General features: G+C 56.3%; 96 protein-coding genes, 1 pseudogene and 1 other annotated feature (2 of these 98 running past the window's edge). Of the genes and pseudogenes, 56 read left to right on the top strand and 41 right to left on the bottom strand.

From position 1 onward, the window contains the following. Both bcsA and bcsN read right to left on the bottom strand, forming a co-directional pair. A protein-coding gene (gene bcsA / locus DSM25558_RS07670) for a UDP-forming cellulose synthase catalytic subunit (RefSeq protein ID WP_077103406.1) crosses the window boundary here: on the bottom strand, positions 1-904 show its beginning. The gene continues 1,292 nt to the left of window position 1, outside the view; the window shows 904 of its 2,196 coding nt (coding positions 1-904); its start codon is at positions 902-904; its stop codon lies beyond the left edge, outside the window. A gap of 114 nt (positions 905-1,018) precedes the next feature. Next, the gene (gene bcsN, locus DSM25558_RS07665) at positions 1,019-1,906 is read right to left on the bottom strand and encodes a cellulose biosynthesis protein BcsN (RefSeq protein WP_077103496.1); all 888 of its coding nucleotides are present in this window, start codon (positions 1,904-1,906) and stop codon (positions 1,019-1,021) included. A gap of 374 nt (positions 1,907-2,280) precedes the next feature. On the opposite strand from bcsN, the gene DSM25558_RS07660 reads away from it, so the two are divergent. Next, a complete protein-coding gene (locus DSM25558_RS07660) occupies positions 2,281-3,453 on the top strand; it encodes an AGE family epimerase/isomerase (RefSeq protein WP_200800732.1) in 1,173 nt (390 codons plus the stop codon). Positions 3,454-3,509: 56 nt separating this feature from the next. Here the strand turns inward: DSM25558_RS07660 and DSM25558_RS07655 are convergent, their stop codons facing one another. From DSM25558_RS07655 to DSM25558_RS07635, 5 genes are all read right to left on the bottom strand, one after another. Then, positions 3,510-5,513 (bottom strand): aldo/keto reductase, encoded by a 2,004-nt coding sequence (locus DSM25558_RS07655; protein WP_077103402.1) that lies wholly within the window; start codon positions 5,511-5,513, stop codon positions 3,510-3,512. 35 nt (positions 5,514-5,548) lie between these two features. Beyond that, positions 5,549-6,634, bottom strand: coding sequence for an ABC transporter ATP-binding protein (locus DSM25558_RS07650; protein ID WP_077103400.1), 1,086 nt, complete (start codon positions 6,632-6,634; stop codon positions 5,549-5,551). Between the two features lie 15 nt (positions 6,635-6,649). Then, positions 6,650-7,486: a carbohydrate ABC transporter permease gene (locus DSM25558_RS07645; protein ID WP_077103398.1), complete on the bottom strand. Its 837-nt coding sequence runs from the start codon at positions 7,484-7,486 to the stop codon at positions 6,650-6,652. After that, positions 7,483-8,343 carry a carbohydrate ABC transporter permease gene (locus tag DSM25558_RS07640; protein ID WP_077103396.1) on the bottom strand — a complete coding sequence of 287 codons (861 nt, stop codon included), beginning with the start codon at positions 8,341-8,343 and terminating at the stop codon, positions 7,483-7,485. Before DSM25558_RS07640 ends, DSM25558_RS07645 begins: the two co-directional genes overlap by 4 nt. 78 nt (positions 8,344-8,421) lie before the next feature. After that, the gene (locus DSM25558_RS07635; RefSeq protein ID WP_077103394.1) at positions 8,422-9,696 is read right to left on the bottom strand and encodes an ABC transporter substrate-binding protein; all 1,275 of its coding nucleotides are present in this window, start codon (positions 9,694-9,696) and stop codon (positions 8,422-8,424) included. 84 nt (positions 9,697-9,780) lie between these two features. Here DSM25558_RS07635 and DSM25558_RS07630 point away from each other — a divergent pair, with 84 nt between their 5' ends. The 4 genes from DSM25558_RS07630 (at position 9,781) to recX (ending at position 13,147) form a co-directional block, all read left to right on the top strand. After that, entirely contained in the window at positions 9,781-10,674 is an 894-nt protein-coding gene (locus DSM25558_RS07630) for a helix-turn-helix domain-containing protein (protein ID WP_077103392.1), read from the top strand. A gap of 222 nt (positions 10,675-10,896) precedes the next feature. Next, entirely contained in the window at positions 10,897-11,127 is a 231-nt protein-coding gene (locus tag DSM25558_RS07625) for a helix-turn-helix domain-containing protein (RefSeq protein ID WP_077103390.1), read from the top strand. A gap of 160 nt (positions 11,128-11,287) precedes the next feature. Then, complete coding sequence (locus DSM25558_RS07620; RefSeq protein ID WP_077103388.1) at positions 11,288-12,511, top strand: adenylate/guanylate cyclase domain-containing protein; 1,224 nt, start codon at positions 11,288-11,290, stop codon at positions 12,509-12,511. 96 nt (positions 12,512-12,607) lie between these two features. Continuing rightward, positions 12,608-13,147 carry a recombination regulator RecX gene (recX, locus tag DSM25558_RS07615; RefSeq protein ID WP_371479629.1) on the top strand — a complete coding sequence of 180 codons (540 nt, stop codon included), beginning with the start codon at positions 12,608-12,610 and terminating at the stop codon, positions 13,145-13,147. Position 13,148: 1 nt separating this feature from the next. Here recX and DSM25558_RS07610 read toward each other — a convergent pair whose 3' ends face one another. The 3 genes from DSM25558_RS07610 to DSM25558_RS07600 form a co-directional block, all read right to left on the bottom strand. Further along, positions 13,149-13,532 (bottom strand): c-type cytochrome, encoded by a 384-nt coding sequence (locus DSM25558_RS07610; protein ID WP_200800733.1) that lies wholly within the window; start codon positions 13,530-13,532, stop codon positions 13,149-13,151. A 103-nt stretch (positions 13,533-13,635) separates the two neighbouring features. After that, positions 13,636-14,166, bottom strand: coding sequence for a DUF992 domain-containing protein (locus tag DSM25558_RS07605; protein ID WP_077103384.1), 531 nt, complete (start codon positions 14,164-14,166; stop codon positions 13,636-13,638). Positions 14,167-14,482: 316 nt separating this feature from the next. Continuing rightward, positions 14,483-15,913 carry a mannose-1-phosphate guanylyltransferase/mannose-6-phosphate isomerase gene (locus DSM25558_RS07600; protein WP_103586494.1) on the bottom strand — a complete coding sequence of 477 codons (1,431 nt, stop codon included), beginning with the start codon at positions 15,911-15,913 and terminating at the stop codon, positions 14,483-14,485. 310 nt (positions 15,914-16,223) lie between these two features. Here DSM25558_RS07600 and DSM25558_RS07595 point away from each other — a divergent pair, with 310 nt between their 5' ends. The 3 genes from DSM25558_RS07595 (at position 16,224) to DSM25558_RS07585 (ending at position 21,591) form a co-directional block, all read left to right on the top strand. Further along, positions 16,224-18,512 (top strand): NADP-dependent malic enzyme, encoded by a 2,289-nt coding sequence (locus DSM25558_RS07595; protein ID WP_077103380.1) that lies wholly within the window; start codon positions 16,224-16,226, stop codon positions 18,510-18,512. 172 nt (positions 18,513-18,684) lie between these two features. Beyond that, positions 18,685-20,250 (top strand): glycosyltransferase family 39 protein, encoded by a 1,566-nt coding sequence (locus DSM25558_RS07590; protein WP_083716357.1) that lies wholly within the window; start codon positions 18,685-18,687, stop codon positions 20,248-20,250. Positions 20,251-20,337: 87 nt separating this feature from the next. After that, positions 20,338-21,591: an NAD(P)/FAD-dependent oxidoreductase gene (locus DSM25558_RS07585; RefSeq protein WP_077103376.1), complete on the top strand. Its 1,254-nt coding sequence runs from the start codon at positions 20,338-20,340 to the stop codon at positions 21,589-21,591. Between the two features lie 56 nt (positions 21,592-21,647). Here DSM25558_RS07585 and DSM25558_RS07580 read toward each other — a convergent pair whose 3' ends face one another. The 3 genes from DSM25558_RS07580 to DSM25558_RS07570 form a co-directional block, all read right to left on the bottom strand. Then, complete coding sequence (locus DSM25558_RS07580; protein WP_077103373.1) at positions 21,648-22,595, bottom strand: substrate-binding domain-containing protein; 948 nt, start codon at positions 22,593-22,595, stop codon at positions 21,648-21,650. A gap of 67 nt (positions 22,596-22,662) precedes the next feature. Then, entirely contained in the window at positions 22,663-23,670 is a 1,008-nt protein-coding gene (locus DSM25558_RS07575; protein WP_077103372.1) for an ABC transporter permease, read from the bottom strand. Between the two features lie 47 nt (positions 23,671-23,717). Beyond that, a complete protein-coding gene (locus tag DSM25558_RS07570) occupies positions 23,718-25,244 on the bottom strand; it encodes a sugar ABC transporter ATP-binding protein (protein WP_077103370.1) in 1,527 nt (508 codons plus the stop codon). Between the two features lie 160 nt (positions 25,245-25,404). Between DSM25558_RS07570 and DSM25558_RS07565 the strand changes: the two genes are divergently transcribed. Further along, positions 25,405-26,436, top strand: coding sequence for a LacI family DNA-binding transcriptional regulator (locus DSM25558_RS07565; protein WP_077103368.1), 1,032 nt, complete (start codon positions 25,405-25,407; stop codon positions 26,434-26,436). A gap of 48 nt (positions 26,437-26,484) precedes the next feature. On the opposite strand, the gene DSM25558_RS07560 is transcribed toward DSM25558_RS07565, so the two are convergent. Next, positions 26,485-26,754 carry a DUF6074 family protein gene (locus DSM25558_RS07560; protein ID WP_077103492.1) on the bottom strand — a complete coding sequence of 90 codons (270 nt, stop codon included), beginning with the start codon at positions 26,752-26,754 and terminating at the stop codon, positions 26,485-26,487. Positions 26,755-27,147: 393 nt separating this feature from the next. Here DSM25558_RS07560 and DSM25558_RS07555 point away from each other — a divergent pair, with 393 nt between their 5' ends. Both DSM25558_RS07555 and DSM25558_RS07550 read left to right on the top strand, forming a co-directional pair. Continuing rightward, entirely contained in the window at positions 27,148-27,438 is a 291-nt protein-coding gene (locus DSM25558_RS07555; protein ID WP_083716356.1) for an exopolysaccharide production repressor protein, read from the top strand. A gap of 119 nt (positions 27,439-27,557) precedes the next feature. Then, on the top strand, positions 27,558-28,553 hold the full coding sequence (locus tag DSM25558_RS07550) for a glycosyltransferase family 2 protein (RefSeq protein WP_077103366.1): 996 nt from the start codon (positions 27,558-27,560) through the stop codon (positions 28,551-28,553). 22 nt (positions 28,554-28,575) lie between these two features. Here DSM25558_RS07550 and DSM25558_RS07545 read toward each other — a convergent pair whose 3' ends face one another. Together DSM25558_RS07545 and DSM25558_RS07540 are read right to left on the bottom strand one after the other, a co-directional pair. Continuing rightward, a complete protein-coding gene (locus DSM25558_RS07545; RefSeq protein WP_077103364.1) occupies positions 28,576-29,526 on the bottom strand; it encodes a polysaccharide pyruvyl transferase family protein in 951 nt (316 codons plus the stop codon). A gap of 37 nt (positions 29,527-29,563) precedes the next feature. Continuing rightward, positions 29,564-30,529, bottom strand: coding sequence for a glycosyltransferase family A protein (locus DSM25558_RS07540; protein ID WP_077103363.1), 966 nt, complete (start codon positions 30,527-30,529; stop codon positions 29,564-29,566). A 114-nt stretch (positions 30,530-30,643) separates the two neighbouring features. On the opposite strand from DSM25558_RS07540, the gene DSM25558_RS07535 reads away from it, so the two are divergent. From DSM25558_RS07535 to DSM25558_RS07495, 10 genes are all read left to right on the top strand, one after another. Then, positions 30,644-32,116, top strand: coding sequence for a lipopolysaccharide biosynthesis protein (locus tag DSM25558_RS07535; RefSeq protein WP_077103361.1), 1,473 nt, complete (start codon positions 30,644-30,646; stop codon positions 32,114-32,116). Between the two features lie 359 nt (positions 32,117-32,475). After that, entirely contained in the window at positions 32,476-33,624 is a 1,149-nt protein-coding gene (locus tag DSM25558_RS07530) for an acyltransferase family protein (RefSeq protein WP_103586410.1), read from the top strand. A 5-nt stretch (positions 33,625-33,629) separates the two neighbouring features. Continuing rightward, a complete protein-coding gene (locus tag DSM25558_RS07525; protein WP_077103359.1) occupies positions 33,630-34,421 on the top strand; it encodes an endo-1,3-1,4-beta-glycanase ExoK in 792 nt (263 codons plus the stop codon). A gap of 52 nt (positions 34,422-34,473) precedes the next feature. Next, complete coding sequence (locus DSM25558_RS29225; protein ID WP_103586412.1) at positions 34,474-35,661, top strand: glycosyltransferase; 1,188 nt, start codon at positions 34,474-34,476, stop codon at positions 35,659-35,661. 3 nt (positions 35,662-35,664) lie between these two features. Continuing rightward, a complete protein-coding gene (locus DSM25558_RS29220) occupies positions 35,665-36,681 on the top strand; it encodes a glycosyltransferase family 2 protein (RefSeq protein ID WP_103586414.1) in 1,017 nt (338 codons plus the stop codon). Further along, positions 36,678-37,616: a glycosyltransferase family 2 protein gene (locus DSM25558_RS07515; protein ID WP_077103357.1), complete on the top strand. Its 939-nt coding sequence runs from the start codon at positions 36,678-36,680 to the stop codon at positions 37,614-37,616. Before DSM25558_RS29220 ends, DSM25558_RS07515 begins: the two co-directional genes overlap by 4 nt. Beyond that, positions 37,613-38,608 (top strand): glycosyltransferase family 2 protein, encoded by a 996-nt coding sequence (locus DSM25558_RS07510; protein WP_077103355.1) that lies wholly within the window; start codon positions 37,613-37,615, stop codon positions 38,606-38,608. The genes DSM25558_RS07515 and DSM25558_RS07510 overlap by 4 nt, the downstream gene beginning before the upstream one ends. A 43-nt stretch (positions 38,609-38,651) precedes the next feature. Beyond that, positions 38,652-39,557 (top strand): UTP--glucose-1-phosphate uridylyltransferase, encoded by a 906-nt coding sequence (locus DSM25558_RS07505; RefSeq protein WP_077103354.1) that lies wholly within the window; start codon positions 38,652-38,654, stop codon positions 39,555-39,557. A gap of 75 nt (positions 39,558-39,632) precedes the next feature. After that, positions 39,633-41,981: a polysaccharide biosynthesis tyrosine autokinase gene (locus DSM25558_RS07500; protein ID WP_077103353.1), complete on the top strand. Its 2,349-nt coding sequence runs from the start codon at positions 39,633-39,635 to the stop codon at positions 41,979-41,981. A gap of 128 nt (positions 41,982-42,109) precedes the next feature. Next, positions 42,110-43,054 carry a 2-hydroxyacid dehydrogenase gene (locus DSM25558_RS07495; RefSeq protein ID WP_077103352.1) on the top strand — a complete coding sequence of 315 codons (945 nt, stop codon included), beginning with the start codon at positions 42,110-42,112 and terminating at the stop codon, positions 43,052-43,054. Positions 43,055-43,066: 12 nt separating this feature from the next. Here DSM25558_RS07495 and DSM25558_RS07490 read toward each other — a convergent pair whose 3' ends face one another. Together DSM25558_RS07490 and DSM25558_RS07485 are read right to left on the bottom strand one after the other, a co-directional pair. Then, complete coding sequence (locus DSM25558_RS07490) at positions 43,067-46,003, bottom strand: hybrid sensor histidine kinase/response regulator (RefSeq protein ID WP_077103351.1); 2,937 nt, start codon at positions 46,001-46,003, stop codon at positions 43,067-43,069. Between the two features lie 143 nt (positions 46,004-46,146). Further along, complete coding sequence (locus DSM25558_RS07485; RefSeq protein WP_077103350.1) at positions 46,147-47,361, bottom strand: TIGR03862 family flavoprotein; 1,215 nt, start codon at positions 47,359-47,361, stop codon at positions 46,147-46,149. Between the two features lie 81 nt (positions 47,362-47,442). On the opposite strand from DSM25558_RS07485, the gene DSM25558_RS07480 reads away from it, so the two are divergent. From DSM25558_RS07480 to DSM25558_RS07470, 3 genes are read left to right on the top strand one after another with little or no spacing between them, the layout of a single operon-like run. Further along, entirely contained in the window at positions 47,443-48,030 is a 588-nt protein-coding gene (locus tag DSM25558_RS07480) for an IMPACT family protein (RefSeq protein ID WP_077103349.1), read from the top strand. A gap of 45 nt (positions 48,031-48,075) precedes the next feature. Further along, positions 48,076-48,744, top strand: a complete 669-nt coding sequence (locus DSM25558_RS07475) for an RluA family pseudouridine synthase (RefSeq protein WP_077103348.1) — start codon at positions 48,076-48,078, stop codon at positions 48,742-48,744. Between the two features lie 7 nt (positions 48,745-48,751). Continuing rightward, positions 48,752-49,375, top strand: a complete 624-nt coding sequence (locus DSM25558_RS07470; protein WP_077103347.1) for a class I SAM-dependent methyltransferase — start codon at positions 48,752-48,754, stop codon at positions 49,373-49,375. Positions 49,376-49,381: 6 nt separating this feature from the next. On the opposite strand, the gene DSM25558_RS07465 is transcribed toward DSM25558_RS07470, so the two are convergent. Beyond that, a complete protein-coding gene (locus tag DSM25558_RS07465) occupies positions 49,382-49,567 on the bottom strand; it encodes a hypothetical protein (RefSeq protein ID WP_077103346.1) in 186 nt (61 codons plus the stop codon). Positions 49,568-49,801: 234 nt separating this feature from the next. On the opposite strand from DSM25558_RS07465, the gene DSM25558_RS07460 reads away from it, so the two are divergent. Both DSM25558_RS07460 and DSM25558_RS07455 read left to right on the top strand, forming a co-directional pair. Then, positions 49,802-50,989: a PQQ-dependent sugar dehydrogenase gene (locus tag DSM25558_RS07460; protein ID WP_371479627.1), complete on the top strand. Its 1,188-nt coding sequence runs from the start codon at positions 49,802-49,804 to the stop codon at positions 50,987-50,989. Positions 50,990-51,105: 116 nt separating this feature from the next. Continuing rightward, positions 51,106-52,122 carry a DNA topoisomerase IB gene (locus tag DSM25558_RS07455; RefSeq protein ID WP_077103343.1) on the top strand — a complete coding sequence of 339 codons (1,017 nt, stop codon included), beginning with the start codon at positions 51,106-51,108 and terminating at the stop codon, positions 52,120-52,122. Position 52,123: 1 nt separating this feature from the next. Here the strand turns inward: DSM25558_RS07455 and DSM25558_RS07450 are convergent, their stop codons facing one another. After that, a complete protein-coding gene (locus tag DSM25558_RS07450) occupies positions 52,124-52,693 on the bottom strand; it encodes a hypothetical protein (protein ID WP_200800731.1) in 570 nt (189 codons plus the stop codon). Positions 52,694-53,060: 367 nt separating this feature from the next. Between DSM25558_RS07450 and DSM25558_RS07445 the strand changes: the two genes are divergently transcribed. The 4 genes from DSM25558_RS07445 to DSM25558_RS07430 all read left to right on the top strand — a co-directional run bounded on the left by DSM25558_RS07445 (position 53,061) and on the right by DSM25558_RS07430 (position 57,906). Then, positions 53,061-54,683, top strand: coding sequence for a phosphoethanolamine transferase (locus tag DSM25558_RS07445; RefSeq protein ID WP_244554137.1), 1,623 nt, complete (start codon positions 53,061-53,063; stop codon positions 54,681-54,683). A gap of 65 nt (positions 54,684-54,748) precedes the next feature. Further along, a complete protein-coding gene (locus DSM25558_RS07440; protein WP_077103486.1) occupies positions 54,749-55,402 on the top strand; it encodes a response regulator in 654 nt (217 codons plus the stop codon). Positions 55,403-55,406: 4 nt separating this feature from the next. Further along, positions 55,407-56,753: a sensor histidine kinase gene (locus DSM25558_RS07435; RefSeq protein ID WP_077103337.1), complete on the top strand. Its 1,347-nt coding sequence runs from the start codon at positions 55,407-55,409 to the stop codon at positions 56,751-56,753. Positions 56,754-56,802: 49 nt separating this feature from the next. Further along, a complete protein-coding gene (locus DSM25558_RS07430) occupies positions 56,803-57,906 on the top strand; it encodes an RHE_PE00001 family protein (RefSeq protein ID WP_077103335.1) in 1,104 nt (367 codons plus the stop codon). A 99-nt stretch (positions 57,907-58,005) separates the two neighbouring features. Here the strand turns inward: DSM25558_RS07430 and DSM25558_RS07425 are convergent, their stop codons facing one another. The 3 genes from DSM25558_RS07425 to DSM25558_RS07415 all read right to left on the bottom strand — a co-directional run bounded on the left by DSM25558_RS07425 (position 58,006) and on the right by DSM25558_RS07415 (position 63,365). Continuing rightward, positions 58,006-59,928 carry a methyl-accepting chemotaxis protein gene (locus DSM25558_RS07425; RefSeq protein ID WP_077103333.1) on the bottom strand — a complete coding sequence of 641 codons (1,923 nt, stop codon included), beginning with the start codon at positions 59,926-59,928 and terminating at the stop codon, positions 58,006-58,008. Positions 59,929-60,256: 328 nt separating this feature from the next. After that, on the bottom strand, positions 60,257-61,567 hold the full coding sequence (locus DSM25558_RS07420; RefSeq protein WP_077103332.1) for an HlyD family type I secretion periplasmic adaptor subunit: 1,311 nt from the start codon (positions 61,565-61,567) through the stop codon (positions 60,257-60,259). Then, positions 61,554-63,365 carry a type I secretion system permease/ATPase gene (locus DSM25558_RS07415; RefSeq protein WP_077103330.1) on the bottom strand — a complete coding sequence of 604 codons (1,812 nt, stop codon included), beginning with the start codon at positions 63,363-63,365 and terminating at the stop codon, positions 61,554-61,556. The genes DSM25558_RS07420 and DSM25558_RS07415 overlap by 14 nt, the downstream gene beginning before the upstream one ends. A gap of 334 nt (positions 63,366-63,699) precedes the next feature. Here DSM25558_RS07415 and DSM25558_RS07410 point away from each other — a divergent pair, with 334 nt between their 5' ends. The 5 genes from DSM25558_RS07410 to DSM25558_RS07390 all read left to right on the top strand — a co-directional run bounded on the left by DSM25558_RS07410 (position 63,700) and on the right by DSM25558_RS07390 (position 68,197). Next, positions 63,700-64,434 carry a FadR/GntR family transcriptional regulator gene (locus DSM25558_RS07410; RefSeq protein WP_077103328.1) on the top strand — a complete coding sequence of 245 codons (735 nt, stop codon included), beginning with the start codon at positions 63,700-63,702 and terminating at the stop codon, positions 64,432-64,434. Positions 64,435-64,686: 252 nt separating this feature from the next. Next, positions 64,687-65,709: an ABC transporter permease gene (locus DSM25558_RS07405; protein WP_077103326.1), complete on the top strand. Its 1,023-nt coding sequence runs from the start codon at positions 64,687-64,689 to the stop codon at positions 65,707-65,709. Next, positions 65,709-66,593 carry an ABC transporter permease gene (locus DSM25558_RS07400; RefSeq protein WP_077103324.1) on the top strand — a complete coding sequence of 295 codons (885 nt, stop codon included), beginning with the start codon at positions 65,709-65,711 and terminating at the stop codon, positions 66,591-66,593. The genes DSM25558_RS07405 and DSM25558_RS07400 overlap by 1 nt, the downstream gene beginning before the upstream one ends. A gap of 3 nt (positions 66,594-66,596) precedes the next feature. Then, entirely contained in the window at positions 66,597-67,433 is an 837-nt protein-coding gene (locus DSM25558_RS07395) for an ABC transporter ATP-binding protein (RefSeq protein ID WP_077103322.1), read from the top strand. Next, the gene (locus tag DSM25558_RS07390; protein ID WP_077103320.1) at positions 67,433-68,197 is read left to right on the top strand and encodes an ABC transporter ATP-binding protein; all 765 of its coding nucleotides are present in this window, start codon (positions 67,433-67,435) and stop codon (positions 68,195-68,197) included. Before DSM25558_RS07395 ends, DSM25558_RS07390 begins: the two co-directional genes overlap by 1 nt. 3 nt (positions 68,198-68,200) lie before the next feature. Here the strand turns inward: DSM25558_RS07390 and DSM25558_RS07385 are convergent, their stop codons facing one another. The 4 genes from DSM25558_RS07385 to katG all read right to left on the bottom strand — a co-directional run bounded on the left by DSM25558_RS07385 (position 68,201) and on the right by katG (position 73,956). Beyond that, on the bottom strand, positions 68,201-68,896 hold the full coding sequence (locus DSM25558_RS07385; RefSeq protein WP_077103318.1) for an FkbM family methyltransferase: 696 nt from the start codon (positions 68,894-68,896) through the stop codon (positions 68,201-68,203). A 78-nt stretch (positions 68,897-68,974) separates the two neighbouring features. Next, the gene (locus DSM25558_RS07380) at positions 68,975-70,906 is read right to left on the bottom strand and encodes a putative bifunctional diguanylate cyclase/phosphodiesterase (protein ID WP_077103316.1); all 1,932 of its coding nucleotides are present in this window, start codon (positions 70,904-70,906) and stop codon (positions 68,975-68,977) included. Positions 70,907-70,915: 9 nt separating this feature from the next. Then, the gene (locus DSM25558_RS07375) at positions 70,916-71,422 is read right to left on the bottom strand and encodes a putative pterin-binding protein (protein ID WP_077103314.1); all 507 of its coding nucleotides are present in this window, start codon (positions 71,420-71,422) and stop codon (positions 70,916-70,918) included. A 344-nt stretch (positions 71,423-71,766) separates the two neighbouring features. Further along, positions 71,767-73,956 carry a catalase/peroxidase HPI gene (katG, locus tag DSM25558_RS07370; protein ID WP_077103312.1) on the bottom strand — a complete coding sequence of 730 codons (2,190 nt, stop codon included), beginning with the start codon at positions 73,954-73,956 and terminating at the stop codon, positions 71,767-71,769. A 185-nt stretch (positions 73,957-74,141) separates the two neighbouring features. On the opposite strand from katG, the gene DSM25558_RS07365 reads away from it, so the two are divergent. The 4 genes from DSM25558_RS07365 to DSM25558_RS07350 all read left to right on the top strand — a co-directional run bounded on the left by DSM25558_RS07365 (position 74,142) and on the right by DSM25558_RS07350 (position 80,091). Then, a complete protein-coding gene (locus DSM25558_RS07365) occupies positions 74,142-75,083 on the top strand; it encodes a hydrogen peroxide-inducible genes activator (RefSeq protein ID WP_077103310.1) in 942 nt (313 codons plus the stop codon). Positions 75,084-75,173: 90 nt separating this feature from the next. After that, positions 75,174-75,731 carry a TetR/AcrR family transcriptional regulator gene (locus DSM25558_RS07360; RefSeq protein ID WP_077103308.1) on the top strand — a complete coding sequence of 186 codons (558 nt, stop codon included), beginning with the start codon at positions 75,174-75,176 and terminating at the stop codon, positions 75,729-75,731. Positions 75,732-75,804: 73 nt separating this feature from the next. Further along, the gene (locus DSM25558_RS07355) at positions 75,805-76,944 is read left to right on the top strand and encodes an efflux RND transporter periplasmic adaptor subunit (protein ID WP_244554140.1); all 1,140 of its coding nucleotides are present in this window, start codon (positions 75,805-75,807) and stop codon (positions 76,942-76,944) included. A gap of 9 nt (positions 76,945-76,953) precedes the next feature. Next, a complete protein-coding gene (locus DSM25558_RS07350; protein ID WP_077103306.1) occupies positions 76,954-80,091 on the top strand; it encodes an efflux RND transporter permease subunit in 3,138 nt (1,045 codons plus the stop codon). A 198-nt stretch (positions 80,092-80,289) separates the two neighbouring features. Here the strand turns inward: DSM25558_RS07350 and DSM25558_RS07345 are convergent, their stop codons facing one another. From DSM25558_RS07345 to DSM25558_RS07325, 5 genes are all read right to left on the bottom strand, one after another. Next, positions 80,290-80,610, bottom strand: coding sequence for a hypothetical protein (locus DSM25558_RS07345; RefSeq protein WP_077103304.1), 321 nt, complete (start codon positions 80,608-80,610; stop codon positions 80,290-80,292). Positions 80,611-80,742: 132 nt separating this feature from the next. Beyond that, complete coding sequence (mutT, locus tag DSM25558_RS07340) at positions 80,743-81,156, bottom strand: 8-oxo-dGTP diphosphatase MutT (protein WP_077103302.1); 414 nt, start codon at positions 81,154-81,156, stop codon at positions 80,743-80,745. After that, positions 81,156-81,941: a GNAT family N-acetyltransferase gene (locus tag DSM25558_RS07335; RefSeq protein ID WP_371479596.1), complete on the bottom strand. Its 786-nt coding sequence runs from the start codon at positions 81,939-81,941 to the stop codon at positions 81,156-81,158. Before DSM25558_RS07335 ends, mutT begins: the two co-directional genes overlap by 1 nt. Before the next feature lie 3 nt (positions 81,942-81,944). Continuing rightward, positions 81,945-83,186 carry a bifunctional glutamate N-acetyltransferase/amino-acid acetyltransferase ArgJ gene (gene argJ / locus DSM25558_RS07330; RefSeq protein WP_077103300.1) on the bottom strand — a complete coding sequence of 414 codons (1,242 nt, stop codon included), beginning with the start codon at positions 83,184-83,186 and terminating at the stop codon, positions 81,945-81,947. A gap of 79 nt (positions 83,187-83,265) precedes the next feature. Continuing rightward, positions 83,266-84,135: a peptidylprolyl isomerase gene (locus tag DSM25558_RS07325; protein ID WP_077103298.1), complete on the bottom strand. Its 870-nt coding sequence runs from the start codon at positions 84,133-84,135 to the stop codon at positions 83,266-83,268. Between the two features lie 243 nt (positions 84,136-84,378). Between DSM25558_RS07325 and secA the strand changes: the two genes are divergently transcribed. The 4 genes from secA (at position 84,379) to DSM25558_RS07305 (ending at position 90,166) form a co-directional block, all read left to right on the top strand. Then, the gene (gene secA / locus DSM25558_RS07320; RefSeq protein ID WP_077103296.1) at positions 84,379-87,093 is read left to right on the top strand and encodes a preprotein translocase subunit SecA; all 2,715 of its coding nucleotides are present in this window, start codon (positions 84,379-84,381) and stop codon (positions 87,091-87,093) included. A 182-nt stretch (positions 87,094-87,275) separates the two neighbouring features. Further along, positions 87,276-87,611 (top strand): hypothetical protein, encoded by a 336-nt coding sequence (locus tag DSM25558_RS07315; protein WP_077103294.1) that lies wholly within the window; start codon positions 87,276-87,278, stop codon positions 87,609-87,611. 172 nt (positions 87,612-87,783) lie between these two features. Beyond that, positions 87,784-88,671 (top strand): DMT family transporter, encoded by an 888-nt coding sequence (locus DSM25558_RS07310; protein WP_077103292.1) that lies wholly within the window; start codon positions 87,784-87,786, stop codon positions 88,669-88,671. Between the two features lie 223 nt (positions 88,672-88,894). Then, positions 88,895-90,166, top strand: coding sequence for a GNAT family N-acetyltransferase (locus DSM25558_RS07305; RefSeq protein WP_077103290.1), 1,272 nt, complete (start codon positions 88,895-88,897; stop codon positions 90,164-90,166). A gap of 49 nt (positions 90,167-90,215) precedes the next feature. On the opposite strand, the pseudogene DSM25558_RS07300 reads toward DSM25558_RS07305, so the two are convergent. After that, positions 90,216-90,813: pseudogene (locus tag DSM25558_RS07300) on the bottom strand (hypothetical protein). Between the two features lie 357 nt (positions 90,814-91,170). Between DSM25558_RS07300 and DSM25558_RS07295 the strand changes: the two are divergent. From DSM25558_RS07295 to DSM25558_RS07265, 7 genes are all read left to right on the top strand, one after another. After that, the gene (locus DSM25558_RS07295) at positions 91,171-92,781 is read left to right on the top strand and encodes an ABC transporter substrate-binding protein (RefSeq protein ID WP_077103288.1); all 1,611 of its coding nucleotides are present in this window, start codon (positions 91,171-91,173) and stop codon (positions 92,779-92,781) included. Positions 92,782-92,784: 3 nt separating this feature from the next. Continuing rightward, positions 92,785-93,771 (top strand): ABC transporter permease, encoded by a 987-nt coding sequence (locus DSM25558_RS07290; RefSeq protein WP_077103286.1) that lies wholly within the window; start codon positions 92,785-92,787, stop codon positions 93,769-93,771. Continuing rightward, positions 93,771-94,598 carry an ABC transporter permease gene (locus DSM25558_RS07285; RefSeq protein WP_077103284.1) on the top strand — a complete coding sequence of 276 codons (828 nt, stop codon included), beginning with the start codon at positions 93,771-93,773 and terminating at the stop codon, positions 94,596-94,598. The genes DSM25558_RS07290 and DSM25558_RS07285 overlap by 1 nt, the downstream gene beginning before the upstream one ends. Continuing rightward, the gene (locus DSM25558_RS07280; RefSeq protein ID WP_077103282.1) at positions 94,595-95,401 is read left to right on the top strand and encodes an ABC transporter ATP-binding protein; all 807 of its coding nucleotides are present in this window, start codon (positions 94,595-94,597) and stop codon (positions 95,399-95,401) included. The genes DSM25558_RS07285 and DSM25558_RS07280 overlap by 4 nt, the downstream gene beginning before the upstream one ends. After that, positions 95,398-96,198 (top strand): ABC transporter ATP-binding protein, encoded by an 801-nt coding sequence (locus DSM25558_RS07275; protein ID WP_103586429.1) that lies wholly within the window; start codon positions 95,398-95,400, stop codon positions 96,196-96,198. The genes DSM25558_RS07280 and DSM25558_RS07275 overlap by 4 nt, the downstream gene beginning before the upstream one ends. Beyond that, positions 96,185-97,279, top strand: coding sequence for a pyridoxal-phosphate-dependent aminotransferase family protein (locus DSM25558_RS07270; protein ID WP_077103278.1), 1,095 nt, complete (start codon positions 96,185-96,187; stop codon positions 97,277-97,279). Before DSM25558_RS07275 ends, DSM25558_RS07270 begins: the two co-directional genes overlap by 14 nt. Before the next feature lie 188 nt (positions 97,280-97,467). Next, positions 97,468-97,650: a hypothetical protein gene (locus tag DSM25558_RS07265; protein ID WP_077103276.1), complete on the top strand. Its 183-nt coding sequence runs from the start codon at positions 97,468-97,470 to the stop codon at positions 97,648-97,650. A 246-nt stretch (positions 97,651-97,896) separates the two neighbouring features. On the opposite strand, the gene DSM25558_RS07255 is transcribed toward DSM25558_RS07265, so the two are convergent. From DSM25558_RS07255 to DSM25558_RS07245, 3 genes are all read right to left on the bottom strand, one after another. Beyond that, complete coding sequence (locus DSM25558_RS07255; protein WP_077103274.1) at positions 97,897-99,084, bottom strand: Gfo/Idh/MocA family protein; 1,188 nt, start codon at positions 99,082-99,084, stop codon at positions 97,897-97,899. Positions 99,085-99,099: 15 nt separating this feature from the next. Then, complete coding sequence (locus DSM25558_RS07250; RefSeq protein ID WP_077103272.1) at positions 99,100-100,155, bottom strand: sugar phosphate isomerase/epimerase family protein; 1,056 nt, start codon at positions 100,153-100,155, stop codon at positions 99,100-99,102. Between the two features lie 100 nt (positions 100,156-100,255). Continuing rightward, the gene (locus DSM25558_RS07245; protein WP_077103480.1) at positions 100,256-101,326 is read right to left on the bottom strand and encodes an NAD(P)-dependent alcohol dehydrogenase; all 1,071 of its coding nucleotides are present in this window, start codon (positions 101,324-101,326) and stop codon (positions 100,256-100,258) included. 134 nt (positions 101,327-101,460) lie between these two features. On the opposite strand from DSM25558_RS07245, the gene DSM25558_RS07240 reads away from it, so the two are divergent. From DSM25558_RS07240 to DSM25558_RS07215, 6 genes are all read left to right on the top strand, one after another. Beyond that, positions 101,461-102,153 carry a superoxide dismutase gene (locus DSM25558_RS07240; protein ID WP_077103270.1) on the top strand — a complete coding sequence of 231 codons (693 nt, stop codon included), beginning with the start codon at positions 101,461-101,463 and terminating at the stop codon, positions 102,151-102,153. Between the two features lie 285 nt (positions 102,154-102,438). After that, positions 102,439-104,037 carry an ABC transporter substrate-binding protein gene (locus DSM25558_RS07235; protein WP_077103268.1) on the top strand — a complete coding sequence of 533 codons (1,599 nt, stop codon included), beginning with the start codon at positions 102,439-102,441 and terminating at the stop codon, positions 104,035-104,037. Positions 104,038-104,185: 148 nt separating this feature from the next. Beyond that, positions 104,186-105,190: an ABC transporter permease subunit gene (locus tag DSM25558_RS07230; RefSeq protein ID WP_077103267.1), complete on the top strand. Its 1,005-nt coding sequence runs from the start codon at positions 104,186-104,188 to the stop codon at positions 105,188-105,190. A 67-nt stretch (positions 105,191-105,257) separates the two neighbouring features. Then, positions 105,258-106,124 (top strand): ABC transporter permease subunit, encoded by an 867-nt coding sequence (locus tag DSM25558_RS07225; RefSeq protein ID WP_371479625.1) that lies wholly within the window; start codon positions 105,258-105,260, stop codon positions 106,122-106,124. Between the two features lies 1 nt (position 106,125). After that, complete coding sequence (locus DSM25558_RS07220) at positions 106,126-106,980, top strand: ABC transporter ATP-binding protein (RefSeq protein ID WP_077103265.1); 855 nt, start codon at positions 106,126-106,128, stop codon at positions 106,978-106,980. Further along, entirely contained in the window at positions 106,977-107,822 is an 846-nt protein-coding gene (locus tag DSM25558_RS07215; protein WP_077103263.1) for a dipeptide ABC transporter ATP-binding protein, read from the top strand. The genes DSM25558_RS07220 and DSM25558_RS07215 overlap by 4 nt, the downstream gene beginning before the upstream one ends. A 130-nt stretch (positions 107,823-107,952) precedes the next feature. Here DSM25558_RS07215 and DSM25558_RS07210 read toward each other — a convergent pair whose 3' ends face one another. From DSM25558_RS07210 to DSM25558_RS07185, 5 genes are all read right to left on the bottom strand, one after another. Then, positions 107,953-109,419: a SulP family inorganic anion transporter gene (locus tag DSM25558_RS07210; protein WP_077103261.1), complete on the bottom strand. Its 1,467-nt coding sequence runs from the start codon at positions 109,417-109,419 to the stop codon at positions 107,953-107,955. A gap of 69 nt (positions 109,420-109,488) precedes the next feature. Continuing rightward, positions 109,489-109,544, bottom strand: a sequence feature (sul1 is cis-regulatory element that is thought to sense ions involved in sulfur or methionine metabolism; They are found in Alphaproteobacteria). Positions 109,545-109,905: 361 nt separating this feature from the next. Continuing rightward, positions 109,906-110,895 carry a sensor domain-containing diguanylate cyclase gene (locus DSM25558_RS07200; RefSeq protein WP_077103257.1) on the bottom strand — a complete coding sequence of 330 codons (990 nt, stop codon included), beginning with the start codon at positions 110,893-110,895 and terminating at the stop codon, positions 109,906-109,908. Between the two features lie 67 nt (positions 110,896-110,962). Beyond that, positions 110,963-112,729 carry a sensor domain-containing phosphodiesterase gene (locus DSM25558_RS07195; protein ID WP_077103476.1) on the bottom strand — a complete coding sequence of 589 codons (1,767 nt, stop codon included), beginning with the start codon at positions 112,727-112,729 and terminating at the stop codon, positions 110,963-110,965. A 344-nt stretch (positions 112,730-113,073) separates the two neighbouring features. Continuing rightward, positions 113,074-115,272 (bottom strand): aldehyde oxidoreductase molybdenum-binding subunit PaoC, encoded by a 2,199-nt coding sequence (gene paoC / locus DSM25558_RS07190; RefSeq protein WP_077103255.1) that lies wholly within the window; start codon positions 115,270-115,272, stop codon positions 113,074-113,076. 3 nt (positions 115,273-115,275) lie between these two features. Then, positions 115,276-115,343, bottom strand: the final stretch of a protein-coding gene (locus DSM25558_RS07185) for an FAD binding domain-containing protein (RefSeq protein ID WP_077103253.1). The gene runs 883 nt beyond the window's last position; the window shows 68 of its 951 coding nt (coding positions 884-951); the start codon falls outside the window, past its right edge; the stop codon is at positions 115,276-115,278.

Below are 115,343 nucleotides of genomic sequence, written 5' to 3'. Positions count from 1 at the left end.
CGTTCCATTTGTCGAGACCGCGCTGAATGATGCCATAGAACATCTCGTTCTCGCTCGGCATCGTCTCGAATGTTCGCAGATTGCGCTCGATTGGATCTGGATTGAGGAAGAAGTGGGGCGTCTGAACGAGGAAAAGTTTTTCGTCCTCTTCGAAATAGCCCACCGTTTCCAAAAGAAAATCGCGCGCCGGCGCATGGTCGGCATCGAAGACTGTGATCAGCTCGCCAGTCGAATATTCAAGCCCGTTGTTGAGATTTCCAGCCTTGGCATGCACGTTGCGTTCACGGGTCAGATATTTGACGCCCAGATCAGCGCAGAGTTTCTGCAATTCCTCATGCCGCTTTGCGGCAGCTTGCGCATCGGGAACATTGGTCGCATTGCGTTTTTGAACCGTGCTGCCATCGTCCAGCAGCCAAACAGTGAACTTGTCTGCGGGGTAGTCGATGTTCTTTGCTGCCGACAGGGTGTTGGCCAGCAACGTGCTGTCTTCATTGTAGGTGGGCACGAATATATCGACCGTTGGCACATAGCCCGGAGAACCGGGCCGCGTCTTTCGCGACGGCAACGGCATCGACACGATGACCAGACTGAGAGCCAGCATCACAACGCTGTACATTTCAGCGAGATAGAGCAGAAAACCCGGAATGAAGTTTTCTGGCTGGTTGATGGGCGGCAAGGTGCTGGTGGTGCGCCAATAGACGTAGCGCAGGACGATGGCCGTGCCGAAACCAAGGGCAATCAGCCGCCATGCGCCTTTTCCGTTCAGGGATTTTATCGTCGCGAGCAGAACAAGCGAAATCGCCGTTGCGATAAGATGGGTCTGCAAACTGACGGGCAGCGTTATGATGACCAGAACGCAGGCCGAGACCAGCACCCAAACGATAACGGAGATGGCTTTGCTCATGCAAACCCTCGCTTTCAAATCCACCGAAGGCATAATGCCTCCTCACGCGCACGCTAAAGCCTCACGGCGATATCGACGTGACGATACTTATTGCTGAAAACTATACAAAAATGGTTAATTGCATGCCTGCGTACCCTGTGCCGAAGATACGCAACCGGGTGAAGGGATGGCGATCCGTTTTGTCTCGCTACCCGCCGAAGGTCGCGGCACGTCGGCAGGGCGCGCGCCGCTGGGCGGATTAACCGAAGGAGACGGTATCACGACACGCGATTGTACCGGTGCCACAACGGGCGGCGGCTGTATCGAAGGCTGAGGCGGCTGGACGACTGTCGCACGAACCGCCGGACGCATGGTCCTAGCGGGTGCAAGTGGAGGTGTTTGCGTGCCCGGCTGCATGGGAACATCGGTTGCTGTTACCGGATACATCGGGTTGCCGGAACGGCCCATGCCTTCGGGTGGCTTCTGCGCCGTGCCGTAAGGGTTCCAGCTTTCGGCATCATAGCTGCCGGTGATGGTGTAATTATACATGACGGTCAGAAGATCACGCACCGTTACCCCTGATTGGCAGAGCCTTAACGTCACATTGATGCGGCCGAGGTTCTTGAAACCCTGCCGCATATCCTCTGGGGAGCGGATGTGCTGCCAACCATAAACACAGGTATCGTCGCCAGCACCTCTGCCGGACGCATAGGAAAACGCACCATAGGCGTTCTGCAAATATTCGGCGGATGTTGCCAGATGCGCGCCTGGAAATGCCGAGCGGATTTCACGCGAAATGGAGGATGGGCGCAGGCTGCTGCTGGACAGCCCATCCTTGCCGGTGTCTTCGGCTCGCTGTGGACCGTAAAGTTCGACCTTCAGGTAGTTCTGACCCGGCGTTCTCGCGTCGGACCGCAAAATCACTTGTTGTTCGATGGCATTGGAATAGGTACGGCTGATAACGCTGATGACTTCAGGCCCACCAGGGGGTGGAAAAATCAATGCCTCTTCCGGCGGCAGCATTTTTGGCGCACCGGATGGCCTAATGCCTCCAGGATTGTTGCAGCCGGAAAGCACCATCGCAATGCCCGGCAAAAGGACAAGAGCAGTGGTTCTTGCCGTCGTCAAACCCGCAGCATTACCAATGCTTGCAAGGTCGCGAACACAACGAATCAGATTTGAAAAGGCCATTGGCATGAAATACTTGAGGATAACGATTTAGCAATATCATATTTTGCCCATGCCTTCCGCTGTCGTGGCAGCAGAGCCAGCGCAGCCGGTGCAAGAGAGCCATTTTCTTGGAACTTTGCTTAGCCGTAGGGATTGAAATGAGTGCGGTTTTGACAAACCAGACGTAAAAGCAGACATACAATGGGATGAACATGGCAGATCAACCAATGAGCACAACGAGCCAACTTTCCGACGAAGTGAAGCGATTGCGCCGCTGGCTAGACGAAGACGCCTTACCCATGTGGTGGGAAATCGGTGCCAGCAAACCGGATAGCGGCTTCTACGAACGCATAGGTCAGAATGCAAAACCGATGCTGGGAGACAACCGTCGTTCCCGTGTTCAGCCGCGCCAGGCCTATTGTTACGCAGCGGCTGGGCAAAAAGGCTGGCAGGGTGACTGGCAAAAGGCTGTTACTCACGGACTGAACTGGTTCGACAAGGTATACCGTTTGGAAAACGGGCTCTACGGAAATCTCGCCGACTCCTCCGGTAAACTGATCGACCCGACCTTTGATTTCTACAATCAGGCATTCGCGCTTTTCGCTGCAGCCCAGACTGCCATGGTTTTCCCAGAGCGCCGAGAAGACATGCGTGATCGCGCGCTTTCGATTCTCAAGACGCTGCAAGACGACTATGCCCATCCGGTCGCGGGCTTTGAGGAAGCCAACCCGCCACGCGAACCTCTTTGCTCCAATCCACATATGCACTTTTTCGAGGCCATGCTGGCCTGGGAGAAGGTCGATCCCGATGGACCGTGGTACGAATTGACCGATCAGATCGCCCATCTGGCGATGCAGAAGTTCATCGACCCGACGTCCGGTGGACTACGTGAATTCTTCGACCACGACTGGAACCCGACGCCGGGCGACAAAGGCCGCATCATGGAACCCGGCCATCAGTTCGAATGGGCGTGGCTGCTGACACGTTGGGGAATTTTGCGCAACGACAGCGCCGCAATAGCCAAGGCAAAACGCCTGTTTGAGATTGGTGAAAAATACGGCATCTGCCCGCGCCGCAAGGTTGCGGTCATGAGCCTCTACGATGATTTTACCGTGTATGATCCGCTGGCACGTCTATGGCCGCAGACGGAATGGCTCAAAGCCGCCGTGCGGCTTGCGTCCGTGACCCATGGCGAAGATCGGTACCGGTATCTGACGTCCGCAATTCGTGCCATCGGCGCTTTGCAGCCATTTCTCGACACGCCGGTCGCCGGGCTGTGGTTCGACAAGTGGCCGGACGACGCGCCGATGATCGATGAGCCCGCGCCTGCCAGTACGTTTTATCACATTGTCTGCGCAATACATGAGGCGGAAGACGTGCTGGCGCAAATGCACAAGTAAGAACGTGTCTTTCGCCGCCAGCAAAATCTCGATGGCGGCGAAAGGTTCATCAGCCCTTAGGCTTCCAGCCAGCTTACCTGCTCAGGCGTCAACTGAATATCGAGGGCAGAGAGACTGTCTTCCAACTCCCCAATCGTGCGCGGTCCGATGAGCGGGATAACCGGGAAAGGCTGAGCGATAACATAGGCCAAAGCTATGTGAATCGGGTTGCGACCCAACTCCTTCGCCAGCTGAATGGCTCTGTCGCGCCGATCGAAGTTGCGATCCGAGTACCAGACACGAACGATCTCTTCATCATCGCGCTTATCGCGCCCTGCTCTTTCGGTGAAGAAGCCGCGGCCCTGGCTCGACCATGCAAAATTGGGAATCTGGCGCTCTTTCTGCCATTTTTTCCAACCGTCATCAGAGGCTGCAACACACCCCGCCCAGATGGGGTCCAGCATTTCAGCAAGCGAGAAGTTGTTGGACAGTGCCGCTGGCGCTGCTTTCCCATTTTTCTGCGCGTAAGTTGCAGCCTCATCCATGCGCTCGCGATTCCAGTTGGAGCCACCGAAGATGCCGCGGATACGACCGCGCTTCACTTCCGCATCCATGGCATCCACGAATTCGCCCACCGGAACATTCGTATTATCGCGGTGCATGAAATAAACATCGACATAATCGGTTTTCAGACGTTCCAGCGATTGATCCAACTGCTTGGCAATCATGTCCGGGTAGCAAAGCGGCGAGTGTGCGCCCTTGCCGATAACGACGATCTCTTCACGCGGCACGTTGCGGCTGGTGTGCCAGTCCCCGAAAATGCTTTCCGTCTTGCCAGCGCCATAGACGTAGGCGGTGTCGAACAGATTGCCGCCCGCCTCGTAGAAGGTGTCGAGCGTCAGCGACGCAGAAGCGAAATTCGGGAAGAACTCGAACCCGAGGGCGACGACGGAAGCAGGTTTGGAAAGGCCAGGGATGGACCTTTTTGGCACCGCGTTTCCGGCAACGACCTTCTCGCCTGTGATATTCAACACGCGTTTAGCCGCCGTTTCGACGCCATATTTAAGACCGACAGAATGACGCCATTGATCCATGACGCGCAGGTTGCCGAGGCTATCGGCCCAACTCATGCCGGGATAGGCGAACTCAGATTTGCCCGCCCGAATGGCGTCTCCAGCCGCATCGACCTCGAAGGCATAAAGCCAGCCGTCCTCTTGGACCTCAACGGTCTGCCGGTCATTACCCTTGATAATGTCGATCTTACCAACGCCACCCTTGTGGCCAGAGGCAAACCAGAAGTCTTCTACTTCGATGCGACCCTCAGAGCCGATGATACGGAGGACGTTGTCCTGTTGCGCCATAATGGAACATGAGACTTCTGCAACGATGTCATTAGGAAATTTCAAAACAGCGGAGGCCCATTCATCCACCCCCGACTGACCGAGATGTGCGACGCCGGACACCTTTTCCGGTTCCAGAAATGGCTTGTCGGAAACTGCCCCAGCGATAAGACGCGCCATGGAGACCGGATAGCCACCGACGTCGAGAATACCGCCACCGGCCGCGTCATTGGCAAACAGGCGATGCTCCGACTTGAAGCCTCCCATGTTAAAACCAAAACTGGTGCGAATGATGCGGACCTCGCCGATTGCACCGGCTTTTACCAGCTCGACGATTTTCGCAGTCTGTGGATGCAAGCGGTACATATAGGCTTCACCGGCAAAAACTCCGGCCTTGTTCGCCTCATGGAAAACCGCGTCGGCATCATAGGCTGATAGCGCGATAGGCTTTTCCACCAGCACATGTTTGCCCGCCCGCACGGCCTTGATGGCCCATTCCGCGTGGCCGGTATGAGGGGTTGCAATATAGACCGCATCCACTTCCGGGTCGCTTAGCAGCGCCTCATAACCATGCACGATGCGTGCACCTGGAAATCCATCGCCCAAACCTGGTTTGTCCGGATTGCGGCTGGCAATGGCCACGAGCTTTCCCGTTTTGGAGTGCGCAACGCCATCAGCAAAAGTGCGGGCGATTGTTCCGGGTCCGATGATGCCCCAACGGATGGGTTGAACGTCAGTCATTGTAGATCCTCTTTGGATTGTCTTGAGATGCTATGTCAGCGCAGGCGGGCACCTGCGCTGTCGAAAAGGAAGGTCTTGTTGGCGAAAATCGAAACCGTCAGGCGCTGCTGGTCGACGAAATGACGTGACTCCGGGCGTTCGATGATCAGCGGCGTATCGCCCGCCATGCGCGCATAGACGTAACTCGTATTGCCCAGATGCTCCGCCACATCGATCTCCACGGCGAGATCGGCGTCACCAACGCCTGTCTCACCGAAATGTTCTGGACGGATACCAAGGGCAACCTCGCTACCTTCCGCGATCGTTGACGCCAGTGGAAGGACGAGTTGCACGCCGGGATCGTCTGTCAGCCGCACAATGGCACCATCGGGTGTCTGGCCAACGACGTTGCCGGGTAAGAAATTCATCTTGGGCGATCCGACGAAACCAGCAACAAAACGGTTGGCGGGGTCGTCATAGAGATCGAGCGGAGCGCCGACCTGTTCGATGTGACCCGCTCGCAGCACGACGATCTTGTCGGCAAGCGTCATTGCTTCCGTTTGGTCATGGGTGACGTAGATCATCGTCGTGCCCAGCTGTTTGTGCAGTCTCGAGATTTCCACCCGCATCTGCACACGCAGTTCTGCATCGAGGTTGGACAGCGGCTCATCGAACAGGAACACGCGAGGCTGGCGCACGATGGCCCGACCGATGGCGACACGTTGCCGCTGGCCGCCGGAAAGCTGTTTGGGTCGACGCTGCATCAACTCGGTGATCTGAAGGATGTCGGCTGCACGCTGTACACGCTGCTGCGTATCGGCCTTTGGATTGCCGTTCATCCGCAAACCGAAAGAAAGGTTTTCCTCCACCGTCATGTGCGGATACAGCGCGTAGGACTGAAACACCATGGCGATGCCGCGATCCGTCGGCTCTGCATCGTTGACCACCTTGCCGCCGATGCTGATATCGCCGCCGGAGATATCCTCCAGCCCGGCGATCATCCGCAGAAGGGTGGACTTGCCACAGCCGGAGGGGCCGACGAAAACGACGAACTCACCGTCTGCAATTTCAAGATTTGCACCATGGATGACCTTTAGAGCACCATAACGTTTGACGACATTTTTTAGCGATAATTCCGCCATGCGGTTCCTCCCGGATTACTTGACGGCACCGGCAGAAATGCCGGCGATGAAATGGCGCTGCAACAGCACGAAAATGACAAGAATAGGGGCGGTCAGAAGCATGGCTCCCGACATGATGCCGCCCCAGGAGACTTTGGTGAGGCCGATCAAGGTGCCGAGTGCGACCGGAGCCGTCATCATGCCGGGTTTGGAATTGATCAGCAGCGGCCAGAGATAGTTATTCCAGGACGCAAGGAAGAGAATGATGGACAATGCAGCCATGGTCGGTCGTGCCAACGGCAAAGCGATGCGCAGGAAGATTTGCCATTCCTTGACACCTTCCACACGCGCCGCATCGAAAAGCTCGGTCGGCATCATGGAGAAGGATTGCCGCATGAAGAGGACACCGAGTGAGTTGAACAGCGGCGGCACGATGAGCGCGACCCATGTATTGGCGAGCTTGAACTCACGCGCGACCATGATGAATTGCGGAATGACTACGACGGCGTACGGCAAGGTGATCGTGCCCAGAATGATTGCCACCACCACAGAGCGCCCGGCAAAGCGGTAACGTGCCAAGGCCCAGCCTGCCATGGATGTCAGCATGACTGAGAGCACCGTGTAGATGACAGCCACACCGATGGAGATGAACAAGGCCCGCAGGAAGTCGGTGTCGGCCTGAAGGTTGCGGAAGTTTTCCAGAAAATGCGTCGATGGCAACAGCTCGATATCAGGGCTGAAAATGCCGTTATCAGGCATGGTCGAGAAAACGAACATCATCCAGATGGGGAATAGCCAGATGATGGCAAGTGGCGTCAAAGCAGCATGGAGCGCAATTTTCTGCCACAAAGCGGATTTGGACCTGGATCTCATTTCGCTTCCCTCCCGATCCTAAGATTGAACAGCGAAATGACGACGGCAAGCGCTGCGATTGTGTAAGCGATGGCCGATGCGTAGCCGAAATTCAGCGACGTAAAGCCCTGGCGATACAGGAAAATACCGAGTGTCTCGGTCGCACCGCCAGGGCCACCCCTGTTGGTGATGAGGAACGGTTCTGTGAACAGTTGCATGGTGCCGATAACGGACAGAACGACACAAAACATGATGATGGGCTTCAGCAGCGGCAGCGTAATATGAAAAAATTGCTGGCGTCGGCTGACATTGTCCAGCCTCGCCGCCTCATAAACATCGCCGGGAATGGATTGGAGGCCTGCCAGAATAATGATGGCGTTATAACCTGCCCAGCGCCACGTTACAGCAATGATGATGAGTGCCATGGCCGCCGTGGAATTGTCGAACCATGCAACGGGTGGCAGTCCCACCGAGGTAATGAGCTTGTTGACGATGCCGAAATCAGTGCTGAACATCAAACGAAACACAGCCGCGTAAGCAACTTCCCCGACAACGACGGGCGCGAAGAATGCGAAGCGAAACAGTGGACGAGCCTTCAGTAGCGGCGAGTTCAACAGCACCGCCATGACCGTGGCGAGCGCGATCATGATAGGCACCTGCACGACCAGAATGACGAGCGTGTTCTGAAGCGCGTTGTAGAACGCCGGGTCACCGACAAGACGTCCCCAGTTCATGGAAGGCGCAAAACGCCAAGGACTGATGCGGGTGTTCTGGAACGACAAAAGAAATGAACTGATGATCGGCCAAAGCCAGAACGTCGCGAAGATCAAAAGATACGGGGCAAGAAACGCATATGCGACCCTAGTGCGCAAAGGCATATCGACCTCACAAAGCCAGAAGGGGATGGGGGCCGGACGCCCTTGATGAGAGCGCCCGGCAACGGTCGGCTTGGGAGACTATTCTGCTATCGGAACCCCTGTTGCAGTTTCGATCTGCTTGGCGGCATCATCCAGCGCCGCCTTGGCATCCGGGAACCCGCCCGCAAGGTACTTGGTCTGCGTGACGCGGTATATGCCTTCCGCATCGGACTGGAATGCCGTGCCACGGCTCGGCACGATCTTCGGCAAAGTGGCCAGAATGTCCGACCAGACGGCCTGCCCGCCCCAATAGGCTTGCGGTTCTTTCACAAACGGTTCCTTGTCTGCCGTCAGCAGTGACGGAACCAAGCCGAAAGATTTCAGCATGGTGACCTGCCCCTCATTGGTCAAAAGAGCATAGTCGATGAACTTCCATGCGGCTTCCTTGTGCTGCGAAGCGGAACTTATGGCGAGGGACGAGCCGCCCAGATTGGCTGCATGAGGACCATCCGCCGTCAGGCTGGGCATAGTATATACGCCCCATTTTCCGGCGAGATCAGGAGAGCCTGAGCGAACCGTGCCCTCAAACCAGCCGCCATACATCTGCGTTGCGACTTTTCCAGAGGTGTTGGACTGGATTTTCTCATCCCAGATCGCGGCGGTGATAATGCCTGCATCCTTCATCTGCTTCAGCTTTTCGAGCGTCGCAACGCATGCTGGCTGGTTGATGGTTATGCTCTGGCCATCGGTCGAAAAGTAACCACATCCCTGCTCATTGGCGATCATGCGAAACCACTCGCTATCGCCGTTGAAATCCGCTTGCGTCATGACGGTGCCGGGATTGGCTTCCATCACCTTCTTGCCAGCGGCAATGAAATCATCCCAGGTCTTTACAGTCGCCGGATCGACAGCAGCCTTTTGGTAGAAGTCACGACGGTAGAACATGGCGACAGGACCGGAATCCCACGGCACCGCATAGGCAACGCCATCCACTTCCAGCTCAGTACGTTTGAAATCCGGGAAAAGCGCCTGTTTTTCAGGAGTGTAGCCAAGCTTTGTCACATCCGTGAAGCAGTCGGGGAACCGGTTCCAGAAAACCTCAGCCTCAAAGTTTTCAACGGTTACGATGTCCGGCAGGCCTTCCCCACCCGCTGCACAAGCCGCAAGCGACTTGTCGTAAACCTGACTGTTACCCAAGTCCTGAACATCAACCTTAATATCCGGATATTTCTTGTTGAAGCCTTCGAGCGTCGACTTCAAAGCGGATGCTGCAACGTTCCAGCTCCAGATGGTAATGGTGGTGGATTGCGCGGCCGCAGGTGTTGCAGCCAGAAGCGCGAGCGACACCGACGCACCGATAAATTTAAAACCCATTGAAAACCTCCCTTTTCAATTGCCGTCCTCCAACGACACGGGCAGACTAGCGACACAAGGAAATCTGTCTCGTAAAAAGGGAACATGGATTTGGCGGAAAGTAAGGTGCTTGAAAAGGCGGTCTATCACCCGGGTGCCAGCACCATTGAAGGCTCTCCGACCAAACTGCAGTTTTTTCGCACCCACCCTGCCGTCATGCCCATGCCGCACTGGCACGCGCAGGTGGAAGTAAACTACGTCATTTCCGGCCATGTGCACTACCGTATGGGTGACCACGCGCTGAGATTGGAGGCGGGGCAAATGTGCCTGTTCTGGGGTGGACAGGCCCATCAGATGGACGAGTCATCCGACGATTCATTCTATGCCGGAGCTCATCTTCCACTCGTCCATTTCTTTCGGATGCGGTTGCCAGCTTCGGTGTCGAGCATGTTGATGGGCGGCGCAACCATGCTGACATCGGTGACCGACACGTCGGACGAGGAGAATTTTTCCCGCTGGTTTCGATACGTCAACTCCGGTGACGCGCAAAAGTCAGAAAATGCCGTCGAGGAATTGCTGCTACGGGTGGAACGTATATTTCTGGAACCTTATTCGGTCGTGGCGTCTGCCCCTCCTGACAGCCAAGCCAGCGACACCGAAGGCTCACATTCGCTGAACGTTGTTCGCATGTGCGATTTCATCGCCGCAAATTTTCTGGAAGACGTCGATGCGACAGATATTGCCCGCTCGGCCAGCCTGCATCCGAAATACGCCATGAACCTGTTTCGGAAATCGACAGGCATGACACTGATAAAATATCTGACGCTGTTGCGGCTGTCGCGCGCGCAGGCGATGCTGATCGAGAACAACGACAATATTCTACATGTCGCTCTGGAGAGCGGCTTCGGTTCTGTCAGTGCTTTCAACAAGGCATTCCGTCAGGTGGCGGGAATGTCGCCTTCGGACTTTCGTCGCGACATGCGTATAAGCATCGTTTAATTTATCTAAGCAGCTGAATTAAAATCATATTTCTGTACGATGTGTATGCCGAAAAAGCCTTCGTCAATCCTTAACAAAATTTAACTATTGCTAGTGCCATAAAGATGGCTATTTTCCTGCTGCGTTGCAACATGAACTCTCCTTATGCGACGTTGTCGCATGAAATGCCGGTGAACCTGATGGACCCCGGTTCTATTGAATGTCCATTCCAGGGAGATTATTATGACAATATCCGTTTCTCATCCCCATTCGAGTGATCAGACACATACGCCATTTGCACAGAAGATCGCAGCGGCCAGAACCAGCTCGGGTTACACGATCGAGCAACTGGCTATCACCTGCGGATTGACGACGCAGGAAATTGAAGCGCTTGAAAACGGCACGGACAGCAATCCGTCGCACATTCAGCGTGTGGCAGCAGCGCTGCAAATCCCGATTTCCAACATCGTCTGACCGTGTGTTCTCAATATTGAGGATTTTTTTCGCCCGTCGCCCAAGAAAACTGGTTTCTTGATAGGACGGGCGAAACAATAAACGTTTTGGCTTACCCCTTCAAAAAGCTTTCGCAATCCACCACATGCAGGGCGCATCATCTCTGACCTGTGGGAACCTCATGACAGAAGCACATCACGCTGACCTGTCCAATCATCATTCATCGCAAAGTGCGTGGCCGTCCCAGCCTTATGAGATATTGAATTGGCTGGTGCTGGAAACCCATGATGAGCGTTTCATCGACAACATTTTCATCGAGCTTTGCCAACGGCTGACTGAGGCGGGCGTTTCCGTTGCTAGAGCATCCTTGAATTTCATGGTCGAGCATCCGCAATGGCGTGGTGCCAGAATTCTATGGTTGAAGGGCAAAACCGAAGCCGAGTTTGCGACCTACGCCTATGGCACTGAAAACACAGCAGAATATCGCAACAGCCCAATCTACGAAATACATTCAGGAGCCGCCGAACTGCGCTATCGGCTTGATGTTCCGCCACCAACTTCCCCTGAGCACGCTATTTATACGGATCTTCGTGCTGAAGGCCTGACGGAATATTGCGCCTGGCCGCTGAAGCACACTTTCGGCAAACGCCACGTCGTCACATTCTGTAGCGATCGACCCGGTGGATTTACCGACGCGGAGATCGAGATGCTTCGAAGCCTTATTCCCGCGATATCTTTGGTTTCGGAAATTCGCCTCAAAAACCGCATAGCCCGCACCCTACTGGAAACCTATGTGGGACCACATGCGAGCCAGGCTATTTTGGATGGTGCCACACGCCGGGGCAGCGGCATGACAGTTGGCGCGGCCATTCTCATCTGTGACCTGCGCGATTTCACCCATATTTCCGACCTTTGGCCCAGAGACGATGTGATCGAACTGTTGAACGGCTACTTCGACGCCATGTCGGAGCCGATTGAGAAATTCGGCGGAGAAATACTGAAATTCATGGGCGATGGCCTGCTGGCAATTTTTCCGTTGAGCAATCCCGATGCCTGCACCAATCTTCTAGCGGCCATCGCAGAAGCGCAAATCCATCTTAAGGCTTTGAACGAGGCCAATATCGAACGCGGGCATGATCCACTCGGTTACGGAATAGGTGTCCATGTCGGCGACGTCATGTACGGCAATATCGGCTCGAAAAGCCGGCTGGACTTCACCGTCATCGGCCCCGCCGTCAACATCGCATCGCGGCTGGAAACCTTGACCAAGCAGGTCTTGCGCCCCGTTCTGATGTCCGAGAAGTTCGTAAACATGGCAGGCGGGCCTGAGCATTTCGAAAGCGTCGGTGCGCATGCGCTTAGAGGCCTCGAAAATCCTATCAACGTCTACGCCTTGCGAACATAAGCTTCGGATTTTACACTTGTCTTGTTGCGCCTTAGATAGGCGATTCAAGGGTGATGTGGAAATTCGCGACAAGGACTGATTGCGTTGACTGACCAAATGGAAGCGGCGAGTGCTCCCACAAAAAGAATGCTGACATGGGTCCGCAACTCGACGATTTACCGGCTCGAACGGCGGATGATGACCGAGCGGCAGTTGTTCGATGCGATCAAACGCAAGGCAAAACAGAAATTCGAGGATATTACCTCAGAACAAATCGAAGCTCTGGCCAACGCGGCCGTCAAGTTCGCCTATGATATCAAAGCGCTTGATGACGTGGCCTATGCGGAAAGTGCAACGCGGTCTGCCATTCGCAGCGGCAAATCACGGCGTGCGATCGCGCAGAAGCTCAGTGTAAAAGGCGTTAGCAAGGATATTACCGAGCAGGCGCTGGTTGATAAGGATGATCTTTATTCCGCTGTGATCATGGCGCGAAAGCGTCGTTTCGGACCGTTTCGTCGCGACGAACCGGATGAAAAGCGCATGCAAAAGGAAATCTCTTCCTTCGCGCGCAACGGATACAGTTTCGAGATTGCGAATAAGGTCTATAAAATGAACCTTGAGGACGCAGAAGGGATTCTGGATCAAAACCCGCTATAGATTATTGCGGCGCGGGTACCGTTTTCAGATAGGCAATCAAATCATCGATCTCGCTATCGCTCCAAAGCCCGAAAAAACGCATCGAGGTTCCGGGCACGGTTTTCTTTGGACTGTACAGAAACGCGTGAAGCTTCTCTTCCGTCCAGACCAGACCTCCGGCACCGGCGTCTGTCATCGCTGCCGAATATTTGTAATCGGGCACTGTACCGGCGGGCCTTCCTACGACACCCATAAGGTGAGGACCCAAGCGGGTGCGAGGGTGGTCGATGCTGTGACAGGCTGAACATTTGCTGAAAGCCCGCTCGCCGCGTGCAGCATCACCCTCTGCTATCGACGGTGAAGTGGATATAATCAGGCACAACGCCGTCAAAATTCCCAACCTCATTGCCATGTCCACACCTATAACTCACGCGAAAAGCAAAACGCCCTCTCCGTCATACGACGAAGAGGGCGTGTCATTACATGCGTCAGATTGACCGCAGTGACGATCAGCCGTTGATCGGGTTCAGCGTCACAGAAGTACCTGTTGCAGCAAGGTTGAGGCCGACCTGACCGCCTACGCTGATCGTCTGCAGCTGAATGGAACCGGCAGTGCCACCAACCAACACGTTTGCGCCAACGCCAAGACCAACCGTGGCTTCAGCTGTTGCGCCCTGATAGAGGCCGCCAAGCGAACCCTTGTGGTAACCGGCAGTCGGAGCGAACACTGCCCAGAGAACGCGACCCTGTGTCGTGAAGCCGAGGTCTACGCCCATCTTGCGGATAGCACCGCTGTAGTGATCAGTGCGGCGTGCGCCAACTGTGGACTGGAACGTGCATTCAAGCTCCTTGGAGGAACCGATCACGTAGCCTACGCCACCACCAACATCACATGTCAGGTAACCGATCTTGACGCCGTTGCGGTCGTCCTGATCCTGATAAACTTCGGGAGATCTCGCCAAGTCTGCGGCAATTGCACTGGCAGTGCCGCCGAGGCCGAGAGTCATCGCTGCGAAAGTTACGGCAAAAGCTTTTTTCATTTTGTTTTCTCCTGTTAGATTCTTGACCCGCGGCAGCCCTTTGCCCTTTTCGGATTATGAATGGCGCTGCTTTAACGTTCGTTCTGGAAAATCGATCCATTTGAAGGTCAAATCAGCGAAGGTGCGCCTTCGAGTGAAGAACTAACTGATGGGCTAAGAGCGTATTGAGGCGCAGTTAGGGCGTGGCATCTGCATACCAACTTACCACCTCACTTCGCCTTTTTTGTATCGCCTGCTTGAGAGTGCGCGGCGAAAAATCGTCGCTTGATCCAAGCGAGTGGTCTGGACAACATCACGCCCAGACCACTCTTTCACGTCACGCCCGCTTGTAGTCGTCCTGCAAGCGGATGATGTCGTCTTCTCCAAAATAGGAGCCCGTCTGGATTTCGATGAGCTCCAGCGGTATCTGCCCTTCATTGGCAAGGCGGTGAGGCTTGCCCACGGGAATGTAGACCGACTCGTTTTCCGTCAACAGACGCGTTTCATCTTCAATCGTAACCGTCGCCGTACCACGCACAACGATCCAGTGTTCGGAACGATGATAGTGCTGCTGAAGCGATATTCTATGGCCGGGCTCTACCTTGATATGGCTGACACGGTAGCGTGGTCCAGAGTCTGTCTGCTCGATATGACCCCAAGGGCGGTATGCTCGTTTGTGGATCTCGGTCTTGCGAACATGATCGCCTTCCTTCAAAGCCTCGACCAGGCCTTTAACGCTCTGGACCCGATCTTTTGGCGTAACGAGAACCGCGTCTTTCGTCGCCACGACGACCAGGTCCTTCGCGCCCACGACCGTCGTCAAAATACTGTTTGAATGGATCAGGCATCCCTCGGAATCGATGAATATTCCCTGCCCTTCGACAGCGTTGCCGTTCTCCTGCTTGTCCGCAATCTCCCAGATTGCATCCCAGCTACCGATATCGGACCAACGGAAATGTCCGCGCACGACAGCCATTCGCTTTGTGTTTTCAATGACGGCATAATCGATGGAGTTTTTCGGCGATGCCTCGAAGCTTTCTTTGTGGAGACGGACAAATCCCAGGTCGGTCTCATGCTCATCGACCGAACGGGTCACGGCTTCGAGTATCTCCGGTACGTGCGCTTTAAGCTCGGCAATCATGACGTCGGATCGAAACAGGAAGTTGCCAGAATTCCAGAGATACCCCTTCTCAACGTAGGATACGGCGGTCTCTTCGTCAGGTTTTTCTACAAAGGCTTCCACGACACAAAGGTCTTCATTACCATCAATCGGTTGGCCGGGATTGATATATCCGTAGGACGTGCGGGGCTCAGTCGGCGTCAAGCCGAACACAACGATATTGCCCTGCTCTGCCGCGCTTGCGCCCAGTTTGACGGCCTCGGAGAACTTGTCGTTATCGAGTACGACGTGGTCGGCGGCCAAGGCGAGAACGAGGGAGCCCGGTTCACGCCGCTCTGCAAGCACTGCGGCAGCGGCCATGGCGGCGGCGCTGTCACGGCGTGCAGGCTCCAGAACGACGGTCGCGGACACGTCGACTTCTTCTGCCTGTCTGCGGGCGAAGAAGCGAAAATCCTCATTGGTTATGACTAGCGGTTCGCCGTAAAGTGTTTCATCGCTGACACGCTGCAAAGTCTGCTGATAGGTGGAGAGGCTTCCCACCAGCGGCTGAAACTGCTTCGGCAATTGATCGCGTGAGACAGGCCACAATCTTGATCCCGCCCCGCCTGCCAAAAGTACAGGGATAATCTTTCTTGTCTGTGCGTTCACGTATTCACCTTTCAAATTCCAACTCATCACGCTTTAAAGGCCGCCAGCAAACCATGTGCGAGCATGAATGCCAAGGTCAACACAACCAATTGCTGCATCGAATCCATCGATTGTGTGTCCGCGAGCCCGTTGACCAACGGTGATACAGGCCGAGGGTTCCGAAATTTGAGGTCGGTTAATCGATTGAAGTGTTCGCGACCCCTATGTATCTTTGGATTTATTGCACCGAACGGCACTCAGCGCTTGGCAGCCTTCCAGAAAATACAATAACTACCACCACGAATTTATAACAAACGAGAAGGGGTGGGCCATGTCAGAAAAAGTGAAATCCGCAACCGGCAAGACATCGGTTACAGATCAGGAAGCATTGGACTTCCATTCCCAGGGACGACCCGGCAAACTCGAGATCACACCAACCAAGCCCATGGCGACACAGCGCGACCTGTCGCTGGCCTATTCTCCGGGCGTCGCCGTTCCCGTCAAGGCAATCGCCGAAAACCCCGATATGGCCTACGACTACACCACCCGTGGCAACATGGTTGCGGTCATTTCCAATGGCACCGCCATTCTCGGTCTCGGCAATCTCGGCGCGCTCGCGTCCAAACCTGTCATGGAAGGCAAGTCGGTTCTCTTCAAGCGCTTTGCAGACGTGGATTCCATCGATCTGGAAGTCGATACGGAAGATGCGGACGAATTCATCAACTGCGTGCGTTATCTTGGCCCATCCTTCGGTGGCATCAATCTGGAAGACATCAAGGCACCGGAATGTTTTATCATCGAAAGCCGTCTGCGCGAACTCATGGACATTCCGGTTTTCCATGATGACCAGCATGGCACTGCCATCATCGCAGCAGCGGGCCTTATCAACGCCATCGCGCTGACGGGCCGGGATTTCAAAACGACGAAACTGGTTTGCAATGGTGCCGGCGCTGCCGCCATCGCCTGCATGGACCTGATCAAGGCTATGGGGTTCAACCCAGCCAACATCACGCTGTGCGACACAAAAGGTGTCATCTATCAGGGTCGAACCGAGGGCATGAACCAGTGGAAATCGGCTCACGCTGTGAAGACCGACAACCGCACGTTGGTTGAGGCGATGAAGGGCGCGGATGTCGTCTTCGGCCTTTCGCAGAAGGGTGCCTTCAGCGAAGAAATGATCCGTTCCATGGCACCGAAGCCGATCATCTTCGCCATGGCAAACCCCGATCCGGAAATCACGCCAGAAGAGGTGGCGCGCATTCGTGACGACGCCATCATGGCGACCGGACGCTCCGACTACCCCAATCAGGTCAACAACGTTCTCGGCTTCCCCTACATCTTCCGCGGTGCACTGGATGTTCGCGCCAGCCAGATCAACGATGCGATGAAAATTGCCGCCGCCAAGGCTTTGGCCGATCTCGCCCGCGAAGACGTGCCTGACGATGTTGCCGCTGCCTATCAGGGCGTACGCCCTCGTTTCGGGCCGCAATACATCATTCCCGTCCCCTTCGATCCGCGCCTGATTGCAGCCATCCCGGTCGCTGTCGCAAAGGCTGCCATGGAAACGGGTGTTGCGCGCCGCGAGCTGCCCGATCTGGAAGCCTATGCCCACGAGCTTTCCGCTCGTCGCGACCCGATGGCATCAACGACGCAGCGTCTTTATGAACGCGTTCGCCGTTCGCCCAAGCGCGTTGTTTTCGCAGAGGCCGAAGAAGAGCAGGTCATGCGCGCCGCCATTTCCTACACGGCACAGGGTCTCGGCACTGCAATCCTGCTTGGTCGTGACGACATTATCCGGGCCAATGCGGAACGCGCCGGCATCGATCTCGACCGCCCCAACATCAAGATCACCAATGCTCGCCTGTCGGAGCGCGTCGAGATCTACATCGACTATCTCTATGCGCGCCTGCAACGTCAGGGCTTCCTGCTGCGTGATGTGCAGCGCCTTGTTCATAACGACCGCAACCATTTCGCCGCCTGCATGGTGGCAATGGGTGATGCCGATGCCATGGTCACAGGTACGACCCGAAACTATTCCACCGCGCTGGAAGACGTGCGCCGCTGTATCAACACCAAGCCGGGCCATCGCGTTATCGGCGTGTCGCTTGTCGTCTCCCGTAACCGCACGGTTTTTGTTGCCGATACCGCCGTTCATGACATGCCATCTGCCGAAGATCTGGCCGATATCGCGGTCGAAGCAGCCGGTTTGGCCCGTCGCTTCGGCTACGAGCCGCGAGTCGCCATGCTTGCCTATTCCACCTTCGGACACCCGTTGGGTGAGCGATCGGAAAAGGTTCGCGAAGCCGTTCGCATTCTCGACAAGCGCAATGTGAATTTCGAGGTGGATGGTGAAATGGCGGCAGACGTCGCTCTCAATCATCAGAAGATGCAGAGCCAGTATCCGTTTACCCGTCTCTCGGGTGCGGCCAACGTGCTGGTCATGCCTGCCATTCATTCGGCATCCATCTCGACGAAGATGCTGCAGGAACTGGGCGGCGCAACGGTTATCGGTCCGCTTCTCGTCGGTCTCGACAAATCCGTACAGATCACGTCCATGGGCGCAAAAGACAGTGATATCGTCAACATGGCCGCAATCGCCGCGTATAATTCGGGACAGTGACGACCTGACGTTCCGTAATGGGGCGTCATCCTGCGGTACCCGATAGACACGCCACGAAGATAGTTGTGAATGCCCGACCCCACTCCATGGTTCGGCCACATAGTTCCGTTTTGTCACCGCGATAAGGTGGGTAGTAATCGATTCTGCCGCTTGGCAGCGGGACGGATGGGGCATGGATATATCGCGACAGCAGGCAGGGTCATCGCTGCACGGAAAGACTATGGGAACGTTCAAAAGGTTGTCGTTGCGTCTGGCCGACAGTCCGAACGCAGTGATCGTGCTGTTCGGTGCCTACTTCCTTTTGCAGATCCTCCTGCGCGAACTGGCACCTCCCGCTTTGCGTATCGATGAGGCACAGCAGGTGCTGTTCGCTCAATGGCTGGCGCTCGGTTATGATGCCCAACCACCGCTTTACAACTGGTACCAACAGGCGATCTTTGCCGTTTTTGGCACCTCGATGTTGGCCATCGCTTTCGCCAAGAACCTCATACTCTTCCTGACATTTGCGGTCTTCATAAAGACAGCCGAACTGGTGCTGGAAAACAAACGCTTCGTCGTCGTTGCCGCAATGGCGCTCTTCGTCATTCCGCAGGTATTCTGGCAGGCGCAGCGCGATCTGACCCACACTGCGATGCTGATGCTGACCTTTGCTGCATTGCTCTATTGCAGCATCAGGCTGATCCAGCGTCCCACTTTGATTGGCTACCTTCTGGTTGGCGTCGTCACAGGGTTGGGAGTGTTATCCAAGTACAATTTCGCCCTTGCTCTGCCAGCATTGCTGCTGGCGGTGTGGCTGCACCCGCAGGGCCGCGAAAGGATACTGGATCGGCGCTTTCTGCTGACGATCCTTGTCAGCTTCATCATTTTCCTGCCTCACCTGTTTTGGCTGATCGACAATCTCCGCTTTGCATCCGAAGTCACATTGCAACGAATGGCCGAAGACGCGCCCGACAGTCGCTTACTGCAAGTGGCGCGGGGGCTGGGTCGCTTCGTCAGCGGCTCCCTCATCATCTTTGCAGTACCTGCCCTCCTGCTCTGGCAGGCGGCCCGCCGTGAAGAGAAACGGCCGCAAACGCAGAAAAGCGTCTGGTTTCGCTTTTTCCTCCACTATTTCATCGCGATCACGGTGCTGATGGCACTTGTTATCATAATGGCGACGATGACGGAACTGCGGGACAGGTGGCTGCTACCGCTGCTCCTTCCAGCTCCCATCCTAGCGGCGCTTTACCTCGAACGGCACCTTGCCGACACGGCATGCTTCGTCACCCGGTTTTTGCCCATTCCCCTCATCATGATGGTGCTGGTGCCGGTAGCTCTGCTCGTCTCGCATCCGCTCATGGCGGCCCTTGGAAGAACATCGAATTCGAATTACGACTGGCAGGCTTTTTACCGCCATGTCGTTGAGGTCGAGAAGCTTTCGCCCTCCGTTATCATCACACCAAATTGGCCAACCGGCGGAAACCTCCGTTTTCTTTTTCAAGACGTTCCCGTCGCCACCAATATCTACGACGATTACGACCCACCTTTTACCGTGTCTGATGAGCATCCGGCCCTCATGGTCTGGACAGGCGATGACAACGAGGTCCCCTTGTTAACGGAATGGTTGGAGGGACAGATGAAAGTGAATCTGAAGACCGTGCAGCGATCCACGCTGGATATTCCGATGTATTATCCGGTGAAGGGGAAAGTGTTTCGCATCAGTTACGCCATCGTTAGACCAGCCGACATAGAGCAGTAAAATCAAGCTGGACCTAAGCAGTCAATCTTGTCGACAGTTTGTATTTAATCGTGCTATCGGTGCGCATCAAACCTTGGGATATTTTCGATGAACCCTTCAGAAAAATGCGAAGTGTTGGTTATCGGCACTGGTATTATCGGCGTGATGACGGCCTTGTATCTTCAAAATGCTGGCAAGACGGTTACGCTTCTGGAGCGTGGTGAGATTGCGCGCGGAGCGAGTTCTGGTAATGCTGGCATTCTTGCCTTCCCGGAAATCATTCCCATCCCCGCCCCCGGCGTCATGAAGAAAGCGCCGAAGTGGTTGATCGACCCTGTCGGTCCGCTCAGCGTGCCACCGGCCTACGCCTTGAAGATTGCTCCTTGGCTGTGGCGTTTCTGGCAGGCAAGTTCGCCGCGCAAGTTCCAGCATGGTCTCGAAGTGCAGAAAAACATGATGCTGCTTGCCGCCAGCGAAATGCAACACGTCGCTGCCATGCCTGAACTGGCGCATTACATTACCAACACCGGAACGCTTGACCTCTACGATACGCGGGAAAGCTTTGACGCTGCCCGCCGGGACTGGGACGAGAAGGAACGCGCCGGTTTCACCTTCTCCCGCGTCGGTCGCGACGAGATAGAACGCTTGCAGCCGGGTCTTGCGCCGCGTTTCCAACATGCAATGTTCACACCCGGTGGCCTGCAGGTCGGTGATCCCTATGAGTTCACGCGGGCGATTGCCGATCTCGTCATCGCGCGCGGTGCGAGCTTGCGCAAAGGCGAGGCCATACGTGTCGAGACGGTTGGTGAAAGCACGATTGTCTCCCTGAACAGTGGCGAGAAAATCACCGCCGATAAAGTCGTGATTGCCTGTGGTGCGTGGTCCAAGACGCTGGCTGTCTCGCTCGGCAATGCGACGCCTTTGGAAACCGAGCGCGGTTACAACACGACGCTGCCGGTTGGTTCCTTCGACCTGACACGACAGCTTTATTTCAACGACCACGCTTTTGTCTTGACGCCATTGTCCTCCGGCATTCGCGTTGGCGGCGCTGTAGAGTTGGGCGGTCTTAATCTGCCGCCAAATTTCCGGCGCTCCGAGGTCATGCTGAAAAAGGCGGCTCAATTCCTGCCGGGCCTGAAAACCGAAGGTGGCACGCAGTGGATGGGCTTTCGTCCGTCCCTGCCGGATTGCTTGCCGGTGATCGGTCCATCGAGAGCAAGTCAGTCCGTGATCTACGCTTTCGGCCACGGGCATCTGGGGCTCACGCAATCTGCCGCAACCGCAAGGCTCGTCACAGAATTGGTAGGCGGCTTGGAGACGTCAATTTCGGTCGATCCCTTCAGGGCCAACCGTTTCTCCTGATCACCAAACGAAAAAAGCCCGCTCTCTCAACCGGGCCTTCATCACGATTTTTCGTATCAGAACGGTGAATCCGGGAAGTAGAAGCCTTCCGCATTGTCCTTCGTCACCAGTGTCGCATCCAGAATGTAGGTACCGCGCACAGGAACCTGATCGTAGAAGTTCGCCGCTGTCAGTTGCATGGCGGTTGCGACCATGGCTGGTGGATAAAGCACGTCGACCGGAATCATCTTGTCGCCGTCCATAACCTTCTTGATCATGTCCTTGGAGCCGGCACCACCGATTACGTATTTGATATCGGTGCGCTTCGCCTGCTCGATAGCCTGAAGAACGCCAACAGCCATGTCATCATCTTGGCACCAGACAACATCGATCTTCGGATATTTGGTCAGATAGTCCTGCATCACCTTGAAGGCATCGTCGCGGTTCCAGTTGCCGAACTGGCGGTCGAGAACCTTGACCTTGGAACCGGCAATACCCTTGTCGAAACCATCCTGACGCTGCTGATCGATAGGGATCGGCAGGCCGCGAATGACGACGACCTGCGCTTCCGGCGTCGTGTCGGCAATGTATTTGCCAGCAACTTCACCCAGCGCCGGGTTGTTACCGGCAACGTAGAGATCGCGAACGCTATCGTCATTGACGCTCGGTGCGCGGTCGACCAGAGCCACGAATTTGCCGTTGCCCTTCACTTCCTTGATGGCGTTGACCAGCGGGTCCGGGTCCGACGGAAGAATGACCAGCGCATCAATGCCCTGCGTTTCCAGATCCTGCACCGCATTGGCCTGGGTTGCCGCATCCGGCGATGTCTTGACGATGACGTTGAGCCCGGGATGTTCCTTCATCAACAACTTTGCCACGCGCTCTGCGTGATAGACGACGCCGGAAGTCCAGCCATGGTCTGCCGCTGGAATGGACACGCCGATCGTGACCTTCTTGTCTTGTGCTTGCGCTCCAACCGCTAGTGCCAAAAGCGCGACAGTTACTCCCAATAGTCTTTTCCGCATGTGTTTTCCTCCCACACAAATAAAGGTCTCGATGTCCTTGCCCGGGCGACCCCTTAACCCGGTAACCTTATGAGCGGCGCATCAGCGACCGCTGAACCAGCATGGCAATGATGATGATCGCTCCTTGGATCGCGCCGATCAGATATTCGCTGATGAAGTTCGACAGCAGCATAATGTTGCCGACGAGTTCCAGAATGAACGCGCCGCAGATGGTTCCCCACACGCGCCCTGCCCCGCCTTTCAGCGCTGTGCCACCCACCACCACGGCTGTGATCGCCTGCAATTCCCACATCATGCCGGTCGTGGCGGATGTAGAGCCGAGACGTGGCACGTACAGCAACACGGCGATGGCAACGCACAGACCCTGAATAACGAAGGCGATGGTGCGAACGTGGTTGACGGCAACGCCCGAATATTTGGCAACATCACGATTGGAGCCAACGGCAGTGACATGGCGTCCGTAGCGGGTGCGGTACAGAATAAACGCCGCCACACAGGTCACAGCCAGAATGACGAGGATCGGTATCGGCATTCCCAAGAACGACCCAAAATAGACCGGGCGATACAGGGTCTGCAATTGCGGCTCCCGAACCGTAATCGCGCCGCCTTGAGACAGCCATGTCGTCAGTCCGCGGTACACACCCATCGTACCAAGCGTGGCGATAAAAGGTTCGATCTTGCCAACGGTGGTGATCAAACCATTTGCTAGTCCACAGAGAGAACCCGCAACCAAGGTGAAGACCACCGCAAGAACCAGCATGAGCAACGGATCGGCCACCATGCCGGAGTTCATCAGCAGGATCATCAGACTTGCAACAAACGCAACCATCGAGCCAACGGATAGATCCAGATCACCTGCCGAAATGACGAAGGTCGCGCCAACCGCAATGATGGCGATAAACGCGCTTCGCGTGGCGACGTTTGCCAGATTATTGATGCTGATAAAGTTGGGATTGACCATCGCCCCGACGATCAGCAGCAGAAACAGGGCGACAAACGGCGCAACGGCGCGCAAGTCTATATCGCGCAGCGACCGCCCGGCTCTCTTTTCTTTGCTGTCTTCACTCACACTCATACCCAAAACAGACCTCCCGCCCTGTCATATCGGTCGTTTGACCGACGCTACGCTGCCGTTTTTGTTTTCAGTCCAGCCGCATAACGCATGATTTCCCGCTCGTTGATTTCGTCACCTTCCAGCATGCCGACGAGGCGCCCTTCGCGCATCACCGCCACACGGGTGCACAGCCCGATAACTTCCTGCATTTCGGATGAAACGACGATGACCGAATGCCCATCTCGCGCCAATGCTGAAATGAAATGATAAATCTGCTGCTTGGTCCCCACATCGATGCCACGCGTCGGCTCATCGATGATGATGATTTTCGGCTCGGTTTCCATAACCTTGGCGAGCAACAGCTTCTGTTGATTGCCACCCGACATGCGCCCAACGACCACACTGCCATCACGCACGCGAATGTCGAACCGGCGGCGTGCTCGTTCCAGCGACCTCGCTTCACTCGATGCACTGAGATAACCAAACTTGCCATGCCGCTCCAGCGACTGCAGCGTGAGGTTCAACCCCATGCCCGCGCTCAAAAGCAGACCCTTGGATTTACGGTCCTTCGTCATGTAGGCAAGACCGGCATCTATCGATGCATGCAGATCGTGGGGCGGCAACACTGTCCCGTTGACCTCGACCTCGCCAGAGGAACGGCCGCGCAGACCGACGATCGCTTCGGCAAGTTCGGTGCGACCAGAGCCGATCAGGCCGGAAAAGCCGATGATTTCGCCTCGGCGAAGCTCAAAACTCGCATCCTGCACATAACGGGTCGAAACATTGCTGACCTTCAGGACAGTTGCTTCGTCCACATCGGGTTCTCGCTTGGCGGGATAGAGGCTGGAAAGCTCTCGCCCCACCATAAGCTGAGCGATGGCCTCGCCATCAAGCAGAGAGGTTGGTGCGGTCTTGACCCAGTGACCATCACGCAAAACGGTGACGCGGTCGGTCAACTCCATGACCTCATCTAGCTTGTGCGACACGAAGACGAAGCTGGTGCCCTTGTCGCGTAATTTGCGCACTTGCTGAAAAAGGTAATTCGTTTCCTCACGAGACAGAACCGCTGTTGGCTCGTCCATGAAAACAATGCGCGCATCGCGGCTGATGGCCTTGGCAATCTCGACCATCTGCTTTTCGGCAATGGACAAGGTTCCGATCAAGGAATTTTCATCGACATGACAGCCCAGTACATCGAGAACGCGCCGGGTCTCGGACCGCATCGCTTTGCGGTCCAGCATACCGAAACGGGTGATCTCCCGGCCAAGATACAGGCTTTCGGTCACGGTCAGATGTTCTGCGAGATTGAACTCTTGATGGATAATGACAATGCCGAGCGCTTCAGCGGCACCGTTCGGTGGAAGCGTCACCGGCTTGCCGTCCAGAAGGATCTCACCGGAGCTTGGGTGCTCAAAACCTGAGAGAACTTTGACGAGCGTCGATTTTCCGGCACCGTTCTCGCCCATCAAAGCATGAATCTCGCCAGCTTTTAGGTCGAAATTAATGCTAAACAGCACTTGGACGCCGTTGAATGATTTAGAAACCCGACGCGCCGACAGCACTGTGGCGCTGTCGTCAGCAATGTCCGTATCCATGATTTCCTCCAGACGTCTCCCTACGCCTGCCAACGATGTAAACCTTTACACGATTTATGTAAAGGTTTACATTCGGCTGAATTAACAGATTTGCGTGATCGTATTTGACGCGTCGGCAGGTCTGTGTAGTGTCCGGACGCGCACATATCCGAGGCCTTCCTTGTCCATTCCTTCATCTGCCACAATAGAAGACGTTGCCCGAATTGCCGAGGTTTCGATCGCGACCGTCTCGCGCGCAATCCACAATCCCGAAAAGGTGGCGAATTCAACACGTCTGAAGGTCAATCAAGCTATTGCAGTTACGGGTTATACGACCAATGCCATGGCGCGCAGCCTTCGGCTTGGTCGCTCCAACATGATTCTTGTGGTCGCACCGGATATTGGCGACCCCAACTTCTCCAATATTCTCGTGGGCCTCGAAAACGAGGCGCGCTCGCATGGCTATGGCATATTGATCGGCCATACACAGAATGACGCTCAGCGCGGGTTGGAATATCTGAAATTCCTCAATTCCAACCAAGCCGCGGGGCTGATCCTTTTCACCGGCATTCTGCCCTTCGGGCATCAGGCCATGACTGCGCGGTTACCGCCAAGTGTTGGCGTTTTCGAGCCGATTTATAACGGTGGTATCCCGTATGTGGGGGTGGACGACACCGCGGGTTCACGCAAAATCGTCGATATGTTGATTGCCGAAGGGCATGAACGCATCGCCTTCATCGGCGATTCCCGCGTTCGTCTCGCTTACAACAGACGTCGAAAAGGCTATGACGAAGGCATGCTCGCTGCCGGACTCACACCGGCCCCTGCCATGATCATTGAAGGTGATGGAACGCTGGAAAGCGGTCGGTTGGCCATCGAACAGCTGTTCATGCGTGATACGTTGCCAACGGCATTCATGTGCGTGAACGACCAGACGGCAATCGGTGTCATGATCGGGCTGACGGCACGCGGCTATGACATCCCCAAGGATTTCTCAGTAACCGGGTTTGACGATATTCCGCAGGCGGTGTTCATGTCCCCTGCTTTGACGACCATTCGCCAACCGAGAACATCCATTGGCAAACACGCGATGGCACTGCTTCTTGATCTTCTGGGAGGCCAGCAGCCCGACCACCCGGAAATCTTGCTGACACCGGATCTTATCGTTCGCAATTCCGTTGGCGCGCCAACTAGAAGGCTCACCCACAAGTAACGGATGATGGGCGGTCGGTCATCTTTGACCCTGTCACCAGCCTTTATATTAGTACGCGTCACGCCGCGCGGGTTCGTCCTGTTGGCAGGCGGCCCATAGCTCAGCCTGAACGGCACCTTGAAACGCCATGACTTCGTGCCGCATGGAAGAATCATCATAGCCAAGATTAGTAAGATGCTTTGCAAGCGCCCTGCACTCGTCGCGCCAGAAGCGGTTCGCCTCTTCGCCGTGAAGCTCCTCAAGCATCTGAACACACCGCTTTATGTCTGCGACACGGTTTTTAGCGGGAAACGCAATTACTTCTGAACGCTCTGTCACACGCACACCTTACTGCTTCGGGAATCAACCACCTATCTTTACCGGGCGCATGGTTAACGAAGTCTACAGAAGCGGCAGAAAGCCTTTGGTTGCGCAGGAATCACCGTCAAATCCTTCGCCTTTACGCTGAACTAAAGCTTGGTGAAGAAGCGAGAGAGAACATCTCCTTAACCTTGCGATAAGGTCGCAGGAGAGAAATGCGGGCGGATGGATCAAATAACGAAAATTTGGGCAAATTTTACCATTAAAAATTACCGAAATTTCACGCTGACCGGTCTAAGGAAAGTATAACTGTGTTGAAACGGTATTCGTTTCGTAATATAAACCCAACAAAAGAAAGCCATAAAGATGCATTTCTCTACAGAGGGACAATGCTTAGCGGAGGAGAAAGATATGTACGCCCCGCGTGTTTTCATCAGCATGATGTGTGCCTTGCTGGTGTTCGCCGTCGCGACATATTTTATCTATGGCTCTTTCTACACAAGCTTTATTCAAACGCTGATCTGTCTTGTCATTATACAAGTTGGATACTTTATAGGCGTGCTTGTTCTTGTTGCAAAAGAAAAACGGCAGATGCGCGCTACGCTTAGCTTCCAGAAAGACGTTGCTCCTACACCGGAGAAGTCGGTGACGGAAACCATTTCTGTTGTGTCTCCGCACAGCCCTAAGCTCAGCGACTTCTAGTTTGCACTGCAACCGGGCTTGACCCGGATTTCTCGCAGGTGCGAAATAATCCTGTCACGTCCTTATCCCTGACATTTTCTGCGTCGAAACAATAGCGACGCAACAAGCAGGGATTTGTCATGACTGGAGATTCGCAATCCATTTGCGTGATTATTGCCGCAAAAAACGCTTCTGATACGATCGCGACGGCTATCAAATCAGCGCTTGCTGAGCCTGAAGTTGCAGAAGTGGTCGTCATTGACGATGGATCGACGGACGCGACAGCGACCATAGCGCAATCCTGCGACGATGAAACCGGGCGTCTGAAAGTGGAGCGGTTCGACGTCAATCGCGGCCCATCCGCTGCGCGCAATCACGCTGTTGCCATCTCGTCTGCCCCGCTCATCAGTATTCTCGATGCCGACGATTTCTTTTTCGCAGGGCGTTTTGCCGCCATGCTGCAGAATGATGATTGGGATCTGGTGGCCGATAATATCGCGTTCATTCAGCAATCCGTAGCTGGGGCATCATCGATGGTGCCAGACCGGTTTGCACCGGAAACACATTTCCTCAAGCTTGCGGAATTCGTGGAAGGCAATATTTCCAAACGCGGTGTCGAGCGTGGTGAAACAGGCTTTCTGAAGCCCGTCATCCGCCGGTCATTTCTTGAAACGCATGGCTTGCGCTATGACGAGGCATTGAGATTGGGCGAAGATTACGAGTTGTACGTTCGGGCACTGGCCTGCGGCGCACGCTACAAGGTCATCCGCAATTGCGGTTACGGTGCCATCGTGAGAGGCGATTCGCTCAGCGGTCGCCACCGGACGGAAGATTTGCGCCAACTCTACGAAGCCGACCGTAAAATTTTAACGGAGTACTCTCTGGAACCGCATGAGAAGGCTGTTCTCCTAGAGCATGAGCGCCATATCCGTGAAAAGTTCGAGCTCCGCGATTTCCTTGATGCCAAGGCAAAGGGCGGTCTTGGTGGGGCTTTATCGCATACGCTGAACCGCGTGGCGGCTACTCCGGCCATTGCGCAGGGTCTATGGCGCGATAAGACGGCGCGTTTTCGCAAAAAGCCGCAACAGGTCGCAGATATTCGCTATCTGCTGAGAGCAACGCCGCTCAACTCTTGATCCGAGCGGCGTTTGTTTTTCGTTAGAAATAGTCTTTCTTGATCGTTTCCAGCACAGCCTGGAAACGCTCTTTACGCTCTTCCAAACGGCCATCGGGGCTCAGACGCGGCTCGGCACGGCTGGCCTGCCACAGGGCCAATGTCGATGGTGCCGCCAGCACCTGCTTCGCCAGCTTTTTCAAGGAAAGTTGTTCCTGCTGCGGGCGGACCAGCAACTCACCGTCATGATGAGATGCCGAATGCTCGACAATTTCCGCCGGCGGTGGTGGTGGAAAGCTCATGCCCCAGAATTTGGAGCCCTTTTTTGCCGCTTCCGCGCGGGTCGAAACAGGAATGTAGCGCGGCTCATACTTCACGCCGACGCTGCCCGCCCAATCACTCCACTTGAAGCTGTTGATGGAAGTCGACGTGCTGACTGCCACCCATGGCACCCGGAAGGCATCGGCAAGAATGGCACCATGCATCGATTCAGCGACGATGAATTCCGATTGCGCGATGTGCTTGATCACCGACTTCGCTTCGCCGCGCGGATCGAGATAGGTCAGCCCCGCTGGCTCGCAGACGGTTTCCCACATGCCGAATTCAGCCGATTCCCAATGCGGAACGAAAGTCTTTTTATGCAGCTTCGGCAGATTTTTGAAGTCCGGCATGTCGGTGACCATGACGGCGGGGTCGACAATGCCCATCTCCGCTGGCAGGCCAAGCTTGGCGGCTGTCATCTCACCGCGCACGCATCTGATGTCCCATAGTTCCTTGTTGGACGTATCCGGCACTGCGCCATAGCCATAGCCGCTGCCGATGATCAGCTTACGCTGGGTGGGCGGAAAAAGAACATCGTTGAGAACGGTGCCGACACCGACCAGCAGGACATCAGGGTGAACGTCGCGCAGGCCCGGCAGAAGGAAATCCCAAAGCCAAAGATTGAGGTCGTCGCCGAAATTGCCGTGATGCGATTCCCAGTGATATGGTTTCATGGACTACTCCTGAATAAAAAGACTGTTGGTCGCGGGCTCATTTCGGGCGGGCAAATTTGCCGGTTCCCAATTCGAGTGCTGCGCGCAAAATAGCGGGGTCACGCATCATCCATTTGAACAACAGGCCAAGTTCCGGTGCTTTGCGTTGTTTCAACTTGCCCGCCTGGCTCCACAAAGCCTGCTTGCGCGCCGTGTTCTTGTAGGATGCAATTGATGCTACGTCGGCGGGACGCTTCGCGAAACGGCCTTGCAACGTATCCAGCGCCACCCATGTATTGAACTGCTGGCGCAAAAACTCCGGTGACGTATTGTCGATGCTGTGGAAGATATTAACGCCCATGCCGCGCATGGCACCGGCATCGTCACACAAAAGACTGCGCTTGGATGCCATGATGCAATCGCAAAAGAACAGAACGTCTTCTGCGGCCAACCGCAATATCGGGTCAAACCGGACTTTTTCGAACAGCGGCCTGCCGATGACCATGCAAGACAGATGCAGGAAACTCCAGTTGCGCAGCATGACACTTGCCAGATCCGGCAGCTCGATAACCTTGGGTGATTCGGAGAGGCGAGTAGCACCCTCGTTATTCTCCAGCTCGGAAATCGCGAAGTGATAATAGAACTCATCACTCGCCTGCATGGAGGCCCAATAGCACTCACCGCCAAACGTTTCGAGGCTGTAGGCAGCGTTCTTCAGGTGGTCCGGTATCCAAATATCGTCCGAATCGAGAAAGGCGACATAGGAGGTTTCCGCCGGGACATTATCAAGCCCCGTATTGCGCGCACCGCCCGGCCCGCCATTTTTCTGCTTGACGATTTTAATACGGTTTTGCTGGGCTTCGCTCAGTTCCGCAATTTCATTTTCAATAGGATAGGGCGATTCGTCGTCTACGATGACGAGATCGAAATCCTGAACGGTCTGCGCAAAAACCGATGCCAATGCACGGCCTAAAACGCCATGCTGTTTTTGATAATAAGGAATAACGACTGTAAATTTCGCCATTGTTTCGCCCCTTGTGTTGATCAAGAAGTGTCGGGCCCGATAGTAAGAGCGGCCCCGATGAGTGGCAAATCTCCCGCCAGCCCCCACTGGCCTCCAGAATTATAGGATGCACGTATGCCCCCTGCTCCGAGCGTCAAGACGATTACCACGAATGTCGGTTGGAGCGTATTGTCAAAAACAGGCACATTCGGGCTTAAGTTTGTCACGGTGCCAATTCTCGCCCGATTGCTGACACCGGAAGAATTCGGCGTCGTCGCCGTCGGGCTAACCGTCGTGCAGTTCCTGACGATGATTGCAGGTGCTGGCCTCACCTCTGCGCTGATCGTGGAGAAGGAAGAGGATATGGACACGATCCATACCGTCTTCTGGGCGAACCTTGCCATTTCCTGCACCATGGCCGCCATTCTCTATTTCGGAGCAGAGTTTTTCGGAGAACTGTTGGGTGCCGTCGAAAGCGCCTATCTGCTACGGATCATGGCCTTCCTCATTCCCCTGCAACTGGCGGGAGATGTCGCCTACTCGCTGTTGGCGCGGCGGATGAATTTCAGCAAGGACGCCATATGGAGTATGACCTCGGAAAGTGCCGCGGCCATCGTGGCCGTCGTGCTTGCCTTTGCCGGTTACGGCGTCTGGGCTCTCATCATTCAACTTTTTGCCGCAGCCCTGATCAGGCTGGTCGGTCTTTACGCGGTCTCGCACTATCGCCCACGGTTCGTGATGAAGCCCAAGCGGCTCGTACCCCTGCTCGGCTTCAGCTCCGGTCTGATGGGATCGGAAATTGCAAATTTCGTGACGTTCCAGTCGCCTATGGTCGTCATCGCTCGGCATCTAGGCCTTGCGGACGCGGGTGCCTATTCCGCTTCCAACCGTTTCGCCAGCATCCCCAACCAAGTCGTTCTATCTGCCGTCATGGGCGTTCTCTTTCCCGCCTTCAGCCGCATGATGGATGACAAGCAGCGCCGTCGCGACGCTTTGATGTTCTCGACACAGGTGCTGACAGTGCTGCTTGCCCCAATGATGTTCGGCCTGTGGGCCATCGCAGAACCGGCGATGCTGGTGATCTTCGGCCCGAATTGGGCCTATGCATGGCCCGTTCTTGGTCTGCTTGCCCTTTCAAAGGCAATTCTGACGCCGTGCAGCACCTTCATTCCCTACCTTAAGGGTGCGGGCTACGGCCGTGTCCTGTTCTGGTCGGCAACCATTCGCGCCGTCGTCACCACGCTTGCGGTGTGGATTGCGGCAACCTACGGCACCTTGATCGACGCTATGGTGTGGCTGTGCATCGTCAACGGTGTGACACTGTTTGCCTATTCCTGGGCGGTGTTCAAGGCCAGCGAAATGCCACTGCTAAAGGGTCTCTACATCAGCAGCCGCCCGATGATCGCGTCCTTCGTCATGGCGCTTGCCGTGCGTTACATATTGCACGTGTTCGAGGCCAGCCTACCTCACGCCTATATGCAGGTTTTGGTCGGCGCTGTCGCCGGTGGTGCTATCTACGGCGTGCTGATCTTGCTGACGGAGCGGGAGTTGCTGAGAAAGATTTTCGGCATGGTGAAGAACCGCAAAGCCAAACCTGCCGTTGCGTGAGGTGCGAACCTTTTCGCCACAATCCGCCCATTTTAGAATCCGCTCTTCACGATCCCGTTACGTGAGGTCTATTTTATTTTGTGCGTCGCAACATAATCTGAGCTTCGTTTGTCACGAGAAACCGTCCGCGATTTCTCGTTTCTTCGGTTTGTTAATTTATAAAAAACAAACAGTTAGCTGGATCCCATCTTGGGGATCACGCACCGATCCAGAGATTCACCCCTTACAATTCGATAGACGTTTTTCCCGCGTTGCCACATTTTACCCCAAAGTAAAAACCAGACTCTGCGGGTGGGCTTATGTTCGCTCTTAGTTGTAACGCGGTGAGGGGAGACACCGCCCAATAAAGGGGAACTGATGTGACTTTTGATCAGAACCTATCTTCCCGCATCAATTTGATGCGTATCGTTTTAATTTCCGGCATTGTCTTCGTGCATGTGCCACACAATCCTGAAACCAGTCCATTCTTGGGACTCTACGGTTTCTTTGACTGGATACGAGTCTTTCTGGGCGACGCCCTGTTTCGTATCGGCGTACCATGCCTGAGCGCGATCTCTGGGTATCTGCTGTTTCGGCGTGGCATGAGTGCCTTCGATTATTCAACAACGCTCAAATCAAAAGCTAAAACCGTTCTGCTCCCTTTCTTTTTGTGGAACAGTGCGTTGATCGTTGCAGTTCTTCTGATGCAGCGCTTCGGTTTTGGCGACGGTTACTTTCCAGATTTGTGGAACGCAACGCCTCGTGAAATGATGAGCCACGGCGCGGCTGTCGAAGAGTTTCCGGTCAACATTCCCCTTTATTTCTTGAGAGACCTTTTCGTCTGCATTCTGCTGTCGCCAGTGCTGGCATTTTTCGTGAGACGCTTTCCGTTGGTCACCCTCGGCATACTTCTCGTCATTGCCGCACTGCCCGACGCCGACCTTTTGATCTTTCAGAAGAAACAAATCCTGTTCAGCTTCACGCTTGGCATTGCACTTGCCTTGTATAAGGTGGACTTAAAGGCTCTCGACCCGCACGCCGTCAAAATCACCGTTCTGGTTCTGGGTGCTGCCGCACTACTGGCGACGGGCCTTTACTTTACCGGCCCGGATTTCACGTATGGGCTGAACTTGCTGACCAACTTGCTGGCGGTCTTTGGTGCTATCGGCCTATGGGCATCGTCGTCCCTGCTGATCCAGAGCCGTATTGGAAAACGTCTGGCCAATACGGGAAGTCTCAGCTTCTGGATTTTCTGTGCCCACTACCCGCTCCTCGTCATCATGTGGATGGTCTGGAACAAGGGCGGCCCGGATTTCTACCCAGCTTTTTACGTCGGGGCCATACTGCTGTCCTTCGTGATCCTGATCATCAGCAATGCGCAGGTCCGCGCCAAGTTGCCATCTCTCTACGGCATTTTGACTGGAAGCCGGGGCAAGAAGCCGAAGGCGGTTTCCCAAAACACACCATCCGTGAAGGCCGATCCTCTTCGGTCGTCTGTAGACACTCCCGTTCCACAACGACAAAGGTGAACCCCATGACCGCATTTCTCAGCAGCGTTCACTCACGCATCATCGCTTCTGCTCTTTTGGTTCTCAGCGCAGGCACATCTGCCGCAGTGGCACAGGAAGACAATGGCAAGTCTTTCGTGGAGAACTTCGACAGCATGGATCGCTCTTTCTGGTACGTCTCTGACGGCTGGAACAACGGTCCGCATCAGAACTGCACATGGTCCAAAAAGCTGGTCAAGTTTGAAGATGGACAGCTGCAACTTGGCTATCAGGAGGGCAAGGCTGGCGACCGCAATTACTCTTGCGGCGAAATCCAGACCAAGGGTCGTTTCCGCTATGGCACCTACGAAGCACGAATCAAGACTGCAACGGGATCGGGCCTGAATTCAGCTTTCTTCACCTATATCGGACCGACCGATAAAAAGCCGCATGATGAAATCGACATGGAAGTTCTTGGCAAGAACACCTCTCAGGTTCAGCTCAACCAGTATATTTCGGCCAAGGGTGGCAATGAAAAGCTGGTGGATGTCGCAGGCGGAGCCGACAAGGCGTTCAACGATTATGCCTTCGTATGGGAGCCGCAGCGTCTGCGTTATTTCGTGAATGGAAAGATGGTCCATGAAGTCACCGATCCATCCAAAATTCCCCAGAATCCCCAGAAGATTTTCTTCAGCTTGTGGGGTACCGACACGCTGAAAAGCTGGATGGGCAAGTTCGCCTATAGCGGCCCGACGGTGATGAACGTCGATCGCATGGCGTTTACGGCTCTCGGCGATAAGTGCCAGTTTCCGGAATCCGTCGCCTGCCTGTCGAACTGACACCTTTGACCTCTAGACTGCCCCATGACCCTTCGCTTCAGGACTGTTTTTGATGACGCATGTTCTCTATTTCGCTCATGATCTCGCCGACCCGGCTATTCGCCGGCGGGTTATGACGTTGCAGACGGGCGGAGCAACGGTCAGCGTCGCAGGTTTTACGCGCGGAGAAAACAAGCTGGCCGATGTCGATGGCACGGCACCGATCGTGCTTGGCGAAACCGCGGATGGACAATTTGCACAGCGCATCCTGTCCATCGTCAAGTCCAGCCTGTCGCTGCCGCGCGCATTACGGCAGGTGCGCAAGCCGGATGTCATCATTGCCCGCAATCTTGAAATGTTGGCACTGGCGCGGCGTGCATCGGGTATTTATGGGCGCGACGTGCCTGTGGTTTACGAATGCCTGGATATCCATCGGCTACTCCTCAACGAAGGGCCGGTCGGCAAGCTCGTCAACGCAGCGCAACGGTATTTTGCAAGAGACGCAAAGCTGTTGATCACCAGTTCACCGGCCTTCGTCGCGCAGTATTTCGCGCCCCATTCCGGTTTGCAGTTGCCGGTGCTTCTCCAAGAAAACAAGGTACTAATGCTGGATGCTGTCGGGCGAGCTCCAGCAATGCCGCGCGTCCCGAAGCCAGGCGAGCCGTGGAAAATCGGATGGTTCGGCGCATTGCGTTGCGCCAAATCTCTGCAAATCCTGACCGATTTCGCAGCAAAGATGGATGGCAAGGTCGAGATCATCCTGCGCGGGCGCCCAGCCTATTCCGAGTTCGATGATTTCGATGGCTTGGTCGCCAAAGCCCCGCATGTCAGCTTTCTCGGACCGTACAAGAACCCCGAGGATTTGGCTTCGATCTATAACGAGGTTCAGTTCACCTGGGCCATCGACTTCTTCGAGGAGGGCCAGAACTCGAGCTGGCTGCTGCCCAACCGCCTCTATGAGGGATGCCTTTACGGCACATTGCCCATTGCCGTTGCTGGTACGGAAACGGCGCGTTTTCTGGAGAGCAGGCACATCGGACAGGTCTTGCCCCATGCGAATGTCAGCACTCTGGAGGAGCTCTTCGCTGATCTGACCGAACAGTCTTATCTCGAGGCCTTTGCCCGGCTTGCTGCAATCGACCAGAAACAATGGGTTACGGACCGGCAGGACTGCGTTCAACTCGTTCACAAACTCGCCTCCCTGGCAGCGCCGCACAATGGCCGCACCGTGGAAGCGGCACTCTCAACCGCTGGGGTCTAAGCCATGAAGTTGCAAACTATTCCAGACGTCAAAACGTTGATCGTCATACCGTGCCTCAACGAAGCCCGCACGATCGATGATCTGTTGCTGAAGTTTTCGAGCAGCTTGAACCACCCGCAGGACCGCATCATCGTCGCCGATGGCGGCAGCACGGATGGTACGCGCGATATCGTCGCCAGCTTTTCCATGCAGGACCAGCGCGTCATTCTGCTTGCCAACCCCAAACGTATCCAGAGCGCCGGCATCAACCTAGCGGTCGAAATGTTCGGTGCCGACTATGATTACCTGATCCGCATCGATGCGCACGGCGATTACCCGGACGATTATTGCCATCGCCTTCTGGAAGATGCGGTGAAAACTGGTGCAGATTCGGTCGTTGTCGCCATGGATACGGTCGGTCACGGCACGTTCCAAAAAGCCACCGCGATTGCCCAGAACTCGAAACTTGGTAATGGCGGTTCCAAACATCGCGAAGGATCGAAAGGGCATTGGATCGATCACGGCCATCACGCGTTGATGCGCATATCCGCGTTTACCAAGGCTGGCGGCTACGATGAAAGCTTCAGCCACAACGAGGATGCCGAACTGGATTACCGGCTGCGCAAGGCCGGTTTCCGCATATGGATGACCGACAAAACCCGCATGACCTATTACCCTCGTTCCAACGTCACGCCCCTGTTCAAGCAATATATGGCCTATGGCCGTGGGCGCGCCAAAAACCTTTTGAAGCACCGCTCGCTACCCAAGATCCGCCAGATGATACCGCTGGCGGTTATGCCAGTTGCCGTGTTTGCGCTTCTCGGCTTCCTTCATTGGGCCGCGTTCGTACCTCTTCTTCTTTGGGTCGGCGCTTGCCTTGGCTACGGGTTATGGATGGCTGTCGCCGAGAAGAATTCCTACGGCCCGCTGGCAGCCTTCGCCGCGATGGTCATGCATTTTGCGTGGTCCACCGGTTTCTGGCTTGAGCTGCTAGGCTCCATCGGCACACCAGCGCCTGTGGCGAGAAAGGCCGTTTCATGACCGGAACCTCCCTACCGTCCGCACCCGTCACCGTCGATATCGGCATCTGCACCTACCGCCGTCCGGCGGTCGTTGCGACATTGAAGTCCCTGTTCGAACTCGATATTCCCGAGGGCACGACCGTGCGGCTCATCGTGGCGGATAATGATGCTGAGCCGAGCGCAAAAGCATCCATCGACAATCTGCGCGAGACATCACCGTTCGAAATCACCTACGTCCACTGCCCGAAGTCGAATATTTCGATTGCCCGTAACGCCTGCCTTTCGACCTCGCAAGCCGATTATCTGGCCTTCATCGATGACGACGAAACCGCGCCGCGTGAATGGTTGTCGGAGCTGTTGCAGACCGCACAGACAACCGGTGCAGAAACCGTGCTTGGGCCTGTGACGGCAATCTACAAATCGAATGTGCCCACCTGGATGCGCAAGGGCGATTTCCACTCGACATTCCCCGTGTGGGTCAAGGGCGAGATCATCACCGGCTATACCTGCAACACCCTGCTTCGCATGTCGGCACCGGCTGTCGCCGGTCGCCGCTTCGCGCTGTCGTTGGGGCAGAGCGGTGGTGAGGACACGCACTTCTTCTCGCACATGCATGCCGCCGGTGGCCGCATCGCCTATGCGGAAAAAGCCGTTCTTTCCGAGCCGGTGCCTGATACGCGCGCCAGTTTCAAATGGCTTGCGAAGCGTCGCTTCCGTTCAGGCCAAACGCATGGGCGTTTGCTCGCGGAGAAAAAACCGGGGTTTCGTCGCGTCGCACAGGTTGCTGTCGCCGCAGCCAAAGCTGCCGCCTGCGCCGGAATGGCGCTGCTTGCCATTTTCGATCCGGTTCGTCGTACCCGGCAACTGCTGCGCGTCGCGCTGCATTGCGGTTCCGTCAGTGGTGCGGTTGGCGTGAAGGAAATTCGCCAATACGGCACCGTGGAGGCGACATGATGGAAGCCTCGATACAGCCGGACGTCACATTCGTCATCGCCGCCTATAATTCAGCAGACACGATTGTCCCGGCCGTTGAGAGCGCCTTGGCGCAGGCACTGGTGACGCTGGAAGTCATCGTCGTGGACGATAAGTCGAGCGATGCCACCCGTGAGATCGTCAAGGCTTTCGCCATGAACGACCCGCGCGTCCGGTTGATCGCACTGGAGAAAAACCTCGGCCCCGGCGGTGCTCGAAATGCCGGGCTCGATGCGGCAGAGGGACGCTGGATAGCCGTTCTGGATTCCGATGACGTAATCCTCCCGCACCGCACCGCGCAGATGATCGCTCGTGCCGAGGCGGCAAGCGCAGACATCGCTGTCGACAATCTCGATGTGGTTTACACGGATGGTCGCCCGAAAGAGACGATGTTTGCCGATGCTTTCCTGCGGGAACGCGGCGTTCTGACTTTGGAAGACTTCATCGCATCGAACGTCCTTTTCCGCTCGACGTTTAATTTCGGCTATATGAAACCGATGTTTCGTCGGGATTTCCTAAACGATCACAAGCTGCGTTTCCACTCCACCTTACGGATCGGGGAAGACTATCTGCTTCTCGCGTCCGCACTGGCAGTAGGCGGTCTCTGCACCATCGAGCCGTCGCCCGGCTACGTCTACAATATTCGTGAAGGCTCGATTTCCCGTGTGCTCGAACTTCGCCACGTCGATGCAATGATTGATGCCGATCGCGAGTTCATGGCGGGTTACACGCTTTCGCCCGCCGCACGCGACGCACAGAAACAACGCAGCCGCAGCCTTGTCGAGGCACGCCATTTTTTGATGCTGATATCCAGTATCAAAAGCCGCTCCGTTTCCGGCATCGTCAAGATCGCTTTCCGCGATCCCATCGCGTTTCGACACCTGCGCATGCCCATCGAGGTCCGCTTGAGAAAACTCAAAGATACGATGACCGCAAAGTCAGTTTCAAAACGGGTGAACAGGCAAGCATCCTGATCTGCCCAACTTCAATACTCAAAAATCAATTAAGGAGAATGCTGTGGATTTGAATAGGACCGTCAGAAAGGCCGTAATCCCTGTAGCAGGCAATGGAACCCGGTTCCTGCCCGCCACAAAGGCGATGCCGAAAGAAATGCTAACGATTGTTGATCGTCCCGTTGTTCAGTACGCCGTCGATGAGGCCATGCAGGCTGGTATCGAACACATCATTTTCGTCACCAGCCGCAACAAGACGGCTATCGAAGACTATTTCGACAGCGCGCCCGAGCTGGTCAACACGCTGACGAAATCCGGCAAGACGATGCAGGTCCTAAAGCTTGAGAAGATGCTTCCGGTCGCAGGCACGGTCAGCTACACGCGCCAGCAGGTCCCCTTGGGACTTGGCCATGCCGTCTGGTGTGCACGTGAACTCGTCGGCAAGGAGCCGTTCGCTCTTCTTCTGCCGGATATGGTGTCTTACGGAGCGCGCGGTTGCATCGCCGGTCTCATGGAACTTTACGACGAAGTCGGCGGCAACATCCTCGGCGTCGAGGAATGCGCGGCTGAAGAAACCTCGTCCTACGGCATCGTCGGCGTCGGCAGCACGGTCAGCCACGGCTTCCGTGTGACGGAAATGGTGGAGAAGCCGGAACCTTCCGCAGCCCCGTCTAATTATTACCTGAATGGCCGCTATATTCTGCAGCCGGAGATATTCGATATTCTCGCAAAGCAGGAACGTGGCACGGGCAATGAAATTCAATTGACGGATGGTATGAAACGTCTTGCAGAAACGCAGCCCTTCCATGCCCAGAAATTTATTGGACGCACATTCGATTGTGGTAGCAAGCAAGGCTTCATCTCTGCAAACGTTGCCTTCTCGCTGATGCGCTCGGATATGGAAGCCCAGGTTCTGGCCTCCATCAAGGAATTGGTTTTGAACCATGAAAGCCGCGTCAAAGCGGCTTGAAACTAAAAACAGGAGAGCCGGGAGGGCAGGAAAACTGCCGTCCCGCTCGTTATTTTTTTAAACACAGGTGGGTCAATGCACCACAAGACCTTTAGATCGAACATGAATTTCCCGGACCAGTCCAAGGACGCCGACACATTTATCGACCTCGACCGCCTCTGGGCCGCCGTGGTGCGCCGTGCCAACATCATCGCAGCCTGCGTTATCGCGACGATGGTTCTGGCAGGGCTCTACCTCGTTCTGGCAACGCCGGTCTACACTGCGATGACGCAGGTGCTGCTGGATGAAAGCCTGTCGCGTTATGCGGAAGATGAAACACCCGTCCCAGCCGCCCAGGTTGTCGATAACCGCATCGCAAGCGCCGTCGAAGTTCTGAAGTCCAAGGAAATGGCGCTGACCGTGGTCGACAAGGCGGCCCTTGATCAAAACGAGACGATCATCAATCCACCGATGTCGCCCGTTGATCTGATCAAGTCTTCCGTCAAGGGCGTGGTCGATCTTCTGACGCCAAATTCCCCACCGGCCTCCGAAGAAGCCATGCGTAACGGACGCCGTGAAAAAGCAGCCGCGGTCATCCAGCAGGCACTGACAGTCGAGCGCGTCGGCCGAAGCTCAGTCATCTCGATCTCCATAAGATCGATAGACCGGCAGTTGGCGACGCAGATTGCCAAGACCTATGCGAATTCCTACCTGACGGAACAGTTGAACGCGAATTTCGATGCAACGGAACGTGCTTCCGTTTGGCTACAAGAGCGGCTAACGGACCTTAACCAGCGTTCGCAGGCCGCGTCCTTTGCAGTCGAAAAATACAAGTCGGACAACAATATCGTGTCGTCTCGTGGTGAGCTGATGTCCGAGAGCCAGCTTTCGGACTTGAACGGTCAGCTGATTGCCGCACAGGCTGACGCAGCGACGGCCTCCGCCCGCTACACACAGTATAAATCCATAACCGACCAGGGTCCCGATAACGCCGTCAACAACGCCATCGTCTCCGCGCGGGATACGGATAACACGGTGATCCAGGACCTGCGCAAACGTTACATCGCCATTTCCGACAGGGAACGCGGTGTCGTGCAGCAATTCGGCAAGGATCATCCGCAAGCCATCGCGCTTGAGAGCGAAAAAAGCGATCTCGCTCGTCAGATTTATCAGGAGCTTCTACAGCTCACCGGCGGCTTCAAGAATGAATTCGACGTGACCCAGTCCCGCGTCCAGTCTCTTCGTGAAAATATTGACCGCGTCGCCGGGCGCAACTCCGAAGCCAACATGACCATGGTCAAGCTCCGCGAGCTGGAGCAGCAGGCGGCAGCGTTGAAGACGCTCTACGAATCCTATCTCGGTCGCTTTGAAGAAGCATCGCAGAAGCAATCCTTCCCGATTGCCAAGGCGCGCGTCATCTCCGAAGCCGGATTGCCGACATCGCCTTCCAGCCCGAAAAAGACGATGACCATGGCGCTCTCCATCATCCTCGGCTTGATGCTGGGTGGTGCTGTGGCTGCTGTTCTGGAATTCCGTGACCGGTATTTCCACACCGGCAATGATGTGCGCGACAGTTTGCGTATGCGTTTCCTTGGTTATCTGCCTTTCATCGGTGAGAAAGGCGTGGAGACAGCCAAATCCGAAACGGGTGCTGCAACACCGGAAATTCCGGAGACCGACATCGAGGATAATGGGCAGGTCTCATTCCAGAAGATGCTGCGGCTGGCGGTCGATAGTCCGCGTTCCAGCTTCACGGAAACGCTGCGAAACGTCAAACTCACAGCTGATGTGGTTATTCAGGAACGACAGTGCCGGGTGATCGGCGTCATCTCGTGCCTGCCCAATGAGGGCAAGTCCGTGGTCGCGCTCAACCTTGCGGGCCTCATCGCCACCACTGGAAAGCGCACGCTGGTCGTGGACGCCGATATTCGCAATCCGGGCCTCAGCCGCATGTTGACGACGCGCCAGTCCGCTGGTCTCGTGGAAGTCGTGCTGGACGAGGTTCCGTGGACAAAGGCCGTGAAGGTCGATAGCCGCACCAAAATGGGCATTTTGCCGGTTTCCACCAGCAACCAGTTCGCCCATTCCAGCGAGTTGCTTGCCTCATCCGGCATGCGCAAGTTCATGGATTCGGCGCGCGAAGCCTGCGATTACATCATCGTTGACCTTGCGCCCGTTGTGCCTGTTATCGATGCCAAGGCATTCGCCTCGCAGGTGGATGGTTTCGTGTTCGTGACCGAGTGGGGCAAGACACCGATCCAGATGGTGCAGAACCTCATGAGCCACGAACCGCAGATCGCCAACAAGACACTCGGCATCGTGCTGAACAAGACCGACATGACCGAGTTGCAGCGTTATGCCGGTCCAGGCGGCTCGGAACACTATCACGAGCAATTCTCCGCCTATTACGGCGATGCCAAAAAGCCGGTTTCCGAACCCGCCTAAAACAAAATCAAGATGCCCGCGCCAAGCGGGCTTTTTTTTGCCCGCTATCGACCAATAATGGCTGGCTTCCGAGAGAAGTTTTCCGCATTGATATGACGTCACGAATATCAGCGCAGGACACGTCCCTCATGCCCTCTCCCATCGCCTTTGTTTCCCGCACCACCGACGCCAACGAAGCGGAATGGATCGAGATGCTGTCTTCCGCCCTGCCCGGCGAAACGATCATTTCAGTCAAGGCAATGAGCGACGAGCAGAAGGCGCAAGCGGAAATCGCCATCGTCGCCAACCCGGATCCGGCAGATATTGCTAAGCTGAGCAATCTGAAATGGATACACAGCCTGTGGGCGGGCGTGGAACGTCTCGTGGCGGAACTTGGCATAACATCACCACCCATCGTGCGGCTGACCGACCCGGAACTGACCCGCGTCATGGCTGAGGCCGTGCTGGCGTGGACCTATTATCTCCACCGCGACATGCCAGCCTACCGGGACCATCAGCAAAAAGCGCTGTGGAAAGAACTGGAATATCGCCATCCGAAAGATATCACCGTTGGCCTCCTCGGACTTGGCGCGTTGGGAGCAGCCGCCGCCGCAAGACTCCGTGAGGCTGGCTTTAACACCACCGGATGGAGCCGTTCACCAAAGACACTGGAGGGTATCGAAACTCTGTCTGGTGACAGCGGTCTTCAAACCTTGCTGGCGAAAAGCGATATTCTCGTCTGCCTCGTTCCGCTGACTGCCGATACGAAAGGACTGCTGAACAAGGATCGTCTCGGCACCATGAAAACCAACGCGGCGATCATCAATTTCGCACGCGGGGCAGTCATCGTGTCGGAGGATTTGCTGGCGGCACTGGATGCTGGGCATCTGTCTCACGCCGTCCTCGATGTTTTCGAACAGGAACCGCTTGATGAGCAATCGCCGTTCTGGAAACACCCGCGCGTAACAGTATTGCCGCATATTTCCGCGCCGACCAACCGGCAGACATCCGCCGCCATCGTTGCCGGAAACATCAGCGCATGGCGCAAGACAGGAAATCTGCCAGCAACCGTGGACATGGCCCGCGGTTACTAAGCCGACCTTACATCATTCACTCATGGCCTGAGCGATGGCCGAACGGACGTCATTTTCATTATAGGGTTTGCACAACAACACCGAACCCGCTGGCGCGTTGCCCGGCAGGAAATTATCGCCCGTTGCGAACACGACGCCAACCAAGGGCTTACGCTCTTTGATCAGCACCGCCAGATCCGCTCCACTCATATCCGGCAAACCAACGTCCGTCACCAGCACATCGATTTCTTCTCTTTCGATGAGATCGATCGCTTGAGTGGCGTTTGCTGCTTCCACGACGACGTGGCCACCCTCCAGAAGAATATCGGATGTATTCATCCGGATCAGTTCATCGTCTTCCACCAGCAGCACACGCATTGCCGACTTCGTGCGCAGTTTGGCAATGGCGTCCTGATTGGATGCGCGGTCCTTGTTTGACTGTGCCCGTTGCCTCTGATTGGCAATGACATGGCGCAGACGTCTGGCAAGAGCCTCACGCGTGTAGGGCTTTGAAAGCAACTCGACACCCGCATCGAGCTTGCCGCCATGAACGATCGAGTTTTCAGTATAACCGGAGGTGAACAGGATGGCGAGGTCGGGCAGACGCTCCTTGGCGCGCCGCGCCATTTCACTGCTTTTCAGCGGTCCCGGCATGACGACATCGGTGAAGATGACGTCGATGGGAACGCCGCTTTCGGCAACGGTCAGGCCAGCCTGCGCATCACGCGCGGTCAGGACCCGATAACCAAGATCCGTCAATGTTTCAACGACGATGCTTCTCACCTCATCATCGTCCTCCACGACGAGAACCGTTTCGCTGCCGCCGACGATTGGCCCGCTCTGCACCACGATTTCACGATCCTCTTTGGAAAGCGAACGGGGAAGATAAACCTTGACCGTGGTTCCCTGGTCAAGCTCGCTGTAGATTTTGACGTGACCGCCGGACTGCTTGACAAAGCCGTAGACCATTGAAAGGCCAAGGCCGGTACCCTTGCCTTCCGGTTTCGTCGAGAAAAATGGCTCGAACACCTTGTCGATGATCTCGGGTGCCATGCCAGAACCCGTGTCGGTTACCGCCAGCATCACATATTGCCCGGCTTCGACCTCGGCATGCGTGCGTGCATAATCCTGATCAAGTGAGGCATTCCCCACTTCAATGGTCAGCTTTCCTGAACCGCCCATCGCATCACGAGCATTGATCGCCAGGTTCAACAGCGCGTTTTCCACCTGTGCAGGGTCGGCGAATGTATTCCACAGACCGCCCGCCGTAATGACTTCGACTTCGACAGCCTCACCGATGGAGCGGCGCAACAGGTCATCCATACCGGCAACGAAACGACCGACATTGATCACGCGCGGCTCCAGAGCCTGACGGCGACCGAAAGCAAGCAATTGACTGGCAAGCTTTGCGCCGCGACTGACACCTGCCAAAGCGTTGCTCACGCGGCGTTCGGCACGCTCATTGCCCACGACATCCTTTGCCAAAAGCTGAAGATTGCCCGCAACGACCTGCAACAGATTGTTGAAATCATGGGCAACGCCGCCGGTCAGTTGACCGATGGCTTCCATTTTCTGCGCCTGCTGTAGCGCTCTTTCCGCGTGTCGACGCTCGGCAATTTCGGATGCAACTCGGGCTTCGAGCCCCTCGTTCAATTGACGAAGCTGGTCTTCGGCACGCCGCCGATGGCGAATTTCACGCTCCAGATTGGCGGAATGTTCCTGAAGTGCCGATTCCGCTGCACGCTGGTCGGTGATGTCGGTGTGCACACCCACCCATTCGATAATTTCGCCGCTGGCATTCAAGATGGGAACGCCGCGAATGGCGAAGGTGCGATAGACACCGTCATGCCGAAGAACACGATGCTCCCAGACATAGGTGGACTTGGTCGCGACCGCCTCGTTCCAGCTTTCTATCGAGCCTTCCCGGTCCTCGGGATGAACGGCATTCGCCCAGCCATAATCCTGATACTCTTCAATAGTTTGGCCCGTCAGCCCGGCCCATCCGCTCTGCACGCCAAGCATCTTGCCGTCAGGGCTGTTGGTCCACAATACGCCGTGAACCGCATTTACCGCAGCCCGAAAACGGTTGTTGCTGACGGTCAGCTCAAGCTCGACGCGCTTGCGTGCGTCGATGTCGATGATCAGGACATAGCAACCATCGACCTCCCCTTTCGACGTATGCCGGGGAACGTGACGGATTTCGGCGGCGCGGGTCGTACCATCCGGGCACAGGATCGCAGTGTCGTGAATAACGGTTTCGCCCGCCATTGCGCGTTCGATGTACGGTAACCGGGCCTGATAGAAAGTCTCACCCACCACATCCACTGCCTTGCGCCCAAGCACATCTTCAGGGCGATAGTTGAACCAGTCGAGGTAGCCACGGTTGGCAAACCGGTAGATGTGGTCACGATCGATAAACCCGACGAGAATAGGCAACGCGGCGGTGAGGCGGCTCAGCTCTTCGCGGCTTTCGGCTAGGTCCGTGACGGCTTTAACCTTGTCGGTATTTTCAAGCACCGTGCACAACACGCCATCAACAGTGCCACCATCATTATGGATCGGCGTGTAGAACAGATCGAAAATGACCTCTTCAGGCTGTCCGTTCCGGTTGAGAACCATCTTTTGATCGCGGTAGGCTTGGACTGATCCACGAAAGCCAGCTTCGAGGACGGCCTTGTTCCAATCCCAGATTTCGGGCCATATGGCTGGTACGGTGTCACCCAGCGCTTTGGGATGATAGTTCCCGGCGATCTCGATGTAACCGTCATTGTAGATCATGACGTGGTCTTTGCCCCACATCAAGACCTGCGGGATGGGCGAATTGACGACGGAATTCACCTTGTGGCGAAGGTTGGCGGGCCACGCGGAAATGGGGCCGAGTGATGTTTTTGACCAGTCAAATGCGCGCACAAGACTACCAGCCTCACCGCCGCCGATCGGCCATTGGCCAAATGCAGATATATCAGTCATAAAACATCACCAGCGAGAGCACAGGCTCTCATCCACCAACACTATCAGCCACGGAAACAGACTGGCCGATGTTACCACTTTATTCGAAGAAACTTATCAAGCGTTTTTTTATAACGGACGCAATAGTCTATTGAACTATATAGTTATCGGTCATGATCAAGCCTATGGATAATGCCTTTGGCAGCGGCTTTTCCTGTCGCAAAACAAGCGGTTAACAAGTAACCACCGGTTGGTGCTTCCCAGTCCAACATCTCGCCAGCCGTGAATGTTCCCGGCATGGACTTGAGCATGTAGTGCTGGTCGATCTCTTCCCAATCGATTCCCCCCGCGCTCGATATTGCCTCGGCAATCGGACGCGGAGATGTAACGGTAACGGGCAAAGCCTTTATCAGCGCCGCTATCTCTGCTGCAGACATGGCAGGCAGTTCGGGCCTGCATTCTCTCAACAGAGCAACCTTGACCGGCGAAAGACCAGCGGCCTTTCGCAATCTGTTTGAAAGACTATCTTTGCGCGGGTGCCGCTCAAGGTCACGGGTAAGACGTTGTTGCGTTCGCCCGGGCGCGAGATCAACGATCAGAGCAGGCCCGTCAGTTTGCTGGAAGGCGTCGCGCAAAGCCGCTGAATGGGCATAGACCAAGCTGCCTTCGATGCCATGCCGGGTGATCACAAACTCACCCTCGAAACGTCCGGCTTGAGACGTCGTAACGACGGATTTTACGGGCGCACCCGCAAAGCGCTCCACGAAATGATCGCTCCATTCCACGTCAAAACCGCAATTGGCAGGTTGGAAATCATTGACGGTGACGCCTTTTTGCCGAAGCCACGGCACCCAGGCCGCATCAGAGCCCAGCTTCGGCCAGCTCGCACCACCGAGTGCAAGGAGGACAGTGCCTTGCCGGACGTTCACATTGCCGGAGGGCGTCTGAAAGAGGAGCGCATCACCATCAAACCCTGCCCAGCGATGCCGTGTCTTGATCTCAACTCTCCGCGCATTCAGCCGCGAGAGCCAGGCACGCAAAAGCGGCGAAGCCTTCATGGCGACAGGAAAAACCCGGCCGGAAGTTCCGGTAAACGTCTCCTGCCCCAGAGACAGCGCCCAGTCGCGCAGCATGGCAGGCGTGAAGTCGTCTAGCGCCGATTGGAGCTTCGCCTGAGCAGTCCCGAACCGGGTGACGAAATCATCATATCCTTCGGCGTGGGTGATGTTGAGACCGGATTTACCGGCCATGAGAAATTTGCGCGCGACCGTTGGCATGGCCTCATAGACCGTAACGACAAGACCAGCCGCAGACAGCACGTCCGCCGCCATCAGCCCCGCGGGTCCACCACCAATGATCGCCACTGTCTTGCCGTGCATCACACAAATTTCCAACGCGGTTTGATTACATCCGCCTTATACCGATTTGCCCGCGCCGGTACATGCGCTATTGACAGGAGCATGTTCACGCTCAATCGCCCCGAAACATTTTCGCAAGATATCAAAAAAAGCCGCTTCATTGCGTTTGCCAGCCCAATCACAGATGAGGACGCGGCGAAACGCTTTATCGAGCAGCAGTCCGATGCAACCGCCAACCATAATTGCTGGGCATGGCGCGTCGGTCAGGTCTATCGTTTCAGCGACGACGGAGAGCCTTCGGGTACAGCCGGCAAGCCTATTCTTCAGGCCATAGACGGGCAATCGCTGGATTGTGTGGCGGTGGTGGTAACTCGCTGGTTCGGCGGCATACTTTTAGGCAGCGGCGGCCTGATGCGCGCCTATGGCGGAACAGCCGCGACCTGTCTGAGAAACGGCGACAAGACACCGATCATTCCCACCTTCTCGACGGAAATCCTATGCGGATTTTCCGATCTGGCACTGGTCAAATCGGGGCTGATGGCGGTACCGGACCTAACAATCGAAAACGAAACCTTCACCGCAGATGGTGCCCGTTTGATGTTGTCAGTGCCCGTTTCATCCGCTGAAACAGTCGCGAATATGGTCAAGGATCTCACGAGGGGCCGTGTTACCGTTCCTCTTTCCGAATGATAAGCAATCTCCTCGCCATCATTCAAATTCATGCTATGAGGCGGCATGACATCGCAGCTTGAAAACCCGGTCTACAATCCGCCGCTGGAACCCTATGTTTCCATCGTCTATCGGGACGATGACCTTCTGGTTCTCGATAAGCCCAGCGGGTTACTGTCCGTTCCGGGCCGTGATCCGGCCTTGTCCGATAGCCTGGCGACACGGGTGCAAAAGCAGTTTCCGAAGGCGTTAATGATCAACCGATTGGATAAGGACACATCCGGTCTCGTGCTCATGTCGCTGAACCGCAAGGCACACGCGGCCATCGCCTCCCAGTTCGAAAATCGGACGACCGAGAAGACTTATATCGCCGTAGTCTGGGGTGACGTCAGTGGTCAGAGCGGACACATCGACCTGCCGCTTGCGATCGATCCCGATAACAAACCGCGCCACCGCGTGGACCATGAAGGGGGCAAATCGGCGCAAACGGACTGGCATGTTGTCGAGCGGCTGCCGCTGCCCGCCACACGCCTTCGCCTGCATCCCCTTACCGGGCGAACGCATCAATTGCGCGTTCATATGAAAGCCATCGGCCACCCCATTCTGGGTGATGCGTTTTATGCGCAAAGTGAAGCGTTGTGTGCCTCCGACCGTTTACTGCTACATGCGCAAGACCTACGCTTCCGCCACCCCGATGGTCGCGATATGACATTGACCGTGCCTTGCCCTTTTTGAGATGACCATGACGGATAAAGATCGCAGCGAAGGTTTCATCGTTGATTTCGTAGGCGGTGCCGTCGGCCACCGGTTGCGCTCCGGCGAAGGGCGCGGTCAGGCGCTTCCGAAAGCTGCCGGCTTGAAAAACGGCAAAAGACCCAGGATTGTCGATGCGACGGCTGGGCTCGGGCGCGATGCGTTTCTACTCGCCTCCCTCGGGGCTGACGTGACACTGATCGAAAGATCGCCGGGAATGCATACGCTGCTCTCGGATGCGATTGCGCGGGCGGATGCGGAAGGCGGTATCTACCGCGAGATCGTATCGAAGATGACGTTGCTCCATGGCGATTCCCGTGTCCTGATCCCGACATTATCCCCGGAAGTGGTAATCATCGACCCGATGCACCCGCCACGTAACAATACGGCTCTGGTGAAAAAAGAGATGCGGGTTCTCAGGGAGTTGGTGGGGTCCGACCCGGATCAGGTTGAACTGATGACGGTAGCCCTGGCACACGCGACGAAGCGTGTTGTGCTGAAGTGGCCATTGCGTGCCGAACCCATGCCCGGCATCCGCAAACCCTCTCATCAGCTTCTCGGTAAAAGTACGCGTTACGATGTTTTTATGGTGTTGGGTGACAAACCGGCCTGAACGGGATCAGCGGAACGTAGCCTTACGTTGTGCGTTCATCAACAGCTCATGACGAGAGGCGAAATCTCCAAACAGCTTTCGCAGACGTGATTCTTCGACATCATCGAGCCTGTAGCGGCGGCAAAATTCCACAACGCTGAGGATCGGCTTTATCTCCGTCGTCTCGATTTCCTTGTTGTCTATGATTTGCATGGCACCCTCCTGCGATTTGCGACGTCAAAAAACGCTGAAAGCAACGAAACGTTCCCCACTAATTGTCGTCCCCGAAATATAAGATGAGGGTAATTTTACACGCCGGAATCAAGTTTTGGTGAATCCGCTAGGTGAAACGAAAAACGGCCCCACATGTTTCCCGCCTGAGAATATTTAACGGAAGGGAGACCTATGCCACGCACTCACCACCTGCTGACGACGACGATTCTTTCGATGTGCCTCATCGCCCCGCTCGCCCCTATGGCCAACGCGCAGTCGACAGTCCCAGCCGAAACGAAACAGGCGAATGCGCCGGACCAGAAACCAGCCTTCGAAGGTCAGACACGAGCGGTCCAGCCAGAAAAAATGCCTTCGCTGCAAAAAACCGTCGTCGCAGACGATCTGCCGCATCTCTGGTCCATGGAGATTCTGCCCGATGGCCGAATGCTCGTCGCCGCCAAGGAAGGTGCAATGCATATCGTTGCAGATGGCAAAGCAGGCCCAGCACTGGAAGGCGTGCCCGAGGTCGCGTCTGCTGGACAGGGCGGACTGCTCGACATCGCGCTAGCACCCGATTTCGATAGTTCCAAAATGATCTATTTCTCGTTCTCCGAGCCACGAGATGGCGGCAACGGAACATCCGTCGCATCCGCCAAGCTTATGGAGAGTGGCGGCAAAGCCGTTCTCGAAGATACCAAGGTTATCTTCCGCCAGATGCCGACCTATGATGGCGACAAGCATTTCGGCTCGCGCCTGGCATTCGGCCCCAACAACGAACTCTATGTCACCGTTGGTGAGCGTTCCGACAAGGAGCCGCGTGTTCAGGCTCAGGACCTCTCAAGCGGACTTGGCAAGGTTTTCCGTATCGACAAGGATGGTAAAGCTTTCGAAGGAAACCCCTTTGCAGCCCAGCAGAAAGCCCTTCCGGAAATCTGGAGCTATGGTCACCGCAACGTCCAGTCTTCCGCCATTGACGGTCAGGGACGGCTCTGGACAGTCGAGCATGGTCCTAAGGGGGGCGATGAACTGAACCTGCCAAAGCCTGGCCTCAATTATGGCTGGCCCGTCATTACCTATGGCATCGAATATAGTGGTGGCGCGGTCGGCGATGGTATGACCGCAAAAGATGGCATGGAGCAGCCGGTCTATTATTGGGATCCCGTTATCGGTCCGTCGGGCATGGTCTATTACGATTCCGATGCCATACCGGAATGGAAAGGCTCTCTCATCATCGGCGGACTGGTCAGCCAGGGCATCGTCGTGCTGAAAGTCGAGAACGACAAGGTCGTGTCCGAGGGACGATTGCCGCTTGAGGCCCGCATTCGCGACGTCAAGGTAGGCAGCGACGGTGCCGTCTATGCCGTGACCGAAGAGCGCGGCGGCGGAAAGTCGCAAATACTCAAGCTCGCGCCAGACGCCTGATCACCTGCATCTGATGGGAGCGGTCTCGCGCCGCTCCCATCTTGCTCACCCAAGCTGGGAACAGACGCAGGGTTAGGCGCATTAATCCTCACAACGGTGAGGAGCAATAAACCCCAATGAATCAGCTTCCAATTCGCATCCTGAGAAAAGTAGGACTGACCTATGTCAGCGATCAGGAACCGGGCATTTCCCGCGAGAAACGCGGCAAGGGTTTTGCCTACCGGCTGCCAGACGGCGCGCTTCTTTCAGACAAGCTTGAAATAACCCGTCTTAAATCTCTTGGCGTTCCCCCCGCCTATGAGCGTGTCTGGATTTGCATCGACCCATCCGGTCATTTGCAGGCTACGGGCTACGACGCGCGCGGACGGAAACAATATCGCTATCACCCTGATTGGCATGCCTTGCGAGGCGAGAACAAATTCTACCAGTTGAAGACATTCGGTGAAGCTCTGCCCGCCATTCGTCGGCGAGCGACGTCAGACCTGTCCAAACAGGTGCACAGCGCAGATGTGACGCTTGCCGCACTCGTGCTGCTGCTGGACGCAGCCTATCTGCGTGTCGGCAACAAAACCTACCTTGAAACCAATGGCACCTATGGCGCGACCACGCTTTTGAAAAAGCATGTCTCTTTCGGTGAGACGATAGAACTGCGCTTCGCGGCGAAAGGTGGGCAGCGCGTAAAACGCAAACTCAAACACCCTCGCCTGCAACGGATTCTGGAAAATATTGCCGACCTGCCTGGCAGGCAGCTGTTTGTCTGGCAGGACGAGAATGGCCTTGTCCACCCGGTCGATTCCAGCGCGCTCAACGCCTATATTTCGCAAAGTGCCGGTGAAGGCATATCCGCAAAGACGTTTCGGACCTGGGGTGGCACGCTCGCAGCCTTCGGACACGCCGCACGCGCCTTGGGAAGCGAGGAGCGCCCGACCACAAAAGGCATGTGCATGGCGGCAGCCGAAGAGCTTTCCAACACACCCGCAATCTGCCGAAAAAGCTATGTACATCCGGCAGTGCTGGAGCTTGCTACCGAAGACAAATCCGTCAAACGACTGCAGAAAATTTTGGGCAGCGACCTGAAGCCGATTGCCGGGTTAAGGGCCGACGAACGGCGTTTACTCGAATTCCTGCCGTGAGTTACCGCAGCGAGGCATCAATGAAAAATTTTGCGGGGTCTACGATTTCGTAAGTGCACTGGAATGCTGCCGCCGCCACTCGATAGGTATCGCTTTCATCCGTCTGCACCTGCACGATCGCATCTCCCGGCAACGCAACCATCGTCTCGTCCCACGGGGCTCTGAAGTTGAACGGGCCAATTTCGTCCGTGACGATAAAGTAGCTCATATTGTTGCCCTTTGGCTTGAAGGCGCGGTAGCCAGCGGCATCTGCTGCTGAAAGAGGTTCACCGTAACGCTCCGAAAAATTCCGTGCTTTTACCAGAATTTCCTCATTACCGGTTTCCTCACAGCGATTGCGCACCACCCAGTCACCTTCTTCGGCGGGCTTGGAGCGAGTCTCCACACCTTGCCCTTTAATGTAGGTGATGACGATTTCACCGGGCGATGCGGGGCGAGCATCAACCTCTTTGGTCTTTCGCGCTACACCAACCCGGTCGACTTTTTTGACCTCGGCCATCAACGCGATCTGGTCTTTGCGCGGTACGTCTTCAATAGCAAATGCCGTGGACGGAAACAGCAGCGGCAGCAAAAGCAGCGTTCTCGAAAAGACCAAAGGAGCCATCTGAATTCCATTCATAGCGGCACAACACGAGTGAGATGCGGAGCATGTCACGGGGAGATCACGTAAGTTTGAATGTACCGATATGCAGTCAAAGAAAAACCGCGCATTTTTAAAGGGTGGATTTTTACAAGCCTTATGATGCCTATTTTACGGGCACATGCCTTCCCCGCAGTTTTTGGCGAGACCGTTCAGTTTCATGTCAGCTAGGTGACACATCCCCTGCCCCTGATCTTGGATATGCGTGAGCACCTGCTTGCGGAACATCCGATGGCACGAGCAGCGGGAACACGAGACTATGGCACTATCATTTCAAACAACCAGAAGCGGACGCAGCATGGTCACACGGCCCGTCATGGGCAGCGTGACGCTTAGTATAGTGACGGCTCTCTACCTGTTGTTTTTTGCCAACCACACATTTTGGGCGAAGATACATACCTATCTCTCTGCTTACCCCGTTGCCATTTTCGGGCTTTATATTGCTTTGAGTGCCGCGTTCTCCGCTGTGTTCATTCTGTTTTCCGTCAAATATCTGACCAAGCCCATCTTTGCCGTGTTGATCATCATTGCTGCCGTATCGTCCTGGTTCATGGACCGGTTTGGCGCGGTAATCGATAGTGACATGGTTCGCAACGCTTTCGAAACGACGCAGGCGGAAGCAGGTAATCTCATGACGCCCGGCTTTGCCCTTCACCTTGCGCTCTTTGCAGGCATTCCCATCATCCTGTTGGCGATCATCAAGATCGACCACAGGCCGTTCTTCAGCAAATTCCTGTGGAACATGGCCAGCATTATCGGCTGTCTGGCCATTGTCTGCGCCGTCGCTGCGGCAAATTCAAAGACATTCACAACGGCCGTTCGCCAGCATAAGGACATCGTCAAAAGCCTCAATCCTTTGACAACGATTTCCTCGACAGTGCACTATTTCTCGCAGGCGGATCAGGAAGCCAAACTCACCGTGTCACCCACCGGTCAGGACGCCAAAGTGATGCCCGCTCTCGGCGGCGTCAACAAGCCGCGCATCACTGTTATCGTTGCTGGAGAAACCGGGCGCGCGGCCAACTTCTCGCTCAACGGATATGGCCGCGATACCAACCCTGAGCTGGAAGCGCGCAACGTCGTTTATTTTCCAAGCACGGTCAGCTGCGGCACGGCGACAGCAATCTCCATTCCTTGCATGTTCTCTAAATTCACTCGTTCGAACTACAGCCACAGCAAGGCGCTTTCCAACGAAAATCTGCTCGATGTGCTTGTCCATGCGGGCGTAGATGCGCGCTGGTGGGACAACAACACCGGCAGCAAGAATGTGGCGGATCGCGTTCCCTATTTCGATCTGACGGCAGCGCAGGACCCCAAATTCTGCTCAAACGGCGAGTGCCGCGATGACATCTTTCTCGATAGGCTGGATAGCTGGCTGGACGGCGTGACGAAGGATAGCGTCATCGTTCTTCACCAACTCGGAAGCCATGGCCCCACCTACCATTTGCGGTACACCGACGAATTCAGGAAATTTACTCCCGATTGCCAGACTGCCGAATTGCCCGATTGCAAGGATACCGAGATCACCAACGCCTACGACAACACCATTCTCTACACCGACCATTTTCTTGCCAGCATCATCGACAAGCTGAAGGCTCGCTCGGACAAGCTGGCGACGGGAATGATCTATGCGTCAGACCATGGTGAATCGCTCGGAGAGAACGGGATTTATCTCCACGGTGCGCCCTATATTCTGGCACCGGCAGAGCAGACCCACGTACCGTTCCTCGTCTGGTTCGACACCGACTTCGCCAAATCGATGGGGCTGGATGGAAATTGCCTTGCGAAAAAAGCCAAGGTAGGCGGGCGCTCCCACGACAACTTCTTCCATAGCATTCTAAGCATGATGAACGTATCAACCTCTGTTTATGATTCATCGCTGGATGTGTTCAGTGCCTGCAAACGCAGACCCACCGCTTGACGAGACAAAATGCGAAGCATACCCACTCTTTAGCCGTTCTGCATATGGCTGAAAGCGAGGTATGCTTGCGCGTTCTACTTGTGGAAGACGATCATGTTCTGGGGGAAGCGCTTCGCGACCACGTAGCAGCCGCGGGACATGCGGTAGACTGGTTCAAAACTGTCGCGGACTCCACCGCAGCGACCGAGACCGTTGGCTATGGACTGATACTGCTTGATCTTCGGTTACCCGATGGCGAAGGCCTTTCCATTCTCAGAGGCCTTCGGCAACGCAATGATCCGACACCAGTCATCATTCTAACCGCTCACGATCAGGTTTCAGATCGCATTGAAGGGCTGAATGCGGGTGCGGATGACTATCTCGTCAAACCCTTCAATCTGGGCGAATTGACCGCGCGTATGCTGGCTGTTTCGCGCCGTTATGATGGGCGCTCCGAACCGGTTGTGAAACTGCCGGGTATCGAGATCAATCAGGTGGCACGCAACATCGTCGTCAATGGCAATGCCCTCACACTTAGCGCAAGAGAGTGGGCGGTTCTGGAAAAGCTTGTAGAACGCCCCGGAGCTGTTGTCTCCAAAGCACAATTGCATGAGACGCTCTATGAATTCGGCGCAGAAATCGAAAGCAACACCGTCGAGGTCTATGTCAGCAGATTGCGCAAGAAAATCGGCTCTGACAGGGTGGAGACGGTGCGTGGCCTTGGTTACACGATCAGGTAGACAGATGAAACGTAGCGACAGCATGACCCGTAGAATGGTGATCGCACTGACGAGTGTCGTCGCTCTGTCGTGGCTGATTGCATCGGCGCTCGGCATCATGGTGATGCAGGATGAATTTGCGGAAATTTTCGACAGCGGCGTGCAGGAAACCGCCGAACGGCTGTTACCGCTGATCGCTGACGACCTGAAGGAACGCAGCCCTGAAGCCGAGCGCCGTCTGGTTCAACCAGCAGACGGCGAAGAATACCTCACCTATCAACTGCGCGACAGCGAAGGCGAAGTCTTGCTTCGTTCACGCGACGGTGCGTCCGAACCGTTTGACGTGCCCTTGACGCCCGGTTTTGCTGATACGGCCACACAGCGCATCTTTACGGTGGTCACCGAAGATGGGGGCCTTTATTTGCAGATGGCAGATGCCTTCGCCAATCGCCGTGAAGCCATTTTCGAGGCCGGAACCGCTTTGATTCTGCCGCTGCTATTGCTGATCCCGGCCAGCATCGTTGCAGTCATTCTCGTCGTCAGGCGGACTCTGGCTCCGGTCCAAACATTGCGTGACGAAATCGGCCGCAAAGACAGTGGTAACATGGCTCCCGTCGACGCCGCCCATCTTCCCGGAGAGCTGCATCCGATTGCGAGATCGGTCAATCTCCTGCTCGAACGACTGCGTGCGGCACTGGAATCGGAACGCGCCTTTGCATCGAACAGCGCTCATGAACTGCGAACGCCCATCGCCGGTGCGCTTGCCCAGGCGCAACGATTGCAGGCCGACATTCCTGCTGAATACGCTCCGCGTGTCGACCAGATCGAGCGGTCTCTGTCGCATCTGGCTCAGCTGGCGGAAAAACTTTTGCAAATGTCCCGAGCAGAAGCAGGTATCGGCGCATCCGATGTGGAGATCGACCTGCTGCCCATCGTCGAGCTTGTTCTGGAGGATATAGGACGTTCGGAAACTGGCGAAGGCCGCATTCGCCTGCATCTGCCATCGGACGGCGGCCTATATGGCATGATCAACAGCGATGCCCTTGGCATCGTCGTGCGCAATCTGGTCGAAAACGCGCTGGTTCACAGCCCAGCGGGCAGTACGGTCCACGTGCATGTCGAAGATGATAACTCTCTTCGGGTCATCAACGAAAGCGTCGTCATCGATCCTGCGCTTTTGCCCAAGCTGACGACACGTTTTACCAGAGGCGCGACACAGGCAACCGGATCAGGCCTCGGGCTTGCCATCGTCAAGCACCTCGTTGCGCAAATGAACGGCTCCCTCGCTTTGTCCTCTCCAGCGGCTGGGCATAATGACGGCTTTGAAGCAAAGGTTTCGCTGCCAGCGATAAAAGCGGGCAAAACCATATGAAAGCCAATTCCTAAATTGCTTTCATATCGCCCGCATTCTATCAAAATGCATGCTTTACGATGTGAATCGACTGCCCCTAGACAGATTGATCCTGCTATGCACCCGCGCGACAGAAGCGTTGGCGCGGCTGGATGAGCGCATTTCCCGCTCATCCTTTGGTCGGGGCTTTCTCGAGCGACAGGATTTTCTTGACGCCGCATCGTCCCTCTGGATCGATGGCGAACTTGTTCACATCGAAGATTTGGTTCTCCACGACGCCCATATGGATATTCGTGCGCCCACCCACGAAATGGCGATTGCCAGCCGCATATTGCGCGCCCGCCGTCAGATATTCAGCAACGAGCCGAAATGGGCGTTGAGCCCAGCGGGCTTGTCCCGCTTGCGTGGCGAGGAAGCGCCAACCCTGCCAGCAACAAAGGAGCACGGCCCCCTACCAACCCGCCATGAAGCCTTGACAGACGACGATACGGATATGGCGCTCAGCGATGAACTCTCGACCATCGACCGTCTGTTGGCTCGAAGCACAGCAACTCTTGAAGCCATAACCAAGGACGAGAGCCGATCGACCTCTAAGTCCCAAAACAACATCATCCGCGATCCGGACTGGAATGAGGACGAGCGGCTTGGCGAATGGCAAACGGTCCTGAAAAGCAGCGCCGGACTTCCTGCCGTATTGCGCGCAGTGATCGCACTCGACGCCTGGTATAAATTAGAGGTGTTGCAGCGCAGCCTTTGGCTCGGACGCCAACTCGCAGCAGCCCTCTTAAGACAGGAGGGTCTAACCCTGTCCCATCTGTCCGCGTTCAACACAGGTCTGAAAGCCGTTCCCCGTGAACGGCGCAACGCAAGCGGTCAGCCGGAACGGCTCATTGCCTTTCTGGATAGTATCCACGAAGCGGCAACCCTCGGCCTCAAAGAGCACGACAGGTTGCTGAACGCGAAGACGCGCATGGAACGCAGGCTTGTTGGCCGAAGATCGAATTCTCGCCTGCCTGATCTGATCGAACTCGTTTTGGCGAGGCCAGTCGTTTCCACGTCCATGATCGTCCAAGCACTGGGTACCACGCCTCAAGGAGCCGTCGGGCTCGCTAACCAGCTGGAACTGCGCGAAATGACCGGACGCGGACGCTTTCGTGCCTGGGGAGTACTGTAGCTATAATGCGCCTCGCAAACGCAAAACCGCCCGCGACAAGCGCGGGCGGTTTTGTTTACTCCGTCAGCAATTCATCCGGCCATAGGGCATTCAAATGGCTCAGAATTCTTCCCAGTCAGACTTGATGGCGGCATTGCCATTGAAGGCGGATGCAACCTTGCGTCCCAGTGCGCGGGCTGGTGACTGAACCGGACGCTCGACCGGCGTTGCCGCACGAACTGGGGCCTCATAACCACCAGACAGCTTGAACTGGCCAAGCAGATGGTTCAGCGATGCTGCTTCACGCGCCAGACCATGGCTGGCCGCCGTCTGCTCTTCCACCATCGCTGCGTTTTTCTGTGTGTCCTGATCCATCTGGTTCACAGCCGTGTTAATTTGCTGCAGGCCGGAGGACTGCTCCTGCGCCGCGTCGACAATCGCCACCACGTGACGGTTGATTTCCTGCACTTCGGTGACGATGGTTTCCAGCGCGCGACCGGTTTCGCCGACCAGCTGCACGCCCTGCTGAACCTGGTCGTTCGACGTCGTGATCAACGCCTTGATTTCCTTGGCAGCCTTTGCAGAGCGCTGCGCCAGTTCACGCACTTCCTGTGCCACCACCGCAAAGCCCTTGCCGGCTTCACCGGCGCGGGCCGCTTCCACACCTGCGTTGAGCGCCAGAAGATTGGTCTGGAAGGCGATCTCATCGATGACGCTGATGATGTTGGAGATCTCCGACGAAGACTTCTCGATCTGCTCCATGGCAACAACCGCCTTGCGAACGACATTGCCAGACTGCTCCGCACCAGTGCGGGCTCTCGCCACCAGCTGACCGGCTTCCTGCGCACGCTTGGTCGAATCCTTCACCGTGGTGGTGATTTCTTCCAGCGCCGCTGCGGTTTCTTCCACCGATGCGGCCTGCTGTTCCGTGCGCTTGGCCAGATCGTCCGCAGCGGAGCGGATTTCATTGGCACCGTCATCGATACCACGCGCATTTTCAGCCACACGGCTCAGAGCCGTCTGAAGCTTTTCGGCAGAACCATTGAAGTTCTCGCGGACCTTGTCCAGATGCGCGGCAAAGGGCTTGCTGATGCGGAAGGAGACATCGCCATCCGACAGGCGAGACAGGGCATCTGCGAGATTGTCGACGGCAAAGCTGGTGTCGGCTGCTTCTCTCGCCTTCTGCTCTTCGCGCGCCATCCGTTCTTTTTCGGACAGGCTACGGTTGGCTTCGGCTTCGGCCTCAAGACGGATGCGCTCGAGAGCGTTGTCGCGGAAAACGGCAACCGCTTCAGCCATCTGACCAACTTCATCACGGCGATCGAGCCCGGCAACCTCTTCTTGAGTCTGACCATTAGCAAGAGACACCATACGGCTGCGCAGACGATCGATCGGACCGGTGATTCCACGAGCGGACACGAACAGCGCAAGGACGATTGCAGCCAAAAACAGCAGGCCCAGAGTGATAAGCGTCGTGAGGATCGTGGAGTTGGTCTGATCCGTCAATGCATCCGACTTTTCCGTAACGTTAGCAAGGTTGCGTTCGCTGATCACGCGAATATCGTTACGCCATTGGTCGATTTGCGGTCCAACCTCTACGAGGATTTTGCGGGCTGTCCGAAAATCACCCGTCTTTGCGACCTGCCAGACCTGGTCCGTCAATGCGGAGATCGCGTTTGTTCGCGAAATGAATGTGTCGATCTCGCCAGCCATCTCCGGCAGGAGCTTCTTTGCATTTTCAAGGCGCCGGATCGTGGTCGCGACATCGGCCTTATAACCCTCTTCCACTTTCGCGGTATTGCCGGATTGTTCACGCAGCATCAGTCCCAGCGTCGTGTCGTAACCCAGCGACACCAACGCCGTGTTGGCACGGAACAACTCCGTCGATCCAATAGCGTTATTCGCGATAAAATCTGAATAGCTGGTGTCGGCGTTTTTGTAGTTGTTGGACACAAGGCCAACGCCCACTAAACCAATAAGTGCAACTGGAACGATGAGAGAAAGCACCTTGGTGCGGATTTTTGCATTTTGCAGAAAAGACATGGGGCCTCAATGAGTGTTCAATGAAACCGGCAAGACACATTATATGACGTCACAAAATCGTGAGCGTCCAGCATCGTGCTGCCAGAAACTGAATGCACTTCGTCATGAAGCGGCTGCGAGTTTCATGTTCTGAAGCAAAAGAATTTAAACCGGGTTAAAAGAATTCGTCAAACAGGGTAATTATCCAATATAATCAACACACTTAGAGTGAAATTGCACTGAGCCACATGCATAACGTTTACTCACGTTACGTAAGCTTTCAGCCGTAACGTAAGCAAAAAACGGAGAAAGATTTGGCATCATTTTCCAGTCTGACGCCAAGCTGACATCACTCCTCACGGAATGCTCGTGTGATCTGATCCGAGAGTGGTTTAAGCAGATAGGATAACGCTGTCCGGTCTTCGGTTTTGATCATCGCCTCCGCTGGCATGCCGGAAACAAGTCTCAGGCCCTTCAGCTTTGTCAACTCCAGTTCCGCAACCGTGAGGCGCACGACATAAGAAGACGTTCCAGTTCGCTCGTTCGTGGTCAGATCGGCGGCAATACGGGTCACATGCGCCTTGAGTTGTGGTGTCGTTCGTTGGTTGAAGGCGGACATGCGCAACATCGCCTCATGACCAAGGCTGATCTGGTCAATGTCCTTGGGCGCTATCTGTACCTCGAGCGTCAGTTCGTCGCTCTCTGGGACAATGGACATAATGGCCTCGGCCGGACTGATAACCCCGCCGACGGTATGAACGGCGAGCTGATGAACAGTGCCAGATTGCGGCGCGGTGATATCGATGCGCTTGAGACTGTCTTCCGCGGAAATCTCGCGCTCGACATATTCACCGATCTGCGCTTGAACGTCTGCCAACTCGCTGCCGACCTCGGCCTTTTGATCCTGATCGATCTGGAGTATCTGCAATCTCGTTTCAGAAATCTTGCCTGCCGCCTGTGCCTGATAGGCCATCTTTTCGCCCCGCTCTCCACCGAAGGTCGCCGCTTGCGTCTTCAAACTGTTGAGGCGTTGATCGGACACGACGCCCTGCTGCCTCAGCGCGTTCAAAGATGCGATCTCATTGTTCAAAACAGTCATGCCGTCCGCATAGGCCGTCTCTTGTGCTTTCAACCCCTCGATTTCATACCGGAATTGCACGACGCGCTCTGCAAGTTGAGCCTTCTTGCCGTCACGAGATTGTTTGCGGAACGCGAACAGCCGCGTCTCGCTGTGAATGGCGGATGCCACGTCGACATTTTGTGCACGCGCCAGAAGGCTCGTTGGAAAGGCGATCTCCGCAAGGTCGTCCCGCTCGGCCTCCAGACGCGCCTGCCGCGCCGTCAGTTCATCCAGCCGTTTGGTCACGATTGCAAGATTGGCACGGGTCTGCGTGGAGTCCAACCGCATGAGAATGTCCCCGGCTTTCACCACATCGCCCTCGCGGACGAGGATTTCTCCGACCACACCGCCGGTGGGGTGCTGCACTTTCTTGACGTAGGAATCGACCACGAAATGTCCCGAAGCGACCACGGCTCCCGAGAGTGTTGCGACGGATGCCCATGCCCCTGCACCACCCAGCAGCACGACGCCGACCACAAGCCCCGCTGCCAAATGGTGCCGGATAGACCTCGACACATCGAATCCATCAGCGCTTGGCATCGTCGCCCTCGTCCCTGTCCAAAACATCGACCCCGGCCGGTTCAGGCTGCACGATTTGTTGTGCACCGGCGCGTAGCGGCCGCACGCCATAGCCGGTTGCCGAGAACCCTTTTGTAGAGGGTGCTGTTGCCGCTCCCCCTTTCAGCACCTTGGAGAGAATGTCGTCGCGCGGTCCGAACGCTTTCTGCCGCCCACCTTCCATCACCAGAACCAGATCGGCTGCGCCAATGGCGCTGGGCCGGTGCGCAACCACAATTGCGATACCGCCTCGGGCGCGAACAGACCCAATGGCATTGACGACCGCCGCTTCGCCCTCGGCGTCCAGATTGGCGTTCGGCTCGTCCAGAACAACCATGAACGGATCACGATAAAGCGCACGCGCCAAGCCTATACGTTGCCTTTGCCCGGCTGAAAGTGCCGAGCCTGCTTCGCCTATAGCAGTCTCGTACCCCCTTTCAAATTGCAGGATCAGATCATGTGCGCCAGCCGATCTTGCGGCAGCGACAATGGCTTGCGGGTCGGCCTCCGTTTCAAAGCGGGAAATGTTTTCGGCAATCGTGCCATCAAAAAGTTCGACACCCTGCGGGAGATAGCCGATGTGGCCACCAAGTGCCTCACGGTCCCATTGCTGCAAACTCGCACCATCGAGCCTGACGTTTCCAGATGCAGCAATCCAGACATTGACCAAGGCACGACACAGCGTTGATTTGCCGGATCCTGACTGGCCAATGACGCCAAGCGCGCTGCCGGCTTGCACAGCAAAATTGAGCCCGCTGACGGTCGGCCTCTTCTCGCCGGGCGGCACGATGGCCAGCCCTTCGACGCGAAGTTGCCGCACTGGCGCAGGCAGGGCTGTCACTGGAGGGTCCTGGGGAACCCTCGCCAGCAAATCCTGCAAACGGTTCCAGCTTTGCCGGGCCATCAAAAACGGTTTCCAGCTCGCAATGGCCATATCCACCGGTGCCAATGCCCGTCCCATCATGATAGAGCTTGCGATCATCACCCCACCGCTGACTTCCTGACCGATGACGAGATAGGCACCCACACCTAATATTGCCGATTGGAGCATGACCCGCAGCGTTTTCGAAATGCCGCCGAGCCCGTTGGAAATGTCTCCCGCGGTACGGTTGGCAACGAGATATTCCCTGTTGGCAATACTCCAGCGAGATGCGAGGCGTTTGCCCATACCCATGGACTGAACGACTTCTGCATTTCGTCTGGTAGCTTCCAGCAGCCCATTGCGCTTCATATTATGGGTGATAGTGTCGCGTATCGGCTTGTGCGACAGCACATTGGCAAGCAATGTCAGTGCAATAAGCACGACAGCACCCAAAAGTGCGGTCACCCCGATCCATGGATGGAAAAGGAAACATATGCCCAAATAAAGCGGCATCCAGGGAAGATCGAAAAAAGCGTTTGGCCCCTGCCCGGACAAAAATCCACGCACGTTATCCAAATCTCGTAACGGCTGAAGACCATCTCCCGCCATCCGCGTTACCAAAGGCAGGCGCACCACGGCGCTATGGATGCTGACCGAAAGCTCGTTGTCGAATTGCTCGCCAATACGCAGAAGAACACGGGCACGAATGATTTCCAGCGCGGCCTGAACCGAAAACATTGCGCTGGCAAGAACGGCGAGGCCGACAAGGGTTGGAACACTTCCGCTGGGCAACACCCGATCATAGATCTGCAACATAAAAAGCGGCGAGGTCAATGCGAGCAGATTGACGACGCCGCTCATCAGCGCGATGGCGCAAATGACCCACTGAAGCGATGTGTGTTTGAAAACGCCGAACAAATTTCAATTCCGTGTGTTCAAGCAACGAGTTCACGTTACCGTCACCGGGCAGGTGACGATAAGATGCATAATCAAGTCTAGATCGACAGCGTCCGCGCAGACCTTCGTCGCGGCATTCTAAAATCCGCAAAAGCAACGAAGACCGTTTCTATAAAACGTTCGATAAAAGTAGTCTCCACCCGCATCCGCTGTAAACCCTGATACCGTGCCAGTGCCAATTGGGATAGACAAACTGCCCTCGATGTGCGGTGCAGCAAGAGGGGCGCGATGAAAACTTGCATTGCAGCAGCAAGTTGTTAACATGCCAGACAAGTAACAGCCAGATGGGGCACATATGGACGCCGTACAAACGCCAGAGCGCGGAACTTCACTCGCCACCAAGATCAGCACCGCCCTGCGGCGTGATCTGGTCGGAGGTGTCTTTCGTCCTGGTGACCGGCTTCCGAGCGAGAGTGCGCTGACCCGTGAATATTCCGTCAGCCGCACAGTCGTGCGGGAGGCCATCGCGATTTTGCGGGCAGATGGACTGGTGGAAGCCCGTAAGGGTGCTGGTGTATTCGCACTTCAAATTCAGCACGAGAAAGACGAGCCGTTCAAGGACTTGACCACCGAGCGGATATCCTCGGTCATCGAACTTCTGGAGTTGAGAACCGTGTTCGAAGTCGAATCCGCAGGGCTTGCGGCATCGCGGCGCTCCGCGACACAGATCGAGTCTATCCTCGACGCTCACAAGGTGATTGGTGCGTGTCTTGCGGAAGGCAAATCCACACGCGATGCGGACTTTGATTTGCACTTCAAAATCGCTGAAGCCACTCAAAACCGGCGTTTTCCTGAATTCCTGCGCCTTATCCGGTCCGGTATCATTCCCCGTGGCGAGTTGCAGGGTGCCGAGCCTGGCTCTCGCCCGAAGGATTATAACTTGCATTTGCAAGAAGAACACGGACGCATCGTTGACGCCATCATCGAGGGCGATGCTGACGCTGCCCGTGAGCAGATGCGCGTTCACCTGCGCGGAAGTCTCGAACGTTACAAAGTCCTCCTGCGATCCAGAACTGCAAGTGCGGAATAGAGGGTTTTAGCTCTCACACACCCACCTGAATCGTCTTGTGGCGATTGCGCGCTCCATAAGGAGAGCATCAAAACCGCGTGCCACAGCTCTTTATGGGAAAGAGCAAGGGTATCAGTGCTTTCTCATAACCTTTCCAACCTGCATCACAGCTTCCAGCTCATCCGCTTGACAGATACGACAACATGTGACAGATTTTTGAAAAGTTGTCAGACATGAAGCGTTCACTTCCGGAGGCTGACACAGGGAGGAAACATGCACTTACGAAGCCCGCGCCTTGCTGGCGTGGCGGGGCAGATCGGCACCATTGCCATCACGCTGCTCGGCCTGCTTTTGCTCACCTTCTTCATCGGACGCCTGATGCCTGCAGACCCGGTGCGCGCCATCGTCGGGGAGGACGCGACCCGCGAAACCTACGAGCAGGTATTCCGCTCACTGGGCTTGGACAGGCCGATATGGCAGCAGTTTTTCTATTATCTCGGCGACGTCTTCACCGGTAATTTCGGCACGTCCATCCGCACCGGTCAGCCGGTCATTCAAGATATTCTCCACGTCATGCCCGCCACGATGGAGCTTGCGACGTTTGCCATCCTCATTGGTGCGGGGCTGGGCATTCCCATGGGTGTTTTCGCCGCCGTGAACAAGGACCGCTGGCCGGATCATCTCGTGCGCGTCGTCAGCCTGTTCGGCCATTCCATGCCGATCTTCTGGACAGGCATGATTGCGCTGATCGTGTTCTATGCGAAGCTCGATCTGGTTGGTGGCAGCGGTCGCATGGACCAGTTTTATATCGGGCTGGTGGACGAGCGCACTGGTTTCCTCCTGATCGACAGCCTGTTGGCCGGAGATATGGATGTGTTCTGGTCCGCCGTGAACCACCTGATCTTGCCGGCCTCGCTACTGGGCTATTCGTCATCAGCCTACATCACCCGTATGACAAGAAGCTTCATGCTGGACCAACTCGGCCAGGAATACGTAACGACCGCGCGCGTCAAAGGCCTTTCCAGCCAACAGACGATCTGGCGGCACGCTTTCGCCAATATCCGCGTCCAGCTCGTCACCATCGTCGCCCTTGCCTATGGTTCGCTGCTGGAAGGCGCAGTGCTCATCGAAACCGTGTTCGCGTGGCCGGGCTTCGGTCAGTATCTGACCAGCAACCTGATCACCGGCGACATGAATGCCGTCATGACCTGCGTTCTCATCGTCGGCGTCATTTTCATCGGGCTTAATCTTTTGTCCGACATTCTTTACCGCTTCTTCGATCCGAGGACACGCTGATGACCGCGCATGCAGAAAAAATCAGGCTACCAGCCTCCGTGAATGCGATGAAGAACATCGTTCTTTTCCTCCTGCGCAGCCCGACTTCGACCTTCGGCCTGATCGTTCTTGCCATTCTGATCTTCGCCGCCGTTTTTGCGCCGCTCATCGCCACGCATGACCCTTATGTGCAAAACCTTGCGAACGTCCTCAGAGCCCCCGGAGACGGACATCTGTTCGGAACCGACGATCTGGGCCGTGACATTTTCAGCCGCCTGGTTTTCGGTGCGCGCATCACGCTGACCATCATCTTTCTGGTCTCCATCGTGGTTGGCCCCATCGGCCTCATCATCGGCACTGCATCTGGTTATCTTGGTGGCAAATTCGATACGGTGATGATGCGTATTACCGATATCTTCCTCTCCTTCCCAAGCCTGATCCTGTCGCTGGCTTTCGTCGCAGCACTCGGCCCTAGCCTCAACAACGCGATCATTGCCATCGCACTCACCTCATGGCCACCGATCGCCCGTCTTGCCCGCGCGGAAGCACTGACTTTCCGCAATGCCGATTACATTGCCGCAGCCCGTCTCCAGGGCGCATCACCCATCCGTATCATCGTCAAGTCGATCATGCCCATGTGCCTACCATCGGTGCTCATTCGCCTGACACTGAACATGGCAACCGTCATTCTGACGGCGGCAGGCCTCGGCTTTCTCGGCCTTGGCGCACAACCACCGCTGCCGGAATGGGGCGCGATGATTGCGACCGGTCGTCGCTACATGCTGGACAATTGGTGGCTGGTTACTTTCCCGGGCATATCGATCCTCACCGTCAGCCTTGCCTTCAATCTTTTGGGTGATGGTCTGCGCGATGCGCTCGATCCAAAGCAGATGAACCGGAGATAGACCATGGAACGGACAATACTGGACGTCGAAAATCTCCGCATCCGTTATGGCGGCTCGCAAACAGAGGCAGTACGCGGCGTGTCCTTCACCCTGGGGCGTGAACGGCTGGGCATCGTCGGCGAGAGCGGTTCGGGCAAATCCACTGTGGGACGTGCACTGTTGCGCCTTCTGCCGGGTGCGACGATCACTGCCGATACGCTTCGCTTCGATTCACTCGATCTTCTGTCGCTTTCGGAGAAGGAAATGCTGAAGGTTCGCGGCAGACGCATGTCGATGATCCTTCAGGACCCGAAATTTTCGCTGAACCCTATCAGGCGCGTTGGCGATCAGGTGGCGGAAACCTATCTGCGGCATTTCAAATGCACGAAAGCAGAAGCCAAGATCAGGGCGCTCGTCATGCTGGAAGCGGTCAAAATCCGCGATCCCGAGCGGGTCTACGCACAATATCCGCATGAGATTTCCGGCGGCATGGGCCAGCGCGTGATGATTGCCATGATGCTGCTGGCCGACCCTGATCTCGTCATCGCGGACGAGCCAACATCGGCACTCGACGTCACTGTTCGGTTGCAGGTGCTCAACATTCTCGATGGCCTCGTTCGGGATCGCGGCATCGGCCTCATCATGATCAGCCACGACCTCAATCTGGTGCGCAATTTCTGCGACCGCGTTCTCATCATGTATGCGGGTCAGGTGGTTGAAACCCTGTCGGCAGGCAATCTGGATGCCGCACAACACCCCTACACACGCGGCCTTTTGGCCGCTCAGCCCCGCATTGGCGGCACCCGTGCGCCGCTGGCGGTGCTGGACCGTCGCCCGGAATGGCTTGAGGAACACGCCTGATGTCAGTTTCTGTTGAAATTCACGACCTGTCGATCAGCTTCGGCGAAGGGCCGGCAGCGGTCAAAGTTCTACCGTCCGTATCTTTTTCCGTGCAGCCCGGTGAATGTTTCGGACTTGTCGGTGAGTCTGGCTCTGGCAAATCCACCGTTCTGCGCTGCGTTTCCCTGCTGACCGATTTCTGGAAAGGCGACGTCCTGATCAACGGCAAATCCGTACGCGACATGCCGTTGATCGAGCGCTGCCGCACCTTGCAAATGGTGTTTCAGGACCCCTACGGTTCGCTGCACCCGCGCCAGTCGGTCAGAACCGTGCTGAACGAACCTCTCACCATCCATAAGCTTGCCGACAAGGAAGAGCGGATGCGCAAGGCCATCACCGACGTTGGCCTGCCGGTTTCGTTCCTGGACCGTTTTCCCCACCAGCTTTCCGGGGGTCAGCGCCAGCGTGTGGCCATTGCCCGCGCCTTGATCCTTGAGCCATCCCTGCTGTTGCTGGATGAGCCGACCTCGGCACTGGATGTCTCGGTACAGGCTGAAATCCTCAACCTTCTGCAGCGACTTAGAGAGGAGCGCGGCTTCACCTACATCATGGTCACGCACGATTTGGCCGTCGTTGACCACATGTGTGACAGGTTTGCGGTGATGCTGCGTGGTGAAGTCACGGAAATACTTCCGCGTGATGCCATTGCGCGTAACGGTGCGACACACCCTTACGCACGTGAACTGATCTCAGCATCGCTGGAATATGAAGGCGTAAACGCCTGACGCTTAGTCCACGTCGGGATCATATTCCCGCTTGCTATCGTCCTTGGAAAACAGGACGCACGGTCCGCGAGAGCCCCGCGGATCGTAGGAATAACCCTTCAGCGCCAGCGCCTGGGTAATATCGCGGATGCCTGCCAGATTGTAGAGATGGTCGTGCAATTCCACGAAGATACGCTCGACACCGGCAAGCTGCGCATTCTGCAACAGATCGTGCTCCGCACCTTCAATATCCATCACCAGCGCGTTGATGCGATGTTCGGCAATGAATGCATCTATGTTTTCCGACGGGATTTCGATGCGGTGTTCGTATGGCCCCTGATTTTCATCCATGGACGACATCCAAAGATCTTTGCGCACATAAAACGGGTGAACATGCGGGGCATGCGCGGTCAGCAACCCTTGCGAAAATACGACATTATCGGCGCAATTGGTCTTGATCACCCGTGCAGCCAGTGCAGCCGTTCCAGGGTTCGCCTCGAAAGCCCAGACCATCACATCCTTGATACTTGCAAGGATGGAGGTGATGATGCCGATGCCGGAGCCAAGCTCGAGTACGCGGTCGCCCGGCTTGATGGCTTTGAGAATGCTGCGGGCTTCCTTGGCCTCATAGCTTCCGTCCGCAAGGGCATCCCAGATAATTGGAGAAACCTCCTCCCGCGCCAAATCGAGCTTTACCCCATGCACGTCAAGCCGTTCCATTTTAACTTCCCCTCATGGCAAAGCCACGCATAAACGCAATTAGATCTCTCGCCCGACACACAGGGAGAATGGAAACACTTAGCTCGACCGTCTGAAGACATTGAGCTTTTCGGCAGGGCCTGGTCGGCCGATCAGATATCCCTGCATCTGGTCACAACCCAACCGGGACATGCAATCGAACTGCTCCTGCGTTTCGATACCTTCGGCAATCGTCGTCATTCTCAAACTTTTGGCCATGCCGACCACGAATTCGACAATGGCCAACGCATCAGTATCTGTCGCCACATCCCGCAGGAACGACTGATCGATCTTGATCTTGTCGAAGGGTACGCCGCGCAAATTCCCAAGCGACGAATAGCCGGTTCCAAAATCGTCCATGGCGATCTTTATGCCGACATCTTTCAGTTTTTCAAGCGTATCGAGCGTCTGATCGCTTTTGTTGAGCAGCACGGACTCGGTAATCTCGAGTTCGAGCCTGCTGGCGTCCAGCCCGCTCTTGTCGAGCGCCTCCACCACGTTTTGAATGAGGCTGGTGCTGTGGAACTGCACGGGGGAAAGGTTGATCGCAATTTTGAGATCACCCTTCCAAGTTTTGGCTTCCTGGCAAGCGGTATCCATGGCCCATTTGCCCAGCGAATGGATCAGTCCGGTCCGTTCCGCCACCGGAATGAACGCCGATGGGGGCACACTGCCGCGCACCGGGTGCGTCCACCGCAGCAAAGCCTCGAACCCGCAGATTTCTCGTGTCTTCGTCAGCATTTGCGGCTGGTAATAGACTTCCATCTCGTTGTTCTGAACGGCTGTTTGCAAGTCCGCTTCGAACGACCTTTTCTCCGTCAGCTGCTGCTGCATATGATCCTGGAACACGCTGACGCGACCGGGGCCAAGCCTCTTGGATTCGTAAAGCGCAAGATCGGCGCGCTTGAACAACTCATCGGCATTCGTGACATCGCTGGAAACGGCAATGCCCACGCAAGTCCCGATTTTGATTTCCAGTTCCCCCAGATTATAGGGTTGGCTTATCTGTGAAATCACCGATTCTGCAAAGGCAAGCGCTTCATCTTCGTCACGTGCACTGGTGATGAAAGCAAACTCGTCGCCACCCAGCCGGCACACCATATCCGCGTCCTCGCGGATGGAAGACAGGCGCGTGGCAACGGACTGCAACAGCGCATCGCCGACATCATGGCCAAGCGTGTCGTTGATATCCTTGAAGCCATCCAGATCCAGCAGAAGAATAATCGAGGTCCCTGCATCAGCCAAGGCAAGCCTCTCGTTCAACTCCCGACGGAAAAGCGCACGGTTGGGCAACTCGGTCAGAGCGTCATGATAAGCATCGTGCTCAAGACGGGCATTGTTATCCTTCAGCTCCAAAGTGGCCGCCCGCAGATCGTCCGTCAAACCGCGCATATCCTTATGGGCACGGTCCAGAAGATTGTTATGGCGGTTGAGAAGCAAAATGAGCGCGATGCCGCAAACGATCAGACCGCCCGCAAGTGCGGAGAATATGGTGTGAAGCTGGCGAACCTCCGAGTGAGCATTGTCGACAACTTCCACATCATAGGCGACCGATGATGATGCAAGCGTCGTCAAGGGACCATCGAGCGCTCTCATCGATTCCAGAATAGGTTTGACGACAGAGGGTTGCAGGTCGTCGATCTGCTTGTCGAGATCGGTAAGAACCGTCGTCAAATTTGTGACGAGATCGCGCCATTCCGGCCTGCCGCCAATGAAAGCTCCCAGATTTCCCTGCTTCAAAAGCTCCAACCTGCCCAGCATCAAATCCATCCGCAAACGCAGATCGTCGTGCGTGACGTGCTCCGGATCCAGCAGGAAGCCATAAAGATTGTTCTGGAGGCGCAGATATTCCGAGACGGTCTGACTGACTGCCCAAGAATCATTATATCTGGCGAATTTCTGCAACGCGGTTTGTCGCTGTGCGATGACGTAGGCAATGTAGCCCGTAGCCAACACGAAGCAGCATATGATGACCGCCAATACCTTACGCAATTGGCACCTTTACTTGACTATCAGCTTTGCAACCTGCCAGGCGGAGCGGGTATAATAGGTCTGGGTTTGAAGTTCCGGGGCGGTGTCGTAGGGATAGATCACGAATAACGGACCCTTTTCGCGAACCTCCATATAGCTCCCGTCCCGCTTCATGGCCAGTATGACATTGAACTTGTCAAAATCTGCCATGGGAAGGGTGCTGACGTAATCATTCAGCGCCACCGCGGTTACCGTGGTACCCTTTGCACCAACGAGATCCATCAGTTTCTTCAGCGAAACGCCTTCGAATCGCGTCAGCCCGTCGTACCATGGTGAATGCGTCTCCACCGTCACGATGCCGATCGCTTCCAGCATATCACGATCGAATTTCGCAGCACCATCCGCGTTGGTGTTGGCTATATTGCCGGATATCGTCAGAATAGTTTTGCCCGTCGGCTGAGGCAGTGAGCCAGCGTGAGCGGAAGAAAACAAAGTGATCGCCAAAATGGCACTAAGAACTAACCGCACGATACGCATCGTCTTGTCCCTCGATAGAACTTTTTGGTCAACCCGGAGCTCGTCTAAAATCTTATATCAGTATTTTATACAATACGCGTATTGAGATTTTTTTATTGGATGTGCCTTGCCTGCCGTCGTCGCCACGTCGCGCACCGTCTACAAGCTTTGACACTACAAAGCACACTAACGGTTATCCAATGTTTTAGATTGTGGTTAGCGAAATCGTAAAAAAATCTAAAAATGGTTTAGGAAAACAAAACACATGTTTACCGGGCGTGGCAATCGCCACGCCCGGTGCTATCTACGGTTAAATCCGATGGGCCAATCCGTGTCGTCGTCTCACGGTAGAATCGGAAGCCGGGTCAGACCAGATCAAACCGATCGGCATTCATCACCTTGTTCCAGGCCACGACGAAGTCTTTCACAAACTTATGCTTTGCGTCTGCCGAGGCGTAAACCTCTGCCAAAGCGCGAAGCTGTGAATGCGAGCCGAAAATCAGATCGACACGCGTTCCCGTCCACTTTGCTTCGTTGGTCTTACGGCTACGTGCTTCATAGACGCCTTCCTGTCCCTGAACCGGTGCCCATTGCAGGTCGATGTCCAGAAGGTTGACGAAGAAGTCGTTGGTCAGCGTTTCAGGACGCGTGGTGAAGACGCCGTGGTCCGGTTTGCCGACATTGAGAACACGCAAACCACCAACGAGCGTGGTCATTTCCGGTCCAGTCAGCTTCAGAAGCTGGGCACGGTCCACAAGTGCCTCTTCCGGCTTCATGAACTGGTGACGAGCCTTGTTGACGAAGTTGCGGAAACCATCGGCACGCGGGTCGAGTGCTGCAAAGGACGCGACATCCGTCTGCTCCTGAGACGCATCCGTGCGACCAGGCGTGAACGGTACGGTGATATCGTGACCGCCAGCCTTTGCCGCCTTTTCGACACCAGCGGCACCGGCAAGCACGATCAAGTCGGCGAGCGAAACTTTCTTGCCGCCGGTTTGGCCAGCATTAAAGTCACTCTGGATGCCTTCGAGAACGCTGAGAACCTTCGCCAGCTGCTGTGGCTGGTTGGCTTCCCAATTCTTCTGCGGCTCCAAACGGATACGGGCACCATTGGCACCACCACGCTTGTCCGATCCACGGAACGAGGATGCCGACGCCCAGGCGGTGGACACCAGTTCCTGCACACTGAGACCCGTTGCCAGCACCTTTGCCTTGAGGTTGGCAATGTCTGCGTCATCGACCAGAGGATGATCGACTGGTGGAATGACGTCCTGCCAGATCAGATCTTCGGCCGGCACTTCCGGTCCGAGATAACGAACCTTCGGCCCCATATCGCGGTGAGTCAGCTTGAACCAGGCACGTGCGAACGCATCGGCAAACTGGTCCGGGTTTTCAAGGAAGCGACGCGAAATCTTCTCATAGGCCGGGTCGAAACGCAGCGCCAGATCGGATGTCAGCATGGTTGGAAGATGCTTCGTAGTTGGGTCATAGGCATCGGGGATCGACGGGTCGGCGTTCTTGGCCACCCATTGCTTGGCACCAGCCGGGCTTGTGGTCAGCTCCCATTCGAAAGCGAAGAGGTTTTCGAAGAAGAAGTTGCTCCACTGCGTCGGCGTCTGCGTCCACGTCACTTCCGGACCACCGGTCGTCGTGTCCTTGCCGATGCCGGTGCCGAATGTGTTATGCCAGCCAAGACCCTGCGCTTCCAGCTCACCGCCTTCAGGCTCTACGCCGATGAGGGATGGATCGCCTGCGCCATGCGTCTTGCCGAATGTGTGGCCGCCTGCGATCAGTGCCACGGTTTCTTCATCGTCCATGGCCATACGGGCAAATGTGGAGCGAATATCGCGAGCGGAAGCGATAGGATCAGGATTGCCGTTGGGACCTTCCGGGTTGACGTAGATAAGACCCATCTGCACCGCACCCAGCGGTTCCGCCAGTTCGCGTTCGCCACTGTAACGCTCATCGCCCAGCCATGTGCCCTCAGGACCCCAGAAAAGCTCTTCCGGCTCCCAGACGTCTGCGCGACCACCGGCAAAACCGAATGTCTTGAAGCCCATGGATTCCAGCGCGACGTTGCCGGTCAGGATCATCAAATCGGCCCAGGAAATGCTGTTGCCGTATTTCTGCTTGATCGGCCACAGAAGACGACGGGCCTTGTCGAGGTTGGCGTTATCGGGCCAGCTGTTGAGTGGCGCAAAACGCTGCTGACCGGCACCGGCACCGCCGCGACCATCAGTAATGCGGTACGTGCCTGCGCTGTGCCAGGCCATGCGGATGAACAGACCACCATAGTGACCAAAGTCGGCGGGCCACCAGTCCTGAGAATCAGTCATCAGGGCGTGGAGGTCAGCCTTCACAGCATCCAGATCGAGCGCCTTGAACGCTTCGGCATAATCGAAGTCCTTGCCCAAAGGATCAGAAAGGGACGAGCCGTGATGCAGGATTTGGATGTTCAGCTGGTTGGGCCACCAATCTCTGTTCGAGCGAACGGCCTTGGGTGTCTGGCCGTGGGCCACGGGACATTTGCCCGCGCTATCAGTTTTCTGATCCATGATAGTCTCCATGTCACTTTTGAGTGGACGTTAAGCTGTTGCTGTCAAAATTGCAGGATTTCAGTTGACCTTGATCGCGGCAAACCACGACACGAAGTGAAATGTAACCTCGCCACAAGACCTTTTAACGACCCCTAACCATAAATTTAAGTTGGATTTACTGATTAAGACGATAAGCTCAGCTTATGAAAAATCTGACATTGAAGCAGTTGCGGTATTTCGAGGCATTGGCGCGCCACAAGCGTTTTCGGTTGGCGGCAGATGCCTGCGCCATCTCTCAACCAGCGCTTTCCATGCAGATCAAGGAACTGGAGCAGGAAGTCGGACACGATCTCTTTGAGCGCGGCGCGAAAGAAGTGAAACTGACCGCTTTCGGTCAGACATTCGCCGTGCGTGTGAATCAGATTCTGCGCGGTGTGAGTGAACTGGGAGAGTTGGCGCGCGCATCGAAAAACTCGTTTCTGTCGCGCCTTCGCATCGGCGTCATTCCCACCATTGCACCCTATCTGCTTCCCACCATCATCAATGACCTGAACAGAACATTCGACGGTATCGAAATTCGGGTGCGTGAAACCCAGACCGCCAAGTTGCTCGAAGAGCTGAAACAGGGCGATCTCGATCTCGCCATCGTGGCTTTGCCGATATCGGAACCGTCTCTTATAGAATCGAAGCTCTTCGATGAGGAGTTCGTGTTGGTCAGGCAGCATAAGGATGGCGGCCAGCCTGTGCCTGAACGCACGGCACTACCCAAAATGCGGTTGCTGCTCTTGGAAGAAGGGCATTGCTTCCGCGATCAGGCGCTGTCATTTTGCAATGTCGGCTCATCACAGCCCAGAGAAGTCATGGAAGGCAGTTCGCTATCGACCTTGGTGCAGATGGTCAGCGCCGGCATCGGCGTAACGCTCATCCCGGAAATGGCGGTTCCCATGGAAACCCGCTCTGCCCATGTCTCGGTGTCGCATTTCGACGCCCCCGCCCCTATCAGAACCATCGGCATGATCTGGCGCAGTTCGACACCGATCGGCAAACAACTCCTTCAAATTTCAGAAGTCATTCGCACATCGACGACAAATATGCGGGAAACGAATAACGCTCGCAAACCGCTGATCGAAGCGCCAAGCCATTGATCTGAATACACAAAATATCGTGATAGTTTCACACTTGCTTTAAAACACGAACGTTCGTATTTAAAAATCCAGTTTCAGGACCCAATTATTATGGCAAGAACACGTAAAATCAGCACGGATGACATTCTCGACGCCGCCGAAAGGGTTGTCCTGCGTGCTGGCGCGACCGGCTTTTCCATCGATGCCGTGGCGCAGGAAGCTGGCGTCAGCAAATCGCGTGTCGTCTATGATCACAAATCCAAGTCCGCTTTGCTCGAAGCCCTCATCGAAAGACGTCTTGCAGCAGAAGAAGAGCGCGCGCAGGACGCCATCAATGGCAGCAGTCATCTGCCGCACCCCGAGCTGTTCGGTCGCATTGCGGTGGCCGAGAAGGTGCCTGATGATACCGACAAAGCGGTTTGCCTCGCCATCAGCGCGGCCATGTCGAGCGAAGAGAAAATCCACGACCGCATGAGCGACTGGACCCGTAAGGATCTTGCCGCCATGGAAAAAGGCAAACGACCGAAAGCAGCCATGATCGCTTATCTGGCACTGACGGGCTTCTGCTGCACAGAATATTTCAATTTCCACCAATGGGAACCAGCAGACAGGCTGGCAATTCTCGACGGTATTCGCGCTATTTACACGACCTTTCCCGACGAAACATGACGATCACCCGAGGGTGATATGATGAGGACATATGATGCACAGCAGAACCACTCTGCCGCGACTGCTAACCTTGATGACTGCCGCCTTCGTACTGGCGGCACCGACGATTGTTCACGCACAGGAAGGCGCGCAGATGCCACCCCCTGCCGTTGGCGTGCTGGAACTGACGGCAAAATCAGTGCCTGTGGTCAACGAGCTTCCAGGCCGTATTGCCGCGACACGGGTTGCCGAGGTTCGCGCACGGGTTTCCGGCATATTGTTGGAACGTGTGTTCGAGCAGGGAACGTTGGTCCAAAAGGACGATGTCCTCTACCGCATCGATCCACGGCTGTTCAAAGTCCGCGTCGCCAGTGCGGAAGCATCCTTGCAGCGCGCCCAGGCAACGCAAAGCAATGCGCGCCAGCAATTGGAACGCCAGAAAAACCTGCGTGAACGCAACGTGTCGACCGGCATCGATTACGACACGGCAGCGGTCAATCTCGCTCAGGCGGATGCCGATGTTGCGCTTCAGCAGGCTGCGCTGGATGAAGCACGCATCAACCTCGATTATACCGAAGTCCGCGCCCCCATCAGCGGCATCATCGGCGGCGCGCTCGTTACCGAAGGTGCGTTGGTCACCGCCGATGGCACTCAGAACCTTGCCTTGATTCAGCAGATCGACCCCAGCTACGCGGATTTCACCCAATCTGCGCAGGATATGATGGCGCTGAGACGCGCTGTCGATGACGGGAGGCTGGCAAGCCCGGCCCCCGGTCAAGCCAGCGTCCGGCTGGTTTTCGATGATGGCTCGGTCTATCCGGACGCCGGTCGTCTACTGTTTGCCAGCGCCAGCGTGGATTCCACCACGGGTCAGGTCACGTTGCGGGCAGAGTTTCCCAATGCCCGCCGCGATTTGCTGCCCGGCATGTATGTGCGGGTCAGAATCGAGCAGGCGGTTCGAGAAAATGCTGTCACCGTTCCCCAGCGCTCGATCATCCGCAATGCGGACGGAAAGCCGCTGGTCTATGTCGTCAACGGCGATACCGCAGAAGCGCGTCCTATCGAACTCGGGCAGGCGCTTGAAACGGAATGGGTGGTCGAAAAGGGTTTGACCGCTGGCGATAAAGTCGTGGTCGATGGTGCCCAGAAGGTCCAGCCCGGCGGCAAGATAAAGCCGGAACCATGGCAGCCGGAAAAAACAGCCGAGACACCGGCGCAAGCACCCAAGCAGTAAGGTCCTTTCATGGCACAGCTTTTCATAAGACGGCCGATCCTCGCCTGGGTCTTTGCGCTGTTTATTTCCATCGCCGGCATCATCGCCCTGCCGTTTCTGCCGATTGCGCAATATCCCAAGGTCGCGCCGCCGCAGCTGACGATTTCCACCACCTATCCCGGCGCGTCGCCTCAGGATATCTACCAGGGCGTCACCCGGCTTATTGAAGATGAGTTGAACGGCGTCGAAGGGCTGATGTATTTCGAGTCCACCTCGGATACATCGGGTCAGGTCTCCATCAACGCCACATTCGAGGCTGGCACCAACATCAATCAGGCCTCAGTCGATGTGCAAAACGCAATTCGCCGTGTCGAGGCACGTCTGCCTTCTGCCGTCGCCGCCCAAGGCGTGACGGTGGAAGAAGCCGCATCAGGCTTCCTCATGTTCATCACGCTGACCTCGACCGATGGCACCATGGACGAGGTGGCGCTGGGGGACTATCTCAACCGCAACGTCCTGGGTGAATTGCGCCGTATCGAAGGTGTCGGTCGTGCCCAGCTGTTCTCATCACAACGCGCCATGCGCGTCTGGATCGATGCCGACAAGCTTGTTGGCCTCAACCTTACGGCTGGCGATATCAACAGCGCAATCACCGCGCAAAATGCGCAGGTCGCCGCAGGCCAGATCGGTGCTGCACCTAACCCCATCAGCCAGGATTTGACCGCCACCGTTCTGGTAAAGGGACAACTGACCGATCCTGCGGAATTCGGCAATATCGTGCTGCGTGCCAACCCCGATGGTAGCAGCGTGCGACTGAAAGACGTTGCCCGTATCGAACTCGGCGCGGAGACCTACAACTTTTCCAGCCGCCTCAACGGACAGGCCAGTGCGGCCGTTGGGATTCAGCTTTCCTCCACCGGCAATGCCGTTGCGACCTCGAAAGCCGTCTCGGCAAAACTGGAGGAACTATCGCGCTTCTTTCCAAGCGGCGTTGCCTACACCGTTCCCTATGACACCAGCCCCTTCGTTTCGGCATCCATCGAAAAAGTGTTGCACACGCTGGTCGAGGCCATCGTTCTCGTCTTCATCGTGATGTTCGTCTTCCTGCAGAATTTCCGCTACACGGTCATTCCCACGCTGGTTGTGCCGGTGGCGCTGCTGGGCACCTGCGCGGTCATGTATGCCACCGGGTTTTCCATCAACGTTCTGACCATGTTTGCCATGGTGCTCGCCATCGGTATTCTGGTGGATGATGCCATCGTCGTCGTTGAGAACGTCGAGCGCATCATGGCCGAAGAAGGCTTGTCGCCGAAAGCTGCAACCCAGAAGGCCATGAAGCAGATCACCGGTGCCATTCTCGGCATCACGCTGGTTCTGGCCTGCGTGTTCATACCCATGGCTTTCTTCCCGGGATCGACCGGCATCATCTATCGTCAGTTCAGCTTGACGATGGTCGTGTCCATTCTGTTCTCCGCCTTCCTCGCATTGTCTTTGACACCGGCTCTTTGCGCCACGTTCCTCAAGCCCATCAAGCAGGGCCATCAGGAAAAGCGCGGTTTGGGCGGCTGGTTCAACAGGAAGTTCGATGGCCTGACGAATGGCTATACCAAGGCGGCAACGGGCGGTGCCCGTCGTGCGGGGCGAATGATGGTCATCTACCTCGCGCTGGTCGCCGGTCTCGGTTATCTCTTCGTCAGCCTTCCCAGCGCCTTCGTGCCGGATGAGGATCAGGGCTTCCTGATCGTTGACATTCAGGGACCACCGGAAGCCAGTGCCAACCGCACGGTTGCCTCCATCGAACAGATCGAGAAAATCTTCAAGGACGAACCGTCGGTAAAGGATGTCGTTGCAATTCAGGGCTTCAGCTTCTCCGGCAACGGTGCCAACGCAGCGCTGGCCTTCATTACCTTGAAGGACTGGAGCGAACGTGGGGCCGACAACTCGGCGCAGGACATCGCCAACCGCGCCAACATGAAGCTGTTTGGCCTGAAAGACGCGACGACGTTTGCCCTTTCGCCACCGCCCATTGAAGGCTTCGGTACATCCGGCGGCTTCTCCTTCCGCTTGCAAGACCGCAATGGCATTGGCCAGGCCGCTCTTTCGGCTGCGGCTGGCGAATTGATGCAAAAGGCAGGCAAGAGCCCTGTACTTGCTGGCATGCGTATCGAAGGCCTGCCGGATGCTGCGCAGATCATGCTGGTGATCGATCGCGAGAAAGCCAACACGTTCGGCATCACCTTCGCCGATATCAACAACACCATTACCGCCAACCTTGGATCGTCCTACATCAACGACTTTCCAAATGCTGGACGCATGCAGCGCGTCGTCGTTCAGGCGCAGGACCGTGACCGTCTTCAGGTCGAGGATCTGTTGAAGCTGAACGTGCGCAATGCCAGCGGCGGCATGGTGCCTCTCAGCTCGTTTGCCATCGCGCAATGGCAGAAGGGTTCTCCGCAGGTCGTCGGCTACAATGGTTATCCGACCATCCGTATTTCGGGTGCGCCAGCACCGGGAAATTCGACCGGTGCGGCTATCACCGAGATGGAACGCCTTGCCTCCGAACTTCCAGCCGGCATTGGTTACGAGTGGACCGGCCAAGCTTTGGAAGAGATCAAGTCCGGCTCGCAGGCACCGTTCCTGTTCAGCCTCAGCATTCTCTTCGTGTTCCTGCTGCTAGCGGGTCTCTATGAGAGCTGGTCCATTCCGCTTGCGGTGATGCTGGTCGTGCCCCTTGGCATCATCGGCTCGGTGCTGGCGGTCCTTCTTCGGGATATGCCCAACGACATCTACTTCAAGGTGGGCCTGATCGCGATCATCGGTCTCTCAGCCAAGAACGCGATCCTTATCGTGGAATTTGCCAAGGACTATTACGCGGAAGGAAAAACCCTGCTGGAATCCGCAGTTCTAGCTGCAAAGGTCCGTTTCCGGCCGATCATCATGACCTCGCTGGCCTTCACGCTTGGCGTGGTGCCGCTGGCCATCGCTACAGGGCCAAGCGCCGCCAGCCAGAACGCCATCGGTACCGGCGTTCTCGGTGGCATGATCTCCGCAACGATCCTTGCGGTCTTCTTCGTCCCGGCATTCTTCGTTTTCGTCCTGAAATTGATGCGGACGAAACGGCCGGAGGTGGAGACACCGCCGGAAGAGCCTACAACGGTCCAGCACTGATTGAAACGAAAACGCCGCAGATAGTATCTGCGGCGTTTTTATATGCGTTCCCTCATTCCTGTGCCTGTCACAGGAATCCAGCCAGCCCAAGTCCTTGGGCTGGAAGGACTCTCCCCGTCGCGCAGACGCGCGACGGCTGGATTCCTGTCACAAGGACAGGAATGAGGGAGAGCGTTAGGAAACTATTAGACCTGAAAATCAGCAGTCCCGACCGTTGGCATAACCATCAACGATACAAACCGAACCCGGCATGGGCTGGGTGACACTGCGGCGGATGCTGTAGGATTTCTTGGCCGGTTCGACACGATTGATCGAGCCGGTGCTGATCATATCGAAACTATCGGGTGTCTGGGCGAAACGTGCCGGCGGCGTCTTGCCTGCCAGCATGGGGGTAACGATCAGCGACAGCGCAATCGCCACCATACCAAACAGCAGAGCGACATTAACAACGCCGATTTTGCGCGATTTTTCAGAATAGGACCGGCGTCCCTCCACTGTCTTCCAAAAATCCTCGTTCATACCAAGGCCTCGCTACGCGCCATTTACCAATTGTTCAGTCTTTGAATTTGCCAGAGGGTGATAAACGATTGGTTAATAGCGCCCCGTTTTGAGACGATGCAGGCCCTTCGAAGCCTTTATTCACGGGATTGTTTACAGCAGGTCCTGAAGATAGGGGATAAGCGGCTCATCGGCGGGCGGCATGGGGTAATCGCGCAAGGCCTGCGGCTTGACCCACTTTATCGCCTGCCCCTCCGCCCCGCGCGGAATTCCCTCATAACGACGGCAGACGTAAAGCGGCATCAGAAGGTGAAATGTCTCATAGGTGTGGCTGGCAAAGGTCAGCGGTGCGAGACACGCAATCTTGGTCTTGATCCCGAGCTCTTCCTCAAGCTCCCGAACCAGAGTCTCCTCCGGCGTTTCGCCGCTTTCGACCTTACCGCCCGGAAACTCCCACAAACCGGCCAGCGATTTGCCTTCCGGCCGCTGCGCCAGCAGAATTCTGCCATCGCTATCGATGAGTGCGCAGGCAGCGACAAGAAGGATGTTTCTCACAGCGTCAGCCATCACTCCGCGTCCTTGCGCCAATAGCGATAAGTATAGGCTGTCGAAAAGCCGAACTTCTCGTAAAGGCCAATGGCGGGCCGATTGGTGGACACCACCTGAAGCCACGCGGTTTTCGCGCCGCTGATCCGTGACCAGCGAAGCGCCGACGTCAGAATTTCCGTTGCCGTCCCTCTTCGGCGGATCGACGGGTCCACATCCAGCGACAGGATGCCAGCAAGGTCGTTATCCTGCACGCAAATGACGGTCGCCAACGGTTCGCCTTCGACCTCTTCCTTGATGAAAAGCCCAAGCGTCGGCTTGATGGAGCTGACTATCTCGGCAATGGGGGACCGCAAAGCCGGGTCTTCGCTGCTGATCTTCAGGCTGGCTTCGACAAAGCGCCCGATATCATGGGTTGGAAGATGCGCTATGGTTTCTGGCAGCTCGGCATCGACAAGATCTGCGGTCATGACATCGACGTCTTCGAACACGCTCCAGCCATCCGCCAGCAGGTGCTCGCGCAGTTGCGGTGGCATCAGCGTCGTTTCACGCACGATCAGCGGACGCCCGAAATCTTCGAAGCGTTTGCGCGCCTTTTCCAGACGAAGACTGCAATTACCGTAATCGGATGGATCGAGCGGCACCACGCAATTGATGCGCTTGGACGGATGCGAACCCGTCAGCCTTATCTGCCAGCTGCCGTCATAGATGACGGACGATGCTGGCCATGCACGAAAGCTGACAGCTTCGAGACGCCGCACAAGCGGAAGATTGACGGAAGCGTTCTGGATATCATTAGGCCCCACCGGTCAGCTCCGATAATCGCCGTTGATTTCGACATATTCCTTGGTCAAGTCGCAGGTCCACACGGTTGCCGTGCCGCTGCCCAGACCGATATCCACCTTAACCGGAATATCCTGGTTTTTCATGACGGCAGTGGCTTCAGCCTCGGAATAATCCGCGTCACGCTCGCCATTGACGGCCACGCGGACATGGCCGAACCAGATTGCCAGACGATCGCGGTCTGCCATTTCGCCGGACTTGCCGACGGCCATGACGACACGGCCCCAGTTGGCGTCCTCACCAGCGACCGCTGTCTTGACCAGCGGCGAGTTGGCTATGGACAGAGCGATCTTCTTGGCTGCCGCGTCGTTTTCGGCACCCGTCACGGTGATTTCGACCATCTTGCGCGCGCCTTCGCCATCGCGAACGACCTGCAGCGCAAGGTCTTTCAACAGATCGTTCAATGCTTCGCGGAACGATCCGAGCTTGGCATCTTCAGCCGTCTCGATACGTGCCTGTCCGTCTGCACGGGCCGCACCCGTTGCAAACAGCATCAGCGTATCGGAGGTGGAGGTATCGCTATCGACAGTCACCGAATTGAACGTCGGGCCAACGCCTGCGGCCAGCAGTGCCTGCAAGGCAGCAGGTGCGATATCCGCATCGGTCACGACGAAGGACAGCATCGTCGCCATGTCAGGCGCAATCATGCCGGCACCCTTGGCGATACCGTTGATCGTAACGGTGACGCCACCGATCTCGGCTGTGCGTGTTGCGACCTTCGGATAGGTATCCGTGGTCATGATAGCCTTGGCAGCCTCCTGCCAGAAGTCGCCCTTGGCGTCCGCATTCATCTGGCCGAGAACGCCTGCAAACTTGGTGGCATCGAGTGGTTCACCGATGACGCCGGTGGAGGCGAGAAACACTTCGTTGGCTGCACAGCCCACGGCCTCGGCTGCGGATTTTCCCGTCAACTCGGTCGCGGCCCGGCCCTTGACGCCGGTAAAGGCATTGGCGTTGCCGGAATTGACGACCACGGCGCGCGCAACGCCCTGCGCCAGATTGGCACGGCAAAAATCGACCGGGGCGGATGGGCATTTCGATTTCGTGAAAACGCCCGCAACGCTGGCTGGCTCATCGAATACCATCAACAGAACGTCGGTGCGGTTCTTGTATTTGATACCGGCGGCGGCCGTCGCCATTCGCACACCGCGAAGGGCTGGCATGTCTGGATAGGATTTGGGAGCGAGCGGTGAAACGGCAGCGGACATTGGCGGGGAACCTGCATTTTTCGGGACGAGATAAAATGAAAACGGGGCGGCTCATCGCCGCCCCGTAAATTGCGGAGAATTACTGCTGTGCAGGTGGCTCGGCGGCCTGCTGCTTGCTGGCTTCGTCGTAAGCCTTGCGCATTGCCTCATCGGGAATGTCGATCTTCTGCTCGGCCTTGGCCTTTTCGATCAGGGCAACATACTTGTCGCGCATGACGAGCTGACGAACCTGTGCTTCGACCTGATCATAGGCTGGTGGCGGTGCAACGCGCTTGTCTTCCAGCTTGATGACATGGAAGCCGAACTGCGACTTGACCGGGGTCTTTGTGTAGGCACCCTTTTCGAGAGCAAAAGCAGCCTCTTCGAATTCAGGAACCATGCGGCCCTTGCCGAACCAGCCGAGATCGCCGCCGTCATCCTTGTTGGAATCGGTCGACTTTTCTTTTGCCAGCGCTGCAAAATCCTTGCCAGCGTCCAGCTGCTTTATCACGTCCTTGGCTTCCTCTTCGGTCGCAACCAGAATGTGGGCAGCCTTGATTTCATCTTCCTTTGGAAGCGCGGCCACTTCCTTCTCGTAGCGTGCCTTGACCTCTTCATTGGTCACGGCATCAACCACATGCTTGCGGAAGTATGCGTTGTGCAGTTCGCGATCAGTGATGAAAGCGAGACGCTTCTTGAAGTCTTCGGTCTTTTCCAGACCTTCGGCAGTCGCGTCCTTCACCAGAAGCTTGACGTCGATGGCGCCTGAGAGAGCAGCGACTTTCTTCTGTTCGTCAGGAAGCTGTGCAAGCTGCGGATCGAGATTGCTCATGGCAAGATCGAGTTCGGACTGGCGGATTTCCAGATCGCCGACCTTTGCGACGACGGCATCTTCCTGCGCGAAAGCGGGAAACTGAAGACCAAGGGTGGCCACGATCACAGCAGCCGCAATTCTATTATAGCGCAACATATTAAACCTTTCGGAGACAATGCCGGCTCCAGACGTGGTTTTCCGGCTGAAAAAACTTCCAAACACCGGAATGTGGCCATTCTGTAACGGGCAGAACCGTTGACATCATTTGCCCCCCCTCTTATCTGTCGCGTAACCTCGCGTCCAGATACGTTTCAGGGTCTAGTCTGTCATTTGTGTTTTATTGCAGTGCCAGACCTCCACGCCCCTGGAAAAAACGGAATTTCAGAAAGGGCCACTAAGATGGTCAGTCTCGGCGGAATCGCCCGCAAGTTGTTCGGCTCGGCAAACGATCGCCGCGTTCGCTCCTATCGTAGCAATATCGGTGCCATCAGCGCACTCGAAGAGGAAATGAAAGCCCTCTCCGATGAGGCGCTGGCGGCAAAAACGGTTGAATTCCGTGCGCAGCTCGCCGAGGGAAAATCGCTCGACAGCCTTCTCGTTCCTGCCTTCGCGGTGGCGCGTGAAGCCTCCCGCCGCGTTCTGGGCATGCGTCCCTTCGACGTTCAGTTGACCGGCGCGATGATTCTTCACTCCGGCGACATCTCGGAAATGAAGACCGGTGAAGGTAAAACGCTGGTAGCGACGCTCGCCGTTTACCTGAATGCCCTTGAGGGCAAGGGCGTCCACGTCGTTACTGTCAACGATTATCTCGCCCAGCGCGACGCAGCCACCATGGCGCGCCTCTACAATTTCCTCGGCCTGACCACCGGCGTCATCGTACACGGTCTTGATGATGACCAGCGCCGCGAAGCCTACGCCTGCGACATCACCTACGCGACGAATAACGAGCTAGGCTTCGATTATCTGCGCGACAACATGAAATACGACAAGCCGCAGATGGTGCAGCGTGGCCACCACTACGCTATCGTCGACGAAGTCGACTCGATTTTGGTGGATGAGGCGCGCACCCCGCTCATCATCTCCGGTCCGCTGGATGACCGTTCAGATCTCTACAACACCATCGATGCCTTCATTCCGATGTTGTCGCCGGAAGATTACGAGATCGACGAGAAGCAGCGTTCGGCCAACTTCTCCGAAGATGGCACCGAAAAACTCGAAAACCTGCTGCGTGACGCTGGCCTTCTCAAGGGCGAATCGCTCTACGACATCGAAAACGTCGCCATCGTTCACCACATCAACAACGCGCTGAAGGCTCACAAGCTGTTCCAGCGTGACAAGGACTACATCGTCCGCAACGATGAAATCGTCATCATCGACGAATTCACCGGTCGTATGATGCCCGGTCGCCGTTATTCCGAAGGTCAGCATCAGGCGCTGGAAGCCAAGGAAAAGGTTCAGATCCAGCCGGAAAACCAGACGCTGTCTTCCGTCACCTTTCAGAATTATTTCCGCATGTACAAGAAGCTCGCCGGCATGACCGGTACGGCCTCGACCGAAGCGGAAGAATTCAACAACATCTATGGTCTCGATGTCATCGAGGTTCCGACGAACCTGCCGATCCAGCGTATCGATGAAGACGATGAAGTCTACCGGACCGGCGAAGAGAAGTTCAAGGCGATCATCGAACAGATCAAGGCCGCCCATGAGCGCGACCAGCCGGTTCTGGTCGGCACGACCTCGATCGAAAAGTCCGAACTTCTGGCAACCATGCTGCGCCAGACCGGCTTTGAGAACTTCCAGGTTCTGAACGCCCGTTATCACGAGCAGGAAGCCTATATCGTATCGCAGGCCGGTGTGCCCGGCGCTGTTACCATCGCCACCAACATGGCTGGTCGCGGTACCGACATTCAGCTCGGCGGCAACGTCGATATGCGTCTCGAGCGTGAGCTTGAAGGTGTCGAGCCTGGCCAAGAGCGTGATGCCACGGAACGAAAAATCCGTGAAGAGATCAAGGTCTTGAAGGACCGGGCGCTGGCTGCCGGTGGTCTTTTCGTCATCGCGACCGAGCGTCACGAAAGCCGCCGTATCGACAACCAGCTGCGCGGTCGTTCCGGCCGTCAGGGTGACCCGGGCCGCTCGAAATTCTACCTGTCGCTTCAGGATGACCTGATGCGCATCTTCGGCTCCGACCGTATGGATTCGATGTTGCAGAAGCTGGGTCTCAAGGAAGGCGAAGCCATCGTCCACCCTTGGATCAACAAGGCTCTGGAACGCGCCCAGAAAAAGGTCGAAGCCCGCAACTTCGAAACGCGTAAGAACCTTCTGAAGTATGACGACGTTCTCAACGACCAGCGTAAGGTCATCTTCGACCAGCGTCTGGAACTGATGGAAGCGGAAAACATCAGTGAAACCGCCGCCGACATGCGCAATGAGGTCATCGAAGCTCTCGTCACCAAACACGTTCCCGAAAATGCCTATGCAGAACAGTGGGACATTGCTGGCCTGAAGGCCGGGGTCGAACGTTTCCTCAACCTTGATCTTCCCGTCGATGAATGGGCCAAGGAAGAAGGCATCGCCGAAGACGACATCATGCAACGCGTGACGGATGCCGCCGACAAGACCATGGCCGACAAGGCTGAGCGTTTCGGGCCTGACGTGATGGTCTATGTCGAGCGTTCGGTCATCCTTCAGACCATCGACCACCTGTGGCGCGAACACATCGTCAACCTCGATCACCTGCGCTCCGTCGTCGGTTTCCGTGGTTATGCCCAGCGTGATCCATTGCAGGAATACAAGGCAGAAGCCTTCGAGCTATTCCAGGCGCTGCTATCCAACCTGCGTGAAGAAGTCACGGCGCAGTTGATGCGGGTGGAGCTGGTACGCGATCCGCCTCAGCCTGAATTGCCGGAAATGACGGCCCATCATCTCGACCCGATCACCGGCGAAGATGAGTTTGCCAGCCACGACCAGGACACATCGGTTGCCTTCGTCCCGCCGGAACAGCGTGATCCGAACAATCCTGCCACATGGGGCAAAATCGGCCGTAACGAAGCCTGCCCATGCGGCTCCGGCAAGAAGTACAAGCATTGCCACGGAATTTTCGAACAAGCCTGAGTCCGGCTTCAAAAGACCCATAAATGAAACGGCTCGCGGAATTTCTCCGCGGGCCGTTTTTGTTTGGCTAATAATCGAAATCGGCGGCCAAAAATGGTCGGGTACATCTAGCGATCCGCTCTTAACCGCTCACGATTTTCTTCCTAAGACGTGTCTGTACCTCAAACCGGGCGGACACCCTCATGACAAATTTCAAATCTGCATTGATAGCTGCCATTGCCATCTTCACCGTCGCGACACCCGTTCTCGCCGAAGACCTGACATTCGAGCTGAAGAACGGCACCAACTCGGTGCTGACCCACTTCTTCACATCACCCGTTGGCCAGCGCAGCTGGGAAGGCGATGTTTTCGGCAACCAGACCCTCAACCCCGGCGAAAGCATCGAGATCACCATCGCGGATGGCCGTGATGTCTGCAAATACGATATGCGCTTCGAATTTCAGGGCAGTAACGACCTAGACACGACGACCGACACGCAGAACCTTTGCGAGCTTGGCGAATACACCATCGAAGAGTGATCGACGCCACCTGCGTTGTCTGGCCGAAGCATCTCACGCGCCCGAAATATCTCACGGGAATGTGTGGAACGGCCAGACCCTACAGGGAAAGCAACCACTAAAATTCATTTGACGGTACGCGTAACCTCTCGTAACCGTTGGCTTTCCTCTGCGATTGCTGAGACATAACGACATGAAGCACTCGGAATTGGCCGCCTATCTCTTTCTCGCCATTGCGTGGGGATTATCGTTCCTGTTGGTGTTGCATGCCGTTGCCGCATTCGGCTGGGTGGGCGCAGTCACGTTGCGGTGCTTCATTGCAAGCTTCACGCTTCTGATCGTCGCGCGCGTTTCGCGCCGAAAGCTGGATTTCAGCGCAGGCTGGCGCGCCTTTGCGGCCGTTGGTGCCACAACCGTGGCAGGGCAGCTCATCGGCTTATCCTATGCGACGCCGGTCATTGGCACAGCCATGGCCGCCATCCTCGTCGCCAGTATTCCGCTGTTCTCCATGCTGATCGGCCAGGTTTGGGGGCTTGAAAAGATATCGCCGCAAAGCCTGCTCGGCATGGCCCTTGGCTTTAGCGGCATTATCATTCTTGTCGGCTTTCCTGCAGTGCCCGTCACCACGGCCTTCGTCATTGGCTGCGTCGCGTGCCTTCTCGGCTGCATTTGCGCAGCATTCGGCAGCAATTATGCCAGCCGCCACCTCAAAGGTTCGGGATCGTGGGAGATCACCATCGGCTCATTTCTAGCGGGCGGCATTATAACGCTGCCGTTTCTGGCGGTGGTGCCCATTCCCGGCACACCAAGCCTTGGAGACTTTGCTTATCTTTTCGGCCTCGCCATCATCATGAGCGCCCTCACATACGTCACCTATTTCCGGCTGGTTTCTCTTATCGGCGCAACCAAAACAATCAGTGTGGAGTTTGTGGTCACTGTAATCGCGGTCATCGTTGGTGCAGTGGTGCTGGATGAACCGCTTTCACACATACAATTCCTTGGCGCAGCCATCATCATAGCAGGTTGCGCTTTGGTCCTTGGACTGTATCCGAAACGCAGAGTGACACCCCTTTTGCCGTGAGCCAATTCCCAAGCAATCGCCATTTAGAACTCACGCATATTTAGTGACGGCAATACTCTCAACATTGTTAACGTTTCGATGTATGATTGAAATAGTGCGGGGCAATCAACCGCGAACATGGTAACGATCGGTGCTCGCTAAAAAGTCGTGCCCCCATTAAAAATGCTGCTTCCGGCGACTACATTGTCATCGAGCGCACGAGAAAGACGGTTATAAGAGCGGAATGGCAAGCGATCCCAACGACCCAGATATGCGCGATGATCGCTTTGCGATGCTGCTGGCAAAAACGGCTTCGGATCGCCCCGCTGCGGATAGCAGCCTGCGTGTCGGTCGCTCCGAACGTGAGTTCTGTATATATCCGGCACAGCTAGGCTACGATCTTCAGGAAGAACTCGATTTCCTGTCCAACCGGGTCATGGAGCCCAACATCTTTTTCACCGGCAAGCTCCTGGCACCGGCCATGCCACGCGTGGACGAGCGGTCGGTGCGGTTTGCCCTGATGCGGGATGAAAACGGTGCGCGCAGCCGCATGCGCTTTCTCATGCCGTTTACCGTGGAGAAGCCCGGCTTTTCCGTAGGTCCGTCCATTTTGCGCGCCTGGGCCAATCCCTTTGGTCCCTTGGGCACGCCTCTTGTCGATGCGGAAGGTGCAGCTGAGACCATCGACGATTTGCTCGATGCGTTGTCGCAGCCGGAATTGCGCCTACCGGAAGTCCTGGTTCTACCACAGCTGCGGCTGGACGGGGCGTTCGTGCGCATGATCAAGGCGATAGCGCTGAGCCGCAACCTGCCTTTGGCAACCTCTGAAACTCACCACCGCATGATGCTGGAAAGTAAGGTTGATGCTGGCCTCTATCTAAAAAACACCCTGCCACTGGCGCATTTGCAGGAACTGAAGACACAGTGGCAAAATCTGGAAGCCATGGGTGCACTGACCTATGATGTCGCAAGACAGCCGCAGGACATCAGGTTGCGAACCGAAGAGTTTCTGGCACTGGAGGCCAGCGGATCCAAAGGCCGGAAACGCTCAGCTCTTGTCAGCGATAGATATCGCGCGGCCTTTGCCCGTGAGGCTATCACCAATCTGGCTGAAATAGACGCGGTCCGCATTCACACGCTCAACCTCGGCGGTGCTGCCGTTGCGTCGGCCGTGGTGTTCATCACCATGGGTGAGGCCTATGTCTGGAAGCTTGCAGCCAGCGAGGATCATTCCCGCCACTCCATCGACCGTTTGTTGATGCAAAGATTGACCGAGTGGCATCTTGATGATGCCAATATTCTGCGGACGGATAGCTGTGGTGCCGATGAAGACCGCGATCTCGACGGTTTCTGGAGCGAGAAGTCTGAGATGGGCACGCTCGTCATCGGCCTTTCGCAAAACAGCGACCGCGATGTACGGCAGGTCGCGGGCCAAGTTCATATGTATCGCAACACCCGAAATCTGGCCAAAGTTCTCCGCGAGCGGATCATGTCTCTTGGCCGCAAGGGCAGTTGATCGGTCACAAAAAAGGGGTGCGAACACCCCTTTTTCGTAAATGATGATATCAGCGTGACGCCGTCCGGAGTCATTCGGCACAGTTGCGTCAAAGCCGCATCATATCCACCTCCCAGAATATCGACGCAACGTTTCGCCAGTCGCATCTGCTCGGACCGTGACATGTCATTATAGGAGTTGATGGCTTCGCGCACGGCACCTGGAGGGAGCGTACCTGGGTTGATAGGTCCACCGGGAACGCCCGGTGCGCCGATGCCCACGCCAACACCCACTCCGACGCCGGATGTGGCGGCAGCGCCGACAGTGGCATTGGCATTCAGTCCGCTTCGTCCGCCCACGGATGCGTTGACATCGGCATTGACGCCACTCCGTCCACCAACGCTGGCGCTGGTATTGGCATTGATGCCATTGCTTCCGCCAACAGACGCGTTGACGTCAGCACCAAGACCGCCGCCGCTTCTTCCGCCGACATCGGCACCGGCGTTGACGCCGCCACTTCCACCCACAGAGGCGCTGGCACTCACACCACCACTGTCATTGCCACCGACACTGGCACTCACGCCGCCTACACTCACGTCCAATGCCTGTGCATGAAGCGGCAAGACCAGACATGCGGTGATGAATAAAGAAGATGTTATTTTTCTCATGGCTCTCTCCTCCTTCTCGTGGGTTGTGTTGGACTTTGTCTCTCGCTCTAACCCACTGGAACAAATAATATATAAGATTTTGCTTTAATAAAAAAGAGTGATATTTAGAGATAACTAATATTTCTTGACACCAAGTCTATGCTTTGCCCCAATAAGAGACGTTGGCTGTAGGTTGACCGAGCCAGTGGGTAAAGATTTCCCCTTATCATCAATGGCTTGCAAGAATGATCCGGCTGAGTACAAGGCGTGCGTAAATCTTTGCTGTCCAGTCTTTGAATTCTCGTGGACACTGGGCTTCACGAAGCTTTACACTGCACCTTGCGGCGTCTTGACAGCCGTTTCTTTCCGGAGTCTGCCATGTCCCTCACCACGGTTTCCCGACGTTCCCTCATCAAGACAGCGGCCCTGCTGGCGGCGTCTACGACGCTTGTGCGTACCGACTTTGCATGGGCTGCGAGTACAGGCGGGCGTCTCGTGGTGGCAGCGGATTCGGAGCCGAAGAACCTCAACCCCGCCATCGTTGCATCCAACGGCGTTTTCTACATTTCCAGCAAGATCATCGAGCCCTTGGCGGAAGCGTCCTTCAAGGGCAAGGATGGGCTGGAGCCGCGCCTTGCCACCAGTTGGCAAGGGTCTGATGACGGCCTGAGCGCCACCTTCAAGCTGCGCGAAGGCGTGACATGGCATGATGGCAAGCCATTCACCTCCGCAGACGTTGCCTTCTCGGCACTGTCCGTGTGGAAGCCTCTCCAGAATCTGGGGCGTCTCGTTTTCGCCAATCTCGAAACGGTCGATACGCCGGATGACCATACCGTCGTCTTGCGCTTTTCCAGGCCGACACCATTCCAGCTGATCCGCAATGCCTTGCCTGTCGTCACCAGTGTCATTCCCAAACATCTCTACGAAGGCACGGATATCGCCACCAATCCGGCCAATACCAAACCCGTTGGCACCGGACCTTTCGTGTTTGCAGAATACAAGCCAGGCGAATATTACCGCCTCACACGCTATGACAAATATTGGGCAAAGGACGCCCCGAAGCTGGATGAAATCATCTACCGCGTGTTGCCGGATCGCGCAGGCGCTGCCTCGGCACTCGAGGCGGAAGAAATTCAGCTCGCCGCCTTCTCTGCCGTTCCGCTGTCTGATCTTGCCCGCATTGCCAAGGAACCCGGCCTGAAGGTCATTGCCGATGGCTATGAGGCGTTGACCTATCAGCTCGTGGTGGAAATCAACCATCGCCGCAAGGAACTGGCCGACCTCAAGGTGCGCCAGGCCATCGCCCACGCCATCGACAAGAAGCTTGTGGTCGACACCGTCTTCCTTGGTTACGCCAGCATCTCCACCGGTCCGGTTCCCAAGAACGCACCGCAATTCTTCACGTCTGACGTCGAGACCTACCCCTTCGATGTGGACAAGGCCAATGCGCTCCTGGATGAGGCGGGTTACAAGCCCGATGCCGACGGAACACGCTTTTCGCTGAAGCTGCTGCCTGCCCCCTATTTCAACGAGACCAAGCAGTTCGGGGCCTATCTGCGTCAGGCGCTGGCGGAAATCGGCATCAAGGCCGAGATCGTCAACAATGATTCCGCCGCACACCAGAAAGCTGTCTATACCGATCACGCCTTCGATCTTGCCGTTGCACCGCCTGTCTTCCGGGGTGACCCTGCCATTTCTACCACCATCCTCGTCAAGTCAGGCACGCCTGCCGGCGTCGGTTTCTCCAACCAGGGCGGCTATGAGAACAAGAAGCTGGATGCGCTGATCGACAAGGCCGCCGAGACCATCGATGAAAAGGCCCGCACCGAGCTCTACAAACAGTTTCAGAAGAAGGTCACGGAGGACCTGCCGCTGATCAACGTCGCCGAATGGGGTTTCATCACCGTGGCGCGCGATACCGTTGAGAACATGGCATCCAATCCGCGCTGGGCTGTCTCCAACTGGGCAGATACCGCCGTTCAGGGGTAAATATTGAAAAGGGCAGCACGCATTTTACGCCGCAGATTGTTCAGCGCCATCCCGGTGCTGATCATCGTGCTTCTGCTGACGTTCCTGCTGCTTGAAAACGCGTCTGGCGATGCCGTCGATGCCTATCTCGTCTCCATCGGCGGCGGCGATGCGGCTCTTCGGGAGACATTGCGCGGTCAATACGGGCTGGACCAGTCCATGCTCGCACGGCTGTGGCTTTATCTTTCCTCCATCGCCCGGCTGGATCTGGGCTGGTCCGTGGCCTTCGACCGCCCTGTCCTGTCGCTCATTGTGGAGCGGCTTCCCAACACGCTCTTGTTGATGGGCAGTGCCACCGCCCTTTCCTTTGCGCTCGGCTCGGCACTGGGCATCATCGCGGGTGCCAAGCCAGGCAGCTTGCAGGACCGGGCGTTGTCGACCGTGTCCCTGGCGCTTTACGCTATGCCCGGTTTCTGGCTGGGGCTGGTGCTGGTCATCGCCTTTTCAGTGAAACTGCGCTGGCTGCCGACCTCCGGCATCGAGACGATCGCATCCGGCAAGGAAGGGGTTGCGCGCGCCGCGGATGTCGCACGCCATCTCGTGCTGCCTGTCGCCAGTCTCGGCCTGATTTATCTGGCACTGTTCCTGCGCGTCATGCGCAGCGCTATGGCCGATATCTGGCGGCTGGATTTCGTCACCTTCGCCCGCTCCAAAGGCCTGTCACATGCCCGCATCGTCTTGCGACACGTTGCGCGCAACGCGGCTCTTTCGTTGGTTACCGTGCTTGGCTTACAATCGGCAGCCATGCTGGGCGGCAGTGTCGTCATCGAAAGCGTCTTTGCCGTACCCGGTTTCGGCAGGCTGGCGCAGGAAGCGGTGAGCGGGCGCGATACACCGTTGTTGATGGGCATCATCCTGACCAGCGCCGTTTTCGTCATTCTCGTCAATCTCACCGTCGATCTGCTCTATGCCCTCCTCGATCCGCGCATTGGTGCGCAAGAGGCAAGCTGATGCATATTCTTCGGCAAGTCTCCCGCAGCCCGGAAGGCCTAATCAGCCTTCTTGTTCTTCTCGTCATCGTCGCAGCCGGCATCTCCGCACCGTTCCTCTTTCCCAAAGACCCGCTCTCCATTGTCGGCGCACCGCTCATTGCACCCTTCACCAACCCGACGCTGCCCTTTGGCACGGACAGTCTTGGCCGGGATGTGCTGGCCGGGCTTTTCCACGGCGCTCGCGTCTCGCTGGCCGTCGGCATCAGTGCCGCAGCAGCAGCCCTCGTCATCGGTGCAGTCATGGGAACGTTGGCCGGTTTTGCAGGCGGCCTCATCGATGAAGCCCTGATGCGCGTCACCGATGCCTTTCAGATCGTGCCGAGCTTCCTGCTGGCGCTCGCCTTCGTCAGCACCATCGGCGCGTCGATCCCCGTCGTCATTCTCGCCATTGCGCTGGGTGCGTGGGCTGATCCGGCGCGGCTGACGCGTGCGCAGGTTCTGTCCATCCGTGAGCGCGATTACGTCGCATCCGCCCGCACCATCGGCATGCATCCGCTGGAAATCGCCTTTCGCCAAATCCTGCCCAATGCGCTCGCTCCCGTCATCGCGCTGGCGGCCATCATCGTCGCGGGTGCCATTCTCACCGAAGCGGCCCTGTCGTTTCTCGGCCTTGGAGACCCCAATGTCGTCACCTGGGGCTCGATGATATCGGAGGGACGCAACGTGCTGCGCTCCTCCCCGTTTCTTTCGATCATCCCCGGCATCGGTTTGGTGGTCACGGTTCTCGGCGTTTATCTGCTCGGCGAAGGCATCAACAAGGCATTGGCGGCAGAGGTGAAGCGATGAGCCAACCACCGCTCTGCCGCATTGAAAACCTCTCTGTCACCTATGCCGGTGCAACCCACCCTGCGCTTGACACCGTGTCCCTGTCGCTCGCACCTCATCGCCGCCTAGCCATTATCGGCGAAAGCGGCTCTGGCAAAAGTACCCTCGCGAGGCGGTTGGCCGGCCTCTTGCCAGCCAATGTCGCCACGTCCGGCAGAGTCATCTGGAACCCAGGTCCGGCGGTGGAAACCAATGCGGCCTTCCCCCGCGCCGGGCGTGATATCGGCTATGTCTTCCAAGACCCCGGTGCCAGCCTCAACCCGGTTCTCACCCTTGGCGAACAGGTCGCAGAAAGTGCCGTTCGCCACCTTGGGCTCTCGTGGAAGGAAGCGCTCGCCCATGCCCGTGATCTCCTGGAGCAGGTGCAGCTGCCGCATGCTTCCGCTCTTCTGAATGTCTATCCGCACCAGCTGTCTGGCGGCCAACGCCAGCGTGTCGCCATCGCCTGCGCCATCTCTGCTCGTCCTAAAATTCTCATCGCCGATGAAGCGACAAGCGCACTCGACACCATCACACAAGCTGCCATAACCAAGCTTCTCGACAGGTTGGTGAGCGAAAACGGCATGACGCTGATTTTCATCACCCACGACATCGCGCTGGCCTCATCGTTGGCCGACGATATCGCGGTTCTGAAATCCGGCCAGTTGCTAGAAGCGGGCAAGGCCGCCGACGTCCTTTCGAACCCCGCAACCGCCTATACGAAGCGCCTGATCGCCGCCCATCTCGATCTCTCCACGCCGCGACTGATCGAGAGCGTGCCGTGATGACGCAGCTTCTCTCGGTTGAAGGATTATCCAAGACGTACACCACGCAAGGTCGTATCACCCACGCGGTGCGCGAGGTGTCTTTCTCACTTGCGCAAGGCGAAACTCTGGGTTTGGCCGGGCCTTCCGGCTGCGGCAAGTCATCACTTGCCCGCCTCGTCATGCGGCTGATCGAACCGGAGGCGGGCAGCATCCGTTTTCAGGACCAGAATTGGCTGGCTCTCTCAAGCCAGTCGCTTCGCCACGCAAGGCGGCACATGCAGATGGTGTTTCAGGATACCCACGCCGCCTTCAACCCGCGTTCCACGGTCGGAACAGTGATCGATGAGCCGCTGCGCATCCACCACATCACGCCACCGAAAGATCGCCCTGCCGAAATTGCCGGCTTGCTGGAGCGCGTCGGTCTGCCCGGTGATTTCGCCAGCCGCCCGGTGTTGGAACTCTCCGGCGGCCAGCGCCAGCGCGTGGCAATCGCCCGTGCGCTCAGCACGCGGCCAGCGCTTCTGGTGATGGATGAAGCCGTATCCGCGCTCGATGTTTCTGTGCGCGCGCAAATTCTCGAATTGCTCGTTTCCATTCAAAGGCAAACCGGCCTTTCCTGCCTGTTCGTCTCCCACGATATCGCCGTCATCCGTGCCGTTTGCCACCGGGTCGCCATCATGGAGGCGGGCAGCATCGTCGAGTATGGTGAAACGCAACGCATCGTTTCCGCCCCACAATCTGAGACCGCACAGCGCCTGATTGCGGCAACGCAGACGCTGCACAACAAAGAGGAGCCCGACCATGCCCAACTGTGACTGGAGCCATCTGCTCGATATTCCCACCTTTCCGGCAGAAAATTATGCCGTTCTGGCAGATCGGCTGGGTGCACTTATGGGCACGAAAAACGATGTGCTGCTGATCCAGGCGGAAGCGGTTCTGGCGCTGGAAGCCGTCGCAACCAGTCTTGCGCATCCCGGCCTGAAAGCGCTCAACATCGTCACCAGCCCCTATGGAACGTGGTTTGGAAACTGGCTGGCCAGAGGTGGCGCGGATGTCATCAATCTGAGCGCCGCGCCTGCGCAACCCATCACGCTGGACGCTGTGAAAGCGCAGTTCGACAGTCACCCTGATATCGAAATACTGTCCGTCGTTCACGCGGAATCGGCAAGCGGCATTCTCAATCCGCTGGAAGAGATCGCGGCACTGGCCAGAGCACGTGGCATTCTCACCATTGTCGATGCCGTCGCCTCCGTCGGCGGCCATGCGCTGGACGTGGACCGTCTCGGCATCGATATCGCCGTCATTGGGCCGCAGAAAGTGTTGGCGGGAACAGCTGGGCTCTCCGCTATATCAGTCAGCCCAAAAGCCTGGACCCTGTTGCAACACGACAAAGCGCTGCGCATCTCTATGCTCTCCCTGCTCGATCAGAAGGAGCAGTGGCTCGATCTGGGCCGCCACGCCCTGCCCGGCACGCCCGCTCCGCTGGAATTCTTCGCGGTGCAAGCGGCGCTCGACCGGGTCGAAACGGAGGGCATCGGGCAAGTGCAAAAGCGGCATCAATTGGCGCAACAGGCCACGCGGGCCGGACTTCTGGCGCTGGGTGCACAGCTATGGGTGCCAGACCCACTCGCATCGGTCCTCGTCACCACCGCCGTTCTGCCTCCTGATATGGACCGACAGACGTTTCTGTCGCGGCGAAATATCGCCGGTGCTGATATAACGGCAGGCGTCGGCCCAGGCACTGAACGCCTCGTTCGCCTCAACCATACCGGTCAACGCGCAACCGAAGAGGCGGTGGTTGCAAACCTCACAGCATTTTCGCAGGCACTAGATGCTAACGGCCATGCAAACGATCTCGAAAAGGCTCTCGAAATCGCCACTGAAATCTATCGCTAAGCCGCGCCTCTTTAAAACCGCCGTGTTATCGCCAAGGAATGAAGCTCTGCAAATTAGCAGATTCCAGAAATGAATCTCTCAAACGTCCCCACATCAGTAACAGACTAATTCCCTCAGCAATCTTGACGAAATCGTGGCAACGCGCGAATATTTACACCTCGTTAAATATTGTGACAATGAGGGACAAAATGGTAGCTGGCTTTAATATGCTCTCCTTCGACCTGTTCGGTCTCGGTCGCAAGGCGCAGGAAGAAAAACTGAAACGCGAAAGCGGCTTCAACTCGGAACACAAAACCAAGGATGATTCCGAGCAGCACGACAGGGATCAGGAACACGAGTTGTTCTTCTGGTCGCTGTATCCTGTGATTTAGGGCGTTTCGTTAGATAGCTAAGGTTGTCGGGTGTGGCTCACCCCCATCTGCCCTGCCGGGCATCTCCCCCTCAACGAGGGAGATTGGCAAGACGCTCGCTCCTTGCTTTATCCGCAGCTTTCAAAATGGGCGAGAGCTTTTAGCGAGTCGATCTCCCCACCTGTGGGGGAGATGTCCGGCAGGACAGAGGGGGGTAAACCACACCCGTCGCCCTCTGCGGCTTGCATGACACCAAGCCTAATTGCCTCACAACTTCACCCAACCGCCATTCTGCTTGGATGAAGCGATGCAGGCTTCAACAAATGCCACGCCTTTCACACCATCATCGATGGTGGGATAAACCACAGCCTTGTCCAGTGCAGTACCATCACGCCGCGCCTCGATGGCATTCGCCGCTTCCGTATAGATCGTCGCGAAAGCTTCGAGGTAACCTTCAGGGTGACCAGAGGGAATGCGGCTGACGCGGGCCGCGGCCGCTCCGGCTCCTGCACCACCACGGGTGATCAGTTGTTTGGGCTCGCCCAGCTTGGTGAACCAGAGATAGTTCGGGTCTGCCTGCGTCCACTCGATACCAGCCTTGGTGCCATAGAGGCGCACCTTCAGGCCGTTCTCATTACCCACGGCCACCTGGCTGCACCACAGCAGGCCCTTGGCAGGTGATTTGCCATCCTTGGCCTTGAAGCGCAGCATGACATGGGCGTTATCGTCAAGACGCCGTCCCTCTACGAAAGTATGTACATCCGCTGCCAGTTCATCGGCCTCGAGCCCGGAAATGAAGCAGCCGAGATTGTAAGCATGCGTGCCGATATCACCGGTCGATCCGCCGGCACCTGACTGCGCCGGGTCGGTGCGCCAAACCGCCTGTTTGGCACCCGTTTGTTCAACCGGTTCCGCCAGCCAATCCTGCGGATATTCCATCTGCACCAGGCGGATATCACCCAACTCGCCGGTTTCCACCAGTTCGCGCGCATGGCGCGCCATGGGGTAGCCAGTGTAATTATGCGTCAGCACGAACAGCGCATTCGCCTTATCGGCCACCGCTTTCAGCTTCTTGGCATCTTCCAGATTGGAGGTCAGCGGCTTGTCGCAGATGACATGGATGCCGCGTTCCAGGAAAGCTTTCGCCGCCGGGTAGTGCACATGGTTGGGTGTGACGATAGACACTGCCTGAATGCCATCCGGCCGTGCCGCTTCCTTTTCCGCCATCTCTTCGAATGAGGCATAGCAGCGATCTTCGTCCAGACCCAGTTCCAGACCGGATGCCTTGGACTTCTCAGGTGTCGAGGACATCGCCCCCGCCACCAGCTCAAACCTGTTGTCCAGCCGTGCCGCCATGCGGTGCACACCGCCGATGAACGCTCCGGAGCCACCGCCCACCATGCCGAGGCGAATGCGGGCATTGGCCTTATCGGTTGTCTTTCCTTCGATCGTCATTTTGTCTCCTCGGATTTATGAAAGGCCGAGCATGCGGCGGTTGGCGGCATCATCGGTGCCTGATGATGCGAAGTCGTCGAACGCTTTTTCGGTAACTCGAATGATGTGCGCCTTTACGAATTCAGAGCCTTCGGCAGCACCGTCTTCCGGGTGCTTCAGCGCGCATTCCCATTCAACCACGGCCCAGCCATCGAAATCATTGGCGGCCATTTTCGAGAAGACCGCGCCGAAATCCACCTGCCCGTCGCCCAACGAGCGGAAGCGTCCAGCCCGCTCGACCCAGCCCTGATAACCGCCATAAACGCCCTGACGACCCGTCGGGTTGAACTCGGCATCCTTGACGTGGAACATCTTGATGCGGTCTTTGTAGATGTCGATATTGTCGAGATAATCCAGGCATTGCAGCACGTAATGCGAGGGATCGTAGAGCATGTTGGCGCGGCTGTGGTTCTTCACGCGCTCCAGGAACATCTCGAAGGTCACGCCGTCATGCAGGTCTTCGCCAGGGTGAATTTCGTAGCAGACATCAACGCCCTGCTCGTCGGCATAATCGAGGATCGGCGTCCAGCGTTTGGCAAGCTCATCGAAAGCTGCTTCAACCAGACCGGCAGGACGCTGCGGCCAGGGGTAAATGAACGGCCATGCGAGAGCGCCTGAAAAGGTCGCATGGGCATTGATGCCGAGATTGCGCGATGCCTTCAGCGCCATCTTGACCTGCTCGACAGCCCATTCCTGACGCGCCTTCGGGTTGCCACGCACTTCCGGTGCGGCAAAGCCATCGAAAGCTTCATCATAGGCTGGATGCACTGCCACCAGTTGCCCTTGCAAATGGGTGGAAAGCTCAGTCACCTCAACGCCGTTCTGGCGCGCGACACCAGCGAACTCGTCGCAATAATCCTTGGATTCGGCTGCCTTTTTCAGGTCTATCAACTGTCCGGCCCAAGTTGGAACCTGCACGCCAAGATAACCCTTCTCCGCCGCCCACTTGGTAATGCCGTCCCACGTATTGAACGGTGCAGCATCGCCCGCAAACTGACCGAGGAAAAGTCCCGGCCCCTTGATCGTCTTCATGAATTACTCCTCCTGCATCGATACAGTTCAGCGGTTACAGCCTCCACCCGCCACCGGCGCACAAGCTAACCGCTGATAAATTTCGTGCAACCCTCAATCATCACTGCGGCATAAGAATTTGCATCTTCACTTCGCCAGCAGGGGCGGATGCTGCGAGATCGAACGCCTTTATGCTGTCTTCGAAGTCGAACGTGCGGGTGATCAGCGGCGCGACATCAATGGCACCGGATGCCAGCATATCGACGCAACGGCCAAACACGTTCGCGTAACGGAAAACGTGCTCAACGCGGGCCTCACGGATTTGCGCCGCCACCATGTCATAGGCCACCAGCTTCGTCGGCATGCCGACGAAAACCACCGTTCCCGCTGGCCGCAACGGCTCGAACACGTGGGTAATCGCAGCTTCCGCACCGGAGCATTCGAAAATCACATCGGCTCCCCAGCCTGCTGTGGAATTCAACACTTGCTCGGCGAGGTTCTGCTCACGCACATTGACGGTTTCGACAGGGCCAAGACCCCGTGCCATGTCCAGCTTCACCGGGTCGACATCCGAAACGATAACACGCGCGCAACCGGCGGCAAGCGCCGCCAGCACCGTGACGAGACCAATCGGGCCCGCGCCGATAACGACAGCGATATCGCCCGGCTTGACCTTGGCCTGTGTCGCCGCCTGCACGCCAACGGCCAGCGGCTCCACCATCGCCCCCGCGGCAAAGGACACATTGTCAGGCAGCTTGAACGTGTAGGCGGCTGGATGCACCACAGATGCGCGCAGCACGCCGTGGATGGGAGGCGTCGCCCAGAAACGCACGGCAGGATCGAGATTATAGTGTCCGATGCGGCTTGCGCGGCTGATCGGGTCGGGAATGCCAGGCTCCATGCACACACGATCCCCCACCGAGAGGTTCGTCACGCCGGAGCCGACCTCGGTCACCGTACCGGATGCCTCATGACCGAGAATCATCGGCTCGCGCACTACGAAATTGCCGATGGCACCGTGGGTGTAATAATGCACGTCGCTGCCGCAAATACCGACGGTGTGGATGGCGATGCGCACATCATGCGGGCCGACCTGTTCGTTGAGCGGAAACGGCCGTAGCGACAGTTTTCCCAGCTCTTCCAGAACGAGCGCGCGCTCTTCACCCGTTACGGATATTCCTTGCGACTGCATGCGGTCCTCCTCGACCATGAACGATGCGTTTGCGATAACAAAACCGGGAACGGCCTTAATAAGCAAGGTCGAAAAGAAACTTTTCCTGCTCCAACCGGTTTGCTTTGCTTGGACATCAACCGGGAGAATGAGACATGTTAATGACCAGACGCGCCATTATGGCCGCCACCGCCGCATCGGCGGCGGCAGCGACGCTTTCCGCGCCATCGATTGCCCAGGCAGCACTCCCTTTTAAACAGCCGGCTTTGCCCTTCAAAGAGGATGCGCTGGCCCCTCATATCTCCGCCAAAACAGTTGGCCTGCACTATGGCAAGCACCATAAGGCCTATTTCGACAAGCTGAACACGCTCGCCAAAGGCACACCTTACGCCGACATGGAGTTGGAAGAGATCGTCAAGGCTTCTGCTGGCAAAACGGCCGACAAGAAGATTTTCAACAATGCAGCCCAGGCTTGGAACCACGTCGTGTACTGGGAGCAGTTCACACCTGGCGGCCCGAAACGCCCGGAAGGCACGGTCGCTGAAGAACTGAACGCCAGCTTTGGTGACTACGGCAAATTCATTGAAAAGGCGGTCGCGACATCCGACGAGGTCTTCGGCACAGGCTGGGTTTGGCTTACGCGTGACGACCAGAACAAGCTGGCTCTCGTCGGCTATGAAGATGGCAACAACCCCGTGGCTGTCGGCCGCCCCGCCTATCTGGGCGTAGATATCTGGGAACACGCCTATTATGTCGATTACGAAAACCGCAAGCCCGAGCATATCAAGGTGGTTCTAGAAAACCTCGTGAACTGGCGTGTGGTGGGTGATAAGATCACCAAAGCTTGAATATCTGATCCACTCGTTGTGAACGCCCCGACAAGCTCGGGGCGTTTTGCGTATACCACAATGGTTTCCGACAAAAAGACAGTGGTTAATTCCTTTCCTGCACGACAAATGATTCTAAACACTGAGCCTAAATTAGCATCAAACTCGCGGAAAGTTGAACTTTTGGTCAAAAACCACTGAATTCGCTTTGGATGCCCGCTTGAGTATGTGCAAAGATTCTTATAACCACGTTGCATCGGTAGTCGCAGAATAAGCGGGCCGGAGACAAAAATTGGGAGCTCAATCATGAGATATAAACTTGGCCTAATCGCTGCAGCGCTGCTTTCGGCGACGTGCTTTGCACCTGCGGCAAGCGCAAAAACCTTCGTATATTGCTCTGAAGGTTCACCGGAAGGTTTCGACCCGGGTCTTTACACCGCCGGCACCACTTTCGATGCCTCGGCACACACTGTTTACAGCCGCCTGCTGGAATTCGAACCCGGCACAACCAAGCCAGTTGCTGGTCTTGCCGAGAGCTGGGAAGTATCGGAAAACGGCACGGTCTACACGTTCAAGCTTCGCAAGGGCGTCAAATTCCAGACGACAGAATTCTTCACGCCAACCCGTGAACTCAACGCAGATGACGTCGTTCTGTCCATCGAGCGTCAGATCAAGACCGACAACCCATGGCACCAGTATGTACCGGGCACGTCCTGGGAATATGCCGAAGGCATGGGCTTCCCCAAGCTGATCAAGTCGGTTGAAAAAGTCGACGACATGACGGTCAAGTTTACCCTGAATCGTCCTGAAGCACCGTTCCTTGCCAACCTTGCCATGCCGTTTGCTTCGATCATTTCGAAGGAATACACTGACAAGCTGGCTGCTGAAGGTAAGCAGGCACAGTTGAACCAGATGCCAGTTGGTACTGGTCCATTCGCTTTCGTTGGTTATCAGCAGGATGCCGTCATCCGCTACAAGGCCAACAAGGAATATTGGGGCGGCGCGCCAAAGATCGATGATCTCGTTTTCGCGATCACGACCGATGCCGCCGTTCGATTCCAGAAGCTGAAGGCTGGCGAATGCCACCTGATGCCTTACCCGAACGCTGCCGACGTTTCTTCCATGAAGAAAGATCCAACCCTGACGGTTCTGGAGCAGGAAGGCCTCAACGTCGCCTACCTCGCCTACAACACCACGCAGGCTCCTTTCGACAAGCCGGAAGTCCGCAAGGCGCTGAACAAGGCCATCAACAAGAAGGCCATCGTCGACGCCGTGTTCCAGGGCATGGCAACACCTGCCAAGAACCCGCTGCCACCTACGATGTGGTCCTACAACGACAAGGTTGAAGACGACACCTACGATCTAGAAGCAGCGAAGAAGATGCTGACAGACGCAGGCGTCAAGGACCTTTCGATGAAGGTCTGGGCGATGCCGGTTTCGCGTCCATACATGCTCAACGCCCGCCGCGCTGCCGAAGTCATCCAGGATGATTTCGCCAAGATCGGCGTGAAGGTCGAGATTGTTTCCTACGAATGGGCCGAATATCTCGACCGTTCGAAGGCAAAGGACCGTGACGGTGCTGTGTTCCTCGGCTGGACCGGTGACAATGGTGATCCGGACAACTTCCTCGACACGCTGCTGGGTTGCGATGCCGTTGGCGGGAACAACCGTGCTCAGTGGTGCGACAAGGACTTCGACGCTCTCGTGAAGAAGGCCAAGATCACCACCGATCAGGCAGAACGCACCAAGCTTTACGAAGAAGCACAAGTAGTCTTCAAGAAGCAGGCACCTTGGGCCACCATCGACCACTCCTTGTCCGTCGTTCCGATGCGCAAGGAAGTCACTGGTTTCGTCCAGAGCCCGCTGGGTGACTTTACCTTCGAAAACGTAGATATCGCCGAGTAATATTCGACGCATCTGAAAATGCCGCGTGTCTTGTCTCAAGGCGCGCGGCACTTGCGTTCTGAAGCATCTCTAAACAACAAAGAAGCAGACCGAAAAGGTCGCTACTACCAGCGCATAGGTTCCTCAAGGAACAGATCGAAGGTTTCTCATGATTGGCTTTCTCGTGCGGCGCATCGCCGTGCTCATCCCGACCTTCATCGGGGTTTCTATTATCGCGTTCCTGTTCATCCGTCTTTTGCCGGGAGATCCGGTCGCCCTCTTGTCGGGTGAGCGCGTCATGTCTCCGGAGCGGCATGCGCAAATCAGCGCGGCTCTCGGCATGGACCGACCCATGATCATCCAGTATCTGGATTACCTCAAGGGAATCGTCATGGGTGACTTCGGCACGTCCATCGTGTCCAAGACGCCTATCCTCACGCAGTTCAAGGCGCTGTTTCCCGCAACCGTGGAATTGTCTTTCTGCGCCATGCTCATCGCCATCGCCATCGGCATTCCAGCTGGCATCATCGCCGCCATCAAGCGCGGATCGGCTTTCGATCAGGGCCTGATGGGCGTCGCACTTGTCGGTTATTCCATGCCGATCTTCTGGTGGGGACTGCTGCTCATCATCCTGTTTTCCGGCATCCTGCAATGGACACCGGTATCGGGCCGCATTTCGCTGATGTTCTACTTCCCGCCTGTCACCGGCTTTATGCTGATCGACTCGCTGCTGTCAGGACAAAAGGGCGCGTTCTCTTCGGCGCTCAGCCATCTCATCCTGCCGTCCATCGTGCTGGCCACCATTCCACTTGCCGTCATTGCGCGCCAGACTCGGTCTGCAATGCTGGAAGTGCTGTCGGAAGATTACGTTCGCACCGCGCGCGCCAAGGGTCTTGCCCCCTTCCGCGTCATCGGCATCCACGCGCTGCGCAATGCCATGATCCCTGTCATCACCACCATTGGTCTTCAGGTCGGCGTCATGCTGGCCGGTGCCATCCTCACCGAAACGATCTTCTCCTGGCCGGGCATCGGCAAGTGGATGGTCGATTCCGTCTTCCGCCGCGATTACCCTGTCATCCAGGGTGGTCTCCTGCTGATTGCGGGCATCATCATGGTCGTCAACCTTATCGTTGATCTCCTGTATGGCCTCATCAATCCGCGCATCCGGCATTAAAGAAGAGGATCGTTTCATGGCCGATACCGCCATTACTAAAACAGCCGAGTCGGTTTCCTCTTCCGCCATGCGCAAGCAGATGCTGAAGGAATTCTGGTTCTATTTTTCTGAAAACAAAGGTGCCGTCATCGGGCTCTATGTTTTCATCGCTCTAGTGATCGTCGCCGTCTTTGCGTCCGTCATCGCTCCCCATTCGCCCTTCCAGCAATATCGTGACTTTGTTCTGCTTCCACCCGCATGGATGGAAGGTGGCAACACTTCCTATCTGCTGGGCACGGATCCGGTTGGCCGCGATATTCTGTCCCGCCTGATTTACGGTGCGCAATATTCGCTGTTCATCGGTGTCTTCGTCACCACGCTTTCGTTGACCACGGGCATTCTGATCGGCGTCATCGCCGGTTATTACCGCGGCTGGCTGGACACGATGATCATGCGCCTCATGGACATCATCCTTGCTTTCCCGTCGCTGCTTCTCGCGCTGGTACTGGTCGCCATTCTCGGCCCCAGCCTGACCAACGGCATGATTGCGATTGCCCTGGTCTTGCAGCCGCATTTTGTCCGCCTGACCCGCGCTGCTGTGATGGCCGAAAAGAGCAAGGACTACGTCACCGCTTCGCGTTTGGCCGGTGCCGGACCAATGCGTCTAATGTTTAAGACGATCCTGCCCAACTGCACAGCCCCGCTCATCGTTCAGGCAACTTTGTCTTTCTCCAATGCCATTTTGGATGCCGCTGCACTCGGCTTTCTTGGCATGGGTGCACAGCCACCGGCCCCTGAATGGGGTACTATGCTGGCAGAAGCGCGTGAGTTCATTCTTCGCGCCTGGTGGGTCGTCACTTTCCCCGGTCTTGCCATCCTCATCACCGTTCTCGCCATCAACCTGATGGGCGATGGTCTGCGGGATGCCCTCGACCCGAAACTGAAGAGGTCCTGATATGGCACTTCTGCAAATCGATAATCTCACCGTCGAATTCGAAACGGCCAGCGGCTGGTTCCGCGCCGTGGACGGCATTTCCGTCTCGGTCGAACAGCGTGAAGTTCTCGCCATCGTCGGAGAGTCCGGCTCGGGCAAATCGGTCTCGATGCTGGCAGTCATGGGCCTGCTGCCCTGGACCGCCCGCATCACTGCCGACCGCATGCTGTTCCAGGGCAAGGATATCCAGAAGCTCAGCGCGTCCGAGCGCCGCAAGCTGATCGGCAAGGATATCGCCATGATCTTCCAGGAACCGGTGGCAAGCCTCAACCCTTGCTTCACAGTCGGCTTCCAGCTTGAAGAAGTCCTGCGCATCCATATGGGCATGGACAAGAAGACGCGCCACGCCCGCGCCATCGAGCTGTTCAAGCTCGTCGGCCTGCCCGACCCGGAAGAACGCCTCAAGCACTTCCCCCACCAGATGTCCGGTGGTCAGTGCCAGCGCGTGATGATCGCCATCGCGATTGCCTGCAACCCAAAACTGCTCATCGCCGACGAGCCGACGACCGCACTCGACGTGACGATCCAGAAACAGATCCTCGATCTCCTGATGAAGCTTCAGGCTGAAACCGGCATGGGCCTCATCATGATTACCCATGATATGGGGGTTGTGGCTGAAACGGCGGACCGCGTGATCGTGCAATACAAGGGCAAGAAGATGGAGGAAGCCGACGTGCTCTCCCTGTTTGAGAACCCCAAAAGCAACTACACCAAGGCGCTTCTGGCCGCCCTTCCTGAAAATGCGACGGGTGATCGCCTGACCACCGTGTCGCAATTCTTCGATGGCACGCCAGCAGCTGCGGGAGAACAGGCATGACCGACACCAAAACCATGCTCGAAATCCGCAATATGAAGCGTGATTATCATCTTCCGGGCGGCTTCATGAAGAAAGCCAAGACCATTCATGCGGTCAAGGGCGTGTCTTTTTCGCTCGAAACCGGCAAGACTCTGGCCATCGTTGGCGAAAGCGGTTGCGGAAAATCTACGCTCGCTCGTATGTTGACCTTCATCGATGAACCGACATCCGGCGATCTTCTGATCGACGGCCAGAAGGTCGATACCCGTCCCGGTCATCTGACATCCGAAATGCGCCAGAAGGTGCAGATCGTGTTTCAGAACCCTTACGGCTCGCTCAACCCACGCCAGAAAATTGGCGACGTGCTAGGCGAACCGCTGCTGATCAACACCAAGCTGTCCGCAGCGGAACGCCGCGAGAAGGCCAACGATATGCTGGTGCGCGTGGGTCTGGGACCGGAACACTATAATCGTTACCCGCACATGTTCTCCGGCGGTCAGCGCCAGCGTATCGCTATTGCCCGTGCGCTGATGCTGAACCCGAAACTGCTGGTGCTGGACGAGCCTGTCTCGGCGCTCGACCTTTCGGTGCAGGCACAGGTGCTCAACCTGCTGTCCGACCTTCAGGATGAGTTCGGCCTCACCTACGTCTTCATTTCCCACGATCTATCCGTGGTGAAATACATCGCGGACGAAGTGATGGTGATGTATTTCGGTGAAGCGGTGGAATATGGCACTCGCGAGGAGGTCTTCTCCACCCCGCAGCATTCCTACACGCGCTCGCTATTTGCAGCGACACCCAAAGCAGACGTAGATTCCATCCGCGCCCGCCTTGCCGCCAAGGCTTTGGCGAAGGCCGGTTAAGATGAACGAGAGCCTGGCACAACCAGGCTCTCACTTCGCCTTTCAAACATGGTGATTTGAGTCAGGCTCCGTGGACGCAATGTCCCACAGCCGCCGCGCCAAAGCCGATCATAATCCAGACGACCTCCACTCAGAGGTCTTTGAGGCTCACCCCGCCGTTGAGGCTACCAATCAACGTCGCACTGGCGTCATTTGCGCCGACAACGGTGACGGGGATGTCATGCTTTTGGAAACGATCCACGACTTTATCCAATGCGGCCACTGCGGTGATGTCCCAGAAATGAGCCCGCGAGACGTCGATCAGGACTGTCATGCCATCGGCTTCCTCAATGTCAAACGCATCCACGAAGACGTCCGCTGACGCGAAGAAGACTTGGCCTGATACCCGATACGTCAAACGGCGCGCGACATCATCTCGCTCGGCATCGACCTGCAACAGTCGGGCAACCTTGAATGTGAAAAACACACCGCTGAGAAGGACGCCAACTGTTACACCCAAGGCGAGATTGGCACTGAGCACCGTTACGAGAACGGCCACAACCATCACCACACTCGACATTTTGGGGTGTACAACCAGGGTTTTCAGAGATGACCAATCGAACGTATCGACGGACACCATGACCATAATGGCAACCAACGCCGCAACGGGGACTTGAGAAACCCAAGGCTTCAAAAGGACCATCAGCACGAGCAGAAACGCGCCTGCGAATAGAGTGGAAAGGCGGCCGCGACCGCCATATTTAACGTTACTGACAGTCTGACCGATCATACCGCACCCGGCTATGCCGCCAAACAGGCTTGCGGCTGTGTTGGCTATGCCAAGGCCTGTGCATTCGCGGTTCTTCGAGCTGGGCGTACCCGTCAGATCGTCGACGACGCTTGCCGTCATCATGGATTCGAGCAAGCCAACCATAGCGATGGCGAGTGCTGGCCCTGCAATGGTTTTCAGAGTTTCCAAAGTCAGGGGAACTGCTGGCCAACTGAAGATCGGAAGGCTGTCGGGCAATTTCCCCAGATCTGCAATCGTCATGACGGGAAGTTGCAACGACACGGATGCCGCCGTGAGAACGAGAATACAGATCAGCGGTGAAGGGATGGTCCTCGTCAGCCTGGGAACGAGATAAATGATGGCAAGACCGGCTGCGAGCATGCCGTAAGCCAAGACGTCGCCGCCAATAATGTGCGGAAGTTGAGCCCCGAAAATAAGGATCGCCAGCGCGTTGACGAAGCCTGTACGGACGGATTTTGAAACAAACCGCATCAGAACACCGAGACGGAGCAGCCCGAACAGAATTTGCAGCACGCCCGCAAGCAAACCGGCGGCAAAGAGGTAAGCCAGCCCGTGTGCGTGAACCAAGGGTGCTGCGACCAGCGCCACTGAGCCGGCGGCGGCCGAGATCATGGCGGGGCGACCGCCAGTGAAAGCGATCACGATGCCAATGACGAAAGACGCAAACAAGCCGACCTGCGGGTCGACACCTGCGACGAAGGAAAATGCGATGACCTCCGGTATCAGCGCGAAGGTCGCGACCGCTCCGGCGAGCATCTCTCGAGTTGGATTGGCAAACCAATCCCGGCGAATAGAGGTAAATTGCATGTGTTGAAGTCCCGCAAGGCATGCGAATGCGCTCTTAAGAGCGTTCCATTGAAAGGCATGCAGTTATTGCGTTGTCTGGCGGATCGGCGGCCAGAAGAGCCACCCGGAATCTCACCGGGTCCGTGGTGATACTCCTTAAATATCGAATAAATCTTGCGATGCAACACGTAATCGAGAGCGAATGGGGAGAACCAGAAAATGCGAGGGAAACTGCTATGTGTTGGCGACCAACCCTTGTTGAGTGCTCTTATCTCAAAAGCAGTCCAAGACGGTCTGCCTTACAGCGCAGAATATCGTGTCAGAAACGCGCTGAACGAGTTCGAATTTGTGATGGCTGTCGGTCGGTGTTTCCGTGATCCTGCCGGAAATCCATCTCTCTACTCAGGTATCATCTAGCCTGTAAGAGGGCTTCAGTAGCAGTTTCGGTAACGACAAGGCGCAGTTCCGGTACTTACGGAATTGGCGTCTGGGGCCACGACAGCGGAACTAGGCTGTCACCGCGCCAGATAGAAGCTGTGGTTCGTTTGCAGCCTCGAACGAACGATCAAACCAGGCCCAGCGGTCTTTATCGTTGCGCTTCATACGATAAAGCGCCTGATCGGCCGCGTGCAATAGCGCCTCCAGATCCCCCGCATGATGCGGGTACAGACTGGCACCAACTGTCGCCCCCACTTTTATCGTCTGATTTTGAATGGTGAAAGGGGTGGCAAAAGCCTCTGCAATTCGCTGGCATATTTTTTCGGCGACAGCCTGGTCTTGGAGATCGGTGAGCAGGATGACGAACTCGTCGCCGCCCATTCTCACCACCGTATCATCATTGCGAACCGATTGGCGAAGCCGGGTTGCTACCTTTTTGAGAACTTCGTCACCGGCAGCGTGGCCAAAATAATCGTTGATAGGTTTGAAGTTGTCGAGGTCTATCATCAGAAGCGCGACCATGGCACGCGAACGGTCCATGTCACTTTTTGCCATCTCAGCGTCCCAGCGTTCCTGAAGAACGCGTCTGTTGGCAAGTCCGGTCAAAGGATCTTCGTAAGCTATGCGTCGCAGTGTGGTTTCGGCCAGTTTTTGAGAGGATAAGTCTTCGAACGTCGCAATGCCCAAGCCGAAGTCGTGCAGAACGATGCCTCTATGAAGCACAGGCACCATGTCTCCGTCGTCATGCCTGACCCGCACTTCGAAGGGTTCTATCTCTGTTATGCCCTCACCTTCGGCAATCCAAAGGCACTCCCAACGCTGCCGCGCCTGTTCGCGCTCGGTCTCGTCAATATAGGTTTCGTCGATCCATTGATCGACCGTGGCGAAATGCCCGTTTTGATATCCGAACGTTTTCGTAAAGGCTCGATTGACGAACCGCACGTGGCCGTCGGCTAAGGAAGTCCAGGAAAGCGGTATCGGTAGAGCATCGAGGATGATCAGGAGCTCGTCGTCGAGCCTATGTGTACCACTGACCATTCGCTCAAAAATATGTTTCATGTCATCACCCTTTCTTAGGGTCCGGTCCAAGAGACGTGGCGAAACAACACATTGCGTAGGGGCGAATCTATCCAGCCAGTAGGGCCGCGGGACGTTCACGCTCCATCAACCAATCGAACAGTGTTTCGCTTCTGACAGGGCGCGATAACCAGAAACCCTGGATCTCATTGCATCCCATAAGCTCCAGCAGGTTTGCCGCCTCTTGCGTTTCCACACCCTCCGCGACAACCCGGTATCCAAGGCTGTGGGAAAGATCGATCATCGAGCGGACAAGCACCCTTTCACGATGCCCGTTCTCCATGTCAGCCACGAAAGAGCGGTCTATCTTGACGACATCGGCTGGTAGTTTCTGCAAATAGGCAAGGCTGCTATATCCGGTTCCAAAATCATCGATGGCGAGTTGCACGCCCGCCGCCTTTAGTTGATTGAGAAGATCGAAGGCACCTTCAGTTTCCTTCATCATCACGGTTTCGGTCAGTTCGAGCTCAATCTGGTCAGCTTTTACATCGAAGCGTTCGAGCTTCGCCATCAGTCTTTCGAGAAAGTCCTGCTCCTCGAGGTTGAGGGCGGAGAGGTTGAGCGAAAGCTTGAATCGCAGTCCTTTTTTGGCCCATGACGCAATATGTGCCATGGCTTCATCCATGACCCAGTCGGTCAATTCTCGAGCGAAAGCGGAAGCTTCTACAACGGGAATGAATTCGACAGGCGAGATAGGGCCGAGTACCGGATGGTCCCATCGCAACAATGCTTCCGCGCTGCAAATATGACCCGTGGCCAAGTCGATACGTGGCTGGAATACCAGCGATAACTGGTCTGGCGCAGCTAGTGCCGAACGAAAATCCTGCAGAATTCTGAAATTGCGTCGGTGGCGCAGATCCATCGCCGGGGAAAACAGTTCGATCTTTGCTGCACTTTCGCGCGCATCTTGAACAGCACTTTGCAAAGATCTCAAAACATCTTCCGGCGGTGTCATCTGTGGATCGTAAGAAACAATTCCGATGGCCGACGTCATGGAGATTGGAGTCTCGGCGTTGCTGTCGATTTGGCAAAGCAACTCCTTCAGCGAAGCCATGTAGCTCTCGACGCCGTCATTTTCAGGCGCAATGAAAGCAAACTGCATTGGCCCGACATGATAAGGCACCGTGGAAATCCCGACATGCTGCCTTAGAAGACCGGATACGGCCTGGATCACGTTATCCAGGTAAGATGGGCCAAGCACGCGCGAAAGACGTTCAAACTGTTCGGTTTGCGCAAGGTCGAGCAAACTTATGATGCGTTCACCCTTATCCACGCTGAGCGCCAAATCCGACAAATCATTGATGAGCTGAAACCGGTTTGGAAGACCGCTGGAGGGCTCTATGCGTCCAAGTGCGTGTGTCAGCTCCACCTGGTCCATGACCATTGCAGCGAGGTCGCACAATGTCGCCATCTCTTTTTCCGTGATCTCGCGCGGTTCCGTGCCGAGTACACACAAGGCACCCAACCCAAAGCCATCGACCGTCACCAGAGGCGCGCCCGCATAAAAACGAATACCGGCGCTGCCCAGCGTGCTTTCTGCGTAAGTGTCGTCCTGCTGAAAATCCCGGATGACGAACGGCTGTTTTGTTTCCGCGACGTTGGCACAGGGCGCTTTATCACGGGGAATTTCATTATGATCGACGCCGACCTTGGACTTGAACCATTGCCGGTTTGTGTCAGTCAGCGACACCGCGGCAATTGGAAGTCCGAAAATGTCGGCCGCAAGTCGGGTGATCCGGTCGAAGTTCTCACTGGGAAGGGTATCGAGCAACCGCAAATTTCTAAGGCTTGCAAGGCGTGCAATCTCGTTCTGCATTATAAAATCCATGGCAAGGCCGTCGTACATACTCGTACGTTCGCGGTACACAAGTTGGGGTCGGGGTCATTTTTAATGCAGCGATGCCGACGGCTTGGAACCCATCTCAGGGAGGCATGACCGGACAGTGTTGGGCATCATGCCCAAGCCATTTCGTTTATTTTCGTCTAAAAACGTTCTACGCGATAATAATTGAATCATACATAAATCGTTCCCTGACAGTTCCAGACATGGTTAGGGAACGGTAAGAACATACGGACAAATGCCAGCTTTGATCGTCAAATCGAGTGGCGGCCTGCCTCTTCATCAATCGAAGAAACAGGCCGGCTCTCGATATGTTTGACTCAAGCGACGGCGGGCAATCCGTCGATCAGCTTGTCCAGTGTTATCGGATAGTGACGCACGCGGACGCCCGACGCATTGTAGATCGCGTTCGCGATAGCAGCAGACACGCCGCACAAACCAAGTTCACCGACACCCTTAGCTTTCATCGGCGATGACATTGGGTCTGTTTCATCGAGAAAGATCACGTCCTGATGCGGAATGTCAGCATGAACGGGAACTTCGTAGCCTGCGAGATCGTGGTTGACGAAGAAACCGCGATTTTTGTCCACAGAGAGCTCTTCCGACAATGCGCCACCGGCACCCATCGTCATTGCCCCAATAACCTGGCTTCGCGCAGTAATGGGGTTGAGTATTCTTCCCGCAGCGCAAACCGCCAGCATGCGACGGATTCGCGTCTCGCCGGTTGCGATATCGACACCCACTTCCACGAAGTGTGCTCCAAAGGTGGATTGCTGGTGGGTTTTCGTGAGGTCACCCCACTCCATCTTGTCCTCGCCAACCAAACCATCGGCACCCGCCGCCTCGGCAAGCGGCACCGTGCGATTGCCTGATTTGACCATGCCATCTTCGAAAACAGCATCTTCAGAATTAAAACCGACCTTCTGGGCGATCGCCTCGCGAAGTTTGACACAGGCAGCATAAACACCGGAGGTCGATGAATTGGCCCCGAACTGCCCGCCTGACCCCGCAGAGATCGGGAAACGGGAATCGCCAAGTTCCACGGCTACTCTACCCACTGCGACACCCATCATTTCGGCAGCGGTCTGCGCGATGATCGTATAGCTGCCGGTACCGATATCGGTCATGTCGGTCTGCACCGTGATGATGCCATCCTTGCCGAGCTTAACCCGCGCGGCGGAAGGAAGCACGAGATTGTCACGAAAGGCAGCGCCCACGCCCATACCGATCAGCCAGTTGCCTTCGCGTCTGGACGCCACCTTCGGCCGGTTGTTCCAGCCGAAACGCTCAGCGCCAAGTTTGAGACATCCGATGAGATCACGATGCGAAAAGGGACGTTTGGGATTTTCCGGATCGACTTGCGTATCGTTGATGATACGGAACTCGATTGGGTCGATTCCGACCTTTTCAGCCATTTCGTCCACGGCGATTTCGAGCGCCATCAAGCCGGGTGCCTCGCCCGGCGCACGCATTGCGTTGCCTTCAGGCAGGTTCAAGGTAGCCAGACGCATTGCCGTCATGCGGTTTGCGCCCGCATAGAGAAGACGCGTCTGGTTGACTGCAGTTTCTGGCGCTCCGTCAGGAAGATTGCCCGACCAGCTTTCATGCGCAATTGCAGTAATCCTGCCGTCTTTGCCAGCGCCAATCCGAATGCGCTGGATAGTTGCCGGACGATGCGTGGTGTTGTTGATCATCAAGGGGCGGGGCAAGGCCACTTTGACTGGACGACCAACTTCCTTCGCACCAAACGCGGCCAACACCGCATCGGCCCGGAGAAACAGCTTTCCGCCAAATCCGCCACCGATGAAGGGTGACATCAGGTGTATCTTGTCTTTTTCCACGCCTAGCGTGGTTGCCAGATCAGACCGCCACCAGTCGATCATCTGACTGGAAGTCCACAGGGTCAACTCGTCTCCATTCCACGCAGCGATAGAAGCGTGCGGTTCCATCATCGCATGAGACTGGTCTGGTGTTGTGTAGGTCTGATCGAAAGTGACGTCAGCGGAACGAAAAGCGCCATCGAAATCACCCACTGCGCTGTCGGGCTTTTGGGACTCATCCGGCTTTTCAGCCGATGCCTTTTGCGCCTCCAGATCGAATACACCCTTCTCTTCCGCATAAACGACCTTTATAAGAGATGCGGCGGCACGGGCCTGCTCGAAACTCTGGGCGACCACAAGCGCGATAGCTTGGTGATAATGCTCGATTTCATCTCCACCAAACAAATTGGCGGTGTTGTATTCGCCTTTTTCGCGTTTCCCTACGTCAAGTGCAGTGATCACCGCAAGTACACCTGGCGCAGCTTTGGCTGCGGACACGTCCATGGATGTGATCTTGCCCTTAGAAATGGCGGCCCCGACCGGGTAACCGTAAGCATATTTATGATCCGGGTCGTGCCACTCATAGGCATACATTGCGCGACCTGTCGTCTTCAGCTCACCATCGATACGATGGATCGGCTGACCGACGACTTTGAGACGATCGATGGGGTTTGTCGTTGCTGGTGTATCGAACTTCATGGCTCAACCCCTTGCTTCTGAAAGAACGGCACCGATCGTTCGCTCGACGAGTGCGATCTTGAACCGGTTCT

Source organism: Agrobacterium sp. DSM 25558, assembly GCF_900100825.1.
Classification (GTDB): domain Bacteria; phylum Pseudomonadota; class Alphaproteobacteria; order Rhizobiales; family Rhizobiaceae; genus Agrobacterium.
This window is presented reverse-complemented; position numbering and strand designations above follow the sequence as displayed.

Bases quoted from the DNA above. Each gene is read 5' to 3' on its own strand.
- bcsN (WP_077103496.1), bottom strand. From the start codon at position 1,906: ATGCTGCCGCCGGAAGAGGCATTGATTTTTCCACCCCCTGGTGGGCCT.
- DSM25558_RS07660 (WP_200800732.1), top strand. From the start codon at position 2,281: ATGAGCACAACGAGCCAACTTTCCGACGAAGTGAAGCGATTGCGCCGC.
- DSM25558_RS07655 (WP_077103402.1), bottom strand. From the start codon at position 5,513: ATGACTGACGTTCAACCCATCCGTTGGGGCATCATCGGACCCGGAACA.
- DSM25558_RS07650 (WP_077103400.1), bottom strand. From the start codon at position 6,634: ATGGCGGAATTATCGCTAAAAAATGTCGTCAAACGTTATGGTGCTCTA.
- DSM25558_RS07645 (WP_077103398.1), bottom strand. From the start codon at position 7,486: ATGAGATCCAGGTCCAAATCCGCTTTGTGGCAGAAAATTGCGCTCCAT.
- DSM25558_RS07640 (WP_077103396.1), bottom strand. From the start codon at position 8,343: ATGCCTTTGCGCACTAGGGTCGCATATGCGTTTCTTGCCCCGTATCTT.
- DSM25558_RS07635 (WP_077103394.1), bottom strand. From the start codon at position 9,696: ATGGGTTTTAAATTTATCGGTGCGTCGGTGTCGCTCGCGCTTCTGGCT.
- DSM25558_RS07630 (WP_077103392.1), top strand. From the start codon at position 9,781: ATGGATTTGGCGGAAAGTAAGGTGCTTGAAAAGGCGGTCTATCACCCG.
- DSM25558_RS07625 (WP_077103390.1), top strand. From the start codon at position 10,897: ATGACAATATCCGTTTCTCATCCCCATTCGAGTGATCAGACACATACG.
- DSM25558_RS07620 (WP_077103388.1), top strand. From the start codon at position 11,288: ATGACAGAAGCACATCACGCTGACCTGTCCAATCATCATTCATCGCAA.
- recX (WP_371479629.1), top strand. From the start codon at position 12,608: ATGGAAGCGGCGAGTGCTCCCACAAAAAGAATGCTGACATGGGTCCGC.
- DSM25558_RS07610 (WP_200800733.1), bottom strand. From the start codon at position 13,532: ATGAGGTTGGGAATTTTGACGGCGTTGTGCCTGATTATATCCACTTCA.
- DSM25558_RS07605 (WP_077103384.1), bottom strand. From the start codon at position 14,166: ATGAAAAAAGCTTTTGCCGTAACTTTCGCAGCGATGACTCTCGGCCTC.
- DSM25558_RS07595 (WP_077103380.1), top strand. From the start codon at position 16,224: ATGTCAGAAAAAGTGAAATCCGCAACCGGCAAGACATCGGTTACAGAT.
- DSM25558_RS07590 (WP_083716357.1), top strand. From the start codon at position 18,685: ATGGATATATCGCGACAGCAGGCAGGGTCATCGCTGCACGGAAAGACT.
- DSM25558_RS07585 (WP_077103376.1), top strand. From the start codon at position 20,338: ATGAACCCTTCAGAAAAATGCGAAGTGTTGGTTATCGGCACTGGTATT.
- DSM25558_RS07580 (WP_077103373.1), bottom strand. From the start codon at position 22,595: ATGCGGAAAAGACTATTGGGAGTAACTGTCGCGCTTTTGGCACTAGCG.
- DSM25558_RS07575 (WP_077103372.1), bottom strand. From the start codon at position 23,670: ATGAGTGTGAGTGAAGACAGCAAAGAAAAGAGAGCCGGGCGGTCGCTG.
- DSM25558_RS07570 (WP_077103370.1), bottom strand. From the start codon at position 25,244: ATGGATACGGACATTGCTGACGACAGCGCCACAGTGCTGTCGGCGCGT.
- DSM25558_RS07555 (WP_083716356.1), top strand. From the start codon at position 27,148: ATGTACGCCCCGCGTGTTTTCATCAGCATGATGTGTGCCTTGCTGGTG.
- DSM25558_RS07550 (WP_077103366.1), top strand. From the start codon at position 27,558: ATGACTGGAGATTCGCAATCCATTTGCGTGATTATTGCCGCAAAAAAC.
- DSM25558_RS07545 (WP_077103364.1), bottom strand. From the start codon at position 29,526: ATGAAACCATATCACTGGGAATCGCATCACGGCAATTTCGGCGACGAC.
- DSM25558_RS07540 (WP_077103363.1), bottom strand. From the start codon at position 30,529: ATGGCGAAATTTACAGTCGTTATTCCTTATTATCAAAAACAGCATGGC.
- DSM25558_RS07535 (WP_077103361.1), top strand. From the start codon at position 30,644: ATGCCCCCTGCTCCGAGCGTCAAGACGATTACCACGAATGTCGGTTGG.
- DSM25558_RS07525 (WP_077103359.1), top strand. From the start codon at position 33,630: ATGACCGCATTTCTCAGCAGCGTTCACTCACGCATCATCGCTTCTGCT.
- DSM25558_RS29225 (WP_103586412.1), top strand. From the start codon at position 34,474: ATGACGCATGTTCTCTATTTCGCTCATGATCTCGCCGACCCGGCTATT.
- DSM25558_RS29220 (WP_103586414.1), top strand. From the start codon at position 35,665: ATGAAGTTGCAAACTATTCCAGACGTCAAAACGTTGATCGTCATACCG.
- DSM25558_RS07515 (WP_077103357.1), top strand. From the start codon at position 36,678: ATGACCGGAACCTCCCTACCGTCCGCACCCGTCACCGTCGATATCGGC.
- DSM25558_RS07510 (WP_077103355.1), top strand. From the start codon at position 37,613: ATGATGGAAGCCTCGATACAGCCGGACGTCACATTCGTCATCGCCGCC.
- DSM25558_RS07500 (WP_077103353.1), top strand. From the start codon at position 39,633: ATGCACCACAAGACCTTTAGATCGAACATGAATTTCCCGGACCAGTCC.
- DSM25558_RS07495 (WP_077103352.1), top strand. From the start codon at position 42,110: ATGCCCTCTCCCATCGCCTTTGTTTCCCGCACCACCGACGCCAACGAA.
- DSM25558_RS07490 (WP_077103351.1), bottom strand. From the start codon at position 46,003: ATGACTGATATATCTGCATTTGGCCAATGGCCGATCGGCGGCGGTGAG.
- DSM25558_RS07485 (WP_077103350.1), bottom strand. From the start codon at position 47,361: ATGCACGGCAAGACAGTGGCGATCATTGGTGGTGGACCCGCGGGGCTG.
- DSM25558_RS07480 (WP_077103349.1), top strand. From the start codon at position 47,443: ATGTTCACGCTCAATCGCCCCGAAACATTTTCGCAAGATATCAAAAAA.
- DSM25558_RS07475 (WP_077103348.1), top strand. From the start codon at position 48,076: ATGACATCGCAGCTTGAAAACCCGGTCTACAATCCGCCGCTGGAACCC.
- DSM25558_RS07470 (WP_077103347.1), top strand. From the start codon at position 48,752: ATGACGGATAAAGATCGCAGCGAAGGTTTCATCGTTGATTTCGTAGGC.
- DSM25558_RS07465 (WP_077103346.1), bottom strand. From the start codon at position 49,567: ATGCAAATCATAGACAACAAGGAAATCGAGACGACGGAGATAAAGCCG.
- DSM25558_RS07460 (WP_371479627.1), top strand. From the start codon at position 49,802: ATGTGCCTCATCGCCCCGCTCGCCCCTATGGCCAACGCGCAGTCGACA.
- DSM25558_RS07455 (WP_077103343.1), top strand. From the start codon at position 51,106: ATGAATCAGCTTCCAATTCGCATCCTGAGAAAAGTAGGACTGACCTAT.
- DSM25558_RS07445 (WP_244554137.1), top strand. From the start codon at position 53,061: ATGGTCACACGGCCCGTCATGGGCAGCGTGACGCTTAGTATAGTGACG.
- DSM25558_RS07435 (WP_077103337.1), top strand. From the start codon at position 55,407: ATGAAACGTAGCGACAGCATGACCCGTAGAATGGTGATCGCACTGACG.
- DSM25558_RS07430 (WP_077103335.1), top strand. From the start codon at position 56,803: ATGCTTTACGATGTGAATCGACTGCCCCTAGACAGATTGATCCTGCTA.
- DSM25558_RS07425 (WP_077103333.1), bottom strand. From the start codon at position 59,928: ATGTCTTTTCTGCAAAATGCAAAAATCCGCACCAAGGTGCTTTCTCTC.
- DSM25558_RS07420 (WP_077103332.1), bottom strand. From the start codon at position 61,567: ATGCCAAGCGCTGATGGATTCGATGTGTCGAGGTCTATCCGGCACCAT.
- DSM25558_RS07410 (WP_077103328.1), top strand. From the start codon at position 63,700: ATGGACGCCGTACAAACGCCAGAGCGCGGAACTTCACTCGCCACCAAG.
- DSM25558_RS07405 (WP_077103326.1), top strand. From the start codon at position 64,687: ATGCACTTACGAAGCCCGCGCCTTGCTGGCGTGGCGGGGCAGATCGGC.
- DSM25558_RS07400 (WP_077103324.1), top strand. From the start codon at position 65,709: ATGACCGCGCATGCAGAAAAAATCAGGCTACCAGCCTCCGTGAATGCG.
- DSM25558_RS07395 (WP_077103322.1), top strand. From the start codon at position 66,597: ATGGAACGGACAATACTGGACGTCGAAAATCTCCGCATCCGTTATGGC.
- DSM25558_RS07390 (WP_077103320.1), top strand. From the start codon at position 67,433: ATGTCAGTTTCTGTTGAAATTCACGACCTGTCGATCAGCTTCGGCGAA.
- DSM25558_RS07385 (WP_077103318.1), bottom strand. From the start codon at position 68,896: ATGGAACGGCTTGACGTGCATGGGGTAAAGCTCGATTTGGCGCGGGAG.
- DSM25558_RS07375 (WP_077103314.1), bottom strand. From the start codon at position 71,422: ATGCGTATCGTGCGGTTAGTTCTTAGTGCCATTTTGGCGATCACTTTG.
- katG (WP_077103312.1), bottom strand. From the start codon at position 73,956: ATGGATCAGAAAACTGATAGCGCGGGCAAATGTCCCGTGGCCCACGGC.
- DSM25558_RS07365 (WP_077103310.1), top strand. From the start codon at position 74,142: ATGAAAAATCTGACATTGAAGCAGTTGCGGTATTTCGAGGCATTGGCG.
- DSM25558_RS07360 (WP_077103308.1), top strand. From the start codon at position 75,174: ATGGCAAGAACACGTAAAATCAGCACGGATGACATTCTCGACGCCGCC.
- DSM25558_RS07355 (WP_244554140.1), top strand. From the start codon at position 75,805: ATGACTGCCGCCTTCGTACTGGCGGCACCGACGATTGTTCACGCACAG.
- DSM25558_RS07350 (WP_077103306.1), top strand. From the start codon at position 76,954: ATGGCACAGCTTTTCATAAGACGGCCGATCCTCGCCTGGGTCTTTGCG.
- DSM25558_RS07345 (WP_077103304.1), bottom strand. From the start codon at position 80,610: ATGAACGAGGATTTTTGGAAGACAGTGGAGGGACGCCGGTCCTATTCT.
- mutT (WP_077103302.1), bottom strand. From the start codon at position 81,156: ATGGCTGACGCTGTGAGAAACATCCTTCTTGTCGCTGCCTGCGCACTC.
- argJ (WP_077103300.1), bottom strand. From the start codon at position 83,186: ATGTCCGCTGCCGTTTCACCGCTCGCTCCCAAATCCTATCCAGACATG.
- DSM25558_RS07325 (WP_077103298.1), bottom strand. From the start codon at position 84,135: ATGTTGCGCTATAATAGAATTGCGGCTGCTGTGATCGTGGCCACCCTT.
- secA (WP_077103296.1), top strand. From the start codon at position 84,379: ATGGTCAGTCTCGGCGGAATCGCCCGCAAGTTGTTCGGCTCGGCAAAC.
- DSM25558_RS07315 (WP_077103294.1), top strand. From the start codon at position 87,276: ATGACAAATTTCAAATCTGCATTGATAGCTGCCATTGCCATCTTCACC.
- DSM25558_RS07310 (WP_077103292.1), top strand. From the start codon at position 87,784: ATGAAGCACTCGGAATTGGCCGCCTATCTCTTTCTCGCCATTGCGTGG.
- DSM25558_RS07305 (WP_077103290.1), top strand. From the start codon at position 88,895: ATGGCAAGCGATCCCAACGACCCAGATATGCGCGATGATCGCTTTGCG.
- DSM25558_RS07295 (WP_077103288.1), top strand. From the start codon at position 91,171: ATGTCCCTCACCACGGTTTCCCGACGTTCCCTCATCAAGACAGCGGCC.
- DSM25558_RS07285 (WP_077103284.1), top strand. From the start codon at position 93,771: ATGCATATTCTTCGGCAAGTCTCCCGCAGCCCGGAAGGCCTAATCAGC.
- DSM25558_RS07280 (WP_077103282.1), top strand. From the start codon at position 94,595: ATGAGCCAACCACCGCTCTGCCGCATTGAAAACCTCTCTGTCACCTAT.
- DSM25558_RS07270 (WP_077103278.1), top strand. From the start codon at position 96,185: ATGCCCAACTGTGACTGGAGCCATCTGCTCGATATTCCCACCTTTCCG.
- DSM25558_RS07265 (WP_077103276.1), top strand. From the start codon at position 97,468: ATGGTAGCTGGCTTTAATATGCTCTCCTTCGACCTGTTCGGTCTCGGT.
- DSM25558_RS07255 (WP_077103274.1), bottom strand. From the start codon at position 99,084: ATGACGATCGAAGGAAAGACAACCGATAAGGCCAATGCCCGCATTCGC.
- DSM25558_RS07250 (WP_077103272.1), bottom strand. From the start codon at position 100,155: ATGAAGACGATCAAGGGGCCGGGACTTTTCCTCGGTCAGTTTGCGGGC.
- DSM25558_RS07245 (WP_077103480.1), bottom strand. From the start codon at position 101,326: ATGCAGTCGCAAGGAATATCCGTAACGGGTGAAGAGCGCGCGCTCGTT.
- DSM25558_RS07240 (WP_077103270.1), top strand. From the start codon at position 101,461: ATGTTAATGACCAGACGCGCCATTATGGCCGCCACCGCCGCATCGGCG.
- DSM25558_RS07235 (WP_077103268.1), top strand. From the start codon at position 102,439: ATGAGATATAAACTTGGCCTAATCGCTGCAGCGCTGCTTTCGGCGACG.
- DSM25558_RS07230 (WP_077103267.1), top strand. From the start codon at position 104,186: ATGATTGGCTTTCTCGTGCGGCGCATCGCCGTGCTCATCCCGACCTTC.
- DSM25558_RS07225 (WP_371479625.1), top strand. From the start codon at position 105,258: ATGCGCAAGCAGATGCTGAAGGAATTCTGGTTCTATTTTTCTGAAAAC.
- DSM25558_RS07220 (WP_077103265.1), top strand. From the start codon at position 106,126: ATGGCACTTCTGCAAATCGATAATCTCACCGTCGAATTCGAAACGGCC.
- DSM25558_RS07215 (WP_077103263.1), top strand. From the start codon at position 106,977: ATGACCGACACCAAAACCATGCTCGAAATCCGCAATATGAAGCGTGAT.
- DSM25558_RS07210 (WP_077103261.1), bottom strand. From the start codon at position 109,419: ATGCAATTTACCTCTATTCGCCGGGATTGGTTTGCCAATCCAACTCGA.
- DSM25558_RS07200 (WP_077103257.1), bottom strand. From the start codon at position 110,895: ATGAAACATATTTTTGAGCGAATGGTCAGTGGTACACATAGGCTCGAC.
- DSM25558_RS07195 (WP_077103476.1), bottom strand. From the start codon at position 112,729: ATGCAGAACGAGATTGCACGCCTTGCAAGCCTTAGAAATTTGCGGTTG.
- paoC (WP_077103255.1), bottom strand. From the start codon at position 115,272: ATGAAGTTCGATACACCAGCAACGACAAACCCCATCGATCGTCTCAAA.